Origin of the sequence: Nonomuraea sp. JJY05 (assembly GCF_043496855.1) — a bacterium.
In the GTDB taxonomy this organism is placed as follows: Bacteria; Actinomycetota; Actinomycetes; order Streptosporangiales; family Streptosporangiaceae; genus Nonomuraea.
Map to the genome: position 1 here is coordinate 169,218 of NZ_JBIEIS010000013.1, position 115,343 is coordinate 284,560.

Annotated in this window: 98 protein-coding genes, 2 tRNA genes and 1 pseudogene (2 of these 101 cut by a window edge); 43 read left to right on the forward strand and 58 right to left on the reverse strand. The window is 66.1% G+C overall.

Features of this window, described 5'->3' with window-relative positions; translation table 11 throughout:
* Positions 1-539, reverse strand: partial view of a TetR/AcrR family transcriptional regulator gene (locus tag ACFKCF_RS22355; protein WP_394496291.1) — the 5' portion only. The gene continues 31 nt to the left of window position 1, outside the view; 539 of the gene's 570 nt are visible here — the first part of the coding sequence; its start codon is at positions 537-539; the stop codon falls past the left edge of the window.
* Positions 540-882: 343 nt separating this feature from the next.
* Here ACFKCF_RS22355 and ACFKCF_RS22360 point away from each other — a divergent pair, with 343 nt between their 5' ends.
* A complete protein-coding gene (locus ACFKCF_RS22360) occupies positions 883-1,143 on the forward strand; it encodes a hypothetical protein (RefSeq protein WP_394496293.1) in 261 nt (86 codons plus the stop codon).
* Positions 1,144-1,270: 127 nt separating this feature from the next.
* On the opposite strand, the gene ACFKCF_RS22365 is transcribed toward ACFKCF_RS22360, so the two are convergent.
* The 3 genes from ACFKCF_RS22365 to ACFKCF_RS22375 all read right to left on the reverse strand — a co-directional run bounded on the left by ACFKCF_RS22365 (position 1,271) and on the right by ACFKCF_RS22375 (position 4,143).
* A complete protein-coding gene (locus ACFKCF_RS22365) occupies positions 1,271-1,897 on the reverse strand; it encodes a response regulator (protein ID WP_394496295.1) in 627 nt (208 codons plus the stop codon).
* 62 nt (positions 1,898-1,959) lie between these two features.
* On the reverse strand, positions 1,960-2,898 hold the full coding sequence (locus ACFKCF_RS22370) for a sensor histidine kinase (RefSeq protein ID WP_394496297.1): 939 nt from the start codon (positions 2,896-2,898) through the stop codon (positions 1,960-1,962).
* A gap of 153 nt (positions 2,899-3,051) precedes the next feature.
* Positions 3,052-4,143: a hypothetical protein gene (locus ACFKCF_RS22375; RefSeq protein WP_394496299.1), complete on the reverse strand. Its 1,092-nt coding sequence runs from the start codon at positions 4,141-4,143 to the stop codon at positions 3,052-3,054.
* Positions 4,144-4,579: 436 nt separating this feature from the next.
* Here ACFKCF_RS22375 and ACFKCF_RS22380 point away from each other — a divergent pair, with 436 nt between their 5' ends.
* Positions 4,580-5,383 (forward strand): integrase, encoded by an 804-nt coding sequence (locus tag ACFKCF_RS22380; RefSeq protein ID WP_394496301.1) that lies wholly within the window; start codon positions 4,580-4,582, stop codon positions 5,381-5,383.
* Between the two features lie 50 nt (positions 5,384-5,433).
* Here the strand turns inward: ACFKCF_RS22380 and ACFKCF_RS22385 are convergent, their stop codons facing one another.
* The 5 genes from ACFKCF_RS22385 to ACFKCF_RS22405 all read right to left on the reverse strand — a co-directional run bounded on the left by ACFKCF_RS22385 (position 5,434) and on the right by ACFKCF_RS22405 (position 7,661).
* On the reverse strand, positions 5,434-6,093 hold the full coding sequence (locus tag ACFKCF_RS22385; RefSeq protein WP_394496302.1) for a DUF5701 family protein: 660 nt from the start codon (positions 6,091-6,093) through the stop codon (positions 5,434-5,436).
* A gap of 67 nt (positions 6,094-6,160) precedes the next feature.
* The gene (locus ACFKCF_RS22390) at positions 6,161-6,475 is read right to left on the reverse strand and encodes a hypothetical protein (RefSeq protein WP_394496304.1); all 315 of its coding nucleotides are present in this window, start codon (positions 6,473-6,475) and stop codon (positions 6,161-6,163) included.
* 99 nt (positions 6,476-6,574) lie between these two features.
* Positions 6,575-6,949: a VOC family protein gene (locus tag ACFKCF_RS22395; RefSeq protein WP_394496306.1), complete on the reverse strand. Its 375-nt coding sequence runs from the start codon at positions 6,947-6,949 to the stop codon at positions 6,575-6,577.
* Between the two features lie 110 nt (positions 6,950-7,059).
* Positions 7,060-7,449 (reverse strand): VOC family protein, encoded by a 390-nt coding sequence (locus ACFKCF_RS22400; RefSeq protein WP_394496307.1) that lies wholly within the window; start codon positions 7,447-7,449, stop codon positions 7,060-7,062.
* Positions 7,450-7,478: 29 nt separating this feature from the next.
* Entirely contained in the window at positions 7,479-7,661 is a 183-nt protein-coding gene (locus ACFKCF_RS22405; protein ID WP_394496308.1) for a hypothetical protein, read from the reverse strand.
* Between the two features lie 115 nt (positions 7,662-7,776).
* On the opposite strand from ACFKCF_RS22405, the gene ACFKCF_RS22410 reads away from it, so the two are divergent.
* On the forward strand, positions 7,777-8,424 hold the full coding sequence (locus ACFKCF_RS22410) for a TetR/AcrR family transcriptional regulator (protein ID WP_394496310.1): 648 nt from the start codon (positions 7,777-7,779) through the stop codon (positions 8,422-8,424).
* A gap of 74 nt (positions 8,425-8,498) precedes the next feature.
* Here ACFKCF_RS22410 and ACFKCF_RS22415 read toward each other — a convergent pair whose 3' ends face one another.
* Positions 8,499-8,624 (reverse strand): hypothetical protein, encoded by a 126-nt coding sequence (locus ACFKCF_RS22415; RefSeq protein WP_394496312.1) that lies wholly within the window; start codon positions 8,622-8,624, stop codon positions 8,499-8,501.
* Positions 8,625-8,719: 95 nt separating this feature from the next.
* A complete protein-coding gene (locus ACFKCF_RS22420; protein ID WP_394496313.1) occupies positions 8,720-9,535 on the reverse strand; it encodes a hypothetical protein in 816 nt (271 codons plus the stop codon).
* Positions 9,536-9,868: 333 nt separating this feature from the next.
* Here ACFKCF_RS22420 and ACFKCF_RS22425 point away from each other — a divergent pair, with 333 nt between their 5' ends.
* Positions 9,869-11,011, forward strand: a complete 1,143-nt coding sequence (locus ACFKCF_RS22425) for a hypothetical protein (protein ID WP_394496315.1) — start codon at positions 9,869-9,871, stop codon at positions 11,009-11,011.
* A 105-nt stretch (positions 11,012-11,116) separates the two neighbouring features.
* Positions 11,117-11,992 (forward strand): alpha/beta fold hydrolase, encoded by an 876-nt coding sequence (locus tag ACFKCF_RS22430; RefSeq protein ID WP_394496317.1) that lies wholly within the window; start codon positions 11,117-11,119, stop codon positions 11,990-11,992.
* A 125-nt stretch (positions 11,993-12,117) separates the two neighbouring features.
* Here the strand turns inward: ACFKCF_RS22430 and ACFKCF_RS22435 are convergent, their stop codons facing one another.
* The 3 genes from ACFKCF_RS22435 to ACFKCF_RS22445 are packed head-to-tail and all read right to left on the reverse strand — an operon-like array spanning position 12,118 to position 18,898.
* Positions 12,118-14,670, reverse strand: coding sequence for an NACHT domain-containing protein (locus ACFKCF_RS22435; protein WP_394496318.1), 2,553 nt, complete (start codon positions 14,668-14,670; stop codon positions 12,118-12,120).
* Positions 14,667-15,359 (reverse strand): hypothetical protein, encoded by a 693-nt coding sequence (locus ACFKCF_RS22440; RefSeq protein WP_394496320.1) that lies wholly within the window; start codon positions 15,357-15,359, stop codon positions 14,667-14,669. Before ACFKCF_RS22440 ends, ACFKCF_RS22435 begins: the two co-directional genes overlap by 4 nt.
* The gene (locus tag ACFKCF_RS22445) at positions 15,350-18,898 is read right to left on the reverse strand and encodes a hypothetical protein (protein ID WP_394496321.1); all 3,549 of its coding nucleotides are present in this window, start codon (positions 18,896-18,898) and stop codon (positions 15,350-15,352) included. The genes ACFKCF_RS22440 and ACFKCF_RS22445 overlap by 10 nt, the downstream gene beginning before the upstream one ends.
* 404 nt (positions 18,899-19,302) lie before the next feature.
* Here ACFKCF_RS22445 and ACFKCF_RS22450 point away from each other — a divergent pair, with 404 nt between their 5' ends.
* From ACFKCF_RS22450 to ACFKCF_RS22460, 3 genes are all read left to right on the forward strand, one after another.
* Positions 19,303-20,664, forward strand: coding sequence for an ATP-binding protein (locus ACFKCF_RS22450; protein ID WP_394496323.1), 1,362 nt, complete (start codon positions 19,303-19,305; stop codon positions 20,662-20,664).
* Between the two features lie 419 nt (positions 20,665-21,083).
* On the forward strand, positions 21,084-21,488 hold the full coding sequence (locus tag ACFKCF_RS22455) for a hypothetical protein (RefSeq protein ID WP_394496325.1): 405 nt from the start codon (positions 21,084-21,086) through the stop codon (positions 21,486-21,488).
* Between the two features lie 263 nt (positions 21,489-21,751).
* Positions 21,752-22,237 carry a hypothetical protein gene (locus ACFKCF_RS22460; RefSeq protein ID WP_394496327.1) on the forward strand — a complete coding sequence of 162 codons (486 nt, stop codon included), beginning with the start codon at positions 21,752-21,754 and terminating at the stop codon, positions 22,235-22,237.
* Positions 22,238-22,369: 132 nt separating this feature from the next.
* Here ACFKCF_RS22460 and ACFKCF_RS22465 read toward each other — a convergent pair whose 3' ends face one another.
* The 4 genes from ACFKCF_RS22465 to ACFKCF_RS22480 form a co-directional block, all read right to left on the reverse strand.
* The gene (locus ACFKCF_RS22465; protein ID WP_394496329.1) at positions 22,370-23,308 is read right to left on the reverse strand and encodes a hypothetical protein; all 939 of its coding nucleotides are present in this window, start codon (positions 23,306-23,308) and stop codon (positions 22,370-22,372) included.
* Positions 23,301-23,876, reverse strand: a complete 576-nt coding sequence (locus ACFKCF_RS22470; protein WP_394496330.1) for an RNA polymerase sigma factor — start codon at positions 23,874-23,876, stop codon at positions 23,301-23,303. The genes ACFKCF_RS22465 and ACFKCF_RS22470 overlap by 8 nt, the downstream gene beginning before the upstream one ends.
* Before the next feature lie 184 nt (positions 23,877-24,060).
* Positions 24,061-25,218 carry a CU044_5270 family protein gene (locus tag ACFKCF_RS22475; protein ID WP_394496332.1) on the reverse strand — a complete coding sequence of 386 codons (1,158 nt, stop codon included), beginning with the start codon at positions 25,216-25,218 and terminating at the stop codon, positions 24,061-24,063.
* Positions 25,218-25,745, reverse strand: coding sequence for an RNA polymerase sigma factor (locus ACFKCF_RS22480; protein WP_394496333.1), 528 nt, complete (start codon positions 25,743-25,745; stop codon positions 25,218-25,220). Before ACFKCF_RS22480 ends, ACFKCF_RS22475 begins: the two co-directional genes overlap by 1 nt.
* 324 nt (positions 25,746-26,069) lie before the next feature.
* On the opposite strand from ACFKCF_RS22480, the gene ACFKCF_RS22485 reads away from it, so the two are divergent.
* Positions 26,070-26,681, forward strand: coding sequence for a hypothetical protein (locus ACFKCF_RS22485; protein WP_394496335.1), 612 nt, complete (start codon positions 26,070-26,072; stop codon positions 26,679-26,681).
* A 4-nt stretch (positions 26,682-26,685) separates the two neighbouring features.
* Here the strand turns inward: ACFKCF_RS22485 and ACFKCF_RS22490 are convergent, their stop codons facing one another.
* Positions 26,686-27,540, reverse strand: a complete 855-nt coding sequence (locus tag ACFKCF_RS22490) for a dienelactone hydrolase family protein (RefSeq protein WP_394496336.1) — start codon at positions 27,538-27,540, stop codon at positions 26,686-26,688.
* A gap of 96 nt (positions 27,541-27,636) precedes the next feature.
* Between ACFKCF_RS22490 and ACFKCF_RS22495 the strand changes: the two genes are divergently transcribed.
* Positions 27,637-28,605, forward strand: a complete 969-nt coding sequence (locus ACFKCF_RS22495) for a GlxA family transcriptional regulator (RefSeq protein ID WP_394496338.1) — start codon at positions 27,637-27,639, stop codon at positions 28,603-28,605.
* 396 nt (positions 28,606-29,001) lie between these two features.
* The gene (locus ACFKCF_RS22500; RefSeq protein ID WP_394496340.1) at positions 29,002-29,289 is read left to right on the forward strand and encodes a hypothetical protein; all 288 of its coding nucleotides are present in this window, start codon (positions 29,002-29,004) and stop codon (positions 29,287-29,289) included.
* A gap of 156 nt (positions 29,290-29,445) precedes the next feature.
* Here ACFKCF_RS22500 and ACFKCF_RS22505 read toward each other — a convergent pair whose 3' ends face one another.
* Positions 29,446-29,601 carry a hypothetical protein gene (locus ACFKCF_RS22505; protein ID WP_394496341.1) on the reverse strand — a complete coding sequence of 52 codons (156 nt, stop codon included), beginning with the start codon at positions 29,599-29,601 and terminating at the stop codon, positions 29,446-29,448.
* Positions 29,602-29,760: 159 nt separating this feature from the next.
* Positions 29,761-30,624, reverse strand: a complete 864-nt coding sequence (locus ACFKCF_RS22510) for a LysR family transcriptional regulator (RefSeq protein WP_394496342.1) — start codon at positions 30,622-30,624, stop codon at positions 29,761-29,763.
* 93 nt (positions 30,625-30,717) lie between these two features.
* On the opposite strand from ACFKCF_RS22510, the gene ACFKCF_RS22515 reads away from it, so the two are divergent.
* The gene (locus tag ACFKCF_RS22515) at positions 30,718-31,455 is read left to right on the forward strand and encodes an SDR family oxidoreductase (protein ID WP_394496344.1); all 738 of its coding nucleotides are present in this window, start codon (positions 30,718-30,720) and stop codon (positions 31,453-31,455) included.
* Positions 31,456-31,485: 30 nt separating this feature from the next.
* Here ACFKCF_RS22515 and ACFKCF_RS22520 read toward each other — a convergent pair whose 3' ends face one another.
* Positions 31,486-31,770, reverse strand: a complete 285-nt coding sequence (locus ACFKCF_RS22520) for a hypothetical protein (RefSeq protein ID WP_394496345.1) — start codon at positions 31,768-31,770, stop codon at positions 31,486-31,488.
* A 189-nt stretch (positions 31,771-31,959) separates the two neighbouring features.
* Positions 31,960-32,829 carry a helix-turn-helix domain-containing protein gene (locus ACFKCF_RS22525; protein WP_394496347.1) on the reverse strand — a complete coding sequence of 290 codons (870 nt, stop codon included), beginning with the start codon at positions 32,827-32,829 and terminating at the stop codon, positions 31,960-31,962.
* A 223-nt stretch (positions 32,830-33,052) separates the two neighbouring features.
* On the opposite strand from ACFKCF_RS22525, the gene ACFKCF_RS22530 reads away from it, so the two are divergent.
* Positions 33,053-33,970 carry an alpha/beta hydrolase gene (locus tag ACFKCF_RS22530; protein ID WP_394496348.1) on the forward strand — a complete coding sequence of 306 codons (918 nt, stop codon included), beginning with the start codon at positions 33,053-33,055 and terminating at the stop codon, positions 33,968-33,970.
* A 371-nt stretch (positions 33,971-34,341) separates the two neighbouring features.
* The gene (locus ACFKCF_RS22535; protein WP_394496349.1) at positions 34,342-34,767 is read left to right on the forward strand and encodes a recombinase family protein; all 426 of its coding nucleotides are present in this window, start codon (positions 34,342-34,344) and stop codon (positions 34,765-34,767) included.
* A gap of 99 nt (positions 34,768-34,866) precedes the next feature.
* Here ACFKCF_RS22535 and ACFKCF_RS22540 read toward each other — a convergent pair whose 3' ends face one another.
* Together ACFKCF_RS22540 and ACFKCF_RS22545 are read right to left on the reverse strand one after the other, a co-directional pair.
* Positions 34,867-35,508 carry a Tn3 family transposase gene (locus ACFKCF_RS22540; RefSeq protein ID WP_394496457.1) on the reverse strand — a complete coding sequence of 214 codons (642 nt, stop codon included), beginning with the start codon at positions 35,506-35,508 and terminating at the stop codon, positions 34,867-34,869.
* Positions 35,509-35,517: 9 nt separating this feature from the next.
* Positions 35,518-38,544, reverse strand: coding sequence for a BTAD domain-containing putative transcriptional regulator (locus ACFKCF_RS22545; RefSeq protein WP_394496351.1), 3,027 nt, complete (start codon positions 38,542-38,544; stop codon positions 35,518-35,520).
* Positions 38,545-38,955: 411 nt separating this feature from the next.
* On the opposite strand from ACFKCF_RS22545, the gene ACFKCF_RS22550 reads away from it, so the two are divergent.
* Both ACFKCF_RS22550 and ACFKCF_RS22555 read left to right on the forward strand, forming a co-directional pair.
* Positions 38,956-45,114, forward strand: a complete 6,159-nt coding sequence (locus ACFKCF_RS22550) for a DNRLRE domain-containing protein (protein WP_394496352.1) — start codon at positions 38,956-38,958, stop codon at positions 45,112-45,114.
* Positions 45,115-45,626: 512 nt separating this feature from the next.
* Positions 45,627-45,848 (forward strand): annotated as a pseudogene (locus ACFKCF_RS22555) (transposase family protein); the annotation flags it as partial.
* Between the two features lie 77 nt (positions 45,849-45,925).
* On the opposite strand, the gene ACFKCF_RS22560 reads toward ACFKCF_RS22555, so the two are convergent.
* From ACFKCF_RS22560 to ACFKCF_RS22570, 3 genes are all read right to left on the reverse strand, one after another.
* A complete protein-coding gene (locus tag ACFKCF_RS22560) occupies positions 45,926-46,180 on the reverse strand; it encodes a hypothetical protein (RefSeq protein WP_394496463.1) in 255 nt (84 codons plus the stop codon).
* 294 nt (positions 46,181-46,474) lie between these two features.
* Complete coding sequence (locus ACFKCF_RS22565; protein ID WP_394496353.1) at positions 46,475-47,122, reverse strand: methyltransferase domain-containing protein; 648 nt, start codon at positions 47,120-47,122, stop codon at positions 46,475-46,477.
* 171 nt (positions 47,123-47,293) lie between these two features.
* Positions 47,294-48,952, reverse strand: coding sequence for a DUF4012 domain-containing protein (locus tag ACFKCF_RS22570; RefSeq protein WP_394496354.1), 1,659 nt, complete (start codon positions 48,950-48,952; stop codon positions 47,294-47,296).
* Between the two features lie 600 nt (positions 48,953-49,552).
* Here ACFKCF_RS22570 and ACFKCF_RS22575 point away from each other — a divergent pair.
* The 5 genes from ACFKCF_RS22575 to ACFKCF_RS22595 all read left to right on the forward strand — a co-directional run bounded on the left by ACFKCF_RS22575 (position 49,553) and on the right by ACFKCF_RS22595 (position 55,215).
* A complete protein-coding gene (locus ACFKCF_RS22575; protein ID WP_394496459.1) occupies positions 49,553-49,774 on the forward strand; it encodes a hypothetical protein in 222 nt (73 codons plus the stop codon).
* A gap of 102 nt (positions 49,775-49,876) precedes the next feature.
* Entirely contained in the window at positions 49,877-50,965 is a 1,089-nt protein-coding gene (locus ACFKCF_RS22580) for an AAA family ATPase (RefSeq protein WP_394496355.1), read from the forward strand.
* Positions 50,962-52,299: a VWA-like domain-containing protein gene (locus ACFKCF_RS22585; RefSeq protein WP_394496357.1), complete on the forward strand. Its 1,338-nt coding sequence runs from the start codon at positions 50,962-50,964 to the stop codon at positions 52,297-52,299. Before ACFKCF_RS22580 ends, ACFKCF_RS22585 begins: the two co-directional genes overlap by 4 nt.
* A complete protein-coding gene (locus tag ACFKCF_RS22590; protein ID WP_394496358.1) occupies positions 52,296-53,045 on the forward strand; it encodes a hypothetical protein in 750 nt (249 codons plus the stop codon). The genes ACFKCF_RS22585 and ACFKCF_RS22590 overlap by 4 nt, the downstream gene beginning before the upstream one ends.
* A gap of 619 nt (positions 53,046-53,664) precedes the next feature.
* A complete protein-coding gene (locus tag ACFKCF_RS22595; protein WP_394496359.1) occupies positions 53,665-55,215 on the forward strand; it encodes a hypothetical protein in 1,551 nt (516 codons plus the stop codon).
* 537 nt (positions 55,216-55,752) lie between these two features.
* Here ACFKCF_RS22595 and ACFKCF_RS22600 read toward each other — a convergent pair.
* On the reverse strand, positions 55,753-57,186 hold the full coding sequence (locus tag ACFKCF_RS22600; RefSeq protein ID WP_394496361.1) for an MFS transporter: 1,434 nt from the start codon (positions 57,184-57,186) through the stop codon (positions 55,753-55,755).
* A gap of 2 nt (positions 57,187-57,188) precedes the next feature.
* Entirely contained in the window at positions 57,189-57,575 is a 387-nt protein-coding gene (locus ACFKCF_RS22605; RefSeq protein WP_394496363.1) for a nuclear transport factor 2 family protein, read from the reverse strand.
* 87 nt (positions 57,576-57,662) lie between these two features.
* Here ACFKCF_RS22605 and ACFKCF_RS22610 point away from each other — a divergent pair, with 87 nt between their 5' ends.
* On the forward strand, positions 57,663-58,292 hold the full coding sequence (locus ACFKCF_RS22610; RefSeq protein WP_394496365.1) for a TetR/AcrR family transcriptional regulator: 630 nt from the start codon (positions 57,663-57,665) through the stop codon (positions 58,290-58,292).
* An 817-nt stretch (positions 58,293-59,109) separates the two neighbouring features.
* Here the strand turns inward: ACFKCF_RS22610 and ACFKCF_RS22615 are convergent.
* The 7 genes from ACFKCF_RS22615 to galU all read right to left on the reverse strand — a co-directional run bounded on the left by ACFKCF_RS22615 (position 59,110) and on the right by galU (position 63,681).
* Positions 59,110-59,186: transfer RNA gene (locus tag ACFKCF_RS22615), tRNA-Ala, on the reverse strand.
* A 49-nt stretch (positions 59,187-59,235) separates the two neighbouring features.
* Positions 59,236-59,823, reverse strand: coding sequence for a hypothetical protein (locus tag ACFKCF_RS22620; RefSeq protein WP_394496367.1), 588 nt, complete (start codon positions 59,821-59,823; stop codon positions 59,236-59,238).
* A gap of 124 nt (positions 59,824-59,947) precedes the next feature.
* Positions 59,948-60,592: a GNAT family N-acetyltransferase gene (locus tag ACFKCF_RS22625; protein ID WP_192788162.1), complete on the reverse strand. Its 645-nt coding sequence runs from the start codon at positions 60,590-60,592 to the stop codon at positions 59,948-59,950.
* 54 nt (positions 60,593-60,646) lie between these two features.
* A complete protein-coding gene (locus tag ACFKCF_RS22630; protein WP_394496368.1) occupies positions 60,647-61,129 on the reverse strand; it encodes a molybdenum cofactor biosynthesis protein B in 483 nt (160 codons plus the stop codon).
* Positions 61,126-61,608, reverse strand: coding sequence for a cyclic pyranopterin monophosphate synthase MoaC (gene moaC, locus ACFKCF_RS22635; RefSeq protein ID WP_394496370.1), 483 nt, complete (start codon positions 61,606-61,608; stop codon positions 61,126-61,128). The genes ACFKCF_RS22630 and moaC overlap by 4 nt, the downstream gene beginning before the upstream one ends.
* Entirely contained in the window at positions 61,605-62,792 is a 1,188-nt protein-coding gene (glp, locus tag ACFKCF_RS22640) for a gephyrin-like molybdotransferase Glp (protein ID WP_394496372.1), read from the reverse strand. Before glp ends, moaC begins: the two co-directional genes overlap by 4 nt.
* Complete coding sequence (galU, locus tag ACFKCF_RS22645) at positions 62,779-63,681, reverse strand: UTP--glucose-1-phosphate uridylyltransferase GalU (protein WP_394496373.1); 903 nt, start codon at positions 63,679-63,681, stop codon at positions 62,779-62,781. Before galU ends, glp begins: the two co-directional genes overlap by 14 nt.
* A 24-nt stretch (positions 63,682-63,705) precedes the next feature.
* Here galU and ACFKCF_RS22650 point away from each other — a divergent pair, with 24 nt between their 5' ends.
* From ACFKCF_RS22650 to mscL, 6 genes are all read left to right on the forward strand, one after another.
* Positions 63,706-64,275, forward strand: a complete 570-nt coding sequence (locus ACFKCF_RS22650; RefSeq protein ID WP_394496375.1) for a 5-formyltetrahydrofolate cyclo-ligase — start codon at positions 63,706-63,708, stop codon at positions 64,273-64,275.
* 23 nt (positions 64,276-64,298) lie between these two features.
* Positions 64,299-65,804 (forward strand): potassium/proton antiporter, encoded by a 1,506-nt coding sequence (locus tag ACFKCF_RS22655; RefSeq protein ID WP_394496376.1) that lies wholly within the window; start codon positions 64,299-64,301, stop codon positions 65,802-65,804.
* A 67-nt stretch (positions 65,805-65,871) separates the two neighbouring features.
* Positions 65,872-66,171, forward strand: coding sequence for an FmdB family zinc ribbon protein (locus ACFKCF_RS22660; protein ID WP_394496378.1), 300 nt, complete (start codon positions 65,872-65,874; stop codon positions 66,169-66,171).
* A gap of 790 nt (positions 66,172-66,961) precedes the next feature.
* On the forward strand, positions 66,962-67,768 hold the full coding sequence (locus ACFKCF_RS22665; protein ID WP_394496380.1) for an S-methyl-5'-thioadenosine phosphorylase: 807 nt from the start codon (positions 66,962-66,964) through the stop codon (positions 67,766-67,768).
* Entirely contained in the window at positions 67,765-68,352 is a 588-nt protein-coding gene (locus ACFKCF_RS22670) for an RcpC/CpaB family pilus assembly protein (RefSeq protein ID WP_394496381.1), read from the forward strand. The genes ACFKCF_RS22665 and ACFKCF_RS22670 overlap by 4 nt, the downstream gene beginning before the upstream one ends.
* Before the next feature lie 21 nt (positions 68,353-68,373).
* On the forward strand, positions 68,374-68,766 hold the full coding sequence (gene mscL / locus ACFKCF_RS22675) for a large conductance mechanosensitive channel protein MscL (RefSeq protein WP_394496383.1): 393 nt from the start codon (positions 68,374-68,376) through the stop codon (positions 68,764-68,766).
* A gap of 6 nt (positions 68,767-68,772) precedes the next feature.
* On the opposite strand, the gene ACFKCF_RS22680 is transcribed toward mscL, so the two are convergent.
* A complete protein-coding gene (locus tag ACFKCF_RS22680) occupies positions 68,773-69,816 on the reverse strand; it encodes a D-alanyl-D-alanine carboxypeptidase family protein (protein WP_394496385.1) in 1,044 nt (347 codons plus the stop codon).
* Between the two features lie 808 nt (positions 69,817-70,624).
* On the opposite strand from ACFKCF_RS22680, the gene ACFKCF_RS22685 reads away from it, so the two are divergent.
* From ACFKCF_RS22685 to ACFKCF_RS22700, 4 genes are all read left to right on the forward strand, one after another.
* Positions 70,625-70,697: transfer RNA gene (locus ACFKCF_RS22685), tRNA-Arg, on the forward strand.
* A gap of 573 nt (positions 70,698-71,270) precedes the next feature.
* Complete coding sequence (locus tag ACFKCF_RS22690) at positions 71,271-75,158, forward strand: Ig-like domain-containing protein (RefSeq protein ID WP_394496387.1); 3,888 nt, start codon at positions 71,271-71,273, stop codon at positions 75,156-75,158.
* 111 nt (positions 75,159-75,269) lie between these two features.
* Entirely contained in the window at positions 75,270-75,869 is a 600-nt protein-coding gene (locus ACFKCF_RS22695; protein ID WP_394496389.1) for a hypothetical protein, read from the forward strand.
* A 243-nt stretch (positions 75,870-76,112) separates the two neighbouring features.
* Positions 76,113-76,610, forward strand: coding sequence for a hypothetical protein (locus ACFKCF_RS22700; protein ID WP_394496391.1), 498 nt, complete (start codon positions 76,113-76,115; stop codon positions 76,608-76,610).
* Between the two features lie 305 nt (positions 76,611-76,915).
* Here the strand turns inward: ACFKCF_RS22700 and ACFKCF_RS22705 are convergent, their stop codons facing one another.
* From ACFKCF_RS22705 to ACFKCF_RS22745, 9 genes are all read right to left on the reverse strand, one after another.
* Entirely contained in the window at positions 76,916-78,673 is a 1,758-nt protein-coding gene (locus tag ACFKCF_RS22705; protein WP_394496393.1) for a hypothetical protein, read from the reverse strand.
* Between the two features lie 1,085 nt (positions 78,674-79,758).
* Positions 79,759-81,123, reverse strand: a complete 1,365-nt coding sequence (locus ACFKCF_RS22710; RefSeq protein WP_394496394.1) for a tyrosine-type recombinase/integrase — start codon at positions 81,121-81,123, stop codon at positions 79,759-79,761.
* Positions 81,120-81,311 carry a helix-turn-helix transcriptional regulator gene (locus ACFKCF_RS22715; protein WP_394496396.1) on the reverse strand — a complete coding sequence of 64 codons (192 nt, stop codon included), beginning with the start codon at positions 81,309-81,311 and terminating at the stop codon, positions 81,120-81,122. Before ACFKCF_RS22715 ends, ACFKCF_RS22710 begins: the two co-directional genes overlap by 4 nt.
* Entirely contained in the window at positions 81,308-82,690 is a 1,383-nt protein-coding gene (locus ACFKCF_RS22720; protein ID WP_394496397.1) for a replication initiator, read from the reverse strand. The genes ACFKCF_RS22715 and ACFKCF_RS22720 overlap by 4 nt, the downstream gene beginning before the upstream one ends.
* Before the next feature lie 216 nt (positions 82,691-82,906).
* Positions 82,907-83,068, reverse strand: a complete 162-nt coding sequence (locus tag ACFKCF_RS22725) for a hypothetical protein (RefSeq protein ID WP_364124340.1) — start codon at positions 83,066-83,068, stop codon at positions 82,907-82,909.
* 18 nt (positions 83,069-83,086) lie between these two features.
* Complete coding sequence (locus tag ACFKCF_RS22730; RefSeq protein WP_394496399.1) at positions 83,087-83,428, reverse strand: hypothetical protein; 342 nt, start codon at positions 83,426-83,428, stop codon at positions 83,087-83,089.
* Positions 83,429-83,447: 19 nt separating this feature from the next.
* Complete coding sequence (locus ACFKCF_RS22735; protein ID WP_394496400.1) at positions 83,448-84,110, reverse strand: DUF2637 domain-containing protein; 663 nt, start codon at positions 84,108-84,110, stop codon at positions 83,448-83,450.
* Positions 84,111-84,122: 12 nt separating this feature from the next.
* On the reverse strand, positions 84,123-85,442 hold the full coding sequence (locus ACFKCF_RS22740) for an FtsK/SpoIIIE domain-containing protein (protein ID WP_394496401.1): 1,320 nt from the start codon (positions 85,440-85,442) through the stop codon (positions 84,123-84,125).
* Positions 85,435-85,764 (reverse strand): hypothetical protein, encoded by a 330-nt coding sequence (locus ACFKCF_RS22745; RefSeq protein WP_394496402.1) that lies wholly within the window; start codon positions 85,762-85,764, stop codon positions 85,435-85,437. The genes ACFKCF_RS22740 and ACFKCF_RS22745 overlap by 8 nt, the downstream gene beginning before the upstream one ends.
* A gap of 101 nt (positions 85,765-85,865) precedes the next feature.
* On the opposite strand from ACFKCF_RS22745, the gene ACFKCF_RS22750 reads away from it, so the two are divergent.
* Positions 85,866-86,237, forward strand: a complete 372-nt coding sequence (locus tag ACFKCF_RS22750) for a GntR family transcriptional regulator (RefSeq protein ID WP_394496404.1) — start codon at positions 85,866-85,868, stop codon at positions 86,235-86,237.
* A gap of 147 nt (positions 86,238-86,384) precedes the next feature.
* Here the strand turns inward: ACFKCF_RS22750 and ACFKCF_RS22755 are convergent, their stop codons facing one another.
* The gene (locus tag ACFKCF_RS22755; RefSeq protein WP_394496406.1) at positions 86,385-86,591 is read right to left on the reverse strand and encodes a hypothetical protein; all 207 of its coding nucleotides are present in this window, start codon (positions 86,589-86,591) and stop codon (positions 86,385-86,387) included.
* Positions 86,592-86,742: 151 nt separating this feature from the next.
* Here ACFKCF_RS22755 and ACFKCF_RS22760 point away from each other — a divergent pair, with 151 nt between their 5' ends.
* From ACFKCF_RS22760 to ACFKCF_RS22770, 3 genes are read left to right on the forward strand one after another with little or no spacing between them, the layout of a single operon-like run.
* Entirely contained in the window at positions 86,743-87,483 is a 741-nt protein-coding gene (locus tag ACFKCF_RS22760) for a DUF5919 domain-containing protein (protein WP_394496407.1), read from the forward strand.
* Positions 87,484-87,486: 3 nt separating this feature from the next.
* Complete coding sequence (locus ACFKCF_RS22765; RefSeq protein ID WP_394496408.1) at positions 87,487-87,963, forward strand: NUDIX hydrolase; 477 nt, start codon at positions 87,487-87,489, stop codon at positions 87,961-87,963.
* A gap of 31 nt (positions 87,964-87,994) precedes the next feature.
* On the forward strand, positions 87,995-88,678 hold the full coding sequence (locus tag ACFKCF_RS22770) for a class I SAM-dependent DNA methyltransferase (protein WP_394496409.1): 684 nt from the start codon (positions 87,995-87,997) through the stop codon (positions 88,676-88,678).
* Here ACFKCF_RS22770 and ACFKCF_RS22775 read toward each other — a convergent pair.
* The 3 genes from ACFKCF_RS22775 to ACFKCF_RS22785 form a co-directional block, all read right to left on the reverse strand.
* Positions 88,638-89,192: an HD domain-containing protein gene (locus ACFKCF_RS22775; RefSeq protein WP_394496411.1), complete on the reverse strand. Its 555-nt coding sequence runs from the start codon at positions 89,190-89,192 to the stop codon at positions 88,638-88,640. The two genes, ACFKCF_RS22770 and ACFKCF_RS22775, sit on opposite strands and share 41 nt — an antisense overlap.
* Positions 89,193-89,259: 67 nt before the next feature.
* On the reverse strand, positions 89,260-89,721 hold the full coding sequence (locus ACFKCF_RS22780) for a GntR family transcriptional regulator (RefSeq protein ID WP_394496413.1): 462 nt from the start codon (positions 89,719-89,721) through the stop codon (positions 89,260-89,262).
* 4 nt (positions 89,722-89,725) lie between these two features.
* A complete protein-coding gene (locus tag ACFKCF_RS22785) occupies positions 89,726-90,079 on the reverse strand; it encodes a hypothetical protein (protein WP_394496414.1) in 354 nt (117 codons plus the stop codon).
* A 157-nt stretch (positions 90,080-90,236) separates the two neighbouring features.
* Between ACFKCF_RS22785 and ACFKCF_RS22790 the strand changes: the two genes are divergently transcribed.
* The 3 genes from ACFKCF_RS22790 (at position 90,237) to ACFKCF_RS22800 (ending at position 94,359) form a co-directional block, all read left to right on the forward strand.
* Positions 90,237-90,977, forward strand: a complete 741-nt coding sequence (locus ACFKCF_RS22790; RefSeq protein WP_394496415.1) for an XRE family transcriptional regulator — start codon at positions 90,237-90,239, stop codon at positions 90,975-90,977.
* A 287-nt stretch (positions 90,978-91,264) separates the two neighbouring features.
* Positions 91,265-92,884, forward strand: a complete 1,620-nt coding sequence (locus ACFKCF_RS22795; RefSeq protein ID WP_394496417.1) for a hypothetical protein — start codon at positions 91,265-91,267, stop codon at positions 92,882-92,884.
* Positions 92,885-93,324: 440 nt separating this feature from the next.
* On the forward strand, positions 93,325-94,359 hold the full coding sequence (locus ACFKCF_RS22800) for a hypothetical protein (protein ID WP_394496418.1): 1,035 nt from the start codon (positions 93,325-93,327) through the stop codon (positions 94,357-94,359).
* Positions 94,360-94,797: 438 nt separating this feature from the next.
* On the opposite strand, the gene ACFKCF_RS22805 is transcribed toward ACFKCF_RS22800, so the two are convergent.
* The 6 genes from ACFKCF_RS22805 to ACFKCF_RS22830 all read right to left on the reverse strand — a co-directional run bounded on the left by ACFKCF_RS22805 (position 94,798) and on the right by ACFKCF_RS22830 (position 106,093).
* Positions 94,798-95,094 (reverse strand): hypothetical protein, encoded by a 297-nt coding sequence (locus ACFKCF_RS22805; RefSeq protein ID WP_394496420.1) that lies wholly within the window; start codon positions 95,092-95,094, stop codon positions 94,798-94,800.
* 253 nt (positions 95,095-95,347) lie between these two features.
* Entirely contained in the window at positions 95,348-96,058 is a 711-nt protein-coding gene (locus ACFKCF_RS22810) for a hypothetical protein (protein WP_394496422.1), read from the reverse strand.
* Positions 96,059-96,409: 351 nt separating this feature from the next.
* Positions 96,410-96,799, reverse strand: coding sequence for a hypothetical protein (locus tag ACFKCF_RS22815; RefSeq protein ID WP_394496424.1), 390 nt, complete (start codon positions 96,797-96,799; stop codon positions 96,410-96,412).
* A gap of 1,083 nt (positions 96,800-97,882) precedes the next feature.
* Entirely contained in the window at positions 97,883-98,659 is a 777-nt protein-coding gene (locus ACFKCF_RS22820) for a hypothetical protein (RefSeq protein ID WP_394496425.1), read from the reverse strand.
* An 868-nt stretch (positions 98,660-99,527) separates the two neighbouring features.
* The gene (locus ACFKCF_RS22825; RefSeq protein ID WP_394496427.1) at positions 99,528-102,728 is read right to left on the reverse strand and encodes an Eco57I restriction-modification methylase domain-containing protein; all 3,201 of its coding nucleotides are present in this window, start codon (positions 102,726-102,728) and stop codon (positions 99,528-99,530) included.
* Positions 102,729-102,730: 2 nt separating this feature from the next.
* Positions 102,731-106,093, reverse strand: coding sequence for a helicase-related protein (locus ACFKCF_RS22830; protein WP_394496461.1), 3,363 nt, complete (start codon positions 106,091-106,093; stop codon positions 102,731-102,733).
* Between the two features lie 1,730 nt (positions 106,094-107,823).
* Here ACFKCF_RS22830 and ACFKCF_RS22835 point away from each other — a divergent pair.
* The gene (locus tag ACFKCF_RS22835; protein ID WP_394496428.1) at positions 107,824-110,490 is read left to right on the forward strand and encodes a tetratricopeptide repeat protein; all 2,667 of its coding nucleotides are present in this window, start codon (positions 107,824-107,826) and stop codon (positions 110,488-110,490) included.
* Positions 110,491-110,662: 172 nt separating this feature from the next.
* On the opposite strand, the gene ACFKCF_RS22840 is transcribed toward ACFKCF_RS22835, so the two are convergent.
* Positions 110,663-111,976 carry a serine/threonine-protein kinase gene (locus ACFKCF_RS22840; protein ID WP_394496430.1) on the reverse strand — a complete coding sequence of 438 codons (1,314 nt, stop codon included), beginning with the start codon at positions 111,974-111,976 and terminating at the stop codon, positions 110,663-110,665.
* A gap of 103 nt (positions 111,977-112,079) precedes the next feature.
* Between ACFKCF_RS22840 and ACFKCF_RS22845 the strand changes: the two genes are divergently transcribed.
* The 3 genes in view from ACFKCF_RS22845 to ACFKCF_RS22855 are tightly spaced (at most 9 nt apart) and all read left to right on the forward strand, a layout consistent with a single transcriptional unit that may run on beyond the window.
* The gene (locus ACFKCF_RS22845) at positions 112,080-113,807 is read left to right on the forward strand and encodes a PD-(D/E)XK nuclease family protein (protein WP_394496432.1); all 1,728 of its coding nucleotides are present in this window, start codon (positions 112,080-112,082) and stop codon (positions 113,805-113,807) included.
* Positions 113,804-114,730 (forward strand): hypothetical protein, encoded by a 927-nt coding sequence (locus ACFKCF_RS22850; protein ID WP_394496433.1) that lies wholly within the window; start codon positions 113,804-113,806, stop codon positions 114,728-114,730. The genes ACFKCF_RS22845 and ACFKCF_RS22850 overlap by 4 nt, the downstream gene beginning before the upstream one ends.
* A 9-nt stretch (positions 114,731-114,739) precedes the next feature.
* Positions 114,740-115,343, forward strand: partial view of a hypothetical protein gene (locus ACFKCF_RS22855; RefSeq protein ID WP_394496434.1) — the 5' portion only. 3,134 nt of this gene lie beyond the right edge of the window; the window shows 604 of its 3,738 coding nt (coding positions 1-604); it begins with the start codon at positions 114,740-114,742; the stop codon falls past the right edge of the window.

Consider the following 115,343-nt stretch of genomic DNA (forward strand, 5'->3'; position numbering starts at 1 on the left):
ACGGTTGTCAGCTCCGTGGCGTCCGGTCCCGGGCCGAGCGCGCGGTGCAGCATGATGCCGTCGAACGCGGCGGCCAGCACCGCGGCGGTCGCCCCGGGCGCGGGCACCCCCTGCTCGGCCAGCCGAGCGGCCAGCAGCCGCCGGAACTCGTCGACGACCGCACCCACCGAGCGGCGCAGGCTTTCGTCCCGGCCCGCGGCCAGGTACGTCTCGGCGAACAGCAGCGAGGTCGGATCCCGGCCGTCATAGTCCTTCAGGAAAGCCACCATCAGCTTCAGCGCTTCGTCAGGTGTGCGTGCCTGCTCCAGGCCCGCGCCGACCTCTTCGATCAGCGCGCGCATCACGCCGAGCGCGGCCTCGGCCAGCAGGGCCTGTACGGAGGCGAAGTGGTAGTGCACCACGCCGGGGGCCACTCCGGCCCGGTCGGCCAGCATCCGCGTACTGACCGCCGACCAGCCCCGCTCGGCGATCAACTCGGCCGCCACGCCGAGCAGCCGCCGACGCGCCTCCCGCCCCCGCTCCGCCGCCGTCGCACTCATCGTCCACACTCCCGGTCGAACGCCCTGGACGATCGCCCTGGACACACGTCCAAATGTAGCACGCCCGGCAGCCCCGACCGCCGGCCTCCGGGCAACGGCGCCTGGTGGCGGCGAGAGCTGCAGCAGGTACGGCGGACCAGGATCAAGGCCGACCCCAGCTTCACCGTCGAAGGGCGGGTCACAGAGGTGCTGTGGGTGAGCAGGGACGGCGAACGGCGGACGGAGCGGGGAGAGGTCTCCTCCAAGCCGCTCACTCCCGCCGACGAGCAGGCTCTGGGCCGCCGGCAAAGGACTCCTCCTCGATGCCGAAACCACCCCGGGCACCAGGGCCGCGCTCTACCGGGTGCTCGCCGGCCTGCCCGGCACCCGGGTGGCCGACGGCGTCACCGACTTCGACGGTCGCACCGGAGTCGCGCTGATGTACGGCCCCCCACGCTCGTTCGAGCAGATCGTCATCGACCGCGACAGCGGCGACCTGCTCGCGCTCCAGTACGAACAGACTTCAGGCGACGGCAGGACACGTGAGCTCGACGACGGCGAGGTCACCGAGTCGTACGTGGTCAAGCGGCTGGGATGGACCGACGAGGCACCCGGGAGCGACTGAGGCCGGCTGCCCGGGTCCGCGGTCGGCGCACCTGGCCGCTGCTCCAGACGCAGCCGCGCTGACCGGAATCCGCGGTCAGCGCACCTGACCACTGCTCCAGACGCAGCCGCGCTGACCAGATCCGCGGTCAGCGCACCTGACCGCTGCTCCAGGCCCAGGCGGCGATGCCCACCCGGTTGGCGGCCCCCACCTTGCGCTGAATGTGCGCGAGGTGCGTTTTGACGGTCCCCGGGCTGATGGCCAGCTCGGCGGCGATGTCGGCGTTGGAGCGCCCTCGCGCCACCAGACAGGCGATCTCCAGCTCACGCCCGGTGAGCGCGTCCTCCAGCGGCGGCGGGGCCGGGCGGATCAAGCCCCGTAGCAGCCGGAGGGTCACCTGAGGGCTGATCAGCGCGTCGCCTGCCATCGCCGCACGGACCGCCTCCACCAACAGGGTGGGACCTGAGCGTTTGAGCAGGAAGCCGCAGGCGCCTTCACGCAGCGCGGTGTGGACGTACTCGTCCAGGTCGAAGGTGGTCACGACGATCACGCGGGTCTCGCCGGCTAGCTGCCTGGTGACCTCCAGTCCGTCCATGCCCGGCATGCGGATGTCGGCGAGCACCACATCGGGACGTAGGTGACGAGCCAGCTCAACCGCCCGCGCGCCGTCGGCGGCCTCGCCCACGACGGTCATGTCCGGCTGTGCGTTGAGGATCAGCCGGAATCCGATCCGCACGTCCTCCTGGTCGTCGGCGATGAGAATTCGCGTCGTCATCCCGTTCCCGTCACGTTGGTCCGCACATGGGTGTCATCAAGCACCACGCCTCGTATGAGCCGTCATATGGGGATCTGGGCGGTGACCTGCCAGCCACGCCTGTCCGGGCCGGCCGCCAGCTTCCCGCCGCGTGCCTCCAGCAGGTGGGCCAGGCTCGTAAGCCCGAAACCGCCGGCTCTGGTGCTCTGCGACCTGCCCCCGCCGTCGTCCTCCACCCGCACGCGCAGGACCTCCCCTTCCGTGCGGACCTCCACCCGTACGGTCGTGGCGCGTGGCGCGTGCCTGCGCACGTTGGTCAGCGACTCTGTGACCACCCGGTAGGCCAGCGACGAGACCTCCTGGCGCACCGCCACGCCCGGCTCGACGGCCAACTCCACCTGTGCGAACGGTGCGAACGCGGCGGCCAGGCGCTCCAGTTCCTCGATCCCCGGCCCCGGCTCGCCCAGCGCGTGCACGGCACGATCCAGCGAGGCCAGCACCCGTTGCCCGGCGTCCTCGATGCGCCGCAGCGCCTCGGCGACCGGCTCCGGCAGCGTGTCGGCGACCACCTGGGCGGCCTGCGCCTGCACCAGCATGCCGTTGAGGTCGTGGGCGACGAAGTCGTGCAGGTCACGGGCGAGCCCGAGCCGCTGCGCCCGGGCGGCCTCCTCGACCGCGTGCCGCCGCTTGTCGTCCAGCCCCCGCAGGTAGAGCCCGACCCCCGTTGCCGCCACAGCGCCGAGCGCCCACCCGGCGCAGGCGCCGAACGTCAACTGCGGTGGTCCCTGCCACACGGCACGCAGCAGGATGAGCGCCACCGCCAGCCCGCTCAGCCCTGCCGACACGGCCGCCTGCCCTCCTGAGGAGCGCCGGACGGTAACAGCGGTCAGGACCAGGAGCACCGACACCTCACCCACCAGCAACGGCGCGCTGTCGCTGACCATCCCGGCCAGCGGATGCGCCAGCGTCACGGCCAGCGAGACCGCTCCGGCGGCTCCCGTTCCCCAGGCAACCGAGACCACCCCGGCTGCTCTCGCTCCCCGGACAACCGAGACCACCCCGGCGACTGCCGCTCCCCAGGCAGCCGAGAGCCGGCGCAGTGCAGCTACCGGAAGGCGGCGTGCCGCGTCGCTACGCCGGTCCTCCGTTCCGCCGTACCGCTTCATGGCGCGAGCCTAACCGCGCTCGGCCGTCGGCTCAGCCTCCGGGCGCCCGCCGCGTCCGCACATCCGGCAGGCACCGCGGCGGCGCAGGTAGTAGGCGAGGGCGGCGGCGGCCAGCGCGACGCCCCACAGGGGCCACACCAGCGACGGCGCCCACGTCGCCCACATGTCCCAGTCGCCGGACCCGTGCACCATGCGCAGGCGCCAGTACGTCAGCCCGCCCGACAGCACGATCACTGACACGATCGAGGCGGGAACGACGGCCAGCATGGGAGGCACCGGCCTGCCCGCCTTGAACCAGATCCACCGCGGGTAGACCTCGCCCCAGCGCTGCACGAGCCCAAGGGTGAGAATCGCCCCGCCCAGGCCCATCAGGCTGAGGAACAGCCCGCCCCAACGCAGCCCTGACTCATCCAGCCACCGCCAGAACTCCTCGGTGATCCCCAGCGGGATGCCCGCCGCCCAGGCGAAGCGGCTGGCGTCGTACAGGGCCGGAATGGCCGCCGCGACCACCACCGCCCACAGCCCCCACCGCCGCGCCGCCTGCGGCGTGGTCCAGCGCGCTGGACTCTGCTCGCTCCGCCCGCACATCACGCACCTGGCCGCCGTACGCCGCTGGTAGGCCAGCGCCGCCAGCGCCCACAGCAGCCCGCCCACCAGGACGATGAACAGGTTGATCCGTGACCAGGGCACCAGCTCCGACATCGGCTGCCCGCCCGGCACCCCGGTGAAGGCGAACACCGCCAGCAACGGCGCATAGGCCACCAGCATCAGCACCCGGTTGTCGGTGACCACCACGGTCAGCGCGACCGCCGCCGGCCAGGCGAACCCCAGCAGCACGGTACGGCCCCGCCGTACCCCTCGCGCCATCGCCAGCCCGGCGACCGCCCCCAGCGCGCCGAGCACCGCGATCACCGGCGCCGCCGACTCCCGGGTCACCTCGCCGAGCACCGACAGTCCCGGCTCCCAGTCGGGATCGCTCCTGCCGAAGGGAAACCCGCTGCCGCCGAGCGCCCAGAACAGCCCGAGCGCCCCGTAACCCAGCGCCCAGCCGGCCGCCGCATACCCAGCCCAGTGGGGCCACGTCGCCATCACCTTCTTCATGGCTCAAGCCTCGATCTCGCCCCGTGCCGACCTCCATCCGCCGAACGGCAGATCTTCCCCGGTCTTCACACCACCGCTCTGCAAAAGGACAGAGGCAGATCAGCGGATCACCGGCCTGGCGGCATCTGACAGGCGATCGTGTTGCTCGAGCAGGACACCTGGAAGATCGCTTCCCGGAGCGCGTAGCGGCGCGCTCGCGCTGACAGCACCGAGATGACCCGCAGGCTATGGCGATGATCGCGGATAACCCGCATCCGAACGTCCAGTAGACCTCGCGCGCTTCTGGCGTCCGCCGCTCTGCCACGGCGCCATCAACAGGCGTTCATGGAAGCGATGCGCAGCACGTGTGAGGAGCTGGTGCAGGATTCGGCGGCCTGCACGTACCGGCGATCGTTATGGTGGACGTTTTGATTCGGCAGGAGGGCGGCGGTAGGGCGTGCGGGTGGCCATGGCGAGCGCTGCCGCGGGGCGGGCCGGGCGCGCGAACGAGGACTTCATCGGCGCCGTTCCGGCGGCGGCCGTGTTGGTCGACGGTGCCGGCATCCCCGGCACCGAGTCGATCTGCCGGCACGGCGTGGCCTGGTATGCCAGCCGCTTGGGAGGCAACCTCCTCAGTCTCTTGTCACTCGCGCAGGACCGCAGCCTTCCGGCGGTGCTCGCCGATGCCATCGAGCAGGTGACGGACGGTCATCGGGACACCTGCGACGTCGCCAACCGCATAAGCCCGTCGGCGACGGTAGCCATCCTGCGCCTGTCCGATGACCTCATCGAGTACCTGGTGCTCGGCGACGCGTATGTCGTGCTCGACAAAGCAGACAGCGCGCCGCTCGTCGTCTCCGATCCGCGGGAGGTCGTGATCAGCCGCTCGTACGAGCCAGCGCTGGAGGCCGTCGCCGAAGGCAGCGACGAGTACCACCGGATCCTCAGCGACCTACGCTCGAACCGGAACCAGCCGGGCGGCTTCTGGGTGGCCAAGGACGACCCGCGGGCCGCGGACGAGGCCGTCACCGGAAGTTGTCCGATCTCCGAGCTGACCGATGTCGGCGCCGTTCTCCTCAGCAACGGCGCGAGCGGCATCGTGGACCGGTTCGGGCTCACCGACTGGCCAGGGGTCATGACCGTCCTGGCGTCGAGCGGACCAGAGGAAATCATTCGCCGCGTCCGGCAGGCGGAGGCACATCACGCGGTAGCGGCGGACGATGCGACGATCGCCCACTGCACCGCCTTCGGGCAGGCTTGACGGCAGCCGCCGGCGCCTCCCTCGGTCACCTGCCGCCGCTTCAATCGCCTCTACTGCGCTCCGGCTGCGCGGCGATTACCGGCGGAGGCCATGCCGAGCCAGGTGTGCGGATTGCGTTCCCAGCACCAGCCGAGTTTGGGGGCGTTCTGGCTGATCCACAGCGCCGGGACGCGGCGGTCGCCGGAGCGGGAGCCGCCGAGGGAGAAGCACTTGTTCTTGACCAGGATCTCCGGAAATTGGGTGATCAGCGCGATGCCCTCCTCGATGGTGAGCGGGGTGCGCCCCCGGGCGGCGATGGTGTCCATGGCGTCCCGAGGTATGGCCCCGCAGAACTCCTCACCGCGTTCGACGTCCATCAGCAGGTAGACCGGCTGGTCCGGAAGCTCGGTCTCTGCGACGGCGACGAACCGTTCCAGGGAGCCGGGCTCGAAGGAATGGTCGACGAAACCCGGTTCGGCCTTTCTGCACAGGGTGGTGCGCGGCATCATCTGCTCGATCGGGACGACCTGACGGGCGACCACGAGCACGAACGGAAGCCGGCCGGTGTCGGGCTCGCAGATGAGGTTTCCGGTCGTCGCGGCGAGGTCGCGCAGGGGCGCGACCAGAGACTGGAAGTGCTCGGGCGTCAGGCCCGCCATCGCCGGGTATTGCCGTTCGACCAGGTTGTGGACCTGGCGGTCGAATTCTGCGACCGCGTCGATTGTTGCCATGGAATCCTTTCGGCGATGCGGACGATAGCGGCCGGGGTGCCGCCCATGATGGTGCGGGCGTGCTCCGTCACCAGGTCGGCGGGCCAGTCCCACCAGGCGGCCCGCACCAGTCGTTCGACGTCGGCGTCGGCGAAGCGGCGGATGGTCCTGCTCGGGTTTCCGCCGACGATCGTGTACGGGGGGACGTCGGCGGTGACACGGCACCGGCCGCGATGACGGCGCCGTCGCCGATGGTCACCTCGGGCATGACGGTGGCCTGGTAGCCGAACCACACGTCATTGCCGACCACGGTGTCGCCCCGGCTGGGCATACCGGTGACGATGTCGAGGGCGCGTTCGGTCCACTCACCGCCGAACATGGTGAACGGGAAGGTGGTACTCACCCACCGTGATCGTCGGCGAGCTGGCCAGCGGTTTGAGGAAGACCACTCGTTCGTGGGCGGGCCGGTCCTGGCGGAGGGAGAAGATGACCGGCGGCGAGGTCAGAGATGAGACCTGGTGATCATTTCGATGGCGTGCCCGGCCGGGTCCTTGAAGTAGACGCCGCGTCCGCCGTGTTCGGTGTTCGTCTCACCGGGGCGTGTCATCTGCGGGTCGGCCCAGTGCTCGATGGCCTGGTCCTGCAGGCGTACGTAGGCGCGGTCGAAGAGGTCGTCGTCGACCAGGAACGCGTAGTGCTGCATGAGGATCTCCTCGACCCCGGGCAGTTCGGCGAACTGGAGCAGCACCCCCTCATCCAGCAGGACGTTGGTGAACGGCCCCCAGGAAGGCGCCTCGGGGAGCCCGAACAGCTCCCGGAAGAACCGTGCCGAGGCGTGGCGGTCCTTGGCGGCGACGATGGTGTGGTTGAAGGTCACAGACAGGGCGGTTTCTCCTTTTCACGGGGGAAGTGACGTGGCGAGTGCGTTCCCGCACATCGCGGTGACGCTCAGCAGGGCGCCTTGGGGGTCTTCGTCGTGGGGGCGGGTCAGCGGTGTTCGGGGGTGACCCATTCGACGAACTGGACGATCACGCCGTTGGGGTCGGTGACCTGGAACAAGGCTTCGCCCCAGGGCTCCTGGCGCAGCGGCATGGTGATCTGCACCCCGGCGTCGCGCAGCTGCTTTTCCTGCTCGGCCAGGCCGCCGGCGAGGGTGAAGGCGAGGATCAGACCGCTGGCGCGCTGGTCGCGCTGCTCGGGCGGCAGCACCTCGATGCCGCGCGCGAGCAGGACGATGTCGACCGCGTCGTCACGCGACAGGGAGGCGAAGCCGTCGGCGGCCTGCTGGACGGTGTAGCCCAGGTGGGCGGTGAAGAACGCCTGGGAGGCGGCGACGTCGTCGACGGTCAGCGAGACGGTGGAAGCGATGAACTGCATGTGATCTCCTCTGGTGCGGTGGGGTGAGGTCAGTAGCTACGGCGCCGGGGGACGACGCGCATGCCCCGCGCTTGCTGCGACGCACGGATGCTGTGGTCGGACGGCGGACGACGCAGTTCGGCGCCGTGCAGCGGGGCCCGCTCGGGCTGCTGCGACCGGGGCACACGACCGAACTCGATCATGGGCGCGGCGTCGTGGGTCTGCTTGCGCATGGGCGTCCTCCTTCGAACTCGGCGTTCCATCGTCATAAACTTACGACGGAGGTAAAGTTATCCCAAAGCGCCCAGGGGTGTCAACATAAAAATGCTACGAGGGTAAGATTGCGTCATGGCTACCCAGACTCCCGCCCCGGCCGTGGGGCTGCGCGAGACCAAGAAGCACGAGACCCGGCAGCTCATCTCCGACCATGCGACCCGCCTGTTCATCGCCCAGGGCTTCGAGCAGACGACCATCGCCGAGATCGCCGCCACCGCCCGCGTCGCCAAGAAGACCGTCACCAACTACTTCCCGCGCAAGGAAGACCTGGCCCTGGACCATCAGGAGGAGTTCGCCGCCTCTCTGGCCCGCGCCGTCACCGCTCGACGCCCAGGGGAATCAGCGCTGGCCGCGCTGCGCCGCGCGTTCGCCGACGCCGTGGCCGCCCAGGACCCGGTCGCCGGATTCTCCGGCCAGGAGTTCGCCCGCATGATCGCCGACAGCCCCACGCTGACCGCCTGCCTGCGCGGCCTGCACGACCAGCGTGAACACCACCTCGCCCAGGCGCTCGCCGACGTCACTGCCGCTCAGTCCGACGACATCACCGTGCAGACCGCCGCCGCCCTGCTGGGCACCGTCCACCGCGTGCTGTTTCACCGCATCCAGACCCTCACCCTCGCCGGGCACCCCAACGACCAGATCGCCCGCACCATCGCCGCCGAAGCCACCCAAGCCTTCGACTTGCTGGAGCCTGCCCTGGCCCACTACGCCTCCGCCTGATGTGAGCCATCGGGCCCGCTGTTCTGGCAGGCTCGGCGCCGGGCAGCCGCCGGCGGCGCTCCCGGGCTGCCGCCTCAAAGCTGCTCGGCCTCGTCGATGGCCGTCTGGGCGCGAGTCTCGGCCTGCTCCAGCTGGGTCTGGACGGCGGAGGTGTGCACCGCCTCCAGGCGCTCGCGCAGCGTACCCAGCGGGGCTTCCACCGCGGTCAGCCCCAAGCCGACAAAAGTGAGTGCCCCCAATTTCGGGCTGAATGAGTCGGGCGCCACCGAGGGATCAGCTCGACCCCACAGCCTCATCACCCTGACCCGGTGGATCCGGGGAGGAATGCGGCGGCGGCGCTGGACAGGAGCGGCCCGAGGATCACCAGACCCGTTTGCAGGTCGGTCATGAAGTTGTGATCGACCCCCAGCACCTGCTCCAGTTTCGCGCGTTCCTCGGCCCGGCTGAGCACTGTCGCGACGTCGCCGGCATCCTCGAAGGGCAGCAGGTCGTCGCAGAGATGGGTGGCGGCCTCCCGCAGCGCGGCGCGGGCCGGAACGTACGCCAGGGCCACCAGCAGCGATCCGGTGCCACCGAAGATCAGGACGACCCCTCGCGACGACAACGGGGCGGGAGAGGCGCCGAGCGCGAGCGTCGCCAGCGCCACCAGCGAGCCGACGGCGCCCAGTAACCGTCGCAGCAGCCGCCGGAAGGCGATCAGCGTGGCCACCCGCGTGCCTGGTCCGCCGTCCAGTGCCCCGGCCAACCGGCGGATGCCCAGCATCGTCGCCGCGGCCGGCAGGGTGCCCACCCACGCGATCGTCGAGAGTCCCCAGCCTCGCCAGCCCGCGAGGGTGTTCGGGGACAGGACCAGGGCGAGCACGATCAACAGCAGGGCCACCAGGAACAGGGCGCCGAGCGGGCGGACCAACTCGCGGACGCGTACGGAGCGCAGGGCCGTCAACTCGCCCCAGCGCTGGACACCATAGGCGAAGACCGTGCCGGAGGCGGCGGTGAGCGCCAGAGCGAGGGATGCCCACACCTCCCACTGCGGAGCCGCCTTGTTGGCGGACGTGAGCACGATCGCCAAGCCGAGCGCGAGCGCCGTCACGATGGCGACCGGTCGAAGCACGGGCCACCACCTCCGCCACGAGACCAGAGCCGGACGGTGATCCTGTCAGATGCCCCGGCCGGTGTCCACACCTGATCATCCGCCCGGCACATCCGCCGGCCCACCGAGCGAGGCCGTGACCGAACTCGGCGATCAAAACACCACTGGAGAATCCGCCGCCAGGACCTCAAGCGTGGTTCGATCGCCTATTGGCCCGCAGCCCCAACCTTTGCTTACGCCGCGTGCCTGCGACCCGGCTGCGCGTTATCAACGACGGCGCCACCGTCACGTGGGCGCTGCGGAGGTGCCAGAAAAGTCACATCATGCCCGAGTGTCTGCGAGACTCCGGAAACCATGAAGATCCCGTGGATCGTCTGCGTCCTCGTCCTGGCGGGCTGCACGGCAGCGCCAGCGGGCACCGTGCCGAGGACACCGGCGGCGAGCACGACCCCCGCCGCGTCGCCCACAGAGAGCGACCTCGCCGAAGAGGAGGACGAGGATGCCTCTGACGACAGCGCCAACACGGTGCTCGACGTGGCGGTGGCGGGCCCGGACGCGGCCTGGGCGTCCGGCTATGCCGTAACAGCGGAGGACGAGCCGCCCGACGGCGTGCTCCTGCGGATGGACCGCGACGGATGGCATGTCGACCAGCGCCTGTACGAACGATTCCCCGACGCGATCGACTCCATCGTGTCGGGCGTGGACGCCGACGGACCCAACGAGGTCTGGGCGGTCGGAGACATCGGCGACATCGACGAGGACTCCCAGGAGGTCCGGCTCCCCTTCGCCCTGCGCTGGGACGGCCGGCGTTGGAAGACGTTCAGACCTGACCAGCTCCCGAAGGTCGGCGCGCTGGCCGACGTCGCAGTGGACGGTGCGCGGGCGTTCCTGATCGGCGGGCGCGGCGAGGGCAGGACGTCCGTCCCTGTCCTCGTGACCTGGAACGGCAGGCGTTTCGGCAAGCACGAAGTCCCGCGCGGAGGCAGATTCCACGCCGTGGACGCCGGAGCCGGGCAGGTGTGGATCGCGGGCAGCTCGTCCAGCGGGCGATGCGCTGACTCGCGCCCGGCGGTCTGGCACAGTGCGACTCCCGGCAGCGCGCCGGTGGAGATGCGGCTGCCCGCGCTGGGCCAGGGCGTGCTGCGGCACATCTCGCAGAACCGGCCGTCCGACGTGTGGGCCGTGGGCGAGCGCGGCACCTCGGGGGACTGTGACGAGTACGGCACAGGCAAACCGCTGATCCTGCACTGGAACGGAAGCTCCTGGACGCGGGTCCAACCCCCCAAATGGAAGGGCTCGCTGTACGGCGTCGCCGCCGTCGGCAAGGACGGCGTGTGGGCGGTGGGCTACGAACAGGACGTGACGACCGAAGTCACATTGCTGCACTACGACGGGCGGCGGTGGAAGCGCAAGGCCGGGTACACCGAAGGCGGCTCGAACGTCTCCGGACTCGCCCGGGTCGACGCCGACCTGCTGCTGGCCACCGGAGACCGCTGAGCTCTCTCCGATCCCACCCTCTTGGCCCGAGCCGATCGTTTCCGCAGGGCTGTGGCCGGAGGCGAGAGGCGAAGAATTGTCAGTTGCTCGTGACATTCTGGGCCGATGGCCTCAACGATCTCAGGCTTCGATGAACAAACTGTCCGGGTGGACGGTCTCGACCTCCATGTGGCTTCCGGTGGAGAGGGACCGCCGCTGCTGTTGCTTCACGGCTTCCCGCAGACCCATCTGACCTGGCGGCATGTCGCTCCCGAGCTGGCAGACCGCTTCCGCGTCATATGCCCCGACCTGCCCGGTTACGGGGCCAGCGCCAAGCCCGAGGGTGGCCACGAGCAATATGCCAAGCGGGTGACCGCGGCGACCATGGTGGCGCTGATGCGGCAGCTCGGCCACGACCGTTTCAGCCTGGTCGGCCACGACCGTGGAGCACTGGTGGCCTTCCGGGCCGCGTTGGATCACCCCGACGCCGTCGATCACCTCGGCGTGATCGACGTCATCCCCACCGTTGACATGTGGGAGTCGCTGGCGGGCGTGGGTGGCGTCTTCGGCTTCCATCTGTATTTCCTCGCGCAGCTCAACGACCTGCCCGAGCGGATGATCGGCGCTGACCCCGACACGTTCTTCGGCTACTTCCTCGACGCCTGGGCCGAGGCCGGCACGTTCGATGCCGAGGTCCGTGAGACGTACCTGGCCGCGACGCGTGATCCGGAAACGATCCACGCCATCTGCCAGGACTACCGGGCCGGCGCCTACACCGATGCGGCCCACGACAGCGAGGATCGGCAGGCCGGCCGGCGCGTCGAGGCCCCTACCCTGGCGATCTGGCAGGACCCCGGCGACATGGTGCTGCCGTTCGACCCGTCGGCGGTCTGGCACGGCTGGGCGCCGGGGGTCCGCACGCTGATGCTGCCGGGTGGGCACTTTCTGCCGGAGACCCAACCTGCCGCGGTCACCGCGGCGATCAGAGACCTGATCAGTTGATCCCGAGGAGCGACCGAAGGGCGGCAGGAGTGTTGGCGAGAGCCGAAATCTCTGGCAGGGCGGCCATGCCCGGGGCGATCGGTCGGACGGCGGGCGGGCATCGATGGCGGTGACGGCCGGACGGCCTACGGCTGACTGCTGTCGCCGTCGGACGGGGTCAGGAAGTCCTGGAGTTCGCGGTGCCGGAATTGGTAGGTGGCGCCGCTGACGCGCAGCAGCCGTGCCTCGCAGGCCCAGTCGAGAAAGGTCCACAGCCGCAGCGGCAGTACCCCACGCCCGGCCGCGACGATCAAGCCGATCATGGTGCGGCACCAGGCGATCGCGCCGAAGGCGAGTCCGAACGTCACCCCGCCGACGACCGCGCACGCCAGCGACGCGAGGACGCCCTGATGCATGACGAACACGAGAAAGGCGGCCACGCCGCCGATGAGGCCGAAGGCCACGCCGATCAATGGGTTGCGGTGGAGGGCCTCTCGCGGATGGGCCAACTCCGCGTCCTTGCTCCAACCGCCCGTGACGATCTTGAACACGATCCCGAGCGCGAAGGCCAGGGTGAAGGCCCCCATGACCTCCGCGGCCAGTGCGACCGGACCGGCGCCGGCGAGGCGCAGCGGCGGCAGCCCGGTGAGGGCGCCGCACAGCCCGAACCCCAGCAGGGTGACCGGCTCGGCGTGGACCGCCTCGGACACGGTCATGCGCTCGGCTCCCCTCCGCGCGGCAGCGGTCAATCCGATGACCGCTCCGAACACCGAGCCCCCGGCCGCCCCCGCGGCGATGGCGAAACCGGGACCGAAGACCCCGCCTCCGGTCAGCACGAGTCCGGCCAGGCCGCAGAGCACGCCGATCGGGCTGCCCGCCAGGGCACCGAGCAGACCGCCGATCACGCGCCGCCGGCGAGGGACGTTGCTCCGCCCGCCGGCGGCGGCCGGCCACGGCGACAGTGACAGGCCGGTGGCGATGGCCACCCACCCACCCATCAGCGCCAGGGTGAGCCCCTCGCCCAGGTCGAGCGGGTCGCCCAGGGCACCGGGACGATCGACCGCCGACCCCGCCCAGAACGCCAGCATGGCGATGACGGCCAGGACCGCACAGCACAGACCGTGCAACGCCCGGACCCGGCGCCGGCCACCGATCGGCCACAGCAGGTGCGGGACGATGTCGATCGGCGTCAGACCGGGCGGCGTTCGATCCGTCTCGGCGGTGTGGGCAGCCTGCCACCGCAGGTGGGAGGCCAGGTTTTCCAGCCAGGACCGCACCTGTTCGGGACGGTACGGAGCTCCGTGGGCGGCGCGTGGGGTGAGTTCGGTCGCCGCCGGGACGTACGCGTCGAGCAGCCTACGGGCGATCCGCGCCGCCGCCACTCGAGGGTCGGGGTCCGGGTCGGCGAGGAGCAGCTCGGCCGGGTCGGCGCCGGACTCGACGGCGGTCACGGTCAGCAGCAGCCGCCAGGGGGTGCCCAGGGCGGTGTGGACGGCCGCCCCCGACGTTCCGGACAGTGCCGCGTGGATGCCGTCGCGGTGGGTTTCGCAGGAATGGCCGTCCGGCCAGCGGGTGCGCAGGAACGCGTTGATCTGTTCGATGGTCAGGTCATGCAGATGGATCCGGGTGGCGTTGTCAAGCCCGGTGCGTGCTTCGGCCAGCTCGGTGTAGCGGCCGGCGCGGCAGGTCACGACGACCGCGCCCGGCCGCCGTCCGGAAAGGTCGCTGTACCGGTTGAGCTCGGCCAGCAGGCCGATCGCCCGGCGGGGCGTCCCCATGGACGGCTCGGGGTCCAGTTCGTCCAGCCCGTCCAGCACCGGCAGCACCTGGCGGTCCCGCACCAGCCGATCAGCGTCCTTGGCCGCGAGCCCGAAGTCCTGCACCAGCTGTTCGGCCAGCCATGGTTCGAACGGCCTTCCCAGGGTCCATCGTGCGGCGTTCAGGCGTACCGGCACCATCTGCCGGTCAGCGGGTCGTACGCCGGTGGTCAGCAAGGGCTCCAGCAGCTGCAGCACCAGTTCGATGGCGAGCACTGTCTTGCCCGCTCCTGACTCGCCCACGACCAGCAGGCGCTGCGGGTGCAGGCCGCCGAAGAACTCGCCGATCGCGTGCAGGTCGGCACCGGTGCCGACGTCGTGGCGGATCGGGTCCGCGTTCGGCCCGAAGGAGACCGGCGCGATGCTGTAGCCACCGAGCAGCCCTTTGCGCGCCCTGTCCTCCTCCCGGGCCACTCTCCGTGCCAGGAGATCAACGGCCGCGTCCGGTCCGGTGGTTTCCGCGATCCCGGCCGCGACCGCCGCAGGCTCCGGCCCGGCCGCCGAGGACGTTCGCCGCTCGCCGCCGGATGGTGTACGGGTGTCCGGCCCGGCCAAGGCGGTCCTGGCGGCGCGCCAGCGTTCGAGCTCACCGGGAACCAGCTCGGCCGGATAGTCGCGGTAACGGAGGCAGGCGGTGACGAAGGCCTTCACGAAGTCCCATCGCGGCAGCCTGTCGGTCTGCCGGAGAACGTGCGAGGTCGTGCTCTTGGGCAATGCGTCGATCTTGACCCCGTCCGAGGTCACCGTCTGGCCGCCGAGGGACCGCAGCGTGCCCAGGGATGGGTCGCCCGCCCACTGTTTGAGACGGACCAGCGACCGGACGAAGTCCGCGGCGTTTCCGGCCTCGGTGGGATCGGGCGGGCGGGGGTGGTCTGCGGTCATCCGCGCCCCGACCTCACCAGCGACCACTCGAACCTCGCCGTGCCGCGTCGCGGCCAGTGGCCGTCCACGCAGGTCCCCGCCAGGGTCTGAACATGACGACACTCCATCAGGAAGTTGCGCGCCTCGTCGGACTCCACCAGTTCCCTCCCGACCGCGATGGGAACGAATCCGTGCCGCGGAATGTAGACCCATCGGCCGCGGTCCCAGTCGTAGGGGTCGAACCAGTGGTGGCGGACCGTGCCCGACATCCGTACCTCCGCTCCGGTCCTGGTCAGGACGAACGAGCCCTGCGAGCGCAGCAGGCTCATCCTGCTGACGTAGAAGAGCTCCGTACCGATGAACGCGTTGATCCGCGCATCCCAGTGATCGTGCACCCATGTGGAGGCGCCGTCGCGCAACCACCTGGCCTCCCGCTCGAGCTGCCGTTCGAACCGGCGCTGGTTCTTGCGCTCGGCTTTCTTGATCACTCTGAACGAGCGCAGCCAGCGCAGTGACATCGTCCTGGAGGCGCCGGCGCCGTCCATGAAGTGTTCCAGGAAATCGGAGGCCATCGGGTGGACCTGGCGGCCGCCCTCCACGATCGACCGGAACAGCTCGACCAGTTCCGGCACGGGCCTGCCCGTCCGCCGCCGCAGACCTCGCAGGAACATGCTCGCCTTCTCCACGATGGGGTTCAGGGTCACGGACATGTCTGGCGGTACTTCTCCTGCGGCACGAGATTCTCCCATTCCTCCCGGGTGAGAGACCGGCCCGCGTTGGCGCACGCCGCGGCGACCAGGTCAGGGGGCGTTCGGACGTTCCACAGCCGCGCGGTCTTGTCGCCCGCGACCGTGGCGACGGTGGCCCCGTCCCGAGCGTAGGTGAGCGCGGTCACGGCGCTCTTATGGCCGATCATCGGGGAGCCGAGCCGTCGGTAGGTCCGCAGGTCCCACAGCTGCACGTCCCCGCCGGTCAAACCGGTGGCGAGAATCCGACCGTCCGCGCTGAACACGAGGCTGTACGTCACGTGGTCCTCGGCGATCAGACCGACGCCGAGCGAGTGGCGGCCGGGCACGTCCCATAATCGGACGCTGTTGTCGGAGGCCGCGAGGGCCAGCGTGTGGCCATCGGGACTGAACGCCAGGGCGTTGACGAACCCGCCGCTGCCCTTGAACGGCGGGCCCGGAATCTCGCGGCCGGTTGCCACGTCGAAGATCCGTGTCCGGTTGTCCCAGCCCGTGGTCGCCACCATCGCCCCGCCGGGGCTGATCGCCATCCCGGTGATGATGTCGGTGTGGCCGGGCACGCGGATGCGCGTCCCGGTCTCCCGGCGGCGGGCGATGTCCCAGAACACGATGGCCTCGTCCTCGTCCACGGCGGCGAACCTGCCGTCGGGACTGATCCTGGCCACGCCCTTGAGCGCCGGGTCATGGGCGATCTCGCGGCGCCCCGCGACGTCCCAGAGGCGCAGGCCGTCCGCGTGGGACGTCAGGAGCATCCGCCCGTCGGGGGTGAATTCGATGTGGTACACCGCGCGGCGCGTGCCCTTGGGACTGAGTGGCGGGCCGAGGGGACGCTGGGTGGCCACGTCCCAAAGCTGGATCGCGGGGTTCTTGTCGTCGGGCACACCGGCGGCCAGGATCCGTCCGTCAGGGCTCAGCGCGACGGACGACATCGCGGGCATGGGGGTCCCCACCTGCTGGAAGACCTGCGGGTCGGCCAGCCGTACGTCGCCGTCGTCGCCGGCGGCGGCCACCAGCCTTCCGTCCGGGCTGAACGCCACGTCGTTGACACTGCTGAAGTTGTCGGCGAGCGCCAACACCTGTTGCCGGCTGACCGTGTCCCACACGACGGTGCGACCGCTGTCTCCGCCGGTGACGACCCGTGTCCCGTCGGGGCTGAAGGCGATCGACTCGTAACCGGCGGTGCGGTCCTTGAGCCTGCCTGTCTCCTTGTGCGTGGCCATGTCCCAGAGGCGCCCGGTCCGGTCCCAGCTCACGGTCGCGAGGGTGGTGCCGTCCGGGCTGATGGCGAGATCGGTGACGGGTTGGGTGTGTCCTGCGAAGGGGGCGCCGAGCCGGCGGGAGGTGGCGGTGTCCCATAGTCGTATGGTCGCGTCCCCGCCGGCGGTGACCAGGATCTTCCCATCCCGGCTGAACGTCACCCTGTTGACGGAGGCCCAGGCGCGCGACTCGTCACCGGGGTGGCGTATGGGAGCGCCATGAGGGCGGCGCGTGGTCGCGTCCCACTGCCGGACGACGCCCTTGCTGTCTCCGGTCACGATGGTCTTCCCATCCGGGTTGTACGCCAACGCCGTCACGACCGACTCCTGATCCAGCGGGGCGCCCACCTCGCGGTGGGTGGCCACGTCGTAGAACCGGACGGTGCCGAGACACACCGTGGCCAGCGTACGGCCATCGGGGCTGAAGGCCAGCTTGGAGCCGCTCAAGCAGTCGTACTTCGGCCGGGTGATCGGAGCGCCGAGCTGCCGTCGCGATGCCGTGTCCCAGAGTCGTACGGTCTCGTCGTCGCCTCCTGTCGCGATGATCGAGCCGTCAGGGCTGAAAGCCAGGCCCGTGACGCCTTTCGTGTGCCCGGTGAGGATCCCACGGCCGGTGCGGGTGGCCGCGGACAGCACGCGGTTGCGGGCCTCGTCGGTTTCGGCGATCCGCCACGCCGCCACAGCCAGCATCGACGACAGGGCGGAATCGCCGGTGACCTCGCTCTGCGCCGCCAACAGGCGGGAGTTCGCCACGCTGCGTTGCCAATCGGCCTCGTTCGCCGCGTCAACGGCGTTGCCGGCCGCGTTGACGGCGACGCCGGCCGCGACGAGGGCGAGAACCGACAACGCCGCGAGCCCTGCGACGACGAGACGCCGACGGCGGCCCGCCCGCCGAGCCGCCTCGGACGATGCCGCGAGGAACCTCTCCACGGTCGGGCCGGGCGGCGGGAAGCTGTCGGGGTCGCGGTCCCAGCGCGGCCGGCTGTCATCGACCGCCAGCAGCCGAGCGCCCCGGTAGAGGAAGGCGGGGTCGCGGTGGTTCTCCGCCCACTGCGCGGCGTCCTCGGCGAGCTGGTCGTACACCACCTGGGCGGTCATGTCCGGTTCGAGCCACTGCCGCAGGGTGGGCCAGGCGGTCAGCAGGGCGTCGTGGGCGATCTCGACGCTGTCCTCGTGCAGCGTGAGAAGGCGCCGGCCGGCGAACGCCGAAAGCAGCTCCTCGACCACGGTACGCCGCTCCGCCGATTGCGCGGCCGCGGCCGCGTGGATCTCGGCCAGCGTCACCCGGCGCCGCGCCAGCCGCCCGCCCACGGAGATCAGCGTCATCCGCCGGAAGATCCGGAGCGCCATCTTGCCGTTCTCCGGCGACAGCCGTCCGAGCACCTCGTCGGCCGTACGCCGCACGGAGTCGCGGACCCGGCCGGATTCCTCATAGCCCCGGACGGTCAGCCGGCCGTCCTCACGTCTCTCCCAGGTGTTGCGCAGCGCCTGCGAAAGCAGCGGCAGGGCCCCGGCCTCGTAGCGATCGGCGACCTCGCGGTCGACGCGTAGTTCGCCCAAGATGGTCTCCACGAGACCGGGCTCGATCTCCAGGCCCACCGCGGCCGCGGGGCCGGTGATGGCCAGCCGGAGATCCGACTCCGTCATCGGCTCGACGATGACCTGGCCGTCCTGGATGGCCTCGGCGAACTGCGGGTAGGCCGCGCAGCGATCCCAGTAGTCCGCGCGTACACCGATGATCACTCCGGCACCGGACGGGCCTTCGGTCAGCGCGTGCAGAGCCCTCACGAACGATTGGCGCTCCCGCTCGTCGGTCACCAGAGTGAACAGTTCCTCGAACTGATCGACCACCAGGACGAGACGGCGGTCCGGTGAGAGAGCCTCTGACACCATCTGATTCGGATCGTCCCGCAGCTGCTCGGACACCGTTTCGACCAGCCCGCCGAACGCCGCCGTCCACCCTCCGGCAAGTGCCTGTAACGGCCTCGAGGTCGGCGTGATGAGCAGGCGCGGCCAACGCTGCGATCCGGGGACCGGCAGCAAACCCTTGGTCAGCGCCGGCATCAGCCCCGCCTGTAACAGCGACGACTTGCCCACACCCGAGGCGCCCGAGACCAGCAGGATGGATCCGTGCTCACGCAGGCGCGGGCCCAGGCGCTCGAGCAGACTGTGCGTCGCCCGCGCGCGTCCGAAGTAGAACTCGCTCTTCTCGGTCTCGAACGGTGCGAGGCCTTGGTAGGGGCACACGTCGTCCGAATGGACGGGCGGCAGCGGGACACCGCGGCTCCGAGGCGGCCGGAGACCGGTCGGCGTCTGTGCCCGCGGCTGTCGGTGGCCGCCCCCGTCACCCTCACCCATGGCCTCATTCTGACCAATCGCGGTCAGGCCGATCAATCGAGATGTCCGCCGATCGCGATCATGCGGCCCCGCCTTCAGTGCGTCCAATTTCGTCCGCTTTCGTCCGACCGGTGGTCTGAACAGCCGGGACACGCCTTTGATGGACCTGCGGATCTCAACGGCCAGGGGGCGACGAGACGGGGGTGCCGACCGGCCATGATCACTGACAACAGACTTTCGACGGGCTCCTTCCACCCGCGCCTTCAGGGGCCGCCCTTCGCGCCACTGCCGAGCACCGGGAGGACCACACGTCCATGAACATCGACCACGTTCACGCCACTTCCTCTCTGGCGGACACCATGGAGCGGCCCGACGCCGCGCTGCCCTTGGGAACGCTGCTGCGCCGGTGGCGGAAGCAGGCGTTGCTGACTCAGGAGCAACTGGCCCAAGGGGCCGGCCTCAACGTCCGGACCGTTCGCCGGTTGGAGAACAGCGGGCTTCAGCAACCTCGCATGACGTCGATCCGGCTGCTGGCGGAGGCGTTGGGGCTGGACGGGGAAGAGCGCGCGACGCTGGCCGCCGTCGCCCGGAGCCTGCCGGCCTCTCCTGAACGGGGTGATCCGGCAGGCACACCGCCGGCAGCGGCGCCCGTTCTGCGGCAGTTACCGGCCGGCGCGGCGGCGTTCGTCGGCCGAGAGCGCGAGCTGACGGCCTTGGAGGATCACGAGAACGCGAACACGGCGACCGCCGTCGCCATCGACGGCATGGCCGGAGCCGGCAAGACGGCGCTGGCTGTTCATGCCGCCCACCGGCTCGCACCCCGGTTTCCCGATGGGCAGTTGTTCCTGAACCTCCACGGCCATACCCAGGGAATGACGCCGGTCGATCCGGGCGACGCGCTGGCCCGCATGCTGAGAGCACTCGGCGTCCCCGACGAGCGTGTCCCCGAGCATGTCGACGACCGCGCCGCGCTGTACCGCAGTGTGGTGGCCGATCGCAAAGTCCTGATCGTGCTGGACAACGCCGCCGATGAAGATCAGGTCCGCCCGCTGCTGCCCGCCGGCCCGGGCTGCCGGCTGATCGTCACCAGCCGGCGCCGCCTGATCGGCCTCGACGACACCCGGACCTTGTCGTTGGACGTCCTGCCGCTGGAGGAGGCGGTCGCCCTGTTCACCCGTACGATCGGGCGGGAGCAGGTCATGGACGCGCCGGGGGGTGTCCTGACGGAGACTGTGGAGCGGTGCGGGCTGCTCCCGCTCGCCATCCGCATCGCCGCCGTCCGGCTTCAGGCGCATCCCGCCTGGGGTGTGAGACATCTGCTTGACCGGTTGAACGATGATCGACTGGCCGAGCTGACGGTCGGGCGGCACAGCGTCACCGCCGCCCTCGATCTGTCCTATCAGCGGCTTTCCGAGGACCAGCGGCGTGTGTATCGGCTGCTGGGCTCGCTCGTCGGCGCCGAGTTCGGTGTTGACGAGGCCGCCGCCGTACAGGACACGACCGTGGTGCGGGCCAGGCGGGAACTGGACCAACTGCTGGACGTCCATCTCCTGCAAGAGCCCGCCCCCTCCCGGTACCGGTTCCACGATCTGGTCCGGGACCATGCCTCGGCGATGTCTCCTGGCGGGACTCCTCGACGAGGCACCGATCCACGAGGTCGCGGTCCTGTCAGGTGAGGACCGCCGGCTCTTTGAACACCTCGGTGCCGAGCACATCGGGGCGGTCGTGAGACGAGCGACCTTGAGACAGGCGCCCGGCTTGTCCGGCGTCCTCGTGTTGAAAGTTTCACTAACACCGTCGCGCGGACGACTGTGATGACGCGGGTGCTACGCCATATGGCACGGCGTCACATGTCCTGCGACCAGCCTGTTGATTAGCGGGGCGAGGCCGCCGCCCCTTTACGGGCTGTGCGGAAACCGCGATTCACCGCTTGTTTCGGAGAGCGGTGCTCCATATGGGCCTGTCCGGTCCATGACCATTGTGTGATCCTCCCCTCGAGAAGACATTTCCTGCGGCATTCTCGGGCGCGTGGCCCGCGCACTCCGGATTGCCACCGGCGGTAGGGAGAGACGGCTACTTGAAATCCCTTCATGGAATGCGCGCCCTCGCATTAGGCGCGGCGGCGGCCCTGGCGCTCGGCGCGTCCCCCGCTCAGGCGGCGACCGCGTCCAGCGTGAGCGCCGCGGCCCTCAGTTGCGCTATCACCATCAGCAACCCGATCCAGTTGTACACGACCTCCGTTTACGCCTATGTCGAGGTCAACTGCAACCAGAGAGTTTCGTTCATCGGCGGATACCTCTCCTTATACCGGGACGGTACCTATCTGGGATACGCCGAGACCTACCAGAACAACGTGGCCTACGCCTATAAGATCAACATGGTGTCGTGCGTGCCCGGCAACTACCACGTCATGGGCTACGGATTCGCCAACCTCGACGGCGGAGCGCCCGACTTCTCCCAGCGTGTCGCCACCACGCCGATCGCCATCACCTGCACCTGAGCTCCATCTGAGTCCGACACTCGATCAGCCTCACCGACGTATATCGTCCGCAACGACCGATGCCGATCATGCTTTACGGCGCCGGCTGTCCATACTTGTCCGCGGTCACCGCGCTGCGAGGCGGCCGCGGAGGATGATGACCGCCGGTCCTCGGACCTGGCCTGCGCGTCCGCCTCACCCCGATCGGGGCGGCGCGGCCCTCGCGGCTGGCGGGCCGGCACTCCGGTGAAATCCACAGTCAACGGCGCGAAGAAGGGGACCCCATGATTGCTGGCAACCTGATCCGCCAGGCACTGGCGGTCGGCGCGATGCTGGCCACCACCGCCGCGATGGTCGTGACCATGCAGCAGCCCGCCACCGCCTCAGCCCTGACGCTCAACGGCACAGTGGACTGCCTCAACGTCAACTACTCCGGCGACACCCGGGACTGGTACGCCTCGTACGTCGCGGTCGGCTCCGCGCCTCCTTCATACAGCGTGGCTGTGCCCAACAGCTCGATGGTCGCGAACCCGGCGAACCACTCGTGGTCGTTCACGATCAGCCTGCCCGCCGGCAGTGCCGCGGTGAGCGTGTCGGCCATCTGCAGCGGCGGTCACCAGTGGGACCAGGTCGGCTGGACCAACGGACCGGCGATCAGCATCCCCTCCTGGGCCACGACTCTGAACGCCACCTGGGGCTGCTCCACCCAGCAGGTTTACCCCGGGCCCTACATCACCGGCTGCAGCGCGCAGTCCTACTCCTACAGCTGAGCTCCTGCCTCCAGAAGGCCATCCGCTTTCACCGCGGGTGGCCTTCTCGCATGCATCCGGAAACTTCCTGAAACGACAAGATCGCAGATGGGCCGGTGATGGGTGGAGTACCACCCGTCACCGGCTTGTCGATTACGGCAGCGGCTTGAGCTTTTCGGGCGAGACCTGCAGTTGAATCACGCCGTCTTGAATCGACCGCGCTTCCCAGACGACCCAGTTCGGCCCGACCTCGCTGGCATCGACGGGCGCGAATGTCAGGTTGTAGCGCTGCTGTGTGACGTAGTTGGACGGTCCCTCGTCGTGGGAGGTCACCCTTTCGTACACGACCTGAAGATCTCGCTTCTTGACCTCGTCGAGGACCTCAGCTACAGGCCGCTCGTGCGCATCGACGCCTTGGAGTGCCTCACCGGGGTCTGTAGCGAAAGTTGGGTGTCGGTAGGGCTCTCCCTGCTGCGCGGGCCGGCCCAACTCACCCGACACAGCCCTGTGGAAATCTTCGGAGATGCGTACGGTAAGGCGGCAGTCGCCCTGCCCGATCTGGCAACCGGACGGCTCGTTACCCGCTGACATGTCCATGTGGACGCGAGGTGTTGGTGTTCCACCACCTCGCTGCGGCGGGCTGGTCTCCGTCATGTCCGTTTCGAGCCAGACCAAACGCCCGACATCTGCCGGGGACGCCGGAACGAGGCTCAGCCGCACGTCCAGGCCCACCGCTCTGAACCCCTCGGCATAGCGCTCATGGTCGGCGAGAGGGTCCTTGATCTTGGCCACCCAGTAGCCGTTCTGCTTCTCGATCTCGATGGCGGAGTTGGCGTAGGAGGTCGCGCTGCCCGACCTACCGGGCACGATGCTCGGGCCGATCGCTAGAACCGCTGCCAGCACTGCGGTCAATGCGGCGCCGACGATCAGCCCCCGGCCCAGGTTTGGAGTGAGCAAGGATGAGCGCCGGCGGTTGGAGCGGCGCGGCTCTGCGGGGCGCTCCGATCGCCAGCCCACAGCCGCTGCCAGAGCGTCAGGATCGGGCGTAGGTATCTCGGCCCGCATCTGCCGGAGCAGCTTCATCTCATCCATTGGACACCTCTCCCAGAGCTTTGCGCAGTTTGGCGCGGGTTCTGTTCAGTCGCGAGCGGACGGTACCCACGGGGATGACCAGCACGTCGGCGACCTGCTGGTACGTCAGTTCGCCCCAGGCGACCAGCAACAGCAGATCGCGATCTACCTTGCGCAGTCCCGCCAGGGCTTTGGCCAGGCGTGGAGTCACAGTCGCCGCAGTGACCTGGTCGACGACGCGGTCGGCGTGGCCCTCGATGACGGGGTCGACGCCCGTACGAGCGAGCGCGCGATAAAGCCGCGCCTCTGAACGGTGGTGACGGCGTATCAGGTTGGTGGCGATAGTCCACAGCCACGACAACGTGTCCCCGCGGGCAGGGTCGTAGCTGTGGCGGTGCTTGAGCGCCTGGTGGAAGGTGGCGGCGACGATATCGTCGGCGAGGTGACTGCCCAGCCGCCGAGCGGCGTAGCGGTGGATCGGCGGTGCATGCCGGCGAAAGAGGTCGTCGAAGCAGGCAGGGTCGTCAAGCGACCGGCGCCTCAGTAACGCTTCATCCCACTCTTCAGGAATGACGTCGGGTGTGCTCACACGTGGCCTTCCGCGTTTCGATGTCGTCGATACACCGGTTACTAGCCCGATGAGCCCCCTGCGGTTCCGCCATGGTAGCCGTGCGAGGTCGCCGGCCGGCACGCTGTGCCGGCTCGGCGGCGGAATCACCGAGAGCGGCCGGTGACAGTGGCTGGGCCACCCCTTGACGGCCTGTCTCACGCAATCACTCGACGCACTCCTTGCCCTCAACGGGCGGGAGACTGCGGCATGCCTTGGGGAGCTGGGGAGGAGTATCCGTCCAGCCTGGCCTGTGGTAGACGAGCTCTTCATAGACAGTGCCTGTCGGCAGGCCGGTGAGTCCGGTAATGCCCGGCGGGTCGTAGGTCCACGGCTTGACGATGACGTGCTGGATCGAGAGCAGGTCGCCGTCGGTCTCGTTCACGATGAGCCGCCGCTCGGTCTGCCCGTCCGCCAGCACGTCCGTCCATCCGACGGCGAGCCCCCAACGGCCTTCCGCATCGCGGACTCGACCCAGGGCGCGGGTGCCTGGCAGGTCCGCGACCATCCGGTAGAGGGCGGCGCGGGTGCCCGCCGAGAGGGGCCCGTACTGCAGCAGGTCCAAAGACAGACCCAGGAGCCAGGAGTCCTTCCTGGGCAGCGCGGCTCCCGCGGGCGGTGACGGCCAGTTCGCCATGCTCTTGCTGTAGGCGGGCCAGAACGACAGCAGCTGTTCCTTCAGCGCGCCCGGCTCCTGAGGCAGGGTGAGCAACTCGTTCACCGGGAGCGTGAGACCTTCCTCGCCGAACGGCCAGTTGCTTGGCATGAACATGTACCGCGTGCGGCCGAGCGGTGCCGTGTCGTTCTCGCAGTCGGTGTCGTTGCCGCAGAGTTCGGGCGCACCGGCCCGCCGCCAAGCATCCTCGTCCACCGCCGAGGCCGGCACGCTCGGCATGCCGCGCTCGGCCAGCACCAGTGCCTCCGCCGGATCACGAGGAACCCACCGACTCGACTGGGCTCGGGTTTTGATCCGGTACGGCCGCTCCCGTGAACCGATGATCTCCTCGCCCAGGACATAACCTTCCACCCGCCAGTAGCGGCCGGAGGCGTCCTGTTGCGCGGCCGCCCGCTCCGCCGCTGTGTCCAGCAGGCCGGCAGCAGGGCTGCCGAGCGTGTGCCCCGTGGACACATCGCCTTCGATCAGCCGGGGAAGCGCCGTCACACCGATGATTACCGCCGTGGCCAGCGACGCGGCTACGGCCCCGATCCACCGGCCCCGCCGCATCTCCCGGTGCGGGGGCTCGGCGATCACGGGCTTTCCCGGCCCGCCGAGATCGGCAGGGCGGGCGGCAGCCAGGACGTCCAGTACATTCCTTCGCTTCATCACTCCTCCTCAGAGATGAGAGCCTGCTGCCGGGAAGTCGTCATCACGTCATTCATGGCGGCCTCCAGTCGCCGCCGGGCCCGATGTAGCCGGACGAAAAAGGCAGATCGCGTACTGCCCACCACCTTGGCTGCCTGGGCCGAGGTCAGACCGTGCCATGCGATCAGCGTCAGGACCTCCTTGTCCGCGTCGCTCAGCGTGGCCAGCGCGCGCAGCACAGCGGCTCGCTCGGCCACCTCGTCAGCGACGTCCGGATCGGCCTCCTCGGCCCAGACGCGCAACGCCTCGTCCAACGCGGCCCGGCGAAGCTCGCTCCGGTAGAGCTCGCGCGTCACGTTGTGTGCGACGCCCAGCAGCCATGGCAGCACGTCCTTGGCCGGCAACTCGTCCCGGCGCCGCCAGGCGACCATGAAGGTCTCGCTGACCACATCCTCGGCGAGTTGGAGACCACATCTGCTCACCGCGTACGCGTACACCCGCGGACGGGAGACGTCGAACATCGCGCCAAACTGTTCGTCATTCAGCACACAGGCTCTCCTTCAACGACTCCTTCATCAGGTAATGGCCGAAAGCGGTGCAGTCTTACACCGCAGCCACAAGTCCGATGGCCCGGACACGAGCGGTGGGGGGAGGCGTGCTGCGCGGAGAGGCCGGCCTCGACCACCGCCCCAGCGAGCGGGCGGACACCGACGTGGAGCAAGACTCGCCACAAAGCCTCCATCGCCGGGAATCGTCGCTGGGAGCTGGATGACGCACAGCGGCCGCCGCCGACAACGACTTGTCGCGGGCCACTGCTACGAACCGATGGCGCTCAACATGCCGAAGGCGGAATCCGTCAACTGACCTGGGACTTGCGGTTCGCCGAAGACTTCTCCGGCGACATCATCGCCGCCGTCAACGAGGTCCGGCCCTTCGTCGGGACCCGCAAGCGCGCCCGGAACCTGGAGGCCCGCTACGCCCATCGCCGAGCCAAGGGCCCACACGGTGGCTTGTATCCCGATATCGTCGCGCTGCTGGACCGGCTGCGTGCCGAGGACCGCGGTCTGCCCCGCCGCCGCAACGCCCGCGGCGAGCTGGAACTGGACTGGCCCCACCTGGCCAAGCTGCTCGACAGCGCCGTCCAGGGCGTGGAGAACTCACCACACCGCCGCCTGTTCACCACCCCGGACCTGCCGATCATCCACGGCGCGTCCCTCCACCACGATCCGGTTAGCCAGGGACGAACGCTTGCCAACGAGGTCCGGGAACGCCTCTTTCACCTCAGCGTGCGCAGTGGCGACCCCGAAGCAGACGGGCCGCCCGCTGGCCCTGTGTTCTGTACGGCCACCGCGCCCCCGCATGGCCATGACGAGTTGAACGCCTTCGCAACACGGCCGTCCGGAGGATGTGGCGGCGCTGCGACCTGGTCACGCCCAAGAGCGCACATGCCCCGCGCATATGCCCCGGCCTCACTCAAGCAGTGAGCGATCACCTTGGCACCCCGGATGCCGTCTCGGAATGTCCGAACGGGCTCAAGCGGTCGGTCAGGAAGGCGACGATCTCGTCCCTGGCCTTCAGCGTGGGATGTCCTTCCTCATCGACGAGGTGGGCGGTGACAACGCTGTGGGGGGTCCCGACCACGTCGGCGAAGAACGGTGGCGGGCTGGTGTTCGCGGAACCGCCCGAAAGAACACGACCGTCGAAGGCGTCGCCGAGGAGTGCCTGGTAGGCGGCGAAGCGCTGGCCGGTGCACCAGCGGTCGTCGTCGAAGCGGTAGGCGAGAACCTTCAGCCCGTCGCGCGTGATGCGGTCTCGGACCGCGTGTGCGTCCTCGTCGCTGATCTCGAGTCCGGCAGGGTCGTCCAGCGGCAGCGACGGGTGGTTGACCACCGGCGCGATGACAGCCGGCTCAAGCGCCATGGTGAGAGCGAAGTTGCCGGTGAAGCACAGTCCGATCGCGCCGACTCCCGGACCGCCGCATTCGGCATGGGCTTGGCGCGCGAGCCCACGTAGCCATGCCGTGACGGGACTGGTCCCGCCCCCGGCGAACGCACGGAACTCGGCACTGACACACGCGCGGCGGACGACCTCCGTACCACCCTCGACCGTGGGGTAGGCACCGTCGATCCCGAAGAGTGAGGGGGCATAGACGGTGAAGCCCGCATCCCGCAGCCACCGCGCCAGCCGAAGGACGTCAGGACTGATGCCGGGCATCTCCGGCATCAACACGACGGCCGGCCCGGAACCCGAGGCGTACACCGTCTTCACCACCCCCTCCACGTCCACGAGTCGGCGGGAGAAGTCCGTGATCATGTCGTCAAGTCGTCCGCTGGCAGCGCTCATGGCGACAGCGTGGACCAATGCCCCCGCACCCGGTGAGAGGCCAGATCGCCATGTATCGGGGTAATCTCGCCGTAGGCCGGTGGTGAGGAGGCGAGCGTGAGCACGCTGCGGGTTGGAGTCCTGGCCTATCCAGGCTGCTTCGCGTCCGAGGTGTTCGGCGTACCCGATCTCCTGACGATGGCCACGCACGTTGCCGGACCGGACGGCTCCGGATACGAGGTCTCGATCGTTTCGCCTCGTCGCCGGGTCGCCGCATCGGGTGGTGCGGCATTGGACGTCTCTCCGCTGCGCGAGGTGGATGTCCTTGTCGTGCCAGGGTTCGAGCTCCTGCCGGGCCTGGACGTGGACGCGAAGCTCGCACCCCTCGCCGCTGAAATTGCGGCGATCCGCTCACACGCGGCTGGGGGCACCGCCGTCGTCTCGATCTGTGTCGGTGCGTTCCTGCTCGCCGAGGCTGGACTCCTCAACCGACGCCGGGCTACGACAGCCTGGCTCCTCGCGGACGAACTGGCTCGACGCTGTCCGGACGCTGACGTCCGACCCGAGTGCCTGGTCGTCACCGACACGGGGGTGACGACGACGGCGGCCTTCAGTGCCATGTACGACTTCGCGCTGGATCTGATCCGCCGACACAGCGGCGCCGGCGTGGCACGGACAACCGCGCGGGTGGCGCTCGTCGACGATGCGCGATCGTCGCAGACTCCATACGTGGACGCGCGACTTCTTCCGCAGCCCGGAAACGAGTTCTCCCACAAGGTCATGCGACGACTCGACCAGAACCTTGCCGCGCGATACGACCTCGCCGCGTTGTCGGACACGTTCAAGGTCAGCACTCGGACGCTGCTGCGGCGCTTCGCGCACGAGACCGGCCAGAGCCCGCTGGAGTACCTGCAGTCATCGCGTGTCCGCCGCGCCCGCCACCTCCTTGAGACCACGAACCGAACCGTCGCCGGCATCTCCGCCGCAGTCGGGTACAGGGATCCCAGCACGTTCGCTGCCCTCTTCGCCAAACACACCGGACGACGCCCAAGGGACTACCGCGCGGCCTTCCGTCGTGTTGACTGATCATCCGACCCCGAAGTCCTAGTTTCGCCAGGACCTGGCCTACCTCAGCCCCGCCCGGGTGGCTCGCCCACGGCTCCTTCGCCGACATCCCCGAGATCCCAGCAGAGCACATCGACCGCACGCCACACACGGGCCGGAACAGGCCATCGCCCGCCCCATAACGCACATTTCAGATCGCCTTGTCGCAGCGCCCAGCCCGGCGTCGGCATCGCCATGCCCAGCGACGCGAACTCCGGTCTCCACCAGCGCCCTGACACCACCCGGGCCTTCCGGACACCCGCTCCGCGGCTCCCCTGCTCTGAACGGTTATCCGCGGACCCGTCCGCTCAGGTTCCCGCGCCTTCCCCGTCGGCAAGCCCTCCATCGGCGCGGCCGTTGGTTGACTTGCGGAAGAAGGTGAAGGGAAAGGTTCTTTTGCATCACGTCGCCGACGGCGGCGAGGATGAATGGGCCGGCGAGTTGAAGGTGGGAAACTCGTACAAGATCGCTGTGGATTGTGCCGGTTCTCAGGGAAAGCTAGCAATCGCGATCAGTGAGGGCTTCCAGACGCTGCGGCAGTGTGCCGCGGGCTACACCACGTTCACGCTCGACAATTACCCGGTCTCGAAACCGAAACCACGCACGCTGACGGTCAAGGCTCCGTCCGGTGCCAGCTGGGCGGTGCTGGTGGCCAGGCTCTCGTGAGGGTCGGCAGTCGAGCAGACGCTGTTCGGCACGCCGCCTGAGCCACGGGCATCTGACGATCATCCACCCCTTTCGCCGGGGTTGCTGTTTCCTCGCCATGGGTGCTTGTTTGAGGCTGCCAGCAGTGCAGTCGATCAGGTGTGGACGTGATGATGATCACAGTGCGCGTAGGTCATAGCTGAAGTGGGTGACCCGGTCGCTTTGCACGATGCGCGGGTTCTCCAGCATGGTGGTGGGGACCTTGTGATCACCGAAGAACCGGATCCCATCGCCGAACAGGACCGGGACCACGTACATGTCGATCTGATCCACCGACCTGGCGCAGATCGCCTGGTTGGTCCGTGGAGTTGGCGATGATTGGCTCGCGGTGGTGCTCGGCCAGGCCGTCGAGCATGGCGCGGTCCTTCGGTGGCCTGGGGTGTCTATGCCCCGCTCGATCGCGGCCTTGAAGTTGCTGGTCTGCTCCCGGGGCTATAGCTGGGTGGCCGTGCGGATCAGCTGGGCGAGGGTGCGGGAGCGGCTGTGTGGGGGCCAGGCGATGTGGGTGATGACGGGGGGTGCGTCGGTGAGGGGGACGGCGGTGTGTTCGGCCCATAGCCAGGCGCGGGAGGAGTCGGGGCAGATGGCCGCGGTGCGTCCGAGGGCGATCAGCTGGGCCAGTTGGGTCTGGTCGCGGATCTCGGGGCCGGGGCCGGGAGGGTAGGCGCCGTTGCGGGGCCAGCGGGCGAGCGGGAGATCAGGGACGTCGGTGACGTCGGCCAGGGACAAGGTCTTGCGCGTGGCGAGAGGGTGCCCGGCGGGCAGGACGGCGATCCGTCCCTCGGTCAGTAGTTCCTCGCTGTCGAACCCGGCGAGGGAGTTGAACGGCGTCTGCATGAGTGCCACGTCGGCGCGGCCGTCGCGCAGCAGTATTTCCTGTTCGCCGATACCGCATGGCAGCAATTCGATCTCGGCGGCGTCGGGCTGGGCCGCGTAGGCGTCGAGAAGCTTCCGCAGCAGTTCTTGAGACGCGGCGGCCTTGACTGCCAGTACCAGGCGATCGCGGGCGCCACCTGGATGATCGGCGCCACCGGCGCGACGGGTGCGGCGTGCGGCGGCGGTGGTCGCGTGCAGGGCGGCGCGACCTTCGTGCAGCAGTACCTCTCCGGCGCCGGTCAGCGAGACGCCGCGACGGTTGCGGTCCAGTAGCGAGACGCCGAGGCGCCGTTCGAGCTGCTGGATCGCCCGGGACAGCGGTGGCTGGGCGATGCCGAGGCGCTCGGCGGCGTGGCCGAAGTGCAGTTCCTCGGCGACGGCCACGAAGTACCTCAGCTCGCGGGTCTCCAAGCTGTCCATCGCCACAGCATAGCTCGGTGATACCTACCGGGTATGACAGGGCATCGTATCGGTGTTGGATGCGCCGCTCGTCCGCGCGCGAGCATCAATGGCGTGAGCGAAACGAAGATCGCGCTGGTGACCGGCGCGAACAAGGGCATCGGGTACGAGATCGCGGCCGGACTGGGCACCCTCGGATACCGCGTGGGCGTGGGAGCCCGGGACGAGGCCCGGCTCGAGACCGCCGTGGAGAAGCTGCGCGCCGCCGGGGTGCACGCGTTCGGGGTGCCGCTGGAGGTGACCAGCGACCACAGTGTCACCGATGCCGCGGAACTGATCGAACGGCAGGCCGGGCGCCTGGACGTCCTGGTCAACAACGCCGGGATCTCGGGAGAGTCCGGCCCGGGGTGGGTGCAGGACCCGACCACGCTCGACCTCGACGTGGTCCGCACGGTCGTGGAGACCAACGTCCTCGGTGTCATCCGGGTGACCAATGCGATGCTGCCGCTGCTGCGGCGCTCCACGTCGCCGCGCATCGTCAACGTCTCCAGCAGCGTCGCCTCCCTGACCCGGCAGGCGGACCCGGACATCGAGATCGGCCCCATCATGGCGGCCTACGCGCCGTCGAAGTCGTTCCTCAACGCCATCACCGTGCAGTACGCCCGGCAGTTCGCCGGTACGAACATCCTGATCAACGCCGCCTGCCCGGGCCTGGTCGCGACCGACTTCACCGGCTTCCACGGACCCCGCACCCCCGAGCAGGGCGCAGCCATCGCGATCCGGCTCGCCACGCTTCCCGACGGCGGCCCGACCGGTTCGTTCTTCGAGGACGACGGCGTCATCCCCTGGTGACCCCGAACCCGCCATGATCCAGCTGCAGCCCTACGGCGATGCGCTCTCGGCCGCCTTCGTCTTGGGCTGCCTGGGTACTGTGGTGTTTCTGTCGAGGCGCCCATACACCGGCGAGCGCGGCACCTTGAACAGGTCGGCGATCTGCTGGACCGTCTTGACCCGAGCGTCGTACAGGTCCTGCGCCGGCGCTGCCTGATCGGTCGACAGCTTCGGCCGGCGGCCGCCGACCCGGCCGCGGGCCCGTGCGGAGGCCAGCCCGTCCATCGTGTTCGCCACGATCAGCTCACGCTGCAACTCGGCCAGGACCGGCAGCATCCCGAACATCGCCCGGCTCTCGGAGGTGGCGGTGTCGATGCTTCAGGACATCCTCGGCGAACCGGAGTGGACGGACGTCCTCACCCCCTCCGACCGGCGTGGTCTGACGGTGGCGGAATGCGTCCTACCGAGGGTCGGCGGGACGAAGCCGGGCTGAACAGCCTGCCGGCCCCGGGACCAGGCGAGCCTCTAACGGTCCGCAATCGGGTGGTCGGCGGCTTGCGCGGCCCATGAGGCGAGGATGCGCAGACGGTCGTGGCTGGGTGTGCCGCGCTCGGCGGTCAGGGTGATGAGCTGCTGGTCGGGGTCGTCGGTGGAGGTGAGGAAGGACCAGTCGAGGGTGAGCGGGCCGACAACGGGATGGTTCAGCGTTTTCGTGCCCGATCCCTGGGTGGCGACACGGTGGGCGCCCCACCAGCGCCGGAAGTCGGGGTCCTGAAGCGACAGCTCGCCCACCAGTTCGGCCAGTCGCGGATCTTTCGGATCGCGGGCGGCCTCCATGCGCAGCTGCGCCAGGGTCATCTGCGCTACCCACTCCCAGTCCGGGTACAGCGCTCTGATGGCCGGGTCACAGAAGACCAGCCGTACGAAGTTGCGTTTCTTCTCCGGGATCCGCGCGAAGTCGGTGAACAGGGCGGCCGCCATGGCGTTCCAGGCGAGGATGTCCGTGCGGCGGCCCAGGACGACGGCCGGCGTGGTGGAGAGATCCTCCAGGAGGCGCTGCAGCTGCGGCTGGACCTTCTGCGTGGTGCGCCGACGCGGCCGGGCGGCGTCTCGACCGGACAGTTCGAACATGTAGGCACGCTCACTGTCATCAAGCCGGAGGACACGCGCGAGGGTGTCCAGCACTGATTCGGAGGCCTGGCGGCGGCCCTGCTCCAGGCGCGTGTAGTAGTCGGGGCTGATCGACGCCAGCAAGGCCACCTCCTCGCGGCGCAGGCCCTTGACCCTGCGCCTGCCGGCCGAGTCAGGCAGCCCCACTTCGGCCGGGCTCAGCTCTGTGCGCCGAGCCTTCAGGAAGGCGCCCAGTTCGCTGTCGCGGGTGTTGCTGCTGCTCATAGGTACAAGTGTTACAGCCCGCCGGTCCAGTGACAGTGGGCCTGCCCTGTCCCAGGACCGCAGTGTCCGGGGACAAAAGAAGCCTCTTACCCGCCCGCGTTCCGGGTGCGAGTGTCGATGACGTGGCCGGCGGACGGACCGCCCCGAAGACGACGGCCCCGCCGGAGGAATCCGCGCCGTCGAGGTCACAGCACCTCCCCACCTGCACCAGGAGACACAGACCGTGAAGACCAGCGTCACCTTCCCCAGCAACGATCTCGCCCTCGCCGGGATTCTCTTCACGCCCGACGACCACATCGACGGTCGGCTGCCGGCCATTGTCATCTCCCACCCGGGAGGCGGCGTGAAGGAGCAGAGCCCGAGCATTTACGCCGAGCGCCTGGCCCGCGCTGGATTCGCCGCGCTCGTCTTCGACGCCGCCTACCAGGGCGAGAGCGAGGGCGAGCCGCGCGGCATGGAGAACCCCTTCCAGCGCGCCGAGGACATCAAGTCCGCCGTGACCTACCTGACCACACATGACGACATCGACCCGGACCGTATCGGAGCCCTGGGCATCTGCGCCTCCGGCGGTTACGTCCCCTACGCCGCACAGACCGACCACCGCATCAAAGGCGTGGCCACGGTCAGCGCCGTGGACATGGGCTCGGTGATCCGCGAAGGACTGGGCCGCACCCAGGACCCGGCGATCCTCAAGGCCCTGCTCGACCAGGCCGGTGCGGCGCGCACCGCCGAGGCACGCGGCGCGGCCCCGAAGCTGGTGGCATGGATTCCCGACAACGCCGAGGAGCTGCTGGAGACCGCTACCCGGCAGTTCCGCGAGACGTTCGAGTTCTACTGCACCCCGCGCGGTTACCACCCTCGTGCGGTCCAGGGATGGGTGCTGCGCAGCGTCGACCAGCTCGCCCAGTACGACTCGTACGCGATGATCGAGCTGATCTCGCCCCGCCCCCTGCTGATGATCGCCGGTTCGGAGGCGGAGAGCGCCTACTTCAGCCGGGACGCGATCGCGCAGGCGGCCGAGCCCAAGGAACTGGTCGTCATCGACGGTGCCACCCATATCGACCTGTACGACAAGGACGAATACGTCACCCCCGCCGTCGCCAAGCTCGCCGAGTTCTTCGGCAAGCACCTGGCGGGGTGACCACCCGCCACTCCGGACCCACGGGCGGCAGAGGCAGCCATAGGCCCACATGCTCGCTCTGCCGACGCCCCGCCTGTCGGCAAACGAAGGTTTCCCGACAGCTAGAAGAGGGCTATCCCCTTCGGAGGGAGCCTTCGGTGCGCATCGTCTACTCCCGTTCGTCCACGGCCACCCAAGTCGCTACTCCGGCAGCGGCACATTCTCACCGAAGCCGGGCTACTGGTCCGGACCGAAGGCGTCGCGGAGGGGTTCCACCCGGCCGGAGGCGTGCTTCTGTTCGAGGACCCGGCCACTACGTCGAAGATCCCGGCGCTGGAGCGTCCCGCGTTCGCCAAGGTCGCCGAGGCCTCGCACCCGGCGACGTCCTGACGGTGCCGGAACTGTTCCGGCTGTGCCGCGACCTGGTCGACATCCACGCCGTACGCGACTGGTGCCAGGCTCGCGGCGTCTTCCTGCGCGTCCTGTCCGGCCCGCTGTCGAACTTCCACGACCTGGCCGCCAACGACGCGACCACCGCGCTGCTCATCAACGTGATCACTGCAGTCGGGCAGTTCCAGCGCGATCTGCAGAACGAGCTCACCTCTGGAGGGGTCGCCGCGGCCGAAGCCGAAGGACGCTATCGCGGCCGGCCGCCCGCGCTGGACGGTGACCGGCGCGAGGACATGCGGACGGCCTTCCACGAGGGCACCTCGATCGCGGCCCTGGCACGGGCTCATGGGGTGAGCCAGGCGGCCGCGCGAACCGCTCTGGCCGACCTGCCACCCGGCCAGGGCGTCCTGCCTCGGTCATCAGCGTGATCGACGGGAAGGGTCAGGCAACCAGGTCGAGGTCGATGGTGCCGTAGAGGTTGGCGTTGGATCAGAACAGTGGCGAGAGTCCTCGTTTGTCGGCGTCGGTCATCTTCTTCTCCAGGCGGGGTCCTTGAGGACGGACTGGACCAGCAGGGTGTTGATGAAGACCAGCGCGGACTGCAGCAGGGGAAGGCTGAGCATGGAGACCTCCTGATGTTCCTTGTCGCTGCCGGGGATGGTGCCGGCGCTGCCGTAGAACAGGTCGGTGTTGGCGGAGTTCCAGTTCTCCCCGACCTGCAGGCCCTCGTGGATCTCGCGGCGCAACTCCAGGGCGGCGACGTACTCGGCGCCGAACACGCTCTTGACCGCCCTGCCGCGTTCCTCGATGGCCTTGTAGGCGGGGTGTTCGGGGCCGCCGCGGGTGAAGCGGCGCAGCACCTGCTCGGCCTCGGCCGTGCCCAGCCGCAGGGCGGTGGCGTATTTCACCATCTGGTCATACTGCTGAGCGATGATCTCCCAGTCGATGCTCTTGTCGGCCACCATGCCGCTCAGGCAGGACGGGACCTGGTCGGCGGCGTCGGCCTTCACCAGCTTCTGCCGGGCGATGTTCTTCATCCGCGGCAGCAGCTTGAACCCCAGCTCACCCTCAGCGGCACGATCACCTTTACACGTTGGTCGGCAAACAAGCTGGCTTACCGTCCCAACCTCAAGGTCCGCTCCCGCCTGCGCGCCGAGCCAGGCGTACAGGCGTGGACGTCAGCGCAATCGTTTGGCGATGTCTTCCGCTTGCGGCACGCCCATGGGGGCGAGAATGCTCAGTGCTTCCCGGAAGCGAGCCTCGGCCTGCTCTCCCCGGCCAAGCGCGTTGTAAGCCTCGCCGATGGCGCTGTGCGCGAGGCCCTGCAGGAAGCGGTCGGTGATGTCGGCGGCTATGGCCAGGGCGAGTTGATAGTTCGTTAATGCCTCCTGAGCATTCTCGGCCGCCAAGTGGTCGTGGCCCAGGTCGAGCAAGATCTCGCATTCGGTGGTCCTGTCGCCGCCCTCCCTGATGAGAGCAAGCGCCCGCAGATGCCTCTCCACCGCGTCGGCGAGACGGCCTTGCTTGCGGTCAATACGGCCGATGCCGCTGAGTGCGCTCGCCTCGAACCTGCATTGGCCGATCTCTTGGTTCAGCCGAACAGCACGCTCGTAGTGATCCAGGGCCATGGCCAAGTCGCCCAAGCTGTCATAGACGTCTCCGAGCAGGGTGAGCGTGTAGCCTTCGTCGCTGAGGTTGCCGCTCGCGCGGTCGAAGTCCAGGCACCTGCGTAAGCCGGACAGGGCGTCCGCGGGCCGTCCCATGCGGAGATAGGCGATCGCCAAGGTGACCGTCCCTGAGATCTCCCCCTGCTCGTTGTGCGACTGTCGGTACAGGTCGATCGCCCGATTGCTGTCGGCTATCGCTTGGCGGAACTCGCCTATCCAGAGGCGGCTGTAACCAATCCGGTTCAGCGCGTACGCCTCGCCCGCGGGATCCCCGATTTCTCGGCTCAGGTCCAAGGCCTGCTGCTGATAGTCGATGCATTCCCGCAGGTGCCCGGCCATGAGATTGGCCATGCCCAGAGCGTTCAGGGTCTGTCCTTCGGCGTTGTGGTCCTGTGACTCCCGTGCCGCCTCCAGCGCCAGTCCCAGGGTGGCGAGCCAGTCGTCGATCCTGTTCCTGAGGTAGAAGAAGTAGTCCAGGATTTGGGCGAGCTGCCAGACGTGGGCGTTCCAGCCATGCCGTCTGGCGTACTCGATCGTGGACATGAGCATGGGATATCGGAGGTCTAGCCAGGCGGCGGCCGCGTCGAACCTCTCGAACACCGGCAGTTCATGAACGGGTCGCTCGGATTTGAGGCCGATGTCGATCGTGCTCGTACTGTAGATCTGGTCCATCGCCGCCTTGGCGGCGTGCAGAAGCCAGTCGAACAGTCGGGACAAGGCCGTATACCGGAACTGCACACTTTCGTGAGCAAAACTGAGCTCGCGCGCGAAGAGCCAGACGAGATCATGCAGCACATAGCGTCCGCCGCTGTTGCGATAGACGAGATGGGCGCTGGCTAGCGCGTCGACCGCTGAGCCGACGTCTCCCTGGGGCTCGCCTGTCATGACGACGATCTCATCGAGGCCGATGTCCGGGCCGGGGTGCAGACCCATCATCCGAAATGTCTGCTGCTGCCGTTCCGCGAGCCCTTGGTACGACACCTCGAAGGCGCCCCGGACCCCGACGCGGGGGTCGCCTTCCACGTCCAACGCGGTCAGCCGATTGTCGCCAAGAAATCGAGCGACGAGGTCGCCAACGGGCAGATTCGGCTGACTTGCCAGATGCGCTGCGGCCAGGCGGAGAGCAAGAGGGAGATAGCCACATAGGCGGGCCAGCGACTCCACGGCGCCTCGCTCCTGGGCGACCCGCTGGCAGTCCAGGATCGCGGTGAGCAATGCCACCGCCTCTTCGGGCGACAGCACATCAAGGGCCACAGCCCGTACGTCGTGGGTGGCGGCGAGCCCGCGCAGCGAGTCTCGGCTGGTGATGATCACCTTGCAACGAGAGGAGCCAGGCAGCAAAGGGCGGACCTGGTCAGCCTTGGCAGCGTTGTCGAGCACCACGAGAAGGCGCCGGTCAGCCAGCAGCGATCGGTACAACGTCTCTCGTTCGCCCATCCCGTGAGGTATCGCGTCCTGGGCGACCCCAAGCCCGTACAGGAGCTGGTGCAGTGCCCGCATGCCTGTCACCGGCTCGCCTGGCGAGTAGCCATGCAAGTCGATGTAGAGCTGGCCATCCGGGAACTGGGACATGCGCCTATGACCCCAGCGTGTTGCGAGCGCAGTCTTGCCGATTCCCGGCGCGCCTGTGATGACGGTGATGCTCACCGCGGTGGCCTCGATGGACAGGAGTAGATCCAGCTCGCGGAGACTGTCCTCGCGCCCGGTGAAACGGACGATGTCGGCCGGTAGCTGGCGAGGCGTCACAGATGGTGAGTTCGTCGAACCAGATGGTGAGTCCGTCAAACTGGGGCGGACAGGCTTCTCTACAGGGGCGGCGGAAAGAATCTCCTGGTGCAGCGCGCTCAGGTAACGGCCCGGCTCCAAGCCGAGTTCCTGGCGCAGGCAGTGACGCCCAATCCGGTATTCCTCAAGAGCCTCTGCCGTACGGCCTGAGCGGTGGAGGGCGGTCATCAGCTGGCCGCGTAAGTGCTCTTGAAGGGGGTATTCCGTCACGAGATGCCGCAACTCGCTGATCAGATCCGCGTGGTACCCCAAGGAAAGATCGGCTTCGATTCGGTCGGCGAGAGCCGCGATGCGCAGTTCTTCAAGCGCGGCGCCCTCCGTGAGCATGAGCTCATCACGAGTGCCCGCCAGCGCGGGCCCACGCCACAAGGCCAGTGCCTCGCGGAATTGGCCGGCCGCCTGGAGAGCGTCACCCGCGGCCAGGGATGTACGTGCCGCGCGCGTCGCGGCGGTGAAGACGTCGAGGTCGGAACCGCCTGGCGGAATCGAGAGCCGGTATCCCGCCGGCGTGCCCGATAAGTGAGCGGGCGTGCTCAGCAGGCGCCGCAGCGACCATAAATGGTTGTGCAGTAATTTCCGTCCCGAGGCTGGAATCTCCGTTCCCCACAGCGCGGCCATCAGCCGGTCGTGAGACATGACCTGATTCCCCTTCAGCACCATTGCCGCCAGCAGTGTCCGCTGTTTCAGTCCGACGATCGGGACCGATCGTCCGTCGCGCCACAGATCCACCGGACCCAGGACTCGATACTCCACATGCCCTCCTGGAAACGCACAAGCTGATTTCGATGGTGAAGGTCGTGCGGATGCCGCCGCGGTATGCCCCCGTATTCCGCAGCTCGAATCTTGGATATCAGATCAGCACGACAAGATCGAGAGTTGCCGAGGTCAAGATCAAGAGTGTCAGGCCGCATCCTGCCACCGACCCTTCATGGCCTGCGGCGTTTACCTCTCGCGTGACGCTTCGGGGCCCCTCCATGGATTGAGGTGCTAGTGAATCAGTTAGGCAGAACGGTGAGGCATAGCCGACAGTCTCATCGGCTGGCGCTGGCAACGGCGCTGACGGTTACAGCATCATTTCTTGTGGCAGGCACGTCAGCACCTGCCCAGGCAGATTCCCCGCGGACGGCGGCTCCTACACCGGGTCCGTCGGCCAAGCCGCAGCCCGTGACCGAACGACCCGACCGCGTCTCCGCGGCCCTGACCGCGCGCCTGCAAGGCAGGCGAATCCTGGTTACGGACGAGACCACCGAGTCGACGCTCACCTACGTAAACCCCGACGGCACCATCACCCTGGAAACGGCCAGTGGCCCTGTTCGGGTCAAGCAAGGCGACCGCTGGAATCCGATCGATACCACCCTCGTCGCTCAGGACGGCGTGCTCAAACCCAAGTCCGGTTTTGCCGACGTGGAGTTCTCCGCTGGCGGCGGCGACAAGCCGCTAGCCGTCCTGGAACGCTCCGACAAGCAGTCCTATACGCTCACCTGGCCCAACAAGCTCCCCCAGCCGAAGGTCGAGGGCAACAAGGCCACCTACCCCGACGCGGCAGGTCCCGGAGCCGACCTTGTCCTGACCGCCCTTCCCGCGGGATTCCGGCACGACATCGTCCTTCGGCAACGACCTACCGGACCTGTCGAGTACAAGATTCCCATCCGGACCAAAGGACTCGAGCTCGCCGAAACGAAACAGGGCGGGCTCAAGCTCACCGATGGTAAGGGCAAGATCGTCGCCTCGGCTCCGCAGCCTGTCATGTACGACACGCGGGGTCGGCCTGAACAAGGGCAAATGTCTGCGCAGACCAAAAAGACAGTAGCCGAACGGGTCGTGGACACTGAGGTCGTCACCGATGGAGGCCACCAGGCGCTCGTCCTCCGACCGGACCTGGCGTTCCTAGCCGATCCCGAAACCAGCTACCCCGTGACGGTAGATCCCACCACTACGCTGCCGCTCCTCGCCGACATGACGATCTTCTCCAGCAACGGCTACAACCAAAGCCTCGGCGTCGGCACCATGGACCAAATCAACCCCGACACCCGGACGTTCACTCGCGGACTGCTCAAGTTTGACACCAGGTCGGTGACGGGCCAGGTGGTGACGGACGCACGTCTTGAGCTGGAAAGCAAGTGGGCATGGGGATGTGTGTCCGGCCAGACCGTCAAGGCGCAGCGCATCACGAGCGACTGGAGTGAACGCAATCCGGGCTGGGGGGTTACCGCCACATCAGAAGGCGAACAGGCCGCACGGGAGCCGGGCACCTGTACAGGCTCCGGGACCATTCCCTCCGGGACATGGACCTGGAACGTCACCGCTATCACCCGTGCGTGGGCCGCAGGTGCAGGGTCGTACGGCATCATGCTGCGGCTGGCCACTGAGGACGCCACGCCTTTCCGGAACCAGTACGAGCGTCATTTCGATACCTCAGAGGATGCGGCATCCGGCGGCATCGCGCCCAAGATGATCATTACCTTCGGATCGACGCCGTCGACCGGCCGGTTGCGAACCGCTCCGGTGTCCACCGGGCTCGACAGCGCCGTCTACACCAACACCGCCACGCCGATGCTGCTCGCCGAGGTACAAGATCCGGACGGTGGCTTGGTCCGCGCCGAGTACGAGGTCGAACGCGACCCTGACGCCAACCAGGGCAGCGGACTGGTCTGGTCCGGCAGCGTGGAGAATGTCGCGTCAGGAACGGATGCGAAAGTCGTCGTACCGGCCGGGAAGCTGGCGGACGGACAGAAGCTGCGCTGGCGAGCGCGTGCCTTCGACGGCGTGAGCTATTCGGCATGGTCTGCCTGGCAAAAGATGGCGATCGACACCACCGCTCCGGCACCGCCCACGATCTCTTGCGATGTGCAGCGTGACACCTGGTATCCACGGCTCGGTGACGAGCAGCAGGCCAAGCGTTGCTGGATCGCCGGGCTCAAGGGCAACAACGCCTATCTGTGGAGCGTCGACGATCCGGGGTCCTTCAATCTCGTTCAACTCTCGAAGTTTGACTCTGAGGTCAATGACGCTCAGGAACTGGCCATGCCGGCCGTGGACGATGGCTGGCACACGCTGTATGTGAAGACCCGCGACAACGCGCACAACACCTCGACGGTGGCGGCCTACAGCTTCGGCATCGGCCCCGGCGGCTTCGTCAGCCCCAAACCGGCCGCGATCGTCCAACGGCAGGTGACGCTGTCCAGCACCGCCCCCAGCACCCGCACTAGCGTCCGCTACGAGTACCTGGACCTCGGCAGCTTCAAGCCCATCCCAGCCACCGACGTCACGCCGGCCGGCTCCTCGGCCTCGATCGGCAGTTGGCCGCAGACCAGGACCGACACCAGCAAGAACTTCGCCAACCTGACCTGGGACGTCCTCAAGACCGTCCAGGCCACCGGGAGACGGTCTATCGAAGGCGGCTGGCAAATCCGCGCCTGCTTCGGCGGCACAGGGCAGACCGAGGCCTGCACCAAGCCGGCAACCATCACCGTTCAGCAGTCGGCCTTCAACCCCTCTCAAGCCACCGCTGAAATCGGACCCGGCAAGGTGGCGCTGCAAACGGGGGACTACTCGATTACCAGTACCGACGCGAGCCTCTTCGGTATCGCGGTGTCCCGCACGCACACCAGCCTGGTGACCGACTCCACTGACCCCCTTCACATACCGGGGCAAGTGACCGAATGGAACATTTTCGGTCCGGACTGGAGGGCTGGCTTTCCCTCCGCACCCTCGGCCATAGCCGACTTCGAGCCGCAAGGCGACGGGTCACAGGACACCCTCACGTTGACCGGACCCGATGGCTCAACCCTGACCTATCTGCGCAAAGGTGAGACCTTCTACGGAGTGGGCGATGCCGCCGACGGCTCGCGCGTCGGAGTAAACCTCGCGGAGGAGCAGCTTACGGTCACCGAGGCAGACGGGAGCAAGACCACCTATACCCGTCTCAACGGTCGGTGGGTCGTCGCTCGGGCGCAAGGGCCGGCAGCGGAATCGACCGTCCTGTACTTCCGAGATATCCAAGGGCGCATCACCCGTGTCCTGGCGCCCACCGCCGAGGGCGTGACCTGTGACACCCTCAAGCCCGGATGTCGCGTTCTCGAACTGTCCTACGCTTCCACCACCACCGCCACAGGTGTCGCCTCCGGCTGGGGCGATTTCAAGGACCAGGTCAAGACCGTGTCGTTCACAGCGTTCGACCCAGAAGCGAACGCCATGAAGACGACAGTGCTGGCCTCCTACCTGTACGACTCGACAGGACACCTACGACGGGCCACCGACCCGCGCACCAACCTGGCCACTGACTACTACTACACGAGTGATGGCCGAATCTCCCAAATCGCCTCGCCCGGCCTGGCACCCTGGCGCATGGAGTACGACAGCCGCGGCCGCCTGGCACACGTTCAGCGCGAGGGAGGTGATGTCGACCCGACCCAGGCATTCGCCTACGACGTCCCGATTGGTGGCACGGGCGCCCCGATCGACCTGACCCAGGCACAGGCCGCCAAGTGGGGTCAGGCGACGGACCTCCCTGCGATTGGTACGGCGTTGTTCCCCGCCTCGCACCTTCCCGCGCGGAGCTCGGATGGTGCTTACAGACCCGGGGCTGCCGACTGGGAATACGCAAAACTCGCCTATATGGATGTCAACGGCCGAGCAGTTAACGGTGCCTCGTTCGGTTCCGGTACATGGCAGCTGTCGGCAGTACGTCATGACGACAAGGGCAACGCGGTATGGGAACTCTCATCAGATAATCTGGCCCAAGCGCTTGCGCCAACAGCCAGCACCGATCCCTATGTGGCCGGCCGTTCCGATTCAGCCGAGCGGGCGAACCTGCTTGCTCGCACCAGGGTCTACAACGACGATAGCGATCTCATAGCCGGGGAGGACCAGGCACGTCAGGTCATGCTTGCCGACGGTACGCAAGTATCGGCCCGCCCGCGCACAACGGTGGCCTATGACGAAGGCAAGCCAACCAACGACAGGGTCTACCATCTTGTGACCTCGTCGAAGACCGAACCTGTCGTTTTGGATGCCGTGGCTGTGCCTGGCCCGGCCGACATCCGTACGACGAAAACCGGCTACGACCCGGTGCGGTCGGGGGACACCTCCGGATGGGATTTACGGCTACCCACGTCTGTAACCACGGTGATGCCGGGCCAGCAGGACATCACCACGCGGGTTCGCTATGACCCGGCAGGCAGGGAGATCGAGCGACGGATGCCGAAATCTGCTGGCGCAGATGCGGGCACAACGATTTTCAGCCACTACACGGCGGGACCTCATCCGTCCGCCTCCGAATGCGGGAGCAAGCCGTGGTGGGCCGGATTGAAATGTCGTACGGGCCCTGCAGCCCAGCCGGCAGGCAAGCCTCTTCCCACTACTGTGATCACTTACGCCTACATGGGTCAGCAGGCCACCTTAACAGACACGTCCGGATCAGTCGTTCGCACATCGACCATAAAGTTCGATAGTGCTGGACGGCCCAAGGGCGGGACACTGACGGTTACTCCTGAAAGCGAAGGCGGGCATGTAGTCCCGGAGGTGTCATACTCCTACGACCCGAACACTGGACTGCAAACGCATGCCAGTGCGGGTGGTGTAACCGTCGAACAGCGGTATGACACCTTTGGGCGCATCGCCTCCGTCACGGATGCGGACAACAACACGTCCACAACGACGTATACGGTGGATGGCCAGATAGCCACCGTGAACGACGGCAAGGGATTGACGACCTACACCTACAACGGCACGGATGCCGCCGGGCGCAGTGAACGGCGTGGACTGCCTACCAAGATCGAGGCCAGCGGAGTCGGTGCCTTCGCAGCAGCGTATGACGCTGGGGGACGACTCAGCGTGCAGACATATCCCAACGGACTCTCGGCAACCTACAAGTACGACAATGCAGGCAAGCAGGTCGGGCTTGCCTACGCGAAGAACAACACCCCATGGCTGCAATACTCACGTAAGCCGAATCTCGAAGGTCTTACAGTGGCCAACAACGGACCGGGCGGCAGCAGCCAGCGCTACACTTATGATGCTGCCGGTCGGTTGACCACGGTCGCCGACACGTACGCTGGCAAATGTGTGACCAGAGAGTATGGATTCGACCAGAACACGAATCGGACGAGTCTCTCCACCTATGGAGCTGACGCCTCTGGAGGCTGCAGCACGTCGACCAATGCGACTACTGAATCCTACAGTTATGACGCAGCTGATCGGATCACAAGCAACGGCTATGTCTACGACAATCTGGGACGTACGCTGAACGTCCCAGGGGCGCATATCGGTGGCGGAAACGATCTGCAGATCGAATATTACGCCAATGACATGGTCGCATCTCTCACCCAAAGTGGCCAAGAAAGGGCCTTCACGCTTGATCCTGTAGGCCGTATCCGCAGCATGACCAAGACAGGCGGCAGTTCACCGCAGACAATGGTTAACCATTACGCGGGAACGAGCGACAGCCCATCATGGATAGCAGAACCAGGTGGAACGTGGACACGGAACATCGTTACCTTCACCGGCCTGGCAGCTGTCCAGAAGAGCAATGGATCAAGCTCTCTACAGCTGACCAATCTCCACGGTGATATCGTAGCCATCTGCGACAACAGCGCTAGCGCAACGGGGATCGCGTCATACTTCGAACAGACCGAGTATGGCGTCCCCCGTATCGAAAATGCCAGCAATCCAGAGCGCTACGGATGGATCGGCGAACAGCAGCGATCCGTCGACTCCCTCGCTGGCTTAGTGCTGATGGGTGCCCGCCTGTACAACCCCGTCATTGGCAGGTTCCTGCAAGTTGACCCTGTCCTCGGCGGCAGCGCCAACAAGTACGAGTACTGCTCCGCAGACCCCATCAACTGCTATGACCTAGACGGCAAGAAAGGTAAGAAAGAGTGCGGGTTCTGGTGTGAGCTTATCAAGGGTGGCATCGCCGCCATCGTGTCATCAGTTTTCGGGGCGGTCTGCGCAGCATTCACTGCTGGAGTTGGCGCGGTCCTCTGCGCTGTCGTCGCTGGCGGGATTGGGGCAGCGGTCGACTACTTAGCCGAAACATACATCACCGGCGAGCCATTCAGCTGGAGCAAGTTCAGGGATAAAGCCGTCGGAGGGCTGGTAAATGGCCTTGTAGGAGGTAGTGCCGGGGCGGCATTCATAAAATCGGCCGCCGGAAAGAAATTCGGCCAAGCGATAGTTAATGGCCTCAACACGATAGCGCAGAAAATATCCGATCTTTTCGGAAGCAAATATGCTCGCTTTTTCACGTGGCTTGCCGCACAGCTCGCCATCGTGCTCGGCGGAGCCGGCTGGGCGTGCGGCGCCGACATGAAAAACTGCTAGTGCCGTCGCTCTTGGCCCCGGCGTGAAGCTCGGACCTCATGCCGGGGCCTCCTCTGTTCCCAGCCCAGAATAACAATTACCGATCCGATGATGCGGAGCCATTGATGTCCCTCAAAAAATTCAAAGACTTGATTTGGTGGAAGGTGGCCCTGCTTGCCCTAATTATGCTTCCCATTCGCATCGTGCTCTCCATCACTGATGGAAAGAGGGGTGCGGACGTGCTTGCACCGTCAGCCGCTATTATTGCGATTCTTGTGCTTGCCAGCGTTCTAGCAGTCCGCGAGTATCGCAAGAACCGACATGGGGAATAACTGGGTCTTCGTATTTCACTGGGCCGGTGTCAGGGCTGAAGCGTTCTCGGTTGGTGGAACGCACAAGGGCCTGAGACGGGCGGGTGGTTGAGGGAACCCCGGGCTGCAGATGACAAACGCGACCCCTCATGATCGTTGGGTGTCTACGCCAGTCGATCAAGAACAGGGGGCCGCGTTCGCGTGCCATCATCCCCGATCGACGTGCTCGCCCGCCACCTGGAGCACGTCACCGTCGCCAACCCGCCGACCGACCTGCTCGATCTGCCCACCCTGGCCGAGATCCTGGATGGGGTACCCGACCCGCGCAGCCGCCGGGGACGCCGCTACCGGCTCGGCCCGCTGCTGGCGTTATCCCTGCTCGCCGTGCTCGGCGGAGCAACATCCCTGGTGAAGATCACCCGATTCATCGCCGGATACGACCCAGACCTGCGCGCCGGAGCCGGCTTAGTCTCAAGACCGGTGACCGCTGCGGACACAACGGGTGCACCGCAGGTCATCGATCAGACCAGGAGGCCTAGGGTTTCGGGTGTTTCCCAGGCCGTCAGATGCCAATCGGGGTCGGTTTCCTCCTGGGCGAACTGGTTGATCAGCCCGGCGAGGGCTTGCCGGTCCTGCTCGGACAGGTCCTGCAGGAGGGTGATCACCGGCTCCAGCAACTGCATCGAGGCCTCGGCGATGGCGTCGTCTTCGCTGAGATCAAGCCCGATGACGATCTCCATGAGGGCTTTGGCGAGGGTACGTTCGAGCGTGGTCATGATGGGGCTGCTGGCTGGTCGCTGGGGCTCTTCCTCGACGCTGCGACGATCGCCGCGGCTCGTCCCGCGTCAAGATCGTTCGTCCTCGCTTCGCTGCGGGCGCTGCATTTTGACCCGCTCCTCCCAGCGGCGGGCCAGGCGTTGTCGAGGACGAGCCAGGAAAAGGTCAGCCAGCGGCCTTGCCCGCGACGGTGGCGGCGGCCTGAGCGCGGGTCTGGGCCAGCCGGTAGGATTCCGTGCCGGTCTCGATGATGTTCCCTGTCAAGTCAGCGTGTTGAAGATCTTGGCGCCTTCTCAGAGCTCTTGAACGCGTGCGAAGAGGACTGCCCCTGGAGCACTCCCGTCCAGATCGAGCAGCATTTGGGCCTTGACCGTGAACCCGGCATCGCGTAGCCATCCCGCCACTTGAGTGGGCTGGCGCAGGTGAACGTGAACTTTCATGGGATGCCCGCCGTAACCTCGGGTCTTCAGCCGTGACTCGTCACCGACGTGAAACCCGAGCAGTAGTGTCCCGCCGGGTCGTAGCACTCGCTTGAAGTGGTCGAAGGCCGTGCGAACCGCGTCGTGGGGGACATGAATCAGCGACCAGAAACCGAGCAGGCCGGCGACTGAAGCGTCTGGGAGGTGGAGATCGGTCATCGACCCCACCTCGAACCGTAGATGGGGGTGGTCACGTCGGGCCACTTCAATCATCGTGGGAGAAAGGTCGATGCCGAACGCGTCGAGGCCCAACTCCTGCAGGTAAGCCGTGACGTGCCCAGGTCCGCAACCAACGTCAGCTACCGGTCCGTCTCCTGCGGTGCGGACCAACTCGGCGAACAACGCCAGAGTTGCCCGGAGGTAGGGGTGCTCGTCCAGCGCCTCGCGCATCTGGTCGGCGTAGCTGACTGCGACCGTGTCATAGGAGGCCCGGGTGTCCTCCAACCAGTTATCCGTGTTCATGCGCTGACACCCTAGTGGGCGATCAAGGTCTGCAAGGGTGTCCGGTGGCAGAAAGATCTTCTAGTGAGTTCACTGCGAACGGTTTCTCTGGTATGGACGGCGGATAGGCGCAGATCGTTGAGCGGGGTTATGCTCACCGCCCTGAATGAGCGAACCATGGTGCCTGACTCGTCATGAAGGGCAGCCCCGAGGATCCTGGATAATTTCGGTGTGCTGCGGACGAACCAGCGGCTGGACCGGGATCTGCGGCGGCGCAGCGGAATACGGCTCCACCAGTTCGAGCTCCAAGGTCCGCGACTGTCGCGGGGCGAACTCGATCATCTTGGAGTAGATCGGATGGGATCGCTCGTCCTCGCGGACGACCGGCACCCGGTCGCCATCGAGCCACGCGGCGCTCAGCTTCGTGCCGACTGAGGCATACAGCGACACCCATAGGAGGTTGGAGCCGACAGCATGCCGCCGATGCGGCGAGTCAAGCCGACCGCTGACGTACGTAGGCAGGAACTGCTTCGGCACATCGTTGTCGAGCCTGATCCGCACTCTCGTGATGCGGAGACCGTCGTGGCAGGGCCCCAACTCATAGGTGAGAGAGCGCTCCAAGTAGTAGTCGAGCTTGTTGCCCCCCGAGTTGTTGACCACCAGTCCCGCGAACGGCCCGGGTGACTCCGGCAGCACGCCGCCGAGCGGGGTCGCCGACAGGTACCGTTGCTCGGCGTCCCTGCGGCTCCAGATCTGCACGCGCCGCTCCTTGACCAGCCGGGACAGGATGGGCAGCAATTCGGCCGGCTCGGCGGGAGAATTCGTCAGTTTCTCGCTGACGGCCAGCGCAATCCTGATCAAGAATCTCTTCCGCGCCGCGGATTTCTGATAACGCGCGTAGGCCTCCCGCTCAGTGAGGTCTACGACGTTGCCGGCGGTCACCTTCTCGCCGCCAGGAAGAGTGACGGGGCCGATCGCCCGGAGAAGGTACGCCAGACCGACGGGATCGGTGGCGATGGCGCCGTCCAGCCGTTGGCCGGTCTGCCGTTCCCACATTCCGGTCCAGATGGCCGCGGCGTGGGGAAGGTGCGGGGAGAGATTGGAGATGGACAGCATCCTGGCCGCATCCAGCCCGTAACGCGCACGGTAGGCAGGGCCGAGGTCGACGACGGGGGCGGACGGGTCGTCAAAGTCGGCATTGCTGGCCAGCCGTTCGATGGACATCCGGCCGTGCTTCGCTTCGAGAATGCCGAACGCGCCTACGAGGCCGCCGGTTCCGCGTGCTTCGGCATTGGTCTGGAAGGCCAGGTAATAGCGGCGCGGGCCATCGCCGCCCAGCATCGGGTGAAGTACGGTGGCCGCGGTCGCTGCGGCGTCCAGCCAGCCCTGCAGCCTGTCCATCTCCCGCAAGGCCGTGGCGCGCGCCTGATCCACCCGTTCCAGACGGGTGGCCGCGGGGGTGGCGGCAAGGCGGGCCCTCGCTCGGGCAAGGCGGCTACGCGCCTCGTTCAGCCTCGGCGCCATCGTTTCGAGGCTGGGCAGGAGCCGCCGCATGTCGCTCACGGACTGCATATCGACCGCGATCGGGGACGCGCTCTTCTGGATGCCGACCAGCACGTTGGTAAGTTCCGCGGCGGCCTCGGCAAGCCCGCGGGCGACCGTGGCCACGTCTCCGACCATGGGAACGTGCGTGAGCAGGGCCCAGTCAGGCGTGGCAGTAAGCGCTTGCGCTTCCGCCGCGCTCTGCCGAGCCTCGCTCAGCGGCCCCGCCAAGGCCCACGGGTCGCCGGCATTCACGACGTCACGCAGTCGAGACAGCGCGTGCCTGGTCACCTCGAGGTGATCCTGCACGCTGAGACCGCGGTGGGCCCACCAGCCCCCGCCGGACACGATGACGACGGCGAGGGCCAGCAGACACCCTAGCGCGATGCGGGGTGGTTTCTTACTCGGCAACAGCTACCGATCCAGATCGCTTGCTTGAACGTGTGCCCGGTTAGGACTTGACGATATGGACGATGTTGGTCTCGGAGAAGGTCTTTTTGTGACACTTGCTTGCCGGCGGATATTTCTTGTGTGAGTCGCGTATTTTGTGCAAGTCGCACATTTTGTGCGACTTGCATGTCGACTTACAAGAGAGTGCCTCGGCGGCGCCGCCCCCGGCACCGACCGCCAGCGCACCCCCCAATACTGTCGCGATTACGGCGGATATTGCATACTTCCTCATCATTTCCGACCCCCTGCAGGAAGATGCCACCCGGAATGCGGGAGGCCTGTCTACGGAACCTGTTTATATCCAGACGATCAAGCACCACCCCGGCGACACGGCAAGTCTTACCGAACGATCACTGAGCCTTTTTTCGTGCGCCGGCCGGACACGATGTCCACCCGACGTCAATTTAGGTTGACACTCAGCCGATCGTCAACCTAGGATGACGACATGGAGGCCGACCGATCGCAGTGCTCGCCCAGGCAGTGAACGCCGATGACCCGATCAGCTCACTCGCCGCCGTCCCCGAGCTCCGCCGTGAGATGGCGCGTTTGGAGGCGGTGACGGTCCGCCGGGCCCGTACCCAGGGCAACAGCTGGACCGAGATCGCCGCCGCTCTGGGCATCAGCAAGCAGGCGGTGCACAAGAAGTACGGCGGCCGGGGCCTGTTCCGCAGCCAGGAATAGCCCGCACACACACCCGACACACTGGACATCACCGATCACGGCTTGACGTTCCGATACGCGCTTCCCGAAAACGGTCCGGGCGGCCAGCGAGGAGGACGAACAATGGCGTTGCCATCAGTGACACGAGAAGCTCTCGCAGTCGCGGTGACGGCCAATCTGCCGGTCATCCTCTGGGGTGCGCCGGGCACCGGCAAGACGTCCGCGGTGACCGCGCTCGGCGCGGCCGTCGGCCTGCCCGTCGAGGTGGTGGTCGGCTCGATCCGCGAGCCGAGCGACTTCTCCGGGCTGCCGGTGCTGCGTGACGGCAGCACCTGGTTCGCGCCGCCGCGATGGGCCGAGCGGCTCGCCGCCGAGGGCGCCGGCCTGCTGTTCCTCGACGAGCTGACCACCGCGCCGCCGGCCGTGCAGTCCGCCATGCTGCGGGTGGTGCTGGAGCGCACGGTCGGCGACCTGGTGCTGCCGGACGAGGTGCGGATCGTGGCCGCGGCCAACCCGCCGGACCAGGCCGCCGACGGCTGGGACCTGTCCGCGCCGCTGGCCAACCGGCTCATCCACCTGAACTGGACCGTCTCGGCTGACGACATCGCCGAGGGTTTCGCCGGCGGCTTCCCCGTGCCGGAGTTCGACGTGAAGGACACAGCCGGGCCCACCGAGGTGGCCGGCGCGCGGGCGCTGGTCGGGGCGTTCCTGCGGGTACGGCCGGAACTCGTGCTGGCGGTGCCAGACAGCCCCGACCGGGCGGGCCGCGGCTGGCCCAGCCCGCGAAGCTGGGAGATGGCCGCCCGCGCGGTCGCCGCGTTCGACCACATGGGCTCCGGCGAGCCGGTCCTGGCCGAGTTGGTGGTCGGCGCGGTAGGCGAGGCGGCCGGGTTCGAACTGCTCTCCTGGCGCCGCAACCTTGACCTGCCCGATCCGGAGACCCTGCTGAACGACCCCCAGGCCCGCCTGCCCGAACGCCTCGACCGGCTGCACGCCCTGCTCGGCGCGGTGGTGGCCTACGTGCACTCGGATGGCACGGCCGGCACCTGGGAGCGGGCGTGGGCGGTGGTGGCCCGGGTCGCGCGCACCGCGCCGGACGTGGCGGCGACCGCGGCCCGGTCGCTGGCCCGCTCCCGGCCCGAGGGCGCGACCCTGCCCAAGACGATGCTCGAACTCGCGCCGGTGCTGCGCTCGGCGGGGCTCATGCGATGAGCGCCGACGGCCCCCTCGCTCCCGCCTACGAGGAGGCGGTGGGCGCCCGGATCGCCGCCGCACGGCTGTGGGCGGCGCACCAGGCGCCGTACCTCGCGTCGGCCGTCTTCGCCCTCAATCCGGTAATCCTGGAACCGGCCCTGGACGAGGACACCGGCGCGCCCGTCGCCGACCAGGAGTTCCGCGCCTTTCCCGCCGACACCCGGTGGAACCTGTACGTGGAACCGGGCACCGCGCTGGCCACCCCGGTCGAGGAGGTCGGCTGGTGGATGCTGCACCAGGTGGGCCATCTGGTGCGTGGCCACGCGGCCCGCTCGCCAGTGCAGCCGGAGCCGGGCCAGGAGGTGAGCCACGCCGCGGGCGCGGTCCGCGACGAGGAGGCCCACCGCTGGAACCAGGCCGCCGACGCCGAGATCAACGACGACCTGGAGGCCGAGGACCTGCGCGCCCCGGCGGGCGTGGTGTCGCCCGCCGAGCTGGGCCTTCCGGTCAACCGCACCGCCGAGGAATACGTGCCGATGCTCGACGTGCTGGCCCGGGCCATGGGCCGCGGCGGGCGGGCGCTGGCAGAGGCGATCGACTGCGGCAGCGCGGTGGACGGCCGGGAGCGCACTTACGAGGACAGCGGCTCCGGCGAAGGGCTCACCCAGCTCGACAGGGAACTGCTCGAACGCTCCATCGCGGCGGGCATCCAGGACCGGATCAGCGCGCGCAGCGAGGTGCCGTCGGGATGGCGCCGCTGGGCCGAGGAGCGCCTGCGCCCCTCGGTGAACTGGCGGGCCCGCCTGGGCGCGACGATCCGGCGCGGGGTGAGCACGGTGGCCGGGCAGGTCGACTTCAGCTATCGCCGCCCGTCGCGCCGCGCCGGCGCCTACACCGACATCGTGCCGCCGTCGATGGTGCGCGCGGTCCCGGACACCGTGCTGGTGATCGACACCTCCGGCAGCGTCACCAACGACGTGCTGAACCGGCTGCTCGCCGAGGTGACCGGGATCATCGAGGGCGTGACCGGGCCGAACCGGCGGCTGCGGGCGTTCTGCTGCGACGTCCACCCCCACCCCGTCCAGGTGGTGCGCCGGGCGAGCGACATCGAACTGGCCGGTGGCGGCGGCACCGACATGCGGGCCGGCATCGCCGCGGCGATGGCGCTGCGGCCCCGTCCCGACCTGGTCATCGTGCTGACCGACGGCGAGACGCCGTGGCCCGAGCAGCGCCCTGCGGCGCATGTGGTGATCTGCCTGATCGGCGACGGCGGGCACGCGCCCGACTGGGCGTCCGTGGCCCGCCTCCCGGCGGACGCGCCGCGGCGGTTGCCGGCGAAAGGAGCGTCATGACGACGGAGTACGCCGAAGAGCCGAGCCCCGAGCCGCTGCACGAGTGGCGGGAACGCGGTTTCACCATCGCCGACGCCCGGCAGTGGATCGAGGACGGCTTCTCGATCAACGACGCCGAGCGGTGGCGCAAGGCCGGCGTCTACACCGCCGCCGACGCGCGGCCGTGGCGCACCGCCGGAGCCACCCCGTACACCGTGGATCTGTGGCTGCGGGCCGGCATGACGCCGCGGGACGCGGTGCGGTGGCGGGAACTGGGCTATCCGCCCGAGGAGGCGGCGGACCGGCACCTCGCCGGGGAACGCCCGCACCCGCGCGGTTGGCTGTGGCGGCTGCTGCACCGGGGCGAGAAGCCGGGCGACGCGTTCGCCGACGAGGAGCGCTCCGGCAGCATGCGGGAGCTGCTGCGGGCGGGCATCCCGGCGGGCCAGGCACGCGCCTACGTGGAGGCGGGCTGGACGGGCGCCGACGCGGTGGAGTGGGCGAAACGCGGCATCGAGGCGGGACAGGCACGGGTCTTCGGAGCGCTCGGTCTGTCCGCCCGCGAGGCCGAACGGGTGCTCGCCTCGGGGCAGGACGCTACTTCCCTGATGGCCGAGTTCTGGCGCGCCGGGGTGCCGATCGACGAGGTGGCGGCCTGGCGCGCGGCGGGTTTCACCGCCGAGGAGGCGGCCCGGATGCGGGCCGAGGGCACCGACGTCGAGCAGGCCAAGGTGCTGCGGGCATTGGCCGACGGCGACGAGCCCTGATCGAGAGGGACCAGAAGGGGGCAGACCAAGTACCTGCCAACAATGCAGCCCTTCCGCTCACATCAGTTGCCGACCACGATCGTGCTGGGCCGCCTCGGGGTTGCGTCCGTCCAGCCGGATGCGGTCACATCGGTCCACGAGGTCGGCCTTTCCGTACGGCCGGAGCATCGTTCTTGCACGGCCAGCAGCCGACCTGAGGACTCCTCGATGATGACCTACCTTGTCCCGTCGAGTTCGGGCGCTGGCCGAACGTTGTACGGGCATCCGGCTGACACCTGAGCACGTACGCGGCCCGCCGCCATATGCAGCTTCCGTCGCGCACCTGTATGAGGTCCGGGACGGGCAGCCTCCCGCGCTGGCCTGCTGATAGCACCTATCTGCGGCTCCAGGGTGCCAGTAGCGCCGAAGCCGGACGAAGCAAAGCTCCCCGAAGGACGCGCCTGGCGACCTCGCCGCAGAGGCTGGCCGAGCTGGCCACTTTGCACGCTGAGGTTTGCGCATCTGTCTTCACCGGCGACACACCACCATCTACAGTTACTATCTGCAAGGTCTCTGCAACTGTTTGCACTCGCAGAGTTTGCGGGCCGGGTGAGTGTGGTCGCCGTGATCGAAGGCGGGCATGGCATCGTTGTTGGAGCGTTTGACGGCAGATGAAGCTGCGGCCCGGCAACAGTTGGCTGATCTGCGTGAGCAGGTGGCAGCGCTGGAGGAGCGGCTGAGCGAGCTGTCCATCGCACGCAAGGTAATCGAGCCGCTGCTCGTCGAAGAGTCCGCTGCGCAAGACGCGAACGAGTCCCGTGCCGATCAGAACCGGCGCCCGGATCCGCCGCAGTCGGCTGCGCACCGTGGCCGAGCATCGTCGGATCGGCGCGACCTGGCCGGGACTGACGAGCAGGTGGTAGCAGCGATGACCAGCGCGGGCCGGCCGATGCGCGCCAAGGAGGTGGCCCAGGCGCTGGGGGAACCACAGGCGCGAGGTCGGGTGGAGGCCACGCGAGCCCGGCTCAAGAAGCTGGTGACGGCCGGCTGGTTGACCCAGGCAGAGCCGGGACTGTTCGCGATCGCCGCAGGCTGGCACTACTCCGGCGGAGACGGCCCGCCCACCTTCGGCTACAGCGCCACCCTGGCCACCGCGGCCCGCACCCGCGCCACTCGAGGTCACTTCCCGCAGTTGGCGCTCGGCCTGGTCATCGACACCCCACACAAGCGCATCGGCGCGAACGCGATCACCACCCTGCAGGGCTTCCTCCCGCTTGGTCTGCCGGTCGGCATCCTCGCCGTTGACCGCGCCTACACTGACCAGGCCGCCGATCACTTCGCCCGGCCCGCCCGCGCCCTGGGCTTCAAGCTGGCGCTCGACTACAAGCAGGATCAGCGCGGCGTCCAAGGCAGCGTCCACGGCGCCCTGCTCATCGACGGCAACCTGGCCTGTCCTCTGATGCCCGAGCGGCTGGCCCAGGCCACCACCGATCTGGACGACCAGACCATCCGCACCCCGCCCGAGCAGCTCACCCAGCTGATCGCCGCCCGCGAGCCCTACTGGCTCAAGCTCAAACAAGGCGCCGACGCCCACGGGCGGATCCGGCTGCAATGCCCGGCCGCCGGCACCTCCCCCTCGGTGACCTGTCCCCGCTTCAACCGTCTTCACCGCGCCCCGGCGGCGCCACCCACCGCGGTGGATCTGACCAACAGCCGCCAGCGCGCCGCCCATGGCGCTGCCAAGCCGACCGTCATCCTGCCCGCAGGCGAACCCCTCCGGCCTCCTCGCAGCAAGGGCGACCCAGCGCACATCTGCGCGCAAACCACCATCACCCTGCACCCCGACGACCTCGGCGCAAAAGACAAGTTTCGGCAGGACCCGCACTACTTGACCCCGGCCTGGCAGGACACCTACAAGCCCATCCGAGCCAACACCGAGTGCATCAACGGCCGCCTCAAGGGGCACCACATCGACCTCGGCGACCCCAAGAATCGGCTCGCCCACGGCCGCGTCGCCCAGATCCTGCTCGCCGCACTCATGGTCGCCACCGCTAACGAACTCATCCTGCTCGCCTGGCGGCAAGCCCACGACCACCACGAGCCTCCGCCCGAGGACACCTACGCATTCGATGCACAAGAACCGGATCGGGAACCGCCGGCAGCATCCGGCAGACCGCCACCAGGCGCCTGATCCGCTTGGCCGACAACCGGACAGCACTACTCCGACCGACCGGTCCCGCACGCCCGGCCGCCAGCCCTCCACGCGCTCCCAGCGGCTCAACACCACCAGCGCCCTTCGCCACGAACGCCAAACGAGCCAGATCCAGCCCGCCCAACGATCCGAAGACCTCGGAAAACACGAAATCCCGTCCGATTCAGATGATCGGACGGGATCCCGTCAACCTCAGTCCAGCCGTTTCAAGAACGGCCCTAGGTGGGGTGTTCACGAGTACGGCTGAACAGCGGTGATGGGCCTTGCTCGGTGATCGCTTCCCAGGATCGGGTTGATCGTTTCCCAGGTGTGGCGGTGTGGTCCACGGGTGGAGGGATCGGACGACGACGTCGTGGATGAAGGTGTCGCCGGTTACCGGTTCTCCAAGAGCAGCGGCAGGTTGTCCGGGGCCGATCCGGGTGTATTCGGGGTGCTTGGACCACTCCAGGCAGGGGCTAGCCAGGTCGCCGTCGACGAGGCACCACACGCCCACAACCCACCGTCTTCCGCGACATTTCAGAGCTGAGGTCTGCGCGGACCGGTGACGAAGAAGACCACGAGTGCGGCCAGGCACAGGAACCCGGCCGTGCCGAGGCTGGCCACGTTGAAGCCGTGGACGGCGGTCTCGGCCGGCGTGTGGCCGAAGTGACGGGCCGCAGCCGACCCGGCGATCGTGCTGAGCAGCGCAGTGCCTAAGGACGCGCCGATCTGCTGTGAGGTCATGACCATGGCTCCCGCCACGGCGCTGTCGGCACCGGCGCCGAGGGTGGCTGTGCTGTTGGCGGTGACGAGTACCCATCCCGTACCCAGCCCCACCAGCAGGAACACCGGCAGTACGTGGAGCCAGTAACCGCTGTCGGCCCGCAGGAAGCCGAGCAGGGCGAGCCCGGCCGCGATCGTCAGGAGTCCGGGACACAGCAGCGCCCGCACCGGGACGCGGGCTATCAGCGGGCTCACCGCCCGAACTCCGATCATGAGACCGGCGGTCAGCGGCAGGAATCCCAGGCCTGCCTGGATCGGAGAATAGCCGAGCACGTTCTGCAGGTAGAAGGTGAGGAAGAACAGCGCGGCGAACATGCCCACCGCCAGGCCGAACACCGCCAGGTACGAGCCGCCGCGAGGACGGTCCAGGACGACCCGCAGCGGGAGCAGCGGCCCCTTGACCCGGGCCTGGACCCAGACGAACGCGATCAGCGCCAAAGCTCCGGCAGCGAGCGGGCCCAAGGTGGTCGGCGCGTTCCAACCGTCGGGCTCGGCTTGGGCGAACCCGAAGACCAGGGCCATCAGGCCGGCGGTGGCCAGGACCGCACCGGTGACGTCGATACGGGCGCCTGCCGCACGTGGGGACGGGCGCACGGCGTACAACACCCCCGCCACGGCCAGGGCCGCGATGGGCAGGTTCACGTACATGCACCAGCGCCAGTCGAGGTAGTCGGTGAGCACTCCGCCCAGCAGCACGCCCAGGCCGGAGGAACTGCCCATCACGGTGCCGTAGATGCCGAACGCCTTACCGCGCTCGGTGGGTGAGGGGAAGGCGGTGGCCAGGGTGGCCAGCACGGCCGGGGTGAGCAGCGCGCCGGAGACGCCTTGCAGGGCCCGGCCGGTGAGCAGCATCGCTGGGTCGGTTGCGGCGCCGGCGAGCGCGGAGGCCGCGGCGAAGCCGATCAGCCCGGCCAGCAGGATCCGCCTGCGGCCGATCAACTGCGACAGCCGCCCCCCGAGCAGCAGCAAGCCGCCGTAGCAGAGCGCGAAGAGCGTGATCACCCACTGGCGGGCCGGGTCGGACAGGTCGAGTGAGCGCTGCACGGAAGGCAGCGCGATGTTCACGATCGTCATATCGATGCCGACCATCAGCTGGACCGTGGCGACCGTGGCCAGCGCCCACCAGCGCCGGGGGTCGGGCAGAGCCGCGTCGGCGGGATGCCGCCTGGTGCCGATCGTGGTGGTCACGGCTAGAACATCCCGTTCTGGTTCTCGGCGGTCTCGGGGACCGGCTGCATGACGTCCCAGTGCTCGACGATCTTGCCGTTCTCGTCCAGCCGGAAAATATCGACGATGGCCGTGCCGAGTTGCCCTGGCACGCGTATGCCGTGCACGTGTGCGATGACGAAGTCGCCATCGGCGAAGATCTTTTTGACCTCGGCTCGCAGCGCGGGAAAGTCCGCCCGCAACCGGCCGATGAAGGCTTCGAAGCCCTCGATGCCGTCCGCGATGCGGGGATTGTGCTGGACGTACCGGTCGCCGATGAGCTTCGACGCGGCCTCGAAGTCCTTTTGGTTCAGACCCACCTCGTAGAAGGCCAGAACGGTCTGCTTGTTGCTTTCAAGCCCCGACTTCATGATCTCCCCAGCTAAGTTAACGGATGTAGCCCTACAATCGTAGGGCTACGACTGTAGGGCAACGGTCGGCGCAATACAATACGGGCCATGGATGCCATCTCTTCGGCCTCGCCCGCGCCCGCGCGGGGCCGCAACAGGCGAGGCCAGGGGGAACGACTGCGCCGCGACATCATCGATGCCACGCTGCTGATGCTCGATGAATTGGGCGACGATGAGGCACTGTCCCTGCGCGCCGTCGCGCGCGAGGTGGGCATCGCGGCGACCTCGGTTTACATCCACTTCGCCGACCGCGACGCCCTGGTCTTCGCCGCCCTGGAGCAGTGCACCCACGGCCTCATGTCCGACCTGGATCAGGCGGAGTCCGTCCACGGCGACCCGGTGGCCCGGCTACGAGCGCGCCTGCTGTACCTCGGCACGTGGGTCCGCGATCACGCGGGCCTGTACAAAGTGCTGCACGAGAGCACGCTCAACCAGCGGATGCGCCTGGTGTTCAAGGAGGAGCTGGCGGTGCGCACCACGGCTGCCGTCCAGCGGTGCATGGACGCGGGGCTCGCGCCCCCTGACGACGCCGCCACCCTCGCGCTCGACCTGCGCGCAGCCGTACACGGCGCCGTGTCGATCCGGGTGAACGAACCGGGCCTGGCGTGGCCGCCTCTGGAAGAGCAGATCGATCGGTTCCTCATCAAGCTCATCGGCGTGAGCCTGACGAATAAGTGAAGGCACCGGCGCCGCTATCGGCCAGCGTCCGGATGTGACCTGGTTGCGAAACGACCCCCGCCGTCGAACACTTCGCCGACCCCGCCCGCACCCTGGGCTTCAAGCTGGCACTCGACTACAAGCAGGACCAACGCGGCATCCAAGGCAGCGTCCACGGCGCACTGCTCATCGACGGCAACCTGGCCTGCCTCGCGCATCTGCCGGCAGACCACCATCGCCCTGCGCCCTGACGATCTCGGTGCCAAGGACAAGTTCCGCCAGGATACGCGCGATCTGACCCCCGCCTGGCAGGACACCTACAAGCCCGTCCGAGCCAACACCGAGGGCGTCAACGGCCGCCTCAAGGGGCACCACATCGACCTCGGCGACCCCAAGAATCGCCTCGCCCACGGCCGCGTCGCCCAGACCCTGCTCGCCGCACTCATGGTCGCCACCGCTAACGAACTCATCCTGCTCGCCTGGCGGCAAGCCCACGACCACCACGAGCCTCCGCCCGAGGACACCTACGCATTCGATGCACAAGAACCGGATCGAGAACCGCCGGCAACATCCGGCAGACCGCCACCAGGCGCCTGATCCACTTGGCCGACAACCGGACAGCACTACTCCGACCGACCGGTCCCGCACGCCCGGCCGCCAGCCCTCCACGCGCTCCCAGCGGCTCAACACCACCAGCGCCCTTCGCCACGAACGCCAAACGAGCCAGAGCCAGCCCGCCCAACGATCCGAAGACCTCGGAAAACACGAAATCCCGTCCGATTCAGATGATCGGACGGGATCCCGTCAACTTCAGTCCAGCCGTTTCAAGAACAGCCCCTGGTGGAGATGAGGGGATTCGAACCCCTGACCCCTTCGATGCGAACGAAGTGCGCTACCGGACTGCGCTACATCCCCAAGGACTCGACCAGATTAGCAAACTCTCAGGGGTCCTCGCGCCACCGTTTCAGTCACCCACCGCCCTCTTGGGCGGTTCGGCGTACTGATCGAAGAGGACGTCCGCCTGTAGCGCCGTGAGATCGATGACCTCAGCCTGGGCGGCCGCCTCCGCGGCCCGCCGCCGCTCGCGTGCTCGCCGCAGGCGCTCAGCGCGCGCCTGGCGGGCCCGTTCGCGGCGTTCCCTATCGACCTGTACGGCGATGCGGAGAAAGGCCATGTACGCGAACATGATGACGACCGAGGGGGCCACGCCCCACCACGGGATCATCTGGACCGCGGCCGTCACGACAGAGGCCAGCACCAGCAGGGTAGTGAAGAACAGCAGCCGCCGCCGGCGGGCCACGATGATGGCGCGGCGCCGGAGCCGGAACTGGCGCACATCTACCTTCTCGACCTCGGCAGGAGCCGACCCGTCGTCCTCGTCCGCGTCCGATGGGTCCAGGTTGTCGAGATCGGGAAGCTGGTGTTCACCGGTGTAGTGCTCTTCGAGCTCTGCCAGTTCGGCCAGGTTTGTCTTGTCCTTGCGCAGCCACATCGGGATCAGGACGCAAAGCCACATTACGACGATGACCAGATAGAGGAAGGCGCTGCTCATGGGCACCTCCGGGCAGCACAAAGACGCGAGTGTGCTTGTCGCGCCTTCAATGTGCTCACGTCACGCACCGTAAGACCGCGTGTCACTAATTGACGAGCATTCGGTGCGGTGTGTCGCGAGATCGTCAAACCTCTTCGACGGAAGGCCCCCCGTGAGCAGCTGACTCACGCGCGCGACGCCACTGCACGAGCAGACCGCCAGGAATGTCCTCAGCGGTCAGCGCGTAGCAAATGTGGTCGCGCCAGGCTCCGTCGATGTGGAGTTGGCGCCGCCGAATGCCTTCTTCCCGGAATCCGAGCTTCTCAACCACCCGGCGGCTGGCCTGATTCTCGGGGCGGATGTTCGCTTCCAGCCGATGCAGCCCCGTGGTGAAGAAGCAGTGGTCAACGGCCATGGCGAGGGCGGTGGGGGTGATCCCCTTCCCGGCGAGCGCGCCGTCGATCCAGTAGCCGACCTGGGCGGAACGGGCCGCCCCCCACACGATCGCGCCCACGGTCAGCTGCCCCGCGAAGCGCCCTCCGTACGTGATCACCCACGGCATCGCCAAGCCCTGCCGGGCCTCGCGGCGCAGGGTGCCGACCATGGAGACGTACGGGCCGAGCCCGGTCCTGAACAGCGGTGTCTCGGGGTTGCTGGGCTCCCAGGGACGTAGCCAGTCGGCGTTTCGTAGCCGGGTCTCGCGCCACACGCGCACGTCGCTCAGCCGCAGCGGCCGGAGGCCTACCGGACCTTCGTTCAGGGTCACCGGCCAGCCACGAAGTCGATCCACACTCTCATCATCCCCCCATCGGGCACGATGTCGCCACGCATCAGGGAATCGCGATCAGCGCGGGTGATCGCCGCCCCGGATCTGATCGACCGCGTGCGGGAGAATCGGCGCAAGTACGGCGACGCCATCGCGTACGCCACCCGACGATCCGGGCAAATTAACGATCAAGGTGTCGCCCGCCTGGCCGGCCAGCCCTCGGGACAGAATCGAGGTCGGGACCTTTTCCCGATTCGCCAGCCGAATGGCCTCGGCTATGCCAGGAATTTCCCGAGAAATTACTCGGGCCGTCATCTCCGGGGTCAGATCCATGGGCGTCAGCCCGGTGCCCCCGGTGGTCACGATGACGTCGTAGCCCTGCGCCACCCCGTCACGGAGCGCAGCCTCCACGGGCTCTCCGTCGGGCACCACCAAGGGACCCTCCACGGCCTCGCAGCCCGCATCGCGCCGCAGCAGGTCCACGAGCAGCGGCCCGGATTTATCCGCATAAACCCCGGCCGACGCCCGGTTCGACACGGTGATCACGAGTGCGCGGATCATTCCGGCTCCCTGGTCCAGCGGCCGGTCTTGCCGCCCAGCTTCTCCTCCACCCGCACATCGGTGATCACCGCCGCCGGATCGACCGCCTTGACCATGTCGATCAGCGCCAGCGCGGCCACGGACACCGCCGTCAGCGCCTCCATCTCCACGCCGGTGCGGTCGGCCGTCTTCACCCGGCAGGTGATCGCCACACCCCAGTCCTCGACGTCCAGCGTGACCTTCACGCCGTGCAACGCGATCGGATGGCAGAGCGGGATCAGGTCGGGCGTCCGCTTCGCCCCCATGATCCCCGCGATCCGCGCCACGCCCAGCGCGTCGCCCTTGGGCACCTCGCCGGACCTCAGCAGCTCCACGACCTCACCCGACAGCAGCACCCGCCCGGTCGCCGTGGCGGTGCGAGCCGTCACGTCCTTGGCGGAGACGTCCACCATGCGAGCGGCACCGGTCCCATCCACATGGGTCAGCCCCGAGTCACTCACAGCCGGATCACCTCGACAGTCGCCCCCTCGGGCATCTCGGTCACGTCCTCCGCCACCACGATCAGCGCGTTCGCCGAGGCCAGGGCGGCGAGCTGATGGGAGCCCTGCCCGTGCACCGGCGATACCGTGCCGTCCGAAGCCAGCACGCCGCGCAGGAACGAGCGCCGCCCGGCAGGCGAGCGCACCGGCCCGGTCAGGCGGGCGGTCACCGATTGCGGCAGGTCCGCGGGGAGCCCGCGCATCTTGTCGAGCGCCGGACGTACGAACAGCATGAAAGACACGAAGGACGACACCGGATTGCCGGGCAGCGCGAAGATCGGCACCTGGTCCTCCCCCAGCACGCCGAACCCCTGCGGCATCCCCGGCTGCATCGCCACCTTCTCGAACCGGACCGTCCCCAGCGGCGACAGAGCCTCCTTGACCGGCTCGTACGCCCCCATGGACACCCCACCGCTGGTGATGACCGCATCGGCCCGCATCAGGTGGGTGTCGAGCCGATCGAGGAGTACGCCCGGATCGTCCCCGACAGACCCCGCCCGGAACCCCTCACCTCCGGCCTCCCGTACGGCGGCGGTCAGGGTGAAGCTGTTGGAGTCCCAGATCTGCCCGGGAGCCAGCGGACCACCCGGCTCGACCAGTTCCGCGCCCGTCGAGATGACGACGACCCTGGGCCGGGGACGCGCCCAGATCCGCCGCCGCCCCACCCCGGCGATGATCCCGAGCTGGGCGGGCCCGATCACCGTGCCCGGCTTGAGCACGACCTCGCCGGCCTGCACGTCCTCCCCCGCCCGCCGGATCGCGTTGCCGGCGCTCACGGGGCGGGAGATCTGTACGGTGACCGTCCCCCCGTCCGTCCACTCCACCGGCACCACGGCGTCGGCCCCGGCCGGCATGGGAGCGCCGGTCATGATCCGTACGGCGTGCCCGGGCCCCACGGCCCGCAGCTCCTGGGACCCGGCCGCCACATCGTCCGTCACCGGCAACGTAACCGGAACATCCGAAATATCGGCAGCCCGTACGGCATAGCCATCCATGGCCGAGTTGTCGAACGGCGGCAGCGGCACCGGCGAGACCACCTCCTCGGCCAGCGTCGCCCCCAGCGCCTGCTCCAACTCCAGCTCCAGCGGCGCCAGCGGACGAACAGTGGCCAGGATCTCAGCCAGATGCTCGTCAACCGATTTCATCGAGGAACTCCCGCAGCCACGGCACGAAATCGGGCGCCAGGTCCTCCCGGCCCGCCGCGAACTTCACCACCGTCCGCAAATAGTCCAGCTTGTCACCGGTGTCGTACCTGCGCCCTCTGAACAGCACCCCGTGCACGGGCCCGCCGTCCCCGGACCCGCGTCCGGCGAGCGTGCGCAGCGCGTCGGTGAGCTGGATCTCGCCCCCGCGCCCCGGCGGCGTGTTCTCCAGCACCTCGAACACCGCCGGGTCGATCACGTAACGCCCGATGATCGCCCAGTTGGACGGCGCCTCGTCGGCCGGCGGCTTCTCCACCAGGTCGGTCACGCGTACGACGTCGGCGTCGGCGGTGGCCTCGATGGTCGCGACGCCGTACAGGGAGACCTGCTCCTTGGGCACCTCCATCAGCGCGATCACGCTCCCCCCGAACGTGTCGCGCACCTCGATCATGCGCTTGAGCAGCGGATCGCGATAGTCGATCAGGTCGTCACCGAGCAGGCAGGCGAAGGGGTGGCCGCCGACGTGCTGCTTGGCGCAGAGCACCGCGTGGCCGAGCCCCTTGGGCTCGCCCTGGCGTACGTAGTGGAGCGTCGCCAGCGAGGCCGGCTCGCGTACCTGGGACAGCCGGTGCTCGTCGCCCTTGGCCTCGAGGGCCTCCTCCAGCTCGAACGCGCGGTCGAAGTGGTCCTCGATGGAGCGTTTATTCTTGCCGGTGACCATGAGCACGTCGAGGAGCCCAGCGGAGGCTGCCTCCTCGACGACATACTGGATCGCGGGCTTGTCGACGATGGGCAACATCTCCTTCGGTGTCGCCTTGGTCGCCGGAAGGAACCGGGTGCCCAGACCCGCGGCGGGCACGACGGCTTTCGTCACAGGGTCGAAGTCAGCCATGAGTAGACCCTAGTGGAGGTATCTGTGGACAAGCTGAACCTGCGTCGTGAGCTGAGCTCGGCACGTGCCTCCCTCTCCCCCGAACAACGGCGGGCAAACTCCATCAAGATTCGCGAAACGCTGCTCGACCAGCCGTGGGTCCAGATGGCCGGTCTCGTGGCCTGCTACTGGTCAACGGGGTCGGAGCCGGATACGCACGGGCTCGTGTTCGCTCTCTGGAAACATGGGGCCACCGTTATCCTCCCCGTCCTGCTTGAGGACAATGACCTGGATTGGGCGGTGTATGACGGGCCGGACTCGCTCGCCCCGGGCCGCTTCGGGATCATGGAGCCGGTCGACACCCGCCGCGGCGTCGACGCCATCCGCACCGCCGCCCTCGTGATCGTCCCGGCCCTGGCGGTGGACAGGACGACAGGTGTACGTCTGGGACGGGGCGGCGGCTCGTACGATCGTGCCCTGGCCAGGGTGGGCCCCAATGTCCCGACTGTCGCTCTGCTGCACGACGGCGAGCTGATCGACGGCATCCCGGCGGAGCCTCATGATCGGCACGTCCGTTTTGCCGCGACCCCAGAGGGACTCACTAGGCTTATGTGACCGCAGGTACGAGAGGGGGCCAGATGACACTAGATGTCTGGCTTCTTCTTGGTGCCGCAATTGTCATCGCGGCCATCGCGTCCGTACGCCTCGCGCACCGCACCGGCCTGCCCAGCCTGCTCGTGTTCCTCGGCTTCGGCCTGCTCCTGGGCGAGGCGGGGTTCGGAATCCCCTTCGACAACCCCCAGCTCGCTCAGCAGATCGGCCTGACGGCGCTGGCGGTGATCCTGGCAGAAGGTGGACTTACCACCAACTGGTCCCATGTGCGGCGTTCAGTGCCCTTGGCCCTGATCCTGGCGACCGTGGGCGTCACGGTCAGCATCGTCGTGGTGGCGCTGGCCGTACAGGCACTTCTCGGCCTAGACCAGACGACGGCGCTGATCCTCGGCGCGGTGCTGGCCTCCACGGACGCCGCCGCCGTCTTCTCCGTGCTGCGCAGACTGCCGCTGCCGCCCCGGCTGGCGGGCGTGCTGGAGGCCGAGTCCGGCTTCAACGACGCCCCCACGGTGATCGCCGTGATGCTGCTCAGCGGGGCGGGGCGCTCCTCGGCGTCCCTGGGAACGTTCCTCCTCGAGACCTCCGTCGAGCTGATCATCGGCGCCGCGGTCGGCCTGGCCGTCGGTCCCGCGGGCGCGTACGCGCTGCGCCGCGTCGCGCTCCCCGCCTCCGGCCTCTATCCGCTCGCCGTGCTTTCGCTCACATTCGTCTCGTACGGCGGGGCCGTTCTGCTGCACGGCTCCGGATTCCTGGCCGTCTACCTGACGGCGTTGATCCTCGGCAATTCGCGGCTGCCGCACCGGGCGGCGACCAGGGGATTCGCGGAGGGGGCCGCGTGGCTGGCGCAGATCGGGCTGTTCGTCATGCTCGGCCTGCTGGCCAGCCCCAACGAGATGCCGTCGTCCATCGTGCCCGGCCTGATCGCCGGCACCGTCCTGGCGCTCCTGGCGCGGCCGCTCTCCGTCATGGCGAGCTCGCTGCTGTCGTGGGCGCTGCGGGTGGGCAAGGTGAGCTGGCGCGAGCAGGCGTTCCTGTCGTGGGCGGGGCTGCGCGGCGCGATCCCGATCGTGCTCGCCACCATCCCCTGGGCGTCGAACGTGGAGGGATCCAAGGAGATCTTCAACGAGGTCTTCGTGATCGTCATCGTGTTCACGCTGCTGCAGGGGCCGACGCTGCCGTTCGTGGCCCGGCTGCTCGGGGTGGCCGCGCCCGGGGAGGCGCACGACCTGGAGGTTGAGGCGGCGCCGCTGGAGGAGCTCAAGGCGGACCTGCTGCAGGTCAAGGTGCCTCCCGGCTCGCGGCTGCACGGCGTGGAGATCTTCGAGCTCCGCCTGCCCGCCGGGGCGCAGGTGACCCTGGTCGTGCGGGACGGCAAATCCTTCGTCCCCACCGGAAATACCAGGATCAGGGTGGACGACCAGATCCTCCTGGTCACCACCGCCTCCTGCCGTGACCAGGTCGAACGCCGCCTGCGCGCCGTGAGCCGCAGCGGAAAGCTGGCGGGCTGGTACGGAGAGCGGGGACTGGAATAGGCGTTTGACCTAATCGGTTACCATTAGCAGTCGCATCCCTCGAGTGCCAGATCTTAAGGAGGAGCGCGTGCCGACGTACCAGTACGCCTGCAACGACTGCGGCGAGCAGCTCGAGGTCGTTCAGAAGTTCACCGACGACGCGTTGACGATCTGCCCTGCTTGCGAGGGAAACCTGCGCAAGGTCTTCTCGGCCGTCGGCATCGTGTTCAAAGGGTCGGGCTTCTACCGGACCGACAACCGCTCGTCGTCGACCTCGGCTTCCACGACGTCCTCTTCTTCCTCGTCGTCGTCGAAGCCCGCGGAGAGCAAGTCCTCGGACACGAGCACGTCCACGCCTGCCGCCGCCCCCGCCGCAGCCTCCAACTGACCTTACCGGCAGTCCCCTTACTCAGTAGCGCCCCCAGGACCTGGCCGCCCAGCGCCAACCGCCGCGGCCACGGGCACCTGGGTGGGTTTGCGTGTGCCCGCGCGCAAGAGGCGGGGCTGGGCTCGGGCGGGCTGGATCCACACCATCCGACGCCGCGGCCACGTGCATGCGGTCGGACCCGCATACACGCCTCAGACGAGCGCATCTCACGCAGGGCTCGCATCCGCGCACGATCGCGGCGAGACGCGCGCCGGACCCACGCCCACCCCTCGCGCGGGCCCGCACCCCTTGCGCAGCGGCTGCCACACGCGCCCTCGGAACCACCCCACCTTCCGGTCCGTGCACCGCTGCTGCCACACGTGCTCTCGGAGTCACCCCGTCCCTCGTGCAGCCCCCGTCCGTGTACCACGGCTGCCCCACGCGCCCTCGAACCACCCCGCCCTTTCACGCAGGCCGATACCCGCGACTGGCCGACGCGACGGCGGGGCGGGCAAGCCCACGCCCCCGCCTCGTACATGCCTGGATCACCCCTCAGCCGGGCACGCCCTCGCGTGCCACCGCGGCCCCGGGCGCAGAGCGCCCGCCCACATCGACATCGGCATCGGCGGCAACCCGCCCGCACGGCCACCGTTGCCAGCGCCAGACATCCGACCCCGGCACATCTCGGATCCACCGGAGCTTCCAGCGCCCTGAGGGCCCATCCCCTAAAGCCTCGAGCCGAAATCGAGTTATCCACAGAACGCAATTCGGCTCGCCCTGGTCCGTCCCCGATCCGGCTACTCTCTCGGCCATGGTCACTCGCGCAGACATCGGCGTCATCGGCGGTTCCGGCTTCTACTCGCTGCTCGACGACGCGGAAGAGATCAAGCTCGCCACACCCTACGGCCCTCCGAGCGACGTCGTCACGGTCGGCCGCATCGGCAAGCGTTCGGTGGCGTTCATCCCCCGACACGGGCGAGATCACCGCTTCCCGCCGCACCGCATCCCCTACCGCGCCAACCTCTGGGCTCTGCGCATGCTCGGCGTGCGCCAGGTGCTCGCCCCCAGCGCCGTAGGCTCCCTGAGAGCCGAGTACGGCCCCGGCGCCATGGTCATCCCCGACCAGCTCGTAGACCGCACCTCAGGCCGCGTCCAGACGTATTACGACGTGGACGGCGCGGTCCACGTCTCCTTCGCCGACCCCTACTGCTCCTCAGGCCGTGCCATCGCGGTGGAAACCGCCCGCTCGACCGGCTGGGAGACAGTCGACGGCGGCACTCTGGTGGTCATCGAGGGCCCGCGCTTCTCGACGCGAGCGGAGTCGCAGTGGTTCGCGGGCAACGGGTGGTCGATCGTCGGCATGACCGGCTTCCCCGAGGCCATTCTGGCCCGCGAGCTGGCCCTCTGCTACACCTCGCTCTCCCTGGTGACCGACCATGACGCCGGGGTCGAGGCCGGCCAGGGCGTCACGCACGACGAGGTCCTGGAGTTCTTCGCGCAAAACGTCACCCGCATGCGCACCTTGGTGGCGGAGACCGTACAAGCCCTCCCAGAAGAGCGCACCTGCCAGTGCGGGGCGGCCCTTGACGGCATCAAGCTCCCCTTCGAGCTGCCGTGATCCGGGCCTGGCTGATCCGCTACGGCCGTCGTCGCCGCCTCGTCGCGGCGGCGCTGGCCGCCCTGGCCGTCCTGTCGGCCTTCATCGCCACCCGCCCCCAACCGGCCCCCACGGTCCTGGTCGCGGCCCGCGATCTGTCGCCCGGCCCTCTCGGCCCGGGCGACCTCACCCCTGCGGCCCTCAACCATCCACCCGCAGGTGCCGTACGCGCAGCCGCGGCGGGCCAGGTTCTGGCGAGCCCCATGCGCAAGGGCGAGCCGCTGACGGATGTGCGCCTGCTCCACTCGTACCAGCTCCCGTCTGGCATGGTCGTCACCCCGATCCGCATCGCCGACGCCGCGACCGCGAGCCTCCTCACCCCGGGGGCCACGATCACCGTCCTGGCGGCCGGGGAGGAAACCCATCCGGCCCGCGCGGTAGCCGAAGACGTACGCATCATCACGATCCCGCAGACGCCCAAGGCCACGAGCGAAACCCACGGCGCCTTGATCGTGCTCGCCACCACCCCGACCCAGGCCGCCGAACTCGCCTCCGCCCAGACGACCGGCCGCCTTTCGATCACCATCAAAGCTAACCCAACGTAATCGCTCAGCTACGCTCTTCTCATGAGCGGATTCAAGAGGTTCCTCATGCAGGGGAACGTCATCGACCTGGCCGTGGCGGTCGTCATCGGGGCGGCCTTCAACTCGATCGTGCAGTCATTCGTGGCCGACCTCCTCACCCCGCTGATCTCGGCGTTCGGCGGTCTGCCCGACTTCTCCTCACTCAAGGTCACGGTCGGCCGATCCAACTTCATGTACGGCAACTTCGTCAACGCCATCATCTCGTTCCTGATGATCGCCACGGTGGTCTACTACCTGCTGGTGAAGCCGTACACGCACCTCAAAGACCGCAGTGCCCTCAAGATGGGGTCGAAGACCCGCGACTGCCCCGAATGCCTGTCGGAAATCCCCAAGGCCGCCTCCCGCTGCGCCTTCTGCAGCTCACAGGTCGCATAGGGGCGACTAGAGCAGCGAATCGATCTTGGGATCGTACTCCCAGTGCCATGGCTCGAACGGGCCGGTGTAGGCCCAGGCGGGATGGAACCACCCGTACCTCTTCGAGTTCTTCTCCATCCAGACGAACTCCGCCGACCCGGACCTCTCCACCCCTCCACACAGGTCCACGGCCAGCCCGAGCCCGTGGTTGCTCCGCCCCGGCACGGCGGCGAACCCCGGCCGCCGGTAGTAGACCGACTGCTGCTCGGCCAGGCTCCGATAGGCGTCGGTGACGCACATGTTCTTCCCGAACCGCTTCCGGTAGGCCTCGTTCAGGCTCACGAACGCGATGGTGGCGTCGGCCCTCAGGCTGAAACCCTTCTGCTGCAACGGACAGAGCATGCTCTTCGGAATCAGCCCGTTGGGGTAGTCGTTGGCCGTCGCCGCCCGCAACGGGTTGCAGCCCAGCGCCGCCCGCCCGACCTTGTCGATCTTGATGCCCATCTTCACGAGCGCGGCGGTCAACGACTTCACGATCTTGTCGGAACGCTGCCGGAGCGTGTCCACCTCGGCGGCCAGCTGCGCCTCGGCCAGCAGATTGCCCGCCCGCAGTTCCTGCGCCTCCGAGGCCAGCCCCTCGGCCTGCTTGTACAGCGCGCTGGTCTGCTCGACGGCCTGCTGCCGTACGGAGACGATCTGGTTCACGTCGCTGAGCGCCCGCAGGGTGGTCTCATTCGCGGTCCCGGACAGGAACGGCACGATCCCGTCCGCCATGATCGGCTGCTCATACAGCAGCTCGGCCATCTGCGACACCGGCTGCCGCATCACCGCGACCCGTTGCTCCAGCCCCTGCAGAGCCGCCAGCTTGGTCTTCAGCTGCCGCTCGGAGGAGGCGATGTCCGACCGCCGCTTCTCCAAGGCCTTGGTGGCGTCCTCGAGTTCCTTGGCCGACCGCTCGGCCTCTTTGCGCAGCTCCGCCAGGTCGCCCGGAGCCTGCCGCTCCTGCTTCTGCGCGATCTGCGCCTGAGCGCGCCCCTGCCCGGAAGGCACGAAAAGAGAAGCCACCGCCATGACTACCGCGATCAGACCCGCTGATCGAGGGGCTGGCACGTTCGACTCCTCCGTTTGCAAACTCGTTACCTGGGTCAGGCACGCACGTTACTACAGCACCCCGAGTGCCCGGACCGAACTCCGGAGAGCTGTTATGAGACAAAAAGCGCACTCTGTCCGCCCACCCCCCACAACCAGCCAGATCCCGCCACCCAAACAGGGCCTTTCAGATGCCAGGCACCAAACTCCCACCCACCCTCAACCCCACCCCTTCCTCCTCCTCGCGACACAGATCCCACAACCAGGTGTCCACCCACTCCCCCGAACACCCGACCTGAGTCTGAGTCCGCACCGGAGCCGGCGTAACGGGCTCCTCCACCCCAGGCTCCACCTCCTCGACAGGCGGCGCCGCCGGGACAACAGCCCGAGGCCGGCTCACCACCCGCACAGGAGCCGGCACATCCCCCTCGTACAGCCGATCCGGATGCGCCGGGGCCCGCATCACCACCGGCCCAAACCCCACCCGCACGACCCGCTCCCGAACCACCGCCGGGACACTCCCCTCAAACCCCCGCATCTCCCCAGCCAACAACCCCCCAGCAAGGATCGCCGGCGCCAACAACGCCCCGAACAACACGACAGGCCGCCGCCGCGCCTGCTTGCATCGCCTCCTGGTCACAGGCAGACGCTATCCACGCCGGATCCACAAGATTCCGACCACTTGTCATGCCTTTACCGCAGCTCAGAGCACCCATAACCAACCCCACCAAACTCACCCCGCCTCCACGTCCCACGCAGTGCCAGACTTTCGCTAGGCTTACGAGAGTCCGCCTCCGTAGCTCAGGGGATAGAGCACCGCTCTCCTAAAGCGGGTGCCGCAGGTTCGAATCCTGCCGGGGGCACTCATCTCCATGTACTCTCCACCAGGTATTTCTGCCTCTGACCTGCGGTTTCTCTGCCGCAGGTCTTCTGCTTGCCAAGCCCCTGGTAGGCCAGCGAGAGCACCCGTATGCAGCCGCAGGACCATGATCTGGGGACATACGGGGGATGATCTTGACCGTGTTTACCCAGGTCGCTCAGGAATTCGTTAGCACTCCTGCCCGCGCCCTGCGATATGGGGTAGGCGGGGTTTAGTCGAGCGCCCAGAACCTGCAGGCAACCCGGCGAAACCCCCTTCCTAAGATCATCCCGCACATGTTCCCGGGTGCGATCGCGAGAGCGGCCAAGCGATCCGGCGAAATGCCCGACAAGGATGGCTGCGGCAGCGATGGCCCTCACCGTCATGTCGGGCACTGAAGTCAGGGATTGCCGCCACTGTCACCGGGCACGTGATCGCGGACGTCCGAATGGATGCTCCTTGACCAGCGAAAACCCCTTACGGAATGAATCTTCCCCGATACAAAAACGATCTTTACTTTTACCTTCACCCATGTGATGATCACTCCGTTTGCGTACTTTCGTTCGAAAGGATGCGAGTGACCACATCACGATCAGCGTCCGGCTTATGCCCCCGGGCGCGCCGCCGCGCCGCCCTGATCTCCGCGCTGGTGTTACCCATCACACTGGTGGCAGCACCCGCCACGGCCCAGGGCCCGACGCCATCCCCCACCCCCACTCCCACAGGCGCGCTCTCGACCCTCAGCGCCGTTGATGCAGCCAAAGCCGAGGCTAAGAAGCAGGGCAAGCAGGTCGAGATCCCCAGCCTGCACACCGAAAACATGACTACCGTAGCCAACCCGGACGGCAAAACGGTTGGTACGTACGTTTTCCCGACGCCCATACGCTTCAAGAAGGGCAATGGGGATTGGCAGGCGATCGATACGACCCTGATCCGGATTGGCGACATCGTCAAACCGAAAGCGCTCAAAGATGAGGTGAGGCTGTCTGCGGGAGGCGACACCGGTCTGCTGCGGATCAAAACCTCTGAAGGGCAGACACAGCTAGCGGCTACCGCCAAATTGTCCACTCCGCTCCTGTCCGGCAACACCGCAACATATGCCGATGCCTACGGTGAGGGCATCGACCTCGTGCTACAGGTCACAGCGGCGGGCATCCGGCAGAAGATCGTCATCAGGCAACGGCCCGCTGAGCGGCTCACGTTGCGTGTCTCGGTCGATCCAGGCGCCGGCCTGAAATACCGCAGCAAGTCCGGTCGGGCAGAGGTGCTCGACGACGGCAAGAAGGTCGCCGACATCACCCCAGCCGTCATGCTGGACGCGAAAGCGACCGAGTCGGCCGCCGTCGGGAAGATCAGCAGAGTCGACACCGCGCTCGACGGGGACGACCTCGTCTACAATCCGGACGCCGCCTTCCTGGCGGATCCGGCGACGACCTACCCGGTCACGCTGCTGGGCAACCCCACCCCGTGGTACGGAGCCGGGTTTCCGACGGACACCTTCGTCAGCAACGACTCGCGATTCACAGTGGGCACTGGCCAGCAGTACATGGACGCCCTCCTGGCCGGCCGCAATAACTTCGACGGGGAAACGGGCAGCACGTACTACATCTACCGCGCCTACCTGAAGTACGACCTGACCAACGCTCCCTGGTACGGTCTGCCGATCCTGAATGCCGACGTGCGGCCGTGGAACTACATCACCACGCACTGCGGCGGCCCCAACGACACGCCCCGGATGGCCGTGCGGCGGGTCACCAGCAACTGGGCACTGGACTCTTCCAGTTCAGTTAACCTGCGCTGGGACCGGCAGCCGTCCGTCACCATCACCGGGGAAGAGGTCAAGGGCGGCGGCGTGGGCCGCATCAGGAAGGCCGGCGGTACTTACATAAACTGCTCGAGCCCTTCGCAGGAGCTGTATTACTCAATCGAGGACATCGTGCGAGCCTGGGCAAGTGGCTCCCCCAACTACGGCCTGCAGATCGCGGCCTACGGCGACAGCAGCGGCACCTCGAACTTCCGTGAATTCCTCAGCAGCGAATGGTCCGGGATCGACGGCCGCGGCCCCGTGCTGTTCGTCGAATACGAAGCGCCCGATCCAGAGGTTGGCGTGGTGGGCTGGTTCGCCCCGGACGAACCGGGAATTACGGACCGGGCTGCGGCCGAGGCGATCGCCGACAATCCCGACCTGGGCCAGGCGACTGAAACGGAGCCCGTTGCGGATGATGTCACCGACGAACAGGCCGTAGAGGAAAGGGAAGCCTCCACCGATGTCCAAGAGATCACTATGCAAGAAGCAGTCGAGGATGATCCCATCGTGGACAACCCTGCCCCGGACACCGCTCCTCCGACTGTCATCAGGACCGATCCGGTTAAGGACGCCACGGACGGCTCCACCACGGCTCTATCAGTGCTCTTCGATGAGGAAGTGAACAACGTCCAACTCGTCGTGAAGGATTCGGCAGGAACAGCTGTGGCGGGAGCTGTGGCCGCCAATCACACGTCCGCAGGTTGGACGTTCACGCCTAACCAGCCGCTGGCGAACGAGACGGCATACGCGGCGGAGGTGAGTGGCGCGACGGATGCCGCAGGCAATGCGATGTCCGGAGCCTACTCATGGACATTCACCACGGCGAAGGACATCCCGGCCTGCAGCACGGCGCCCTCCTTCGAGCGATCCAAGTCCTACACGTATGGCGACAGGGTGTCCTACGAAGGACACCTCTGGGAAGCGCAGGCGTCCGGATATCTCGGCGTGCCGGGAAGCGAGCTGAGCTTCTGGGAAGATCTCGGACCCTGCAGTGGCGAGCCCAACCCGGACCCGACTCCTGCCTGCACCGCTCCCGCCTGGAATGCGGCCCTGGAATACGAGTACGGCGACAGCGTCACCTATCAAGGTCACACCTGGGAGGTTATCGGCGAGTGGGTTGACGCGGGCGTCGAGCCGACGACGAGCGCCTCATGGGAGGACCTCGGAGCTTGCTCAGGACAACCGCCCACGGACCCGCCGTGCACAGCCTACTCATGGAGTGTGTTCGCCCCCTACTACGTAGGCGAGAAGGTCACGTGGGAGGGACACATGTGGGAGGCCACACAGAACACCACACGTGGCCAGGAACCGGGCGTCCACGCTGCCTGGAAAGATCTTGGAGCCTGCAGCGGCGAACCCCCATTGAATATCAAGCAGATGAAGGCAAGCACGGCCGTGGGGCTTCCGGATCCGCAGAACGTCCCGCCGAACGCCGCCGGCATGTTCGATCGCATGACGCCGGAGAAGTGTGCGGCAAGAGCGAACCTTTCCGGGCGCGGACAAGGCTGGATCATGAACCGTTTCAGCTGGTGCCAGATGGGCAGACTAGAAGCCTTCTACGAAAAGGGCGGCCCTTTCGAGAGGTACATGGCCGACGTCATGCTCATCGGCTACACCTTCAACGGCGTCGAAGGGCGAGACCAAAGCAAAGGCGACACGGCCCGCGACATCGTGATCGAAGCGTACGTGTACAACCACAATCCCTACTCGTTGCCGCCTGGCAGGACGATGACTCTCGGGATGGACATCGGCAACAAGACACGGTGCGAACACGTCACATCCCGGGGCGGCCAGACGGTTGATAATCGACAAACCCGTCTCATCAGCAGTTGGATCGTCGATGGACACGCTACCTTCCGATTCAGATGCCCACACGACAAGGCATCAAAGAAGCGCATAACCGAATGGCTCGACGGAGCCAACGGCGCCAAGGAATATGTACCCAACGACGAGCTCGTGAGCTTCACCAGCATCAAGGCATATGCCAACTTCCCGAACTGGCCCACAACAACCCGCTACAAGTACGTCACCAACGCAGACCGGTGGATCACCGGTACTATTATCCGCTGCGACAGTGCATCAGACAACGACTACGAAGCGGGCGGTTGCGTATTCTACAAAACCAAATCCGCCGTCAAGTGGCAGCCAAAGGTCACAAATAAGGCCGGGACAAAGGAATGGGATATTACACAGGCCTATCAGCACTACTGGAACGCCTGCGTGGATCCCGACGGACAGACATGGCCGGATATCCCAGGAAAGAGCCTCGGCGGGTGCGATATCAGCGGTTCACCCAGTACCGGATATCTGCATAAAGAAACCAAGAAACAGGCGGCCTTGAATCAGGACGCCACTAATACGAAATGCAACCGGATGTGGCCTGGGTATGCGTCGTCAGGCGACTATCCGAAGCAGTGCGACGAGTATCCATTCGCATCGACTCGCGAACGCACCGGTGCACCAAACTCGAATATGTGGTCATTCTGTCCCATTCGGGACACCCATAACGGCCTGGCTGGCCTCTACCTCAAACGCTACTATCATGCCGACAGAGTATTGTTCGGCGATAAGTTCTCCAACAGGTTCGTACCCCCGTCGTCCAGCGATCCGAAACCAACGCGGGAGCAGCTTTGCGGCATCCCTTCGGTGGCCAACTAATTTAGCTGAGACCACAATGCTGCCCGGCCAGGACGTGCTCAATTCGTTTACGACAGTTCTGCCGGGCGGCACTGTTTCCCGCCCACCACGAAAGTATGCAAGGAGAAGGCCATGTCCCTCCAAGTAATCAACCACTATGAGCGACTATTGGACGAGCACGCGTGGATGCAGGACGGATTCCACTGGACGGTGGCCCGCACCGGCACCCTGCCTCCCTCCGTAGAGGAGATCGGCGCGAGACTGTCACGATCCGCCGAAGCCAGCATCGAGGAAGAGGTTAACGTCGCGTCAGGCGCAGATCTATTTATTCCCAGATCGGTCGCATCGGTAGACAGACAAAAAGAGGGGTATTTCCTCTTCCAAAGCCAGGAAGGTGGGGTCGACGAGCCTTCGGTCCTGCGTGAGCTCAGCGAGAAAGACGAACGAGTATGGAGCATTACCTCTATACTCTATAAGCATAAGCTCACGTATGCTATCGACGGTGAAATCCGACTGACATGGAGGGAATTCCCTCACGGCGACCGGCCAATCGCGCACGACCCCATCGATGAAGATCTTCTGCTCGTCGAGGATGTATGCAGGGAAGCCGGTATCCGCTTCAGCCTTGCTGCGCTTATGGCTGTGGTGGACATCGGTAGCGGCGTACACATGGATATTAACTGGCCGCATGCACCGAGGCCGGCTGTCATCATCGACGATCCCATCTGGTAACGGTCACTGTGGTCGATACCCGTTCTCGCCCTACTCATGTCAGTTAGGGAACAATAGTCCTATATGTCCCACTTGAGCTTGGCGCAGAGGGCCGCCGCCACGCGAACAGCGTTGAGGATGACGCGGCGGAGTGAACGAAGCGCTCCGGCTCCACCCGCTCAGTTCCGGCCGGATGGCCGTTTTTCAGTACGTAGCAGGCATACAAGCTGTACGTGGAAGTGGGGGTTAGGTAGTGTCCGGGGCGTGCGCCCAGATATTCGCCGACTGTCTGTCGCCGCGGCACTCGTCTCCCTCGGGCTTGTGACGGGATGCACAGGGGATCCCGGCAAGCCCACCTTGGAAGAGGCCACGAAACAGCTCGTCGCGGACGGCGACAAACTACTGAGCTCCAGGGAGTTAGCTGCCACGGGATCGGCAACTGCGACGGAAAGAGCCGACCAGGAAAGCGAAGTGGGGTGTGTGAAAGGCCAGGTCCAGCGATTCTTTCGAGCGCAAGGCAATCTGACAGGTCCGCCCTACGTGCATTCACCGGGCACGGCGGTAAGTCTGATCCGCGGAGTACTAGCTGCGCGGGGCTACCAGACCATTGTGGGCGATCTTGATTTGAAGGACGAGGATCTGGATGCGATCGTCCTGCATAACCCGAAGACTGGGCTCACGTTCCTGGCGACGGTGCGCAACGGGCAACAGCCGAACATCATGATCGTCGGCAAGACAAGTTGCTATGAGCGCGGCGGGTGATCGGGGTTGTTATGTCGGCAGCTGAGCCGCCTCGTTCCGGAGGGTCTGAGCCTGATTACGAAGACGGTGAGCGGTCGATCTGCAGTCCTCCGCGAGGTTTCCGATCTCGCGACCTAACTGGACGGCCTGAGTAGCGAAGCGGTCTGCTGCCGGCCCTTTCCAGAACGCGTGAGCATCCTGAGGCTTCGCCAGTGTGCCCGAGAAGACTCCTTCCAACTCTTCGGCGTATCTCGTAAGCGTGCTGGCGAGTAACTCCTTATCGGCGGCCTGCCTGAACAGCTGGCCTTGATTGGGAATAGTCATTGTCAGCCTCCTCGCGCCTCCAGCGCCTTTTCCAACGCGTCGTAGAGCCGCCCGCGCAACGCCATCTCCGTCTGATTCCGTTGAGAATCTGTTAGCTCTTTCTGGTTGTGTTCCTCAAGCGATTCATTCACCCAAGCAGCGAGTTTTTTGACCAGCTCGTCAGCGAGGGTTGACGGGGTGTTTGTAGTTTTCCCATCGAGGTAATTCTTGATGCTCTCCTTGATGGAGTCTTTGGATGCATCTAGACCAGCGTCTCGGGCAGTTGCTGCGGTGGCGCTCTGAATAGGCCAAAACTTGTTAGAAAGCCAATCAATCGGTAGCGTAACGACAGTAGCGACAAAGTCTGCGTACTCGTCATCGGACCACTCCGCATACGCCGAACCGCTCAGCAATAGATTCGCTGCCGCGCCAGCGAGTGCCTCACGTTTGGTGTATTCATCCTGTATCTTCTCGTCACCGAACGGCCGGAACCGGCCGATGTCCAAGGTTGATGTGTAGTGCTGTGCTGCCTTCAACAACGTCTTCGCCGCGTCCTTGTCCTGCATCAGCACTCCTATGAACCGGGAAGCGGCTTCGGCGTCGAGATCGTCCCACGGCGGCCTTGGATGCACCGCCTTCAGATCCGGGTTGTCACGCTTGGCCTGGCCACGCGCGAGCTCGTCGAGGTACGGGGCCACGTTTTTTGCCAACGCTCGGCTGACCGGCGAGTCATGGAATGTGCCCCATCGTCCGCCGCCCCAGGGACTATTCGCGGCACCCATACCGCTGATGATGTTCAGCCAGACTCGCTCGCGTACGCGGGCATCACCCGCGCCGGGTTTCAACGCCTTGTCCAGCACGCCCGCCAGTTTTTCCTCGAGTCCGCGAATGCCGCTCATTCGGACGCGCTGCGGATGCAGTAACCAGCCCGCGGCGTCCTTGTTCTCGGCCAGCAGCGTTTGCAGAGCCTGCGGATCGGCCTCGTAGGCATCTAGCAGTATGTTCAGGTTCCAGTTCTCGCTAGTTGGAAGGTCGGCGTTAAGCGGACGACCAAGCACTCGCATCGCCACTTGGTTGAGCAGCCTGGGGGACGGCTTAGACATCGCGACAAGCGCGGTCAACACACCGGGCGGGGTTTTCTCCATGAACTTCTCACGCCACTCTTCGCCCAGTCTCCCTGCACGTTCAGCATTGGCGTATGCCTCGGCCAGCGGCCCGAGGGTCTCCCTCCCTTGCCGGAGCAACTCGGGCGAAAGCCCTTTGTCTGTGGCATGGCGCCCTTTCTTCATCCATTGAATGAACAGCGCGCGGAATTTATCCGGTCCGATATCGGCTAGCAAGGCAGCCGAGTAGGCAGGATCGCCCAGTTTCCCTTTCGTTGCCGTCGTGGCCGCGGTCACGCTACGCCAGCTGTCCGGCGAATTCTCAATTTCATGCCGTCTGAGCGCCTCGGCGATGGCCTGCCCATCGGCTTTACCCTGCCGAGCGGCCTCCGTCTCGCTGTTGAACGTGAATGACCCGCCCAACAAGCCATTTCCCGAGCTTGGGACCATCTGCTTGAGCGTGTCCACGCGCCATTTAAGATCCCGCTGCGTGTCATCGAAGAACGCCCAGGAGCGATGCATGGCGGCCACGCCTTGCTGGCCGGTCCACGACGCACCCGCCTCGGCGATGGCCTCTTCGAGCCCTGGCCGTGTGCGGCCCAGGACGTTCTTGCCGGTAGCCATCAGGCGTACCAGCTGTTCCGCCCCGCCGGGGTCGATCCCAACGAACTCCCCCATGAACCCTCCCAGCGGGTGTGGGTTACAGGCAGAAGTCAAGCACACCAGCCAACGCCCCACGCATCACTATAAACAACCGGAATTGCACTCGCTTGGTAGCGGATGACTCTAAATCGGCATTGCGACCCATCTGGTCGCAATATCGGCGAAACCGTGACTTTGCTGGGCCGGAGCCCAGGCATGGCCTGACCGTCCTGGAGTGCAAGCGCTCAGCACTGCGTCCATCCGGGCCCGTAGCTCCCCTTCTCCTGGACCTCCGTTGCTTGCCGCTGACGCGCTATCCGTAAATCAGGTGACATGCGCGATTGCGGACGCGGGACTCAGGGCGGGAAGGTGGGAACAATTCGTCACACTTTGCGGCGATCAGCGGGACTGCTTGCTTCTTGCTGCTGTCTTCCCGGTCGATACGCCTGGGATCTTCCCCACGATCAACACGAATCGTGGTCTTCCTGCGAGGGGGCGCCGGGACGTTCTCAGGGCGCTTACGCCGGGCAGTGGAGGGCGCTGATCGTTGACGGTTCCCCGACGGTGTCGCCGTGTCCTCCGACACCTTGGGACCTGAGCTGGGCGTAGCCGAGGGCGGCGGCGTACGAGGCGCGGAAGACGACACAGGCGAGGTGAGCACGATCGACCGCCCCGCACCGCTCAGACGAGGCGTCGGCATGGAGGCGGGATCCGTTGGAGGTGAGGCGCTGTCAGCGCCCCATGTACTCGACCAGATGCCGAATCCTGCGCACGCCAGGAGGCCTGCGATAAGCGCCGGCCGGGTCAGGCGATCCCGGTTTCGCATGGTCGATGTCTTTGGCGGAGCTGGGGTTGCGTACGTTCTCCAAGGAAGGGAGTCGGACGCGGTGTGGCGCCGAGGCGTGAGCGGCATGCCGTACGGTGGTCGCCGCAGCGGGCGGAGCTCTTCTGGTGACGGGGCGGAGTGGTCGTGGTCTTCGTGCATGGTCCTCCTCTCTCGCTGCGCGTGCATGCCAGGGTGGCGCAGCGTGGCGGCGTTTGGCGGGAACGAGGCGGCGTGGCGAGCCGCGCGAAGTAAATTGGCCCCGGTCGGGCCGGGGCCGAAGGTGGATAAGCGTGACCTATGCGTCCAAGGCGTTATTGATCTTTCCGTTGATGTGATCTTGCTGGCCATCAATGCACTTGGCGTACACCCGCAGCAGGACGTCAACGCTGTGACCTGCACGTTTGGCGACCTCGGGGGCCGGGACGCCCGCGTTCAGCCAGAGCGAAACCGCAGCGTGGCGCAGGTCGTACGGGCGAGCGGCCAGAGACGAGGCCACCTGTTCCGGGGCGAACGCGAGTTTGCGGGCTTCCTGCCAGACGTAGGAGTAGGCCGAGCTGGAGTAGGAGCCGCCGGTGCCGGTGCGGAAGATCCTGCCGTCCTTGGCGGTGCCGTACTCGGCGATGTGCTCGCGGAGCATTGCGACCAGGACGGGCGGGATAGGGATCTCTCGTGTCTCTTTGTCCGCGCGGTGCTTTAGGCTGCGCGACTCGTGGGTCTGGCCGGAGTTGGTCCAGCGCTTCGTTCCCTGGGGTCGTGCTTTCTCCAGGACGATCAGGCCCCAGCCTGTCTCGGGCAGCGTGCAGTTCCTCAGCCGTAGGTCGGCTGCCTCCTCCGGTCGGAGGGCAGCGTAGTAGATGCAGGCGAACAGCGCCTTGAGCCGGACGCCGCGCTTGCGGCCCACCTGGGGGATGGCGTCGAGGAGTTGCCGTGCTTGGGTCGGGTTGACGACGGTGCGGGGATCGATGACCGTGACGGCCTTGGGTGCCGTCCATTTGATCTCGTCCAGTGGGTTACTGCTGAACACCTTCTGCTCGACCGCGTGCTCCAGCAGGTGATGCAGGATGGCACGCTTGCGCCGTACCGTGTTCGCTCCCGCTGGAGCACCGGCGAAGGTGACCGAGATGGCGTCGAGAGCCGTACGGAGGATGTGCGCCTCCCCCAGCGCCGCCAGCGGCAGAGACGCTCTCTCCAGCCAGCTCAACGCCGCAGCTTGAGCCGTCGTCAGCTCGGCCCGCCTGCTCTCCGGCAGGAGAACGTGAAGCTTGAGCACCTCGCGGAGTTCCTCAGCCGACGGACGGCGCGGCGCATCGGCCGCCAGAGCAGGGATCAAGGTCAAGAGCGCGTACGCGTCCGTCTCGCGGGTCCGGGCCGCCGAGGTGTTCCAGCGCCGAAGCACGTACGCCTGGGCGAACTCCAGGAACGACGGCCCGGAAGCCGTGGGCGCGAGCATCGATACCGGCAGACCGGTGGCGACGTCGAATTCCTCCCCTGCCTTGGCCGCCTGCCGGAGATCCGACATAAATGCGTTGGCCAGCCCTTTGGTTCGGAAGCTCTTTGACTTCTGCACGCTGGCGACTCGCCAGCGGGCGATGTAGGCGGGCGTGCCGCGGTGGGTGCGCAGCTGGATCTGGCCGAGCTTCACGTCGTAGGTGGTCTTCACTTCGCCTCCCGCCGCGAGTCGAGCCAGGTCATGAGATCGCTCCGCCAGACGCGGAGTTCGAGGTTGGGCAGTTGGATGCAGACCGGCGCACGGCCGAGCTCGCGCCAGCGGTAGAAGGTGCGACGGGAGACCCCGCCCAACTCGGTAAGGACCTGCGCGACGGTCAGCAGTTCGTCACAGCGGCTCATCGGGCATCACCCGCCATGTCCGGGATGTGAGTTCCCGTGATTGCTGCGGCGAGGATTTGATCTCCGAGGCTGTAGCCCTTGCCTGCGTAGGTCCATTCGCTGATGACCAGGACGGTGTCTTCCTCGAAGAGGGGCAGGCAGCCCGTGGTGATCTCGTGGTCGCGGGCGTGCTGCTCGCGGGCGGCGCGGAGTTCGCCAAGAGTGGTGGAGTAGCGGCGGGACCGGGTGGAGAAGTGCCCGCGGAACCCGAGCATGTGGGCCCAGTTGGCAAGGCGGAGTTCGGACAGGTCCTCGATGGCGGCGAGGCGCAGGCATTCGGTGATCAGGCGTTTTGGGTGTTCGCGGAGGTTGAGGGCGTCGAGGTTGTCGAGGGGGTTGATGCGGCGGTCAAGGGTGCCGACGCATTCGGCTGCCTTTGTTGCGTATTTCGCGATGTAGCCGGCGACGGCTTGTTCGGTGAGGTCGCCGTTCAGCGTGATCGGGCGGATGTCGAGCTGTTGGCCCCACTTGAGAAGGCGGGCGGGTTGGTCGTCGATGGCGGGCACGAGGGCGCTGACGACCTGGGCGGCGTGTCGTACGGCTTGCGTCAGGGCATCGGTGGTGGCCCAGGGCGGTGGCGGCGCGGCAGGACCGCCGGGGCCGTCGAGGCGGATGACGGCGTGGAAGTGGACAACGCCGCGGCGCTGGTATTCGGCGACCTTGGCGAAGGAGACCGTCAGGTGTTCGCGGAGGTCCTTAAGGGTCAGGCCGCCGAGCTTGGCCATGCGGCGGCGCAGGGAGTCGGCGAAGCGCTTCCACAGCAGTGGTGCCAGGGCGTTGAACAGGACCGAGCCGGTGTAGTCGTAGCAGTCCGGGCACAGCGGCTCACCAAGGTGGGGATCGTCGGGGCTGTGCTTGGCCGTGCAGGACATGACGCGGCCGTGTGGGCAGGTTTCGGCGTTGCGGCGGGTGTGGCAGGGCAGGACCTTGCCGTTTTGCTCACGTCGACTGTGGACCGTTCCAAAACTGGGCGCGGTGAGGGTGACGAACAGCGTGGGATGGCCGGTGACGCTCTCGGGCACGCCCTTGCCGCCGATCAGGCCCGCGCGGATGAGGTGGTAGGTGTCGGCGCGGTAGATCTCGGCGCAGGCCGGGCAGCGGGAGGCGCGGCGCGTCTTGCAGGGCAGGCGGAGGATGCCGTCGGGTTCGTGGCGGGTGGTATAGCGGTGCAGGAGTTGGCCGGTGGCACGGTCGTAGTGGTCGACCTTGCCGCGTAGGTGGATGGGCTGGCGGCAGCCGCCGGTAGCGCGGATCTGGGCGGCCCACCGGTCGTAGTCTGGGGCGTTCAGTCGGGCGATCACGCCCGCAAGGGCGTGCGGGTTGGTGGTGCATGCAGGCAAGATGGAAGCCTCCTTTCGCTCGTTCGGGTGAGGGGATGGCCCCCGACCTGGCAGTCGTCTTGGCGGATGTGCGGCCAGGCCGGGGGCGCTGCGCGCTAGGCGCCGTGGTTGTCGATGCCGGTGCCGTCGCAGTCGCGGCAGCGGTTGCGGTCGTTGTCGAGGCCGGTTCCGGTGCAGGTGCAGCAGCGGTAGTGGATGACTTCGATCAAGGGCTGTTCACCTCCTCGGGCGTGGTGTGGTGGTGAGGTAGATGCGCCAGTGGGAGGGTTTGGCGCGGTCGGGGTAGAGGCGTGAGACGTCGGTGACGGTGAAGTTCAGGCGTAGGCGGAACAGGGCGTCGATGACTTCGGCGCGGGTGCCGTCGAGGCGGATGCGCATGGTCGTTTCTCCTGCTGATCAGGTGGTGGGTTTCGGGTCGGGCTGGATGCAGCCGGAGTAGCTTCGTTCGGCGGCGTGGAGGGCACGGGCGGCGGTCAGGACGGCCACGGCCCGGTACTCCACCGGCCCGAAGCAGACCGTGGTGGCGTAGTGGCCGTACGGGGAGTCCTGGAAGTCGATGCGGGAGCCGACGTGCGAGGCGATCTGGTCGATCTCGGCGCGCATGTCGGCGTCGCTGTCGTACTCGGGGAAGTGGTGGACGACGACGTGAGAGGAGACGGGCACCTCGGGGTGTGCCTCCAGGAAGGCGGCCAGGTCGAGCAAGCCTTTGATGAGGTCAGTGCGGCGGTTGCGGGTCATGGGTGATCTCCCTTCTGTGTTAGGCGGTGCGCAGGGTGCGGAGCAGGTCCGAGGCGAGTTGGTTGGACACGCCCAGGTGGGCGCGCAGGGCGTCGCGGGTGATGGGTTTGCCGTGCTTGGCCTGGTGTTCGTCGGCGACACGGCGGGCGTAGTCGACGAGTGCCGGTGCGGGACGGTCCTCCTGTTCGTCCTGGCGGTCGTCCTCGTCCAGCTCGTCGGTGGGGACGAGTTCCGGGACGGCGGACGGGGTCAGGACGGGCGAGGACGAGGCTTCCGGGATCTCCGTTGTTTCGGGACGGGCGTGAGATGCGCGACGTTCGAGCATCGAGACGGCGAGCAGGAAGGCGCCCGCCGGGGTGGCGGCGGTGATCCAGCCCCATACGGTCGGGGCGGCTTGGGCGAGGTTGGCGGCCAGCGACAGGACGATGCCGCCGACCAGGACCAGGACGGGCCACGAGACCAGGCCGCGCGGCACCCGGGCTGTCTTCTTGTCGCGTTGGCGTTCGCGGGCGGCCATGACACAGGTCAGGTCGATGCAGACGGCGATGGCCCAGGACATCCAGCCGGTCTGGCCGTGCTCGGCGGCGGTGTCGCGGATGTGGGTGAACGATCCGGCACCGGCGATGATGGCCAGGACGAGAACCGGGCCGGTGTCCAGCAGCCAGCAGGCCAAGCGTCGCATCGTCCTCTCCCTTCAGGCGTTGATGGACTCGGGTAGGTGGCTGGTGATCTCGTCCCAGGCCGGGGCGAGGTCGGCGTAGGTACGGGCGGCGTGTTCGGCTGCCTGCTCGGTGACGTAGAAAGAGCGGGCGCGGTACCACTGGCCGTCCTGGCCGGCGACGATGGCGACGCCGGGTGTCTCGGCAGGGATGGCGCGGGCGGAGACCAGGGCGGCCGGGTCGAGGTCTCCGAGGGTCATGGTGGCGGTCTCCGGGTCGTTGACCCGGTGGCAGATCCGGCCCGAGCACTGAGCCCGGAGGGCGGTGACGCCGGGGCCGAGATCGGAACCGATGCGTTGGCCGCAGCAGAACAGGTAGATGCCGAACGCCCGCCCGAGCTGCGCGACCCGTAGCAGCGCGGTCGAGGTCTTGGCGATCTCGTCCTTCTCGCTCTTGTCGGCCATCAGGTACAGCTCGGCCAGCTCATCGACCAGGACGACGATCGGGGTAGGGCGGATGCCGGGCGGGAGCTGCCAGATGTTGCGGGCACCTGCCTGGCGGCACAGGCCCATCCGATCGACCATCAGGCCGACGAGGTCATCCAGCAGCGTGACCGTCTCGGCGCGCGAGGTGGCCAGCGCGGACAGGCGCGGGCCATAGGGCGTGAACTCGACCCCGCCCTTGAGGTCGAAGCCGACCAAGGCGACGGGTTGTGGAGACAGCCCGACGATCAGGGCGTTGGCGAGGTTCGACTTGCCGGACTGGGTCGCGCCAGCGTTTAGCCAGTGCGGCACGGTCCGGAAGTCGATGGTCCACGGCTTGCCGTTCTCCAGCCGTCCCACGGTGACCTTGAGCAGGTCCGTCGAGGCGGGCAGGTGATCGACCTTGACCAGCGGGTCGCGCATGGTGGCCATCAGCACCACTCGCCCGGGCCGGGGTGAGGAGGCGCGGATGGCGTGCACGCCCCAGGAGTGCGCCAGGCGTTCGGCGGCGTCAGCGTAGTCGCCTGGTGTCTGGCCTTCCAGCGTGTGCAGGGTGACGCGCCAGCCGTGCCGGGTCGGCAACGGCAGCCACATGAACGGCTTGGTGTCCACCGCGATGCGCTGAAAGCGGCGCTTGACCCGTACGACGCCGGTGGAGGCGACCATGCCCGGCACAGTGGTGAACCAGAAGCGTTGCCGCTTCTTTGTCAGCCCGCAGCCGAGGGCGACCCGTCGCCAGGACGCGAGTACGGACAGGGCGATGATCGGGTAACCGACCACCAGCCAGAACGATTGATGGTGCCAGCGGCGCCAGGCCCACAGCCCGACCGCGACAGCGGCCAGGACTGTGAGCAGGACGAGCGCGTCACGCATCGGCGCTCTCCCGCACGGGGAGGAGGGCCGAGGCACGGTAGCTGATGCCCCACCGGCCGGCGATCTCCCAGACGTAGCCGAGCAGGCCGACCGGGTTGACCTGATCGCCGACGTTGATGGGCGGTTCTCCGGTGGTGGCGATCTTGACGAGTTCGATCCGGCCGAACTCGTCCTCTACCGAGACGGTGACCTCGAAGACGGTGTTGCCGTTCTTATCGGTCTTGATCTCGCCGGTGTCGCGGTTGAGCACCCGCGGACGCGGGGCCTTGACGCAGGTGATGGCGAGCTTGCTGACATCCACAGGGATGGGGACGGAACGCATGCTGTGACCTCCTTATTCGTCCTAGCCAACATAGTTAACCTAGTTGGCTCAGTTGTCAACGTCCTCTCGGTTGGCTTGGTTGAGGTTTCGTGGTGTGATGGATGGCGATGGTCGAGAAAACCGGGCGGCCCGGCTACCTCCAGATCGCCGACGATCTCCGAGCGCAGATCCGAGGCGGTTCTCTCGCGCCCGGCACTCCTCTGCCGTCCACCGCCCAACTCGCCGAGCAGTACGACGCTTCGCTGTCGGTGGTGAAGATGGCCGTCGGCATCCTGCGGAACGAGGGCCTGGTGATCGGCCAGCAGGGCAAGGGAGTGTTCGTCCGCGACACCGACGCCGCACCTGCCGGCGACTTGGCGAGCGAGGTGACCGAACTGCGCTCCGCCGTTCGCGACCTTTCGGAACGGCTTTCACGCGTCGAGGAGCAGTTGGCTACGTCCACGACACGCCGCCCCGGGCGTAGCAGCCGGTAACCTTCCGCGCTAGCGACGCCGATGCTCCATTCGGACGCCGACGCAGATTCAGGGCCTTGTCCTCACGGCGGATGCCGATCAGGACCATGGTGTAGCCCGCCAGCAGAGTGACGCCGAGGACTCCGGCGATGATCAGTGGGATCGTGGTCATGACCAGATCACCCCCGCCGCGGCCAGGCCGCGAGGAGCGCGCGGGGGACGGCCGGTCTCACCGCGCCGCTTGCCGCTCTTGCGCTTGGCCGTCTGCTTCCTGAGCCAGCGATCCCGGGCCCGGCACTTGCGGCAGAGTTCCCGTCCTTCGTTGAGCAGTGCCCCACACGCGCAGGTGGGCTCGGGGTAGATGTCGTGATTCATGGTGATCACCTCTCCTTTCGGTCGTTCCGGTGTTGCCTTGCGACACCAAGATTGCGACGGAGAGTTAGGGCGAGATCACTACACGACGGGACATGTTCAAGACGTCCGGCCTACGATGTCCAGGTCCCCGGACGTCCCCGGAGCAGGTGATATGGCGAACGAACGGCTACGCGCCGCCCTCCTACAAAAGGGCGTGAGCATCACCGACCTGGCCAATGCGATCCAGGTTGACCCCAAGACGGTCGAACGGTGGATCACCAAGGGCCGGGAGCCGTACCGAAAGCACCGCTTTGCGGTGGCTTCTTACCTCGGCACCGAGGAGACCTACCTCTGGCCAGAGGCGCTGACCCGCGAACAAGTTGCCTCAGCGTCAGAGTCCGAGATCGTCACCGTCTACCCGCACCGCTGGGCCGTCCCGAGGGACGTATGGGGACGCCTGTTCGCGAGCGCGTCCGTGGAGATCGGTGTGCTGGTCTACAGCGGGTTGTTCCTCGCTGATGACACCGGCATGGTCCGCATGTTCGGCGAGAAGGCCGACGCCGGAGTACGGGTGCGCATCCTGCTCGGCGACCCGGACTGCGCCGAGGTGGCCCAGCGCGGCAAGGACGAGGGCATCGACGACGGCATGGCCGCCAAGATCCGCAACGTCCTCGTCCTCTACCGGTCCCTACGCGAACGGGAGAACGTCGAATTCCGGCTGCATGCCACAGTGCTGTACAACTCGATCTACCGCGCCGACGACCAATTCCTCGTCAATACCCACGTCTACGGCGTCCCCGCCGGCAACGCGCCGGTGCTGCACCTGCGCAGGGTCATCGGCGGGGACATGGTCGCCACCTACGCCGAGAGCTTCGAACGCGTCTGGGACGGCGCACGACCAGTAGGGTCCTGAGCCATGGCCAAGCGGATCGACTACTACAACGACCCCGACGCCCCGGCGCCCAACAGCCTGGTCCCGTCCGTGAACGTCATCGTCACCAACGCCGCGGGCGAGATATTGATGATCCGCCGCAGCGACAACGGCAATTGGGCCGTTCCCGGCGGCGCGATTGACCTTGGCGAGTCGATCCCGACGGCAGCCGTACGGGAAACCCAGGAAGAGACCGGCATCCTCTGCGAGATCACCGGCCTGGTCGGCACATACAGCGACCCCAAGCACGTCATCCTCTACACGTCGAACGGCGAGGCCCGCCAAGAGTTCTCTCTGGTCCTCACCGCCCGACCCGTCAGCGGCGAGCCGAGGCCGAGCAGCGAATCTCGCGAAGTCCTCTGGGTCCCCCGTGACCGGGTCGCCGAGCTGCAGATGGACAGGTCGATGCGGATGCGGATCGAGCACTTCCTAGCCGAAACCCACCTCCCGTACATCGGCTGAAAGCGACCCGGGTCGGCTACGTTGATCTTCCATGACCGAAGCCGCGTTCCTCGACACGACCCGTACTGCCTACGATGCGATGGCAGTCCGGTACGCCGAGTTCTTCCGCGATCAACTGGCGGACAAGCCGTTGGATCGGGCGCTCATCGATACGTTCGTCGACCTCGTGAAGGCGTCGGGCGCCGGGCCGATCGCTGATCTCGGCTGCGGCCCAGGACACATCACGGCCTATCTCCACGCGCGAGGGGTCCCGGTGCTGGGTATCGACCTGTCGCCGGGGATGATCGAACAGGCCCGCTCGGAGCATCCCGGCCTCAGGTTCGAGGTCGGCTCGATGTTCGCTTTGGACCTGGCAGACGGCAGTGTCGCCGGCGTATTCAGTCACCACTCGATCATTCACACGCCACCTGAGCAGGTGCACGAGGTATTCGACGAGTTCGCCCGCGTGCTTGCCCCGGGCGGTCATGTGCTGCTTTCCTTCCCAGCGACTGACGAGCCGTTGCAGTTCGCCGAGCCGTACGACCACATCATTTCGCTGGCCTACCGATGGTCCACGGACATGATCTCCGGCATGCTGCGTGAGCGGAGCATCGTCGAAACTGCCCGCCTGGTGTTCCCCGGTGATCAGGATCCAAAGCGCGGTTTCCCGAGGGTATTCCTGCTGGCCGGCAAGGCTAGCCAGACCGTTGCACCAAGGCAGTCGTCACGGCCTTGACGGCGGCGAGGATGCTAGGCGTTGACGCGGTGATCGAGCGGGAAACGAGATGCTCGGGGCCGTAGCGTGAGTGAATCTCCGCCAGGCGCTCGGCGACGTCAAGATGGGTGCCATCCGGGCCCGTGGTCATGTCGCAGTAGGTCAGCGCCTCGATCAACTCCGGACGTTCCTCGTCGAATTCGGACGTGAGCGCGTCGAACAGGTTGCGGTTGAGCGCCTCATTGATCGCGCAGGAGTGGTGCGCGACCAAGCGGCACAGCGTGTCATCAGCCTTGACGACATCGCGCAGATAGCGTGCTCCGTCGAGCGGATGAAACCCGGTGTCCACCAGGTCCGGGGCGTACCCGATGTCATGCAGGTACGCCGCGGCGATCAGGGTGTCGGTCTCCTCACCGAGAATCGGAGTCAACGATGCTGCTCTCTCGGCGACGCCCTGCGTGTGCGCCCACCGCCGTGGTAGGGCCGTGGCGAGGAGATCTTTGGCCAGGTCGCGCGCCCATTCAGCTTGTCCCACACTCCCCACGATAGGCATGCCGGACATGGGCGGATCTAGACGGCCAAGCCGGACGTCTCAAGACGTCCTACCCTGAAGGACGAACAAAGCGGCCCCGTCCGTGCTCGGCCACGACCAGACCGTCATGTTCCAGCACGGCGAGCGCCTGCCGCACCGTATTGCGCGAGGCCTCGTAACGCCGTCGCAGTTCCGCCTCACTCGGCAGCGCACTACCGGATTGCAGCTCCCCGCGTTCGATCCGGGCGCGCAACTCTGCGGCGATCGCCAGATAGCGGTACGGCGCACTCCGCTCGCCAACCGCAGCCACAACCCGCCCCTTGGAAGGAATGGTCGTGATCAGCCCTTCTTCTTCCAGGAGCGCCAGGCCGCGCCGTACAGTGTTGCGAGCTACACCGAACTTCGCGCACAGCTGCGCCTCAGAAGGCAGCGCACCGCCCGGCGGGAACTCCCCAGTGACGATCTGCTCACGAAGGCGATCGGCGACCTGTGTGTAGACCTGCCCGCCGGTCAGCCACCTGTCGGTGGCCACTGGGTCAGCCACGGTAAGCATCGACGATCTTGTTCAGGTCGATGCTGAGTTCGCCCTGCTCGCCCTCGCGCCACCCTTCCCGCGCGGCCTGCTCGATCCGGTCCACCGCGACCGGCATCTTGAGGAACGACACCCGCTCGTCTCCCTGATCTCCCCAGTAGAACCAGCAGAACGGCAGATGCACGAACACCCGCCGCATCCTGCATCGGCTGTCGGTCACATCGAGAGCCGGCCGCCCGTCCTCGGCCACCACCAGCACCGCCGCGACCTCACGCACGGCCAGCCGCTTACCCAGCTCGGTCAACAACCGCTGCGCGTACGCCTTCTGCTGCTCCTTGACGGTCTGACTCATCCGCATGCTCACCCTCCTGACTGCAGATACGTCCGATCTGCTGCTCGCGATCGAGGGTCGCTCCACAGCAGGGGGCCGGAACACCGCAACTCGGGGACGTCTAGGGACGTCTCGTGTTAACGTCCCAGCAAGGACGGCATCCGGAGAGGAGCAGGCGATCCCCATGAACGAGAACCTGCGCCACGCGATGGCCGCCGCCCGCCTTCAGGCAACAGACCTCGCCACCGCACTCGCCGTGGACCCCAAGACGGTGCACCGCTGGCTCAAGGGCCGCATCCCCTACCCACGCCACCGCTGGGCCGTCGCCGACCTCCTCCAGGTCGAGGAAGCCGACCTCTGGCCCGAAGTCACCCCGCGGCACCGCGCTTTCAACGACGAGGTCCAGGCCATCTACCCGCACCGCTGGACCGTCCCACGGGCCACATGGCGACACCTGTTCCAGTCAGCCACACGCGAGATCGGCATCCTCACCTACAGCGGGCTTTTCCTCGCCGAGGACACCGGCATCATCCGCCTCTTGGTCAATCAAGCCCGCGCGGGTGTGAGGGTACGTGTCCTGCTCGGGGATCCCGATGCCCCCGCGGTGGCGACGCGCGGCATCGACGAGGCAATCGGCTCGACTGTCATGGCCGCCCGAGTCAGGAATGCACTGGCCCTGTACCAGCCGCTCGCCGTCATCGAGAACGCCGAGATCCGCCTCCACCAAACGGTGCTCTACAACTCGATCTATCGAGCCGACGCCGAGTTGCTGGTCAACAGCCACGCGTACGGCACACCTGCGGCCCAAGCTCCCGTCATCCACCTTCGCGCTGTCGAACCGGAAGCAGCAGCGGCGACGTACCTGGCCAGCTTCGAACGTGTCTGGGCCAATGCAGGGGGAAGCATGTCCTGCTACGCATATTGACCGCGTACTGCACACATGGCTGCTTAGAGGGTCTCCTTGAACCCGGATTGATCTTCGCTTGGACCTGCGCACGCGCCCCGGTCGCCGCTGTTGCTGGATCACCCGCGAGGTGATCGGATCACTCCAGCGCGGGGGGACCGCGGCGTCGACATTCGCGTACCCACCCCGGACGGCTACGACATCTGCCAGGTCAAGCGGTACAGCCGACCCTTGACGAGGGCTGATGACATCGTCGGTCGACGCAAACATACCGCGGACATACCGCGTATCCCTAGAGTCAGCTGTTCATGAAGGCCGACGGCGACCGGTGGTCGCGCAGGGATGTGCTCCGGCTCGGCGGCGCCGGGGCGATGGCGGCGGTGGGCATGGGGGCGCTGACTCCCGACGAAGCCATGGCGGCCGAGACAGGCGCGGGATGGCACTCCCGCCTGGTCTATCCGGGCTCTGACGGGAGGCTCGCCTACCGGGTCGACAGCGCGGGCAACCGCATACCCGACTTCAGCTGGGCGGGCTACCGCAACGGGGGAGTGGCGCTGCCGAACGTTGACGTGGTGCTGGAGATCGGGCCGGTCAGCGGTGACAACACGACGCACATCCAGCAGGCCCTGGACAAGGTGGCGTCGCGCCCGCTCAACGAGGCGGGCTTTCGCGGGGCGCTGCGGCTCAAGCCGGGGACCTACCGGGTGTCGGGGACGCTGTATCTGAGGCACAGCGGTGTTGTGCTGCGCGGCTCAGGGAAATGGGGCGATCCTGCCGTGGACACCGTGATCATCGGGACCGGCTCCGGTTCTGTGGAGACCGTCATCAAGGTGGGCGGGGGCGTCGCCAACTGGAACGGTCAGAAGCCGGGCACCAGGACCGACATCGTGACGGGTCTGGTGCGGGTCGGCAGCCGCAGCTTTCAGGTGGCCGACGCGTCCAACCTCAGGGTGGGCGACAATTTGATCATTACCCATCCGCACACCGCGGCGTGGGGTGCGGCCATCGATGGCGGCGGTACCCTCAAGGGCGGCCAGGGCGAACCGTGGCCCGTGGGCTCGCGGCCGATCATCTACAACCGTTACATCCAGGCGATCGAAGGCAACGTGATCAGGGTCTGCGCGCCGGTGTTCAACCACCTCGACCGTGCGTTGAGCCAGTCGTACGCGCACGTGTGGACCCAGACGGGCCTGATCAGAAACGTGGGTGTGGAGAACCTTCGCGTCACCATGGGGTCGCCGCCCGCGGAGGACGAGAACCACCAGATGTCCTGCGTGATCCTCGACGGCGTAGAGGACGCCTGGGTCAAGGACTGCCAGCTGCTGCAGTTCAGTTACTCCGGGGTGTTGTGCAGGCGGGCCACACGCGTCACCGTCCAGTCGGTACGGGCAAGTCACCCGCGATCGAAACTGGTGGGAGAGCGCAGGTACAACTTCCAGGCCGCGCTGCTGTCCCAGCAGGTGCTCTTCCGTGATCTGTGGTCGGAGCAGGCACGCCACGCGTTCGTGTCCAACGGCGCCACCACGACCTCCGGATGCGTGTGGGCGGACGGCTACAACAAGAACGGGTACACAGAAAGCGGCGGCCACCAACGCTGGACCCACGGGCTGCTGTTCGACAACATCAAGGAGATCGACACCCTCAGTGACAAGGCGTGGGTGCTGAACCTGCACAACAGGGGCCACATCTCCAACCACGGTTGGTCGTCGGCGCACAGCGTCCTGTGGAACTGCACGGTCGACAGCGGCCGACGCGCCTGCGTCCAGCGTCCCCCCACCGCCCAGAACTACGCCATCGGCACCAAGGGCGGTGCTTCCGGCGTGAACTGGTGGTCCAACATCCCCGCCGGCCACATCGAGGGAACCAACAGCACGGGTCTACAGCCCGCCAGCCTGTACGCCGCCCAACTAGCGGACCGCCTCGGTTAGTGCCTCAGCGCCAACGGTGTAGTGGTGAATTCGCCGCAGAAGGACGAGTTCTTCGTGAGCACCGCCGTGTGCGGCCCGATCCCGGCGCCACGAGGTCCTGGTCGAGGTCCTCCTCGAATTCACCTACCGAGGTACGACCACCGGCGGCGGCATCATCGGTAGCCCGGCTGCCTGGCCCCAGCCTTCGAGTCCTCCGTCGCGCAGTCAGCCGTCGTGCGGCTGGCCAAGACCTTCGTCTCCGACCTCAAGTAGCTGTGATGCGAACTCCCCTTATCCTCCTGCTCGCGACCACACTGGCCGCCTGCACCGTCACTCCCCCGGCGGCGGCCCCCACCCCCACCGCGGCGACCGTCAGCCCGACCCCCGCTCCCGTCGTCCCGGACCGGCTACGCCCCATCACCGGGGGCCAGGTCTGCGCGGCCGTCCCCAAGGCACTCCGGGTGTCCCTGGTCTCCGGCGACACGCTCAGCAACGACATAGCCTGGAGTAACAATGTCGCGACCGCCACCCATGCCTGGGGGAATTGCGACTGGTACTCTGGCGCCTCTCGCTCGCTGAGCGTAACCGTCCAGGCCTACGGCACTGCCACCCAGACCGCGACCGACCACGCCAAGCAGGAGTTCGACAAGAGCAAGGCGGACGCCGCGAAACTGGCCGAGAAGCCGGACGGCCTCGGCTGGACATACACCCCTCCCGTGGCAGCGGATCACGGCGACGCCGCGTACAGCCTGGCGGGGAGTCGGACCGGCCGGTCCGACTCTCGCTACGTCCATATGCACATCCGGCAGGGGCCCTGGCTGATCTCGATCAGATCCTGGGGCGAAGAGCGCAACGACAAATTACCCTCCGAAGCCAAGCTTCGCCGCGGCGCGGACCAGGTCGCCGAGGTCTTCACCGCGGAAATGGCCAAGGATCCCAGCACCGTTGTCCCCAGTGACAGCGGCTTGTGCGGGGCCATCTCCGCCGCCGACGTCACCTCGGCCTTCTTCCCCTCCGTCGCGGAAGTGGGTAGCAGCGGCGACGCTGACGACACCACCTGCACCTGGCAAATCCGCGACCGGGTCGGGCAGACAGACGGGGTCGTGCAGATAGGCGGCTACTGCGGCCTCGGAGTCATCCAACGTGGGGACATCACCCCTCGCTGCGGAGATCTGCGCATCTACGTCGACAACCTCGGAGACCGCGACTACCGGAATCGTAAGACCCTGTTCGACAACGAGGCCGAAGCCTACGCCAAGAGCGCGCCCGTCAAGCACCTCACTGGTCTCGGGGACCGAGCGTTCGCCGTCGCCGACCGAGTCCACGTCCTGGCTGGCGAGTACCTCATCCAGCTCACCTACGACGGCACGAACACCGGCGGCGGCATCCGCGACGCCCCCGGCTATAAGGAGCCGGACCTCGACGAAGCCGCCCTCCGTAAGTCCCTCATCCGGATTGCCACGATCTTCGTGTCCGGCTTGTCCGCCCACGGATGAGGTATCCGATGCCACGCCCACAGCTCTTGGCCCCACTCGCCGAGCGAACCCATCGCGGTGTTGAACGTGTGGCCGAAGTCGGTGAGCAAGTGCTCCATCGCCCATGCTGCAGATCAGCGACAATGCGGGTGGCTTCCAGTGGGCTCGGGCCGGCATGGCTCGGGGCAACAAACATCCTTCTCGAGGCCCTCGCCAAGCTGGCTCCGATCGTTGACCCGCAGTCCCGTCGGCCGACCAGCCGTATGTGCACATCGGTCACGCCGCTGATTTGTCGCACCTTTCTGCGACACTCCCAGGATGCTGAACGTGGAACTGTTGCGGCCGCTACTGTGAGCCGCCTGGGGGCCTGACACCTGCGATCCAGTAAGCCGTGAACAGTGGCGGCCTGACAACCCGGCAAGGGGCCAGTGCGGAACGACGGCACTAGTAGTGCAGGACTTACTCGGAGGTGACCTGATCCTTGGCGAGGTCCATGTCGGTGGGGCCAAGGTCTGGAACCACTATTGGAATCGGCTGCCTGACGGCACCGAGGTGGACTTCACGTCCGATCAATTTCAACCCGGCGAGGTCGTTGCCGGTGGTCGCGTACAGCAGCGGCCACCGGATGCGCCCCGCAGGTGTCGCGAGCAGTACGAGCTGCTGCGGCAGCGGGTGCTCACAGCCCTGGCCTCGCCGCGACTCGACTGAGGAGGCCTGCCAGTGGCGTCCATGGATCGCGATCTTGTAACGCGCCACTCACAGAGGCGGCCACTCGTCAACGATCTGGTTTGTCGCGAACCCCAAAAACCTAGCTCGTGCCTCCGCGACCAGCCGCCAATGCGCACGCCAAGTCGCCAACCCGCACACCAAGACCCCGTCAGCCTCACGCTGCCGGGGTGTGCTCACACCACCACGTCCTCACGGTGAATGACGTGCTCGTCCTCATCTTGAGTGTCGGAGATTCTCCGAGGCATGGCCCGCCCCGGTGGCTAGGAGGAGCGTGCCATGGTCAGTGGAGGGCGCCCACTCGGGTGGCGATGATCTTCCCGTTCTCCACGTCGACATCGTTGAAGATCTCGTTGGCGCCCTTAGTGCAGGTCAGCGTGATCGTAGTCGGCTGGGCGTAAGTCGCTGCGGTCATCAGGGGCACGGTCGTACTCTCGAACGAGTCGTCGGTGAACCCCCACCCCGAGCTGTCCGCGCCCCGCGCGCCGTTCTCCAGGAGCTCGCACCAGCCGACGCTCTCGGTGTCGTCGGACAGCAGCACGCTCGCCTTGGCCTGGATCACGTACGTCCCGGCCGGCACGTTCAGCGACACGATCGGCACCAGGCTGCCGTTCACGTTGATCCGATTGAGCTGCTCGGCAGCGTAGGCGTCAGAGAACCCGGGATCCCCCTTGGGCCCAGTCGCCCCCTGCGCTCCCTGCGCTCCCTGCGCTCCCTGCGGCCCGATCGGCCCATGCGGCCCCATGTCGCCCTGCGGCCCTTGAATTCCCTGTGGGCCCTGCGGCCCCTGGGGGCCGATCTGGTTCCACTGCACGGGCAGCTCGCCCAGCCGGCACGACGAGCCCTCCTCGACCACCCGTAGCAGCCCGGTGAGCCGGAGGTAGCAGCCATGAATCAGCCCATCCGTGCTCGGTATGGCGGCCGCGCCGGCCACCCCCGCCATGCTGAACGTTACGACGGCCGCCGCCGCGGCCAATGTCATCGGCTTTCGCATGCGCCCATGCTCAACCGGCCCCGCACCCGGACACATGAGTATGCCCCTACTCAAACGCCGCCGCCGCGGGCCGACGGCGGCCATGGGCGCAGGCGAGCGGATGACGGGGCACCCGCCCGCGAGTGGGAGCATGATCCTGCCCATGCCCCGGCCGCGGCGGAAGAAGGTGACGCCGAAGCGCCCTACCAGGCCGCCGCCCAGCGCGCCTCGTTGAGGGTCAGGCCTCCAGGTAGACGGCGGCGGCCATGGCGCGGAGTTCTACGCGGCGGATCTTGCCGGTGGTCGTGGTGGGGGCGTGTAGCTGGTCTCGCCCGTCCGGAACGGGCCGAACCCGATGGCAGACAGTTCAGATCATCGCCGATCGGGCGGAATCTGGATGCCGTGGGCTTGGAGCCGAGAAATGATCAGGTCTCGAAGCTCACGTTGCTGAGCGGCTCTGTCGTGATGTCCCACCCGGTCACCGGTTGCAGCCCAGCGCTCGAGGACGTCAACCGTGAGAAGCCATTGGGCGATCGTGAGTTTGGGTTTCACGATCTCGTCCGGCGGCGGCCACTTACCGGAGCCGGGAACGCCGGGTGTCCAGTGGGCAATCTGATCCCAGCCGGCCCTTCGGACACTGCGCGCAAGGTCGGCCCGCTCGCGATTGCCGTCCACTGTCTCGACGCTGGCGTCGTTGTCCATGCATGCGTCGACGATCCCCCACTGGCGGAGGGCCATCGTGATGATGACGGCGACACTCATGACGGGCATGGTGTCGAGATCGCAAGGGGGCGGTCAAGGTGGGGATCCGGGAAAGGCTATGTCGCCCCCCAGCCAGGATCAGTACGCGCGAGCGGAAAAGTGACGACGAGCGGGCTCGAGATCCCCTCCTCGTGGGGGGCGGACGTCTTCTCCGTACAGCCCAGTGGCGGCGTCCGACAAAGAATCACTGCTCACCGCCCCACGTCGACCGCGGACAGCAGCGGCGAACAAGATTGTCGGGACCAAGATTGTCGAGTCGGGACCAAGATCGGGACCAAGATCAGAAAGCAACTTATCTGTACGTGATCAAGGGCAGTCCGCCTGCGGCGGCCTGCCAAGCGTCGGGCGGTCGCTGGCCGCGCTGCGGCTCTTCGGCCGGTCGCGCCCAGCACCGCCCGACGCGCGTATCTTGCCGAGATACGTCCGTCAGTCTAGCCAGGCAGTGCCGCCGATGTAAGCCCGGCCGCAACGCCTACAATTGAACGGCTCATGAGCCCCCACTTGTGGACGGATACGGCCCTTTTCAGGCAGACGGGCGTATTTCTCCCAGTGGACGCTCACCAAGACCCCGATGGTTGGCCAGCTCGCAGTATCCTTCCGTGTCAGGTTGAGGGAAGGATCTGCCTCACGATCGCCATGCTTTGGCTGGCGCAGGGGCATGGTTGGGGGCGATCGGCGCCGCAGGGCCTCCTTCGTCGGCCCCACGGCATCGAAGCACCGTCTGATGAGCCAGGAAGTGGGCGCGCTAGACGGTGAGCCGGCCTGGGAGAACTACAAGAGGATCATCCCGGGCAGAACTCTGCGTGGTGAGATCGCCTACCCACGATTTATCGTGGTCGCCGCGTGGGGCCATGTGGCCGCGTACCAGGATCGGTATGTCCGCTAACCAGGAGTTAGTTCTCGGTGTCCGCGTACGCTACCTAACGTTCCCGATCCGCTCACAGTGACCAAGCAGAGGAGCTAGACTCAAGAAGGCCGCCTTGGGGCAAGCGCCGCCAAGGAGTTCGGCTCAAGTCCATGTATAAGCGCTCTTTCAGCCGTCATGGCCCGCCCGGATCGCGAGCGTTCCGGGCCCTTCCTTTGTTACATCCCTAGGATTGCCTGGATCGCAGACACAGCACCTGCGAGAGAGGCGCCTGCCGTGCCAGCTTCCGACGCGATCTCGAACAACGTCTTCAGTCTCGCGCGTACGCCTCTTTCGTTACGCTCTGACGCCTCTTGTTCGAGCTCCCTACCTACTCCTGCCGCGGCGTCTTCAACCGCTACAGCCTGTTCATCGGGGAGATCTTTCGCAAGTTCGCCCGCTGCAGCGGTCATCTGCTCGATGAGTTCACGCAGTTGAGCGGGGCCTACGCCCCCTACCTGCATATGTGCGCCTCCCTCACCCTGATTAACCGGACCGTGGAAGGTGCCGCCGGAGATAGTGTTTTCGTTCCTCGCCATGATGAGCTCCTCGATTTGTACCGAAATACCACGGCTACTCGGCTGGGATGCATCTTTTATCATCTCCGACAAACGATCCACGCGCTCTACAATCTTGGGGTTATCGATTGACCCGGCGATGGACGTTGTCGTACCGATAATATCATCGTAGACATCTCGCGCATGCCCCAGTACGCGCGCCAGGAGACTTATGCCCGCGAAACCATGCCTACTTGGACGCAGGAGCAAATCCAAGAGACGCAAGATGTGACTTTCGACGGGGCGAAAAGCGACATCGAGACGCTGGCTCTCGCAGAGCCCCAGCACTGTTTCGATCGCCACCAAGTCAGCATGCAGACGTGAAACATGAACTCGTAGACGTCGAGCAGCGTCATCCGATTCGTCTCCTTGCGCCAGATCCCACGAGGAAATCCGCATACCGGAATACACTAGCCAGCGCTGACGAAGTTGAAAGTTTAGGCTCCACGGGGGAGGAATCTCGGTAATCACAGCCGGCGTACCTGGTTGAACCCACCATTCTTGGACGGAAGCATCAGGGGAAATAGTTGTGCTCGAAAGGAGATGCTTCGCAAACCGTTCCCCCACCTCTATAAGCGGACCCTCTTGATCCCCAAGAGCTCGAAGCCGTACGGGCGCTTGAATCGCAAGCATCTTAACTCGATCTTCATTTCGCTTCGAATTATTTCGATAATTCCAGCCTAGAAATCGAAAGCATACTTCAAGCCGCCCGGTCACGCCATCCGTGTAGAAATTCCGGTAAACTGGTTGAGCGGAAACCGACTCAGAGCGATCCCCTCGATTCACTTGACGGCCAACTCGGACCTGGCCTTGCACGTCTATATAGAACGATTCACTAAGCCAGGGCGCGACGCCACCCTTCAGACGAGGTCGTACTGCCCCTAAGCCACGCACATAGTTCGATCTGTGGTGCTTTGGGGAGCTTCCTGCGAAGACACGATCCGGACGAGGCCAAGACGGCAGCACGTCACGACACGTTTGCTGAGCCAGCAGGGGCCGGACATCAATGATCGGGATCTGCACCGTCACAAACATCCTCGCCACCTCTTCTCACGACGAAGTCTCGTCAATCGCAATCATAACCCGAAGCCTGCATCAGCCGGGATCTCACCTCAACCGAACGCCCCAAAGAGCTAGCTAGGAGCTGTCGAGCCACGCCAGGATCATTGCGGCTACGATGCCACTAAACTCTCTACAGCATTATCTCCGACCATGTCTCGCACGGCCCTGAGTTGCACCGAGAGCAGAAGCAACTAGCCTGTACCAGCTAAACGTCTCCGTCGCCAGAGCCCATGCGATACTTTAGATCGAAATTCACAACCCAATCCAACTCTTCATCCGAAAGGCCATAGTGACTAGCCAGCAATCTATCCACTTGGTCTATGATGGACTTACTTCGGACAGGGAGAAAGCATTGAATGGTCAACTTCCCCATCTTGCGCATTTCTGAGTTGCGAATAAGGTCTGCGTCCAGTTCTTCCGAAAGCTCTAGAAATGCGTCACCCCACTCGCTCGATAGGATCTCATCGAGATTACAGGGGAAAGCCTCAATCTCCCGCTTGTTTAGGTTTCTGCAGTCCGAATGGACTCTCAGGAACCAAAAGAACAGATTCGAATTAAGGACAGCCTGAGCCGCAGCTGCATGCGCGACGCTTCCATATGCGAGAAACTTTAGCTCACTCGGATCTCTACGATTGCCATCATTTTCCAACACAATCGGCGGTTGCTTGAGGAAAAAGACGAAGCTGCTCATCTTCCGCGTATAAAAAACGCGATGGGAGGCACCTTTTACAGTGAGTGAGGTTACTGTCTGCGACCGCCTCCAAAGCTTGCCTAGAATATCGTGCTCTATGGAGTCCCCAAGCTTGGGGATGCACCCCATCACCCGGCCGCTTACCGGCGCATCGGTGTAGAGGGTTCTCGGAAAGAGGGACTCGCGCTCGGATGCCCGCCAGCGCTGATAGCGGGTTGTGGCGAATCCCCTTCTCTCGGCCCCGACCTCAATCAGATGAATCGCCAGCCTGATATGCTCCAAATCTTTGAACAGCTTATCGGGACGATCATCGTAACAACTTGTGAGTACACGGTGTTTACTCAACAGTCGTTGAAGGGGAACAAACTCGCCAGTCGAAATCGACGAGATTGGCACGATCCAGCCAATACGTGCCAGCTCGGAGCACAGTGCTTCTGCGCGCTCCATAACCAGCGGGTATAGATCCTTGCAGACAATTGTCTCGTAACCCCGAACCTGATAATCCTTGACCTCAACCAACCTCTTATATGGTGGATTTCCGATGATGACGTCGAACCCTCCACTTGCCATCACTTCGTGAAACTCAACACACCAGTGGAAGGGGTTATGCGCAGATCGCCACGGATCGATATGTTTCGGGCTACGGCCATAGTCGATCATCAAACTTCTATCGAGGACGTCACGAATCAACTCTAATTCGGCCTGAATCCTCTGTTTGTCGGACCGATGGCTGTGGTGGGTGCCAGCGGCTTGCTGCGCCCGAAACTCGCCGGTAAGATCATCTAGGTCATGCAATGCGGACTCGACGCTATCGATGTCGCCAAAGTCTAGGCGAGAGCCGACTTGGGCACGCAAGTCACTTAAGTTGGTGTAACCAACCAAGGTATTTCCGGCTCGAATGTTGAAGTCAATGTCAGGCAGCGGCTCAATGCGACGTGGATCGTGCAATTGCGCAACCAGCTTGAGGAAAAGCCGTAGCTTGCACACTTCGACAGCTTCGACCATGATGTCGACGCCGTGCAAGTTGTTCAGGATAATCTGCTTGTAGATGAAGTAATCACGATTAGGGCTACTAGCTACGTACTCTAGCTCGGCTCGCATGTTGCGGCAGGATGCACTCTCTTCGGAAGTCGCTGTGAGCCGAGAGAATAGGTCGAGGCATTCATCGTAGAGCCTCTTGAGTGGTGTCAAAGCAGCAAACAAGAACGCCCCGGACCCGCATGTAGGATCTAGCACCTTAAGACGTGTGAGCTTTTTGTAAAACTCTAGGGCTAGCGCTGGGTCTTCCAGGCTGAATACACTATCACTCAAGAGTTGAACCGTATTTACTTGCATGCGCACCGCGGTATAACCGTCGGTGACTTCACCGCGTGCGAGAGCTTCGAGCCGGCCAGACACAACAGATCTACGGCGGACAACCTCTCGCCAGGTTTCTTCCTCCAAGCCCCAGCGCGAATCAGCGACACTGTCCCAACTTTCGCGACTGCTTGGGTCGTCAATGCCCTCAGCCACCTGGGGCGGAAGTTCGAGCCCTAGCCCGTGCAAGACCTCGGGGGCCATGTAGCGCTGCGGATCCGAGGCGACAATGCTCCATGGAGACGGCGAGACACTCTGGCCGTGGGCCTTCCACCAGTCGAGCAGAGCTGCGCCTATACTATTCTGCGTGATGAATGACGTGACATCCTCTCGTGTGTAGTATGCGCCCATTTGTTTCTGATTGATGTAGCGCTCGAAGATATAGCCTAGAATTTCTGGATTAATCTCGTTACCTGATGCGCCTGGCCTCTCGTCCAGATGCCAACGCCACGAATCAAAAAAGTCAAATATTTTTTCGAACGCGGCGTCCGGAACATCAATGTGATGCTTACCTTCAAGACTGTGTTCAGAAAAAATCCCACCGTTAAGATATGGCACATCACCTATAAGACGACGGGTGGAACTGCTCATAGATGCGCGGTCTTCGTCTCCGAGGCCCACATGAAAAAGTGGTAGCAAAAAGTCGCGGTAGAAGCCGTAGAACTGATCGGGGCCGTGTAGTTCACGAACCTTCTCCAACCGATCCCGTAAATAATCCACGTTCCTGTCGAGGAAGCCCTTTTTCTGGATGAAATACAAGAACATCATCCGATCGAGGAGAATAGACGCATACCAACTTCTATCTCCATCGCTCGGTAGATTCTCAAGCACGTCTGCGAGTGCTTTGTGTTGGACCTTGAAGCTTTCGAAAAACTTGCGGGAGACCTGTTCCGCTCTGAGCGAGGACTGTACTCGCGCCCGGACAGTAAGCATAGTCATGCGAGGTTGCTCATCTAGCGGAAAGTGGAAGGCAGCTAGCCGCTGGGCGAGATCCGGATGTCCGCTTCCCACTTGATAAGTTTGCTTAAGGTACCTATGAGGGTTTCCCGGCTGGGGATCTGCGACCCGCCACTCTTGCTGCCCGTCAGGACTTGTGAACACCAATAGGTGTTCGAGAGCCCGCCTCGCAGCTACCCGGGCCAATCTGTTGCGCGTGTCAGCGTCAGCGACATTGTCACAAGCGAAAACGATGAAATTGTGCTTGACGCTCACCGCCCGCAGAAGGTAGACCGTGCCATCGATCTCTTCCGGGATATCACCGATACCATGAGGAGGATCCCATAATAATTCTTCGAGGAAAAGACCTTGAAAGTCTCCCTTGTCCAGCCGTGCTAAAATGCGCTGATCTAGGGTTTTCATAGTTACGGCGTCTCCTCCGGCACTGGGTCAGAAAACAGACCCATCGAGCAAATAATTTGGGTCTCGCTTTGTGCACGTTGTTGGGTTTCTGAACGCACGAGCCTTCCATCTTCGTGAAGGCCGCCCACCAGCTCAACTAGCTCAGCAGTCGTAATATTTTCCCGAAGGCGGTTCCGGATGACACGTATGGCCTCCTCGGTGAGAGGCCGCGTATACATCACGTTAATTATCTCTTCAGTCTGCTCATCACTGAAAAGAGTGCCAGCACGGCCTTCGAGGTGCTGGAGCAGACGTTGGTGGACCCGCTTCGCTACGCCGCTCAGCACGCCGGCAGTTGTGATGCTACGTGTTTGATCTTCAGCAGCTTGCGTGGCTGCGGCAACTAGTTCGTGATGCCGTCTGTCCAAGGCAATGGACGGCGCCTCAGGAGGTGCATAAGCTGCACGCAAGATTTCCATCTGATTGAAGCTCGTTGGGGTGCCGTCCAGGTCTACCTTCACTAGGACGTCTAGTCCTGAGCGTGTTCTTATGTACGCTAAGGCACCCTCGTCCGCCCCGGGGTCGAGGGTCGTCAATTTAGTCGCTCCGATCACAGATGGTAATGCGGGAATGAGCGACTCGAGAGATGGGTCGGCCTCCTTAGCTCGCTCCCATACCATGTACGCGTACGAACCTAGGTCTACATCGTTGCTATCATCCACGTCATCAAGCGCTCGGGCGTCTTCTGCCAGCAGCTCTATAATAGAACGTCGAGCCGATATACCGTCGCTCTCACCCTGTAGATCGAAGAACCTTTCGTCACCGCCGATGACCTCGTTATTTTCGCGGAGGCGACGGTAAATACGGGCATGCAGCCGAAGGATCTGCTCTATCCCCTCGTGCGGCACGAAGGAGTAAACAAGAATTTCGCTATCTTGCTGGCCGATCCTGTCAACACGTCCAGCTCTCTGTACCAGCCGGATGATGGCCCACGGAAGGTCATAATTCACAACTATTGACGCGTCTTGAAGGTTCTGTCCCTCACTAATTACGTCTGTTGCGACAAGGATGCGTAGTTGTTGACCTGGCGGTACAGGAACTAGGCCTGGGACGGTGGACGGGCTGAATCGACGGATAGTGGAGGACGGATCAGCCGTTTCCCCCGTGACAACAGCGGCCTTCTCGATCCCACGCTCCTCGAGATATCTGCCTATGTACTCAGCCGTATCGGCAAATTCTGTGAAGATTAAAACTCGATCGTGTAGATGACGCTGTGTGATCAAATCATGAAGAATTGCGACCTTAGAGTCTCTAACTGTGTTCCATGGGCCTATTTGCGCCAAGATTTCGCGAAGGATAGCTACATCAGCTGCGAGATCTTCTGCTAGCTCTGGGACAAATGCGGTTGAAGGGATGAGTCGCAAGCGGCGGCCACCGGCGGCAATAACCGCCGCATATGCATTCTCACCTTCAGTAGCTAGCGCATCATTCTGGGCACTGATATCGAGTGTTTCCTGCCCAGAGTCTTCTATGTCCTGATCACTTATGTTTGTTGACCCAGCGCCGGCGACAGGAACGGGAAGTCCGCTCTGTAGAGCGTAGAGCACCGCCAGGTTTTTTGCTATGTGTCGCTTAGCCGACAGCACAAAGGCATGTCCACTACTCTCGAGCCGCTTAAACAGGCCTGACCGCGTAAGGCCTCTAAGCTGATCGCCTGCGCGGGAAAGTGCCTCAATGTCAGCCCGTTCCGACTCACTCACTGGCATATCTGGATCTACATACTTTTGTAGCCCGTACCGAGGAAGCTTCAGCTGGTTTATTGCATCTACTGTTTCCTCGCTCATAAGTACTGCAGCCGGATCATCTTCGCCCCTGAGTCGGTGATGTATAGTTCTGGGGACTCTCTCAGGAAAAAAGAACCGGTGGCCATCTTTGAATTCGAGGAATTGCCTCCCGTTTTCTGCCGTAGTTGCGTATGTCTGACGGATGAAGGACCTTGTTCTGCGAACCAAGAACAAACGCATGAGTTCTTGCCAGTCCTCAGGTTCATCCGACAGGCGGAAAGCTTTAAGTGTCGTAGGTTGACCACCGCATCGAGCGAGGAAGATCGCTTCGTTGCCTAGCCGCCTTCGAAAGGCTTCCGGACGGATCCCTAGATCGGTGTCATCATCAAGGAAAAGCCCGAGCTGGCCAGCCAGATCGGCAACTGATTTGTTGTATGGTGTTGCTGAGAGCAGAATTGCGCGTGCGCCACTGTCCTTAATATAGGACTGAACCTTCGCATAAATCTTGCCATCTCGATTTCGAAGATTGTGACTCTCGTCGATGACGACCAAGTCAATCGGAGACAGGTTGTCGAGGTCCGATAAGACGCGCGACAGTGAAAGCACCTTCGCCCGGAGGCCATAGCTCCTCGTCGCGGCCTCCCACATGCCGGCGAGGTTTTTAGGGCATATAACGAGTACGCGATCGCCCTCTCGTTCTTGGCGACTCAGGGCTAAACTGATACCGACCAAGGTCTTACCTAATCCTACGACGTCGCCGATTAGGACTCCGCCTCGAAGTCTGAGGTGACGATCGGCGATTTTTATGGCGTCAGCTTGGAAATCCAGCAACACATCACGCACAGCTTCAGGAAGAGTGATTTCCCGTGATCCGGCTATGGCCTCCGACGCAAGATGGTAAGCCATTTTCAGGTAAACATGGTGCGGCGAATAGGGCCTTTCGCGTGCCCAAGAGTCCTCAAGCACATCCAGCAGTGATTCGTCGACTGATACAGCGAGATAATCCTCCCAACGATCCTCGAACCAGTCTTCGAGGCGTTTCGTTGGCATGTTGTCTGCGAAGGTGACGTTGAGTTCGCCCTGCGCCTTCAGCCCTGAATTGGAGAGGTTGCTGCTGCCGACATAGGCGGAACGCTCCACCGTTGCCGGCTGCCGCAAATGACATAGATAGAGTTTGGCATGTAGCGGGTGCCTAAGGAATAGCTTTACTTCGAGATGCCCATCCTTAATGTGACGCTTGAGTGCTCGCAGTGCATGATGATCGCGCTGGCTGGGGATTCCACGAGCAAGTTGCCGCTTAAACTCCCGAAGGGCTCTGTCTTTGCGTTCGCGATATGCAGTACCACCACTGGCCTCCGGGTCCACATCGATGCCATCCCCACGCGTGGCGCCGGAATTTTGATTGCGCCCAAGCATGCCGATAAGCAAGCGCACTGCGGGCCGTCGCCCTTGGGGCTGAAGATTCTCGACAAGGTCTGCAATACGGCCCCAACCGGTAAGGCTGAAGTAGCCAACTGAGATGTCTAAGGCGGTAGCCAGAGGCAGGTCGTTGCGAAGCTTTGCCAGCATCTCCGCGTCGATGTTGTCAAGGATTTCCGGCATTTCCACCCAAAGTCGTTGATGTACAGGCTCAGACTGGTACATGTCATGGTATACGGCTATGCGGCAGCATAGCGCCTTCGTGGGTGAGAGTAAGTAGGCGTTGCAGACTCGATTTGCTCAAATGTGTCGAATCGGTAGGAATTTCACGATGCCACCTTAAGTGGCCAATCTGCCACTATAAGGCCACATAATCTCCGGCGGTGTCCTTGTCATCGCCGGTCCGCACCCGAGATCTCACTCTCCGTCGCGCGCAGGGGCTTCTGAACGCTGCTTGGCTGAGTGGCTGTTTATACATGTCGACAGCCAACCCGCGCCCGTTGCTCACGCTCAAGCTCTAGGAGTGGCCAGCCGCCCCCTCTGGGGACTCCACCGCCCCAGACTCCTGCGAGCCGTGGCGACCATCAACGCCCAACGTGGTTGGACAGCCCGCTGTAAGCGTCGGTGGCCGCCACGGACCGACCACAAGGTCACCGGAGACAGGGGCGCCAGTTGACCGATCCACGCTGCGGGGACATTCGCGGGGCGATCTTCGTGGCGGCAGTCATCTAAGTCGTGTCGCTGCAGCTCACGCTACGTGAAGCCTCCTTTCAGCGGTCGCTCTCCTACAGCGTGTGCTCTCGTGCTATCGGTGCTCTTGTGGCCCAGCATCTGGTTGAGCGCCGCGCCGCCCTGGCCGACCTCCGTTTCGGGGTCCTCGGCGGCGCGAGAGGCCGTGGCCGGTGTGCGAGCTGAGGATCCCCGGCAGGGATTAGGAGGGGTGACGTCCTCGATGTAGTCCTTCAGCGGGGCAGCCAGCTCGACGGACTCCTCCTGCATGGCAAGTTCGCTGAACCCGGTTTCTTCCCACGGGCATCGAGGGACTCCCCGCCGCCCGCTACGCCGGTGAGCAGTGCCTGCGCCAGTTCGTCGCCAACGCCGGCCACGAGCTGCGTACTCTCCTCGCCTCCATTACCGGCTATACCGAGCTGGCTACCTACATCGCCGCCAGCCGCGACCGACGCCCTCTGCCTCATCACCTCCGAAGCCCAACGCATGACCTCCGTGGTCGAAGATTTCATGTTGCTGACCGGCTCGATTCGGGCCGCCCACTGCTGCGTGAGCTCCTCGACCTGCGCCTCCTGCTGGTCAACGCGGTTAGCGACGCCCCCGCCACCTCGCGCAAGCACCACTGGCTGCTCTCCTTCCCCGACAAGACGCCCTCGTCGTGGGCGTCCCTGACCGGCTCTACCAGGTGCTCACCAACCTGCTGGCCAACGCTCGCACCCCCGACCAACACCACAGTCACCGCCTCGCTCGTCCGCGAGGGCTCCAAGCTCGTCCTCTGAGTCCACAACGACGGGCCCAGCCTCTCCCCGGTCGGCGGTGTCCTCGGTCTTCGGCCACTTCACCCGTGGCGACGCCTGCCGTTCCTGCCAGGCCGACGGCACGGACCTGGGACTGGTCTCGTCGCGGCGATCACCCAGGCGCAGGGGGGCGCGTCGAGGTGACGAGCTCCCGGCGACATCGTCTTCACGGTCAGGCTCCCTGCCGCTCCAGAGGAGACGCCCTGCCCGAGGAGGACGGCGAACCCGGCCAGGACCGATTGTGAGATGCTCCCACCAGCGGCTCTGCGAGACGGCGGGGAGGCCATGGACGAGTCCCATCACCATGCCGGAGCCAGATCATCAGCCGGTGGGGCGAGAGCCGCGCGCGGTCTCACCTTCCAGGCTCAGGTTTTCGCCTGGTGGGCTGTGCGCGCCATCGTGGAGATGCCGCTCACCGAGCTCGGGCTCGGCGCCGCCCTTCGGGTTGAAGAGGTGGGATGCGAGACAGGACTCCCCGTCGACGATGTGGGCGTCACCGTGTCCGACGGAGGGTTCGTCCTCACACAGGCGAAGGCCGGGATGAGGCGGCTGGATGCGCAGGCTGAAGATCTGGTAGGGGCCATCGACCAGCTAGTGGGCGCCTTCGTCCACGGAATCCACACGAGTTCAGAGGCCCGCTCCGTCGACCTCTCGCGGGACCGGCTCGTGATCGCCACGAACCATGATGGAAGCCGCGCCTACGACCAGCTGGGCATCGTGCTCATGCGCCTCCGTGGGCACCCGGCCAGCCTCCCTCTCTGGGGCGCAGCGAAGACGATCTCCCAGCGGAGAGCGCTCGAAACCTTCATCAATGTGGTCGTGACCCGCTGGACGGCCCTCATCGGCCGTGAGCCCTCCGATTCCGACCTGCGAGCGTTCCTCCGCTGTGCTGAGGTCATCCGGCTGGATCTCAAGGAGCCCGACGGGGCCGACCTCTTCCGCAGCGAGCAGGCCCTGCGGGCAACTCTAGGGGACTCGCTCATCGACGAACCCTTCACCAAGCTCGCCGGGCGCGGCAGCGAAGCGACGGCAGTCCAGCGGTGGTGGCGGCGGGAGGAACTGGTCCAGGCCGTGCTGCAAAGGGAAGCGCGGAGGAAACCCGCGGCCAGCCCGCTGCGACGCAACCGCCTTCCCGCCCTTCCTCAGCCCTACCTACGCCGCGGCGACCACGATCTCTCCGACACCGGCCCGGCAGCGGAGCGCCTCTGCACCGCTGTCACGGGCGGCCCCGGCCTAGGGAAGACCACTCTTGCCATCGACATAGCCAACGAGAGCGCCCAGGCCTTCCCCGATGGGCAGCTGTTCGTCGACTTTCGGGGCTTTGGCCCGGCTGCCCCAATGTCGTCTGCTGAGGCGGTCGAGGCACTCCTGGAACAGATGGGCGAGGCCGACGCGGCCGCCGGAAAGGACCCTGAAGGCCGCCGATCGCACTACCTCGACACCGTCGAGGAGAGAAGGTTCGTCATCATCCTGGACAACATCCCGGACAGCGAGAGCGCCCTCCCCCTGCTCCCACGCCACGGGCCCTCCGCCGTTATCATCACCAGTCGTACCCGGCTGGGCACCCTCCTGCGGAGAACCGACGTCTGCCATGTCCATCTGACTCCGCTGGCCGCCCACGAGTCCCAGGACCTGTTGATCAGGCACATAGGCAACGATCGCGCAGCCGCCGACCCCTCGGCGGTCGGCGCTGTTCTGTCCGCCTGCGGCGGCAACCCGCTCGCTCTCGCGATCGCCGGATCCCACATCCGGCACCTGCCCGGCCAGCCACTGGACCGGATCGTGTCCGTTCTGACCGACGCCGACAGCCGGCTCGACTTCCTCGACCTGCACGAGCCGGACTCCGCGCTCCGCACCGTCTTCTCCTGGACGTATCTCGCGCTTCCCACCGAACTGCGAGACTTCTTCGTCGTGGTCGGCGCCGCCCCAGGTCCTGATGTCGACAGCGCAGGAGCCGCTGCGCTCGCCGGCTCGGAGGACAATCGAAGGGGGCTGGCCCTACTGCGCCACTTGCGCCATTTCCACCTGGTTCAGGAGAACGCATATGGCGGTTTCCAGATGCACGAGCTCCTCCGCGATTACGCCCTCTCCCTCTGCCATGGGGACCAGCGACTTCAGGACATCCACAGCCGCGCCTGCGACAGACTCGTCAGACATTACGCCGATCTGGCGTCCACAGCAGCCACCAGCCCTGGCACCCGACTCGCCGCTCAGGACTCACCGCGATTCCTCGCTGCTGTGCGGTACGCCGAGGAGCATGGCCTGCAGAGCGAAGCCCGTGCCATGGTGGATGCGCTCATCGAGACCATGTGGTACCACGGGCGCTGGAACGACTGCGCGGCGATGTTGCGTTCCATCACGGACGATCCGTCTAAGCCCGAGGACCCTGAGACTCGGTCCTACTTCCTCCGCCAGCTGGCGGTCACTCTGCGCCGGCTGGGAGCACACGCCGAAAGCATCAAATGCGGCCGACGGGCCTTGACCGCACTTGGACAAAAACGTTCGGCGCGCGCGGAAACCGACTGCCGCTATGTCCTGGCGGTCAGCCACGCCTATGCGGACGATCATGAGGCGGCCCTGGAGCAATACCACCTCGCCGCTGACGGATTCCGGAAGAACGGAGACGACAGCGGGCTTGCCAACACCCTGAACGGCATCGGCTGGAGCTTGGCCATGCGGGGAGAGCACCAGGAGGCTCTGAGGTATTGCACGCGGGCCGCCGACCTGCACGGCGACCTGAATGTTCCCAACAGCCAGGCAGCCGATCTCGACAGCATCGCCTGCATCCACCAGTTCCTCGGCGACCACGAGACCGCGCTTGGCTACTTCGAGCAATGTCTGCGCCTGTACAGGGAAATTGGATACCGCGCCAACGAGTCCCGCACGCTAGACAGCATGGGCGACAGTGCACTCGCGTCAGGTGACCGGAACAGCGCCATCGAGCACTGGCTCCTCGCTATCGCCATTCTTGAGGACATCGGCCATGGGGACACCGACCAGGCTCACGAGATACGCGCCAAAGAGGCGGCAGCATTGTTCCGGAAGGAGCCGTAACCCGACAAGTCGGAGCGGTACAATGACATGAAAGCTCAGACAGCAGAATGCCCCCGCGGTTCCCCGCGGAAACTCCGAGAGCCGGGAGCTGCCATGGCGAAGAAAGCTCGGCCCACGAATCCGAAGCGACCAGTTCGATAGTCCGCCGACGGGCGAGGAGACTCCTCGCCCGTCATTCTTTCTCCGACTCATATTTGCTGAGCAGCTCACGCGCTTCCACGGCCCGTTTGTCCCGTTTGCCCAGCGTGACGCCGAAGACCCGGAGCATGTCTCTGAGCTCGCCGACCGCCTCGCCAACGCGCCCAGCGGCGTGGAGCAGTTCCACGTAAAGCATCCGGGCCCGGACGACCCCTTTCCCCACGTCACCCTGTTCCCGCTTAGCCTCCTTAATCACGTGCTCGACGAGACGGAGCGCCGCGTCACGGTCGCCCGAGTCCCAGAGCTCGCGCGCACGCCCCAGCTCCGCGTCTCCCGCCGACATGGCGACTCCCTTCACCGTGACCATCGCCAGCCTGTCACCGCCGTCCGGTCGCACGAGCGGAGCGAATGGCGTCTTGAACGGCAGCGTGAGATCGAACTCCGCAGAATTGCCGATACCTGGAGAACCGGCCGGTGGAACATGCCTTCTCATCAGTGCCGACACCTCGCGGGCGCCGACGAGGCGTTCCGCCGGATCCTTGATCAACAACCGGTCGACCACATCACCCAGGCCTCGTGGAACCGCCGACCTCCGTTCACACAGGGGCTGCGGCTTCTTATACAGATGCGCGGCATCTAGGTCCGCATCTGTCTCCGCGACGAATACGGGCCCACCCAGCAGCTCGTAGACGACGATACCCAGCGCGTAGAGATCGGCCGCCGCGCCTCCCGGGCTGGCTCCCTTCAGAACCTCTGGCGCCACGTACCCGCTCGTTCCCGGGCTGGCGTACCTGCTCCTTGTGATCCTCGACCTCTTGGAGTCGATGATGAACGCCACGCCGAAGTCGATGATTTTGATCATTCCCGAAGGACCGACCATGAGGTTCGCTGGCTTGAGATCCCGGTGGACGACATTCCCGTCGTGCGCCACTGCGAGCGCCGAACACAACTGCACCGCCAGGCACGCCGCCTCTTCCGGCTCGAGAAAGCCACCCCGCTCCTCCTGCAAGTCCTCGACGGTCTTGCCCTCGATGTACTGCATCACGAGGTAGGGAACCTCTCCTCGGGAGGAGCCACGCCAGACGCCCCGGTGGTGGACGGCCGGGATCGCCGGGTGATCGAGAGCAGCCGTCGCCAGGGCCTCTAGATCGAACCGCTGGCGCAGGTCGTGGTAGTCCTCCGTCGAGAACGCGCCGGTCGCACCGATGGCGGACCTCTCGACCATGAACTTGATCGCGACCTTTCTCTCGAAGTCCTCGTCCCAAGCGAGCCAGACGTCGCCCATCCCGCCGCGCCCCAGCCTGCGTTTGAGCTCGAACTGGTTCTCGATTCGGTCCCCGACGTCCACCGCACCTCCCATTCGGCCGTTCCGCACTGCCAGAAGAAGCCCTTTGAGTCGACTCTTATGCGCAAGCAAAGGCTCATGTTAACCTGACGCCCCCGGAGGTCAAATGAGCCCGCTGAACCACGAGCACGACAATGCCGTCATCCGTATCTACAGCAGCTCTACCACAACTTCCCAGAAGAGTTGTCCGACTTACTTGGCGGCCAAAACCGACTACTCGGTGAAACGGCCGGAAAGAAAGAAGCTCTCACGTTTCACCGACGTGGCTTTCTCACCCTTCAGTGTCGTCCTCGATCTCGTCGAAAACCACCAGGTTCCGCTGGACGAAGCCTTCTCCCGCCTTCCCCGCCGCGGCGACTCGGCACGGGACATCGCCGGCGAGCTGATCGCCCCGTTGCACGAGGGACTGGTGGCGTGGACGCACGACGCGGTGCGCAACTACCTTCGCGCGCTTGAAGAGGACCGTCAGCTCCAGACGGCGACCGGCCTCCGGCCAGCCGGGCCCTGGGTGCGGCCATATCCGCCCAGCGACGCCATCGTCAACTCGCGTCCCCACGAGCTCTGCGCGTGGGGACGCGGCTACGTCTACCGCCACGGTGACAATACCGTCCGCGAGCTCCGTATCCCGGTCATGGGTAAGGCGGGCGCCAAGCAACGAGCCGATGCGGAGCTGGCCACCGCCGCCCATGTGCTGGCGACGGGATCATGTGTCGACCGGGACGTCTTGGACAGAAGACCCGGCCCCTACCGCGGTGGCAAGCCGTTCCCACTCCTGCCGCTCACCGCTCCGTCCCCTGCCGCTGCACTCCCGAGCCGCGTCCGCCTCGTGGAGATCGGATGCGTGGACGGGCTATCGCGGGTGCTCTACGACAACACGACCGAGGCTGCTGGAGCATTCTTCGTCTCAGCAGCCGCCGAGACGTTGAGCGCGCTCCGCCGTCCGGTCACGGAGACCGCGGGACGAGACTGCCTCGACTGCAAGGTCCGACCGGAGTGCCGTCGGCTCCACAGCACTCCCGGATTCCTGAACATCCGCGACTCGTCCCACCCGAGACGGATCTGGTCGGTGACGACCGGAAGGTACTTCAAAGACTGTCCTGCCAAGGCGCATTTCCGCGCGCTGAGCCTCCCACCCGATGAGAAGTCCGAGAAGACCGCGTTCGTACGCCGCGGCGATGCCGTCCACGCGTGGCTGAAACGACTGCACGACAGGAAACCCAGACGGCCCTGTGCTCCCGGCGACCTCCCAGAGAACCCGAACTCATGGTCAGCTAGCGGGTGGACGTTGGAAGGCGAGCACGCGCGCCAGGGAGCGGCGATGCTCGCGGCCCACCTGGAGGTGTGCCCCTTCCTGGACGTCGCGCCGAACAGCAGTGCCTATTCCGAGCAGACGGTGGCCGCCGACGACCGGCGCGCGGACGTCCTCATCGTGGCAGACGCCGATCTCCTCTACCGGCGTGATGGTTCGTGGGTGTACCGCGAGCTGAAGACCGCGACAAACGATTTCGTGGTCGACGGTGCCGACCTACTGACTCAGTACCAGCAGCTCGCGCTCGCCGTGCTTCTGTTCAGGGCCGGGTCGATTCCCACAGGCTCGCATTCCGCCGTCGAGCTGGAGTTGCTCACCCCAGCCGGACCCGACATCCGGGTGATCGATCCGAACTCGGCGTCGGTTCAAGAACGGGCCAGAGAGGTGATCCACGGGCTCACCCGGAGCTGGCACGCGGATGAGGAACATCTCCCGACGCCCAGTGATGAGATCTGCGGGCGTTGTTCCTACCAGCGGTGGTGCCCGGTCTCTCCGAGGAACGCACAGGACGGGAGTGCTCTATGACGGACGATCCGCCTCCCGCATCCGCGCCCATCGCATTCGACCACGCCCGGGGCGAGGCCTACGACGAAGCCGAGTCCCGACGCATCGTCGGCATGGTGGCCGCGACGGTGGTGCAGATGGCGGACTGGCCGAAGGAGCAGTCCTTCACCGTGCCCTACCCGCCGCTGTCCCAGCTCGTGCTCGACCGGATCGCCCTCATCGGCGTCCTCAGACATCCCGGCGGATACCGCTTGACGCCCTATCGCGAACAGCTGAGCTGCCCCCGGACCCTCGCCGATCTCATGGCGCTCTGCTGGAGCAGCCCTATCGACGCGTGGCCGTTTCTCTGTCTCCCCGACGGGAAGGATTTGACCGGGCTCCTCATCGAGCTGGATCCGATCCGGCCCTCGGAACTCTGCTTGAGGCTCGCCCTGGAGTTCGCCCACCCGGACGCCCCCGACAAAAGCCTGGAACGGCTTGCCTTGCTGGAAGCGCGTTCACTCTACGAAGAGGCCGGCAATCCCGGCGGTTTCCAGGCGTTGCGTGAATGGCTGATCGATCATCCCGTGCTATCGCGCGAAGACATCGCCTTCCTGAAGCTGGAGCGGATCGGTGGCGTCCGAGTGACCGACGAACTGATCAACATTCTCTACCTACGCGTTCACGAGCGGTACTTCAGCTCCAAAGACGAGATAGCCATCTGCACTGACTGTGGCCTGGTCCTCGTCCCCGTCAGAGACGGTTCCGGAGAGCGCTGGCAGTGTGAGACCACGAGGTGTCGCGGCCGACGCAACCTGCGCATCGGCACCGTGCACCGTGTCGCCAAGGATCTCCACCACGCCGCCCGGCCGATCCGCGAGTTCGTCGTCGCGCCTCACCGGCTCCGCGCCTCGGAACGCTCCAGCCGCCAATCCCCCGGCCCGCTCAGGGACGTCGAGTGCTGAGGGACTCGCATGCGTAACCTTCATGACCACCTACGTGAGGCGTTGTCCGCCATCCCTCCAGCGGAAGCCGCCGAATACGACGATCTACGCAAGAAGCTCGACTACACCGTCGAACTCGGGCTCCGCGTCATCGAGCTGGTCAGCCCGCAGCTCGCCCCCATCGACGGGTGGCCACTGTTCGGTGGGTATCCCTTCTCCCGCGCCGGAGGCCTTACCGCCGGCCAACCATACGACGAGCTCCGCCGAATGCTGCGCGCGGCCCGGTACCACTTGGAGTCCATGCACCGGCGGGAGGTCTGGCGTTCCGCCCTGTTGCAGTACCGGCAACTGCCGGAGCGGGACCGCGCGTACGACTTCACGGAAAGCCTGGCCTGGCCAGCAGTTCCGAGAAGACCCTCGCGAGCGGCGCATCGCCTGGAGCTGTACGACACCCTTCTGAGCTCCGCTCCGCCCTTCACCACCAGCCGGATCACCATCGCGGAGCCCGGCCCTCATCTCTTTCGCGGGCGCACGATCGGCGCGCAGCACATCACCATCTCTAAAGACCTGCCGCCTCCGGTGGACTCCCGTCTCCCTCTGGAGGCCCGGCATCCCCGGCGAGCCTTCGACCAGC

Excerpts from the sequence above, each read along its gene's own strand:
- ACFKCF_RS22365 (WP_394496295.1), bottom strand. The coding sequence starts at position 1,897 with ATGACGACGCGAATTCTCATCGCCGACGACCAGGAGGACGTGCGGATC.
- ACFKCF_RS22375 (WP_394496299.1), bottom strand. The coding sequence starts at position 4,143 with ATGAAGAAGGTGATGGCGACGTGGCCCCACTGGGCTGGGTATGCGGCG.
- ACFKCF_RS22385 (WP_394496302.1), bottom strand. The coding sequence starts at position 6,093 with ATGGCAACAATCGACGCGGTCGCAGAATTCGACCGCCAGGTCCACAAC.
- ACFKCF_RS22400 (WP_394496307.1), bottom strand. The coding sequence starts at position 7,449 with ATGCAGTTCATCGCTTCCACCGTCTCGCTGACCGTCGACGACGTCGCC.
- ACFKCF_RS22405 (WP_394496308.1), bottom strand. The coding sequence starts at position 7,661 with ATGCGCAAGCAGACCCACGACGCCGCGCCCATGATCGAGTTCGGTCGT.
- ACFKCF_RS22410 (WP_394496310.1), top strand. The coding sequence starts at position 7,777 with ATGGCTACCCAGACTCCCGCCCCGGCCGTGGGGCTGCGCGAGACCAAG.
- ACFKCF_RS22425 (WP_394496315.1), top strand. The coding sequence starts at position 9,869 with ATGAAGATCCCGTGGATCGTCTGCGTCCTCGTCCTGGCGGGCTGCACG.
- ACFKCF_RS22430 (WP_394496317.1), top strand. The coding sequence starts at position 11,117 with ATGGCCTCAACGATCTCAGGCTTCGATGAACAAACTGTCCGGGTGGAC.
- ACFKCF_RS22435 (WP_394496318.1), bottom strand. The coding sequence starts at position 14,670 with ATGACCGCAGACCACCCCCGCCCGCCCGATCCCACCGAGGCCGGAAAC.
- ACFKCF_RS22440 (WP_394496320.1), bottom strand. The coding sequence starts at position 15,359 with ATGTCCGTGACCCTGAACCCCATCGTGGAGAAGGCGAGCATGTTCCTG.
- ACFKCF_RS22450 (WP_394496323.1), top strand. The coding sequence starts at position 19,303 with ATGAACATCGACCACGTTCACGCCACTTCCTCTCTGGCGGACACCATG.
- ACFKCF_RS22455 (WP_394496325.1), top strand. The coding sequence starts at position 21,084 with ATGCGCGCCCTCGCATTAGGCGCGGCGGCGGCCCTGGCGCTCGGCGCG.
- ACFKCF_RS22460 (WP_394496327.1), top strand. The coding sequence starts at position 21,752 with ATGATTGCTGGCAACCTGATCCGCCAGGCACTGGCGGTCGGCGCGATG.
- ACFKCF_RS22465 (WP_394496329.1), bottom strand. The coding sequence starts at position 23,308 with ATGGATGAGATGAAGCTGCTCCGGCAGATGCGGGCCGAGATACCTACG.
- ACFKCF_RS22475 (WP_394496332.1), bottom strand. The coding sequence starts at position 25,218 with ATGAAGCGAAGGAATGTACTGGACGTCCTGGCTGCCGCCCGCCCTGCC.
- ACFKCF_RS22490 (WP_394496336.1), bottom strand. The coding sequence starts at position 27,540 with ATGAGCGCTGCCAGCGGACGACTTGACGACATGATCACGGACTTCTCC.
- ACFKCF_RS22510 (WP_394496342.1), bottom strand. The coding sequence starts at position 30,624 with ATGGACAGCTTGGAGACCCGCGAGCTGAGGTACTTCGTGGCCGTCGCC.
- ACFKCF_RS22520 (WP_394496345.1), bottom strand. The coding sequence starts at position 31,770 with ATGCTGCCGGTCCTGGCCGAGTTGCAGCGTGAGCTGATCGTGGCGAAC.
- ACFKCF_RS22525 (WP_394496347.1), bottom strand. The coding sequence starts at position 32,829 with ATGAGCAGCAGCAACACCCGCGACAGCGAACTGGGCGCCTTCCTGAAG.
- ACFKCF_RS22560 (WP_394496463.1), bottom strand. The coding sequence starts at position 46,180 with ATGACCACGCTCGAACGTACCCTCGCCAAAGCCCTCATGGAGATCGTC.
- ACFKCF_RS22565 (WP_394496353.1), bottom strand. The coding sequence starts at position 47,122 with ATGAACACGGATAACTGGTTGGAGGACACCCGGGCCTCCTATGACACG.
- ACFKCF_RS22580 (WP_394496355.1), top strand. The coding sequence starts at position 49,877 with ATGGCGTTGCCATCAGTGACACGAGAAGCTCTCGCAGTCGCGGTGACG.
- ACFKCF_RS22585 (WP_394496357.1), top strand. The coding sequence starts at position 50,962 with ATGAGCGCCGACGGCCCCCTCGCTCCCGCCTACGAGGAGGCGGTGGGC.
- ACFKCF_RS22590 (WP_394496358.1), top strand. The coding sequence starts at position 52,296 with ATGACGACGGAGTACGCCGAAGAGCCGAGCCCCGAGCCGCTGCACGAG.
- ACFKCF_RS22595 (WP_394496359.1), top strand. The coding sequence starts at position 53,665 with ATGGCATCGTTGTTGGAGCGTTTGACGGCAGATGAAGCTGCGGCCCGG.
- ACFKCF_RS22605 (WP_394496363.1), bottom strand. The coding sequence starts at position 57,575 with ATGAAGTCGGGGCTTGAAAGCAACAAGCAGACCGTTCTGGCCTTCTAC.
- ACFKCF_RS22610 (WP_394496365.1), top strand. The coding sequence starts at position 57,663 with ATGGATGCCATCTCTTCGGCCTCGCCCGCGCCCGCGCGGGGCCGCAAC.
- ACFKCF_RS22620 (WP_394496367.1), bottom strand. The coding sequence starts at position 59,823 with ATGAGCAGCGCCTTCCTCTATCTGGTCATCGTCGTAATGTGGCTTTGC.
- ACFKCF_RS22630 (WP_394496368.1), bottom strand. The coding sequence starts at position 61,129 with ATGATCCGCGCACTCGTGATCACCGTGTCGAACCGGGCGTCGGCCGGG.
- glp (WP_394496372.1), bottom strand. The coding sequence starts at position 62,792 with ATGAAATCGGTTGACGAGCATCTGGCTGAGATCCTGGCCACTGTTCGT.
- galU (WP_394496373.1), bottom strand. The coding sequence starts at position 63,681 with ATGGCTGACTTCGACCCTGTGACGAAAGCCGTCGTGCCCGCCGCGGGT.
- ACFKCF_RS22655 (WP_394496376.1), top strand. The coding sequence starts at position 64,299 with ATGACACTAGATGTCTGGCTTCTTCTTGGTGCCGCAATTGTCATCGCG.
- ACFKCF_RS22665 (WP_394496380.1), top strand. The coding sequence starts at position 66,962 with ATGGTCACTCGCGCAGACATCGGCGTCATCGGCGGTTCCGGCTTCTAC.
- mscL (WP_394496383.1), top strand. The coding sequence starts at position 68,374 with ATGAGCGGATTCAAGAGGTTCCTCATGCAGGGGAACGTCATCGACCTG.
- ACFKCF_RS22680 (WP_394496385.1), bottom strand. The coding sequence starts at position 69,816 with ATGGCGGTGGCTTCTCTTTTCGTGCCTTCCGGGCAGGGGCGCGCTCAG.
- ACFKCF_RS22695 (WP_394496389.1), top strand. The coding sequence starts at position 75,270 with ATGTCCCTCCAAGTAATCAACCACTATGAGCGACTATTGGACGAGCAC.
- ACFKCF_RS22705 (WP_394496393.1), bottom strand. The coding sequence starts at position 78,673 with ATGGGGGAGTTCGTTGGGATCGACCCCGGCGGGGCGGAACAGCTGGTA.
- ACFKCF_RS22715 (WP_394496396.1), bottom strand. The coding sequence starts at position 81,311 with ATGAGCCGCTGTGACGAACTGCTGACCGTCGCGCAGGTCCTTACCGAG.
- ACFKCF_RS22725 (WP_364124340.1), bottom strand. The coding sequence starts at position 83,068 with ATGCGCATCCGCCTCGACGGCACCCGCGCCGAAGTCATCGACGCCCTG.
- ACFKCF_RS22730 (WP_394496399.1), bottom strand. The coding sequence starts at position 83,428 with ATGACCCGCAACCGCCGCACTGACCTCATCAAAGGCTTGCTCGACCTG.
- ACFKCF_RS22735 (WP_394496400.1), bottom strand. The coding sequence starts at position 84,110 with ATGCGACGCTTGGCCTGCTGGCTGCTGGACACCGGCCCGGTTCTCGTC.
- ACFKCF_RS22740 (WP_394496401.1), bottom strand. The coding sequence starts at position 85,442 with ATGCGTGACGCGCTCGTCCTGCTCACAGTCCTGGCCGCTGTCGCGGTC.
- ACFKCF_RS22745 (WP_394496402.1), bottom strand. The coding sequence starts at position 85,764 with ATGCGTTCCGTCCCCATCCCTGTGGATGTCAGCAAGCTCGCCATCACC.
- ACFKCF_RS22750 (WP_394496404.1), top strand. The coding sequence starts at position 85,866 with ATGGCGATGGTCGAGAAAACCGGGCGGCCCGGCTACCTCCAGATCGCC.
- ACFKCF_RS22755 (WP_394496406.1), bottom strand. The coding sequence starts at position 86,591 with ATGAATCACGACATCTACCCCGAGCCCACCTGCGCGTGTGGGGCACTG.
- ACFKCF_RS22760 (WP_394496407.1), top strand. The coding sequence starts at position 86,743 with ATGGCGAACGAACGGCTACGCGCCGCCCTCCTACAAAAGGGCGTGAGC.
- ACFKCF_RS22765 (WP_394496408.1), top strand. The coding sequence starts at position 87,487 with ATGGCCAAGCGGATCGACTACTACAACGACCCCGACGCCCCGGCGCCC.
- ACFKCF_RS22770 (WP_394496409.1), top strand. The coding sequence starts at position 87,995 with ATGACCGAAGCCGCGTTCCTCGACACGACCCGTACTGCCTACGATGCG.
- ACFKCF_RS22785 (WP_394496414.1), bottom strand. The coding sequence starts at position 90,079 with ATGCGGATGAGTCAGACCGTCAAGGAGCAGCAGAAGGCGTACGCGCAG.
- ACFKCF_RS22790 (WP_394496415.1), top strand. The coding sequence starts at position 90,237 with ATGAACGAGAACCTGCGCCACGCGATGGCCGCCGCCCGCCTTCAGGCA.
- ACFKCF_RS22795 (WP_394496417.1), top strand. The coding sequence starts at position 91,265 with ATGAAGGCCGACGGCGACCGGTGGTCGCGCAGGGATGTGCTCCGGCTC.
- ACFKCF_RS22810 (WP_394496422.1), bottom strand. The coding sequence starts at position 96,058 with ATGCGAAAGCCGATGACATTGGCCGCGGCGGCGGCCGTCGTAACGTTC.
- ACFKCF_RS22815 (WP_394496424.1), bottom strand. The coding sequence starts at position 96,799 with ATGAGTGTCGCCGTCATCATCACGATGGCCCTCCGCCAGTGGGGGATC.
- ACFKCF_RS22820 (WP_394496425.1), bottom strand. The coding sequence starts at position 98,659 with ATGCGGATTTCCTCGTGGGATCTGGCGCAAGGAGACGAATCGGATGAC.
- ACFKCF_RS22825 (WP_394496427.1), bottom strand. The coding sequence starts at position 102,728 with ATGAAAACCCTAGATCAGCGCATTTTAGCACGGCTGGACAAGGGAGAC.
- ACFKCF_RS22830 (WP_394496461.1), bottom strand. The coding sequence starts at position 106,093 with ATGCCGGAAATCCTTGACAACATCGACGCGGAGATGCTGGCAAAGCTT.
- ACFKCF_RS22845 (WP_394496432.1), top strand. The coding sequence starts at position 112,080 with ATGAGCCCGCTGAACCACGAGCACGACAATGCCGTCATCCGTATCTAC.
- ACFKCF_RS22850 (WP_394496433.1), top strand. The coding sequence starts at position 113,804 with ATGACGGACGATCCGCCTCCCGCATCCGCGCCCATCGCATTCGACCAC.